General features: G+C 70.7%; 107 protein-coding genes and 2 tRNA genes (1 of these 109 cut by a window edge). 58 read left to right on the top strand and 51 right to left on the bottom strand.

Translation table 11 applies throughout. The features are described from left to right. Positions 1 to 95: 95 nt before the first annotated feature. The 4 genes from QRN26_RS16940 to QRN26_RS16925 are packed head-to-tail and all read left to right on the top strand — an operon-like array spanning position 96 to position 3,701. Entirely contained in the window at positions 96 to 980 is an 885-nt protein-coding gene (locus QRN26_RS16940) for an SIS domain-containing protein (protein ID WP_056782099.1), read from the top strand. Next, positions 977 to 1,855 carry an ROK family protein gene (locus tag QRN26_RS16935; protein ID WP_285037649.1) on the top strand — a complete coding sequence of 293 codons (879 nt, stop codon included), beginning with the start codon at positions 977 to 979 and terminating at the stop codon, positions 1,853 to 1,855. The genes QRN26_RS16940 and QRN26_RS16935 overlap by 4 nt, the downstream gene beginning before the upstream one ends. Continuing rightward, positions 1,852 to 2,865, top strand: coding sequence for a 1-phosphofructokinase family hexose kinase (locus QRN26_RS16930; RefSeq protein ID WP_285037648.1), 1,014 nt, complete (start codon positions 1,852 to 1,854; stop codon positions 2,863 to 2,865). Before QRN26_RS16935 ends, QRN26_RS16930 begins: the two co-directional genes overlap by 4 nt. After that, positions 2,862 to 3,701: a class II fructose-bisphosphate aldolase gene (locus QRN26_RS16925; RefSeq protein ID WP_285037647.1), complete on the top strand. Its 840-nt coding sequence runs from the start codon at positions 2,862 to 2,864 to the stop codon at positions 3,699 to 3,701. Before QRN26_RS16930 ends, QRN26_RS16925 begins: the two co-directional genes overlap by 4 nt. Positions 3,702 to 3,970: 269 nt before the next feature. On the opposite strand, the gene QRN26_RS16920 is transcribed toward QRN26_RS16925, so the two are convergent. Further along, positions 3,971 to 4,249, bottom strand: a complete 279-nt coding sequence (locus QRN26_RS16920; protein WP_285037646.1) for a hypothetical protein — start codon at positions 4,247 to 4,249, stop codon at positions 3,971 to 3,973. Positions 4,250 to 4,282: 33 nt separating this feature from the next. Between QRN26_RS16920 and QRN26_RS16915 the strand changes: the two genes are divergently transcribed. The 3 genes from QRN26_RS16915 (at position 4,283) to QRN26_RS16905 (ending at position 7,267) form a co-directional block, all read left to right on the top strand. Then, positions 4,283 to 4,453, top strand: coding sequence for a hypothetical protein (locus tag QRN26_RS16915; protein WP_285037645.1), 171 nt, complete (start codon positions 4,283 to 4,285; stop codon positions 4,451 to 4,453). A 143-nt stretch (positions 4,454 to 4,596) separates the two neighbouring features. Continuing rightward, positions 4,597 to 6,177, top strand: a complete 1,581-nt coding sequence (locus QRN26_RS16910) for a cation:proton antiporter (RefSeq protein WP_285037644.1) — start codon at positions 4,597 to 4,599, stop codon at positions 6,175 to 6,177. Between the two features lie 61 nt (positions 6,178 to 6,238). Next, positions 6,239 to 7,267, top strand: a complete 1,029-nt coding sequence (locus tag QRN26_RS16905) for a YdcF family protein (protein ID WP_056782107.1) — start codon at positions 6,239 to 6,241, stop codon at positions 7,265 to 7,267. A gap of 132 nt (positions 7,268 to 7,399) precedes the next feature. Here QRN26_RS16905 and QRN26_RS16900 read toward each other — a convergent pair whose 3' ends face one another. Next, positions 7,400 to 7,765 carry a hypothetical protein gene (locus QRN26_RS16900; RefSeq protein WP_056010973.1) on the bottom strand — a complete coding sequence of 122 codons (366 nt, stop codon included), beginning with the start codon at positions 7,763 to 7,765 and terminating at the stop codon, positions 7,400 to 7,402. A gap of 125 nt (positions 7,766 to 7,890) precedes the next feature. On the opposite strand from QRN26_RS16900, the gene QRN26_RS16895 reads away from it, so the two are divergent. Next, entirely contained in the window at positions 7,891 to 8,781 is an 891-nt protein-coding gene (locus tag QRN26_RS16895) for an alanyl-tRNA editing protein (RefSeq protein ID WP_285037643.1), read from the top strand. Positions 8,782 to 8,807: 26 nt separating this feature from the next. On the opposite strand, the gene QRN26_RS16890 is transcribed toward QRN26_RS16895, so the two are convergent. Beyond that, positions 8,808 to 9,317, bottom strand: a complete 510-nt coding sequence (locus QRN26_RS16890) for a DUF4190 domain-containing protein (protein ID WP_285037642.1) — start codon at positions 9,315 to 9,317, stop codon at positions 8,808 to 8,810. 178 nt (positions 9,318 to 9,495) lie between these two features. On the opposite strand from QRN26_RS16890, the gene QRN26_RS16885 reads away from it, so the two are divergent. Both QRN26_RS16885 and QRN26_RS16880 read left to right on the top strand, forming a co-directional pair. Next, a complete protein-coding gene (locus QRN26_RS16885) occupies positions 9,496 to 11,730 on the top strand; it encodes a HelD family protein (RefSeq protein WP_285037641.1) in 2,235 nt (744 codons plus the stop codon). Between the two features lie 102 nt (positions 11,731 to 11,832). Beyond that, entirely contained in the window at positions 11,833 to 12,543 is a 711-nt protein-coding gene (locus QRN26_RS16880; RefSeq protein ID WP_056782115.1) for an endonuclease/exonuclease/phosphatase family protein, read from the top strand. A 78-nt stretch (positions 12,544 to 12,621) separates the two neighbouring features. Here the strand turns inward: QRN26_RS16880 and QRN26_RS16875 are convergent, their stop codons facing one another. The 3 genes from QRN26_RS16875 to QRN26_RS16865 form a co-directional block, all read right to left on the bottom strand. Further along, entirely contained in the window at positions 12,622 to 13,365 is a 744-nt protein-coding gene (locus tag QRN26_RS16875) for an RNase H family protein (protein WP_285037640.1), read from the bottom strand. Positions 13,366 to 13,454: 89 nt separating this feature from the next. After that, entirely contained in the window at positions 13,455 to 14,423 is a 969-nt protein-coding gene (locus QRN26_RS16870; protein ID WP_285037639.1) for a putative RNA methyltransferase, read from the bottom strand. Positions 14,424 to 14,531: 108 nt separating this feature from the next. After that, on the bottom strand, positions 14,532 to 15,425 hold the full coding sequence (locus tag QRN26_RS16865; RefSeq protein WP_285037638.1) for a hypothetical protein: 894 nt from the start codon (positions 15,423 to 15,425) through the stop codon (positions 14,532 to 14,534). A 102-nt stretch (positions 15,426 to 15,527) separates the two neighbouring features. Between QRN26_RS16865 and QRN26_RS16860 the strand changes: the two genes are divergently transcribed. Beyond that, entirely contained in the window at positions 15,528 to 15,776 is a 249-nt protein-coding gene (locus tag QRN26_RS16860; RefSeq protein ID WP_285037637.1) for a hypothetical protein, read from the top strand. A gap of 206 nt (positions 15,777 to 15,982) precedes the next feature. Here the strand turns inward: QRN26_RS16860 and QRN26_RS16855 are convergent. The 6 genes from QRN26_RS16855 to serS all read right to left on the bottom strand — a co-directional run bounded on the left by QRN26_RS16855 (position 15,983) and on the right by serS (position 21,322). Further along, positions 15,983 to 16,071, bottom strand: a tRNA-Ser gene (locus QRN26_RS16855). Between the two features lie 147 nt (positions 16,072 to 16,218). Beyond that, positions 16,219 to 17,559, bottom strand: coding sequence for an LCP family protein (locus QRN26_RS16850; protein ID WP_285037636.1), 1,341 nt, complete (start codon positions 17,557 to 17,559; stop codon positions 16,219 to 16,221). Between the two features lie 103 nt (positions 17,560 to 17,662). Next, a tRNA-Ser gene (locus QRN26_RS16845) sits at positions 17,663 to 17,747 on the bottom strand. A 96-nt stretch (positions 17,748 to 17,843) separates the two neighbouring features. Next, positions 17,844 to 19,073, bottom strand: coding sequence for an LCP family protein (locus QRN26_RS16840; protein ID WP_200921157.1), 1,230 nt, complete (start codon positions 19,071 to 19,073; stop codon positions 17,844 to 17,846). Between the two features lie 147 nt (positions 19,074 to 19,220). Further along, positions 19,221 to 20,060: an HAD family hydrolase gene (locus QRN26_RS16835; RefSeq protein WP_285037635.1), complete on the bottom strand. Its 840-nt coding sequence runs from the start codon at positions 20,058 to 20,060 to the stop codon at positions 19,221 to 19,223. Further along, entirely contained in the window at positions 20,057 to 21,322 is a 1,266-nt protein-coding gene (gene serS / locus QRN26_RS16830) for a serine--tRNA ligase (RefSeq protein ID WP_285037634.1), read from the bottom strand. Before serS ends, QRN26_RS16835 begins: the two co-directional genes overlap by 4 nt. 57 nt (positions 21,323 to 21,379) lie before the next feature. Between serS and QRN26_RS16825 the strand changes: the two genes are divergently transcribed. From QRN26_RS16825 to QRN26_RS16800, 6 genes are all read left to right on the top strand, one after another. After that, on the top strand, positions 21,380 to 22,348 hold the full coding sequence (locus tag QRN26_RS16825) for a diacylglycerol/lipid kinase family protein (RefSeq protein WP_285037633.1): 969 nt from the start codon (positions 21,380 to 21,382) through the stop codon (positions 22,346 to 22,348). A gap of 103 nt (positions 22,349 to 22,451) precedes the next feature. Further along, on the top strand, positions 22,452 to 24,122 hold the full coding sequence (gene hutU, locus QRN26_RS16820) for a urocanate hydratase (RefSeq protein ID WP_285037632.1): 1,671 nt from the start codon (positions 22,452 to 22,454) through the stop codon (positions 24,120 to 24,122). Beyond that, entirely contained in the window at positions 24,119 to 25,336 is a 1,218-nt protein-coding gene (locus QRN26_RS16815; RefSeq protein ID WP_285037631.1) for an allantoate amidohydrolase, read from the top strand. The genes hutU and QRN26_RS16815 overlap by 4 nt, the downstream gene beginning before the upstream one ends. Beyond that, positions 25,333 to 26,802 carry a formimidoylglutamate deiminase gene (locus tag QRN26_RS16810; protein WP_285037630.1) on the top strand — a complete coding sequence of 490 codons (1,470 nt, stop codon included), beginning with the start codon at positions 25,333 to 25,335 and terminating at the stop codon, positions 26,800 to 26,802. The genes QRN26_RS16815 and QRN26_RS16810 overlap by 4 nt, the downstream gene beginning before the upstream one ends. Next, positions 26,799 to 27,992, top strand: a complete 1,194-nt coding sequence (gene hutI / locus QRN26_RS16805) for an imidazolonepropionase (protein WP_285037629.1) — start codon at positions 26,799 to 26,801, stop codon at positions 27,990 to 27,992. The genes QRN26_RS16810 and hutI overlap by 4 nt, the downstream gene beginning before the upstream one ends. After that, complete coding sequence (locus tag QRN26_RS16800) at positions 27,989 to 28,594, top strand: HutD/Ves family protein (RefSeq protein WP_285037628.1); 606 nt, start codon at positions 27,989 to 27,991, stop codon at positions 28,592 to 28,594. The genes hutI and QRN26_RS16800 overlap by 4 nt, the downstream gene beginning before the upstream one ends. 300 nt (positions 28,595 to 28,894) lie before the next feature. Here QRN26_RS16800 and QRN26_RS16795 read toward each other — a convergent pair whose 3' ends face one another. From QRN26_RS16795 to QRN26_RS16780, 4 genes are all read right to left on the bottom strand, one after another. Then, positions 28,895 to 30,244 (bottom strand): ABC transporter substrate-binding protein, encoded by a 1,350-nt coding sequence (locus QRN26_RS16795; protein ID WP_502927698.1) that lies wholly within the window; start codon positions 30,242 to 30,244, stop codon positions 28,895 to 28,897. 320 nt (positions 30,245 to 30,564) lie between these two features. After that, entirely contained in the window at positions 30,565 to 31,731 is a 1,167-nt protein-coding gene (locus QRN26_RS16790; protein ID WP_285037626.1) for an FAD-dependent oxidoreductase, read from the bottom strand. Next, a complete protein-coding gene (locus QRN26_RS16785; protein ID WP_285037625.1) occupies positions 31,728 to 32,984 on the bottom strand; it encodes an NAD(P)/FAD-dependent oxidoreductase in 1,257 nt (418 codons plus the stop codon). Before QRN26_RS16785 ends, QRN26_RS16790 begins: the two co-directional genes overlap by 4 nt. A gap of 76 nt (positions 32,985 to 33,060) precedes the next feature. Continuing rightward, positions 33,061 to 34,290, bottom strand: a complete 1,230-nt coding sequence (locus QRN26_RS16780) for an MFS transporter (protein WP_285037686.1) — start codon at positions 34,288 to 34,290, stop codon at positions 33,061 to 33,063. A 151-nt stretch (positions 34,291 to 34,441) separates the two neighbouring features. On the opposite strand from QRN26_RS16780, the gene QRN26_RS16775 reads away from it, so the two are divergent. After that, complete coding sequence (locus QRN26_RS16775; RefSeq protein WP_285037624.1) at positions 34,442 to 35,110, top strand: GntR family transcriptional regulator; 669 nt, start codon at positions 34,442 to 34,444, stop codon at positions 35,108 to 35,110. 14 nt (positions 35,111 to 35,124) lie between these two features. Here the strand turns inward: QRN26_RS16775 and pheA are convergent, their stop codons facing one another. Beyond that, on the bottom strand, positions 35,125 to 36,087 hold the full coding sequence (pheA, locus tag QRN26_RS16770; RefSeq protein WP_056782137.1) for a prephenate dehydratase: 963 nt from the start codon (positions 36,085 to 36,087) through the stop codon (positions 35,125 to 35,127). A gap of 291 nt (positions 36,088 to 36,378) precedes the next feature. Between pheA and QRN26_RS16765 the strand changes: the two genes are divergently transcribed. Beyond that, a complete protein-coding gene (locus QRN26_RS16765; protein WP_285037623.1) occupies positions 36,379 to 37,926 on the top strand; it encodes an alpha/beta hydrolase in 1,548 nt (515 codons plus the stop codon). A 79-nt stretch (positions 37,927 to 38,005) separates the two neighbouring features. Then, positions 38,006 to 39,625: a phosphoglucomutase (alpha-D-glucose-1,6-bisphosphate-dependent) gene (pgm, locus tag QRN26_RS16760; protein WP_056010909.1), complete on the top strand. Its 1,620-nt coding sequence runs from the start codon at positions 38,006 to 38,008 to the stop codon at positions 39,623 to 39,625. A gap of 60 nt (positions 39,626 to 39,685) precedes the next feature. Here the strand turns inward: pgm and QRN26_RS16755 are convergent, their stop codons facing one another. After that, the gene (locus tag QRN26_RS16755; RefSeq protein WP_285037622.1) at positions 39,686 to 40,543 is read right to left on the bottom strand and encodes a M15 family metallopeptidase; all 858 of its coding nucleotides are present in this window, start codon (positions 40,541 to 40,543) and stop codon (positions 39,686 to 39,688) included. Between the two features lie 81 nt (positions 40,544 to 40,624). Between QRN26_RS16755 and QRN26_RS16750 the strand changes: the two genes are divergently transcribed. From QRN26_RS16750 to QRN26_RS16735, 4 genes are all read left to right on the top strand, one after another. Beyond that, on the top strand, positions 40,625 to 41,719 hold the full coding sequence (locus tag QRN26_RS16750; RefSeq protein ID WP_285037621.1) for an alpha/beta hydrolase: 1,095 nt from the start codon (positions 40,625 to 40,627) through the stop codon (positions 41,717 to 41,719). A 109-nt stretch (positions 41,720 to 41,828) separates the two neighbouring features. Then, the gene (locus QRN26_RS16745; protein WP_285037620.1) at positions 41,829 to 43,625 is read left to right on the top strand and encodes an MDR family MFS transporter; all 1,797 of its coding nucleotides are present in this window, start codon (positions 41,829 to 41,831) and stop codon (positions 43,623 to 43,625) included. 260 nt (positions 43,626 to 43,885) lie between these two features. Next, entirely contained in the window at positions 43,886 to 45,334 is a 1,449-nt protein-coding gene (locus QRN26_RS16740; RefSeq protein ID WP_285037619.1) for a GH1 family beta-glucosidase, read from the top strand. A 141-nt stretch (positions 45,335 to 45,475) separates the two neighbouring features. Continuing rightward, the gene (locus QRN26_RS16735) at positions 45,476 to 46,486 is read left to right on the top strand and encodes a LacI family DNA-binding transcriptional regulator (RefSeq protein WP_235522682.1); all 1,011 of its coding nucleotides are present in this window, start codon (positions 45,476 to 45,478) and stop codon (positions 46,484 to 46,486) included. 53 nt (positions 46,487 to 46,539) lie between these two features. Here QRN26_RS16735 and QRN26_RS16730 read toward each other — a convergent pair whose 3' ends face one another. Next, positions 46,540 to 47,409, bottom strand: coding sequence for a DNA-methyltransferase (locus tag QRN26_RS16730; RefSeq protein ID WP_285037618.1), 870 nt, complete (start codon positions 47,407 to 47,409; stop codon positions 46,540 to 46,542). A 69-nt stretch (positions 47,410 to 47,478) separates the two neighbouring features. Between QRN26_RS16730 and QRN26_RS16725 the strand changes: the two genes are divergently transcribed. From QRN26_RS16725 to QRN26_RS16715, 3 genes are all read left to right on the top strand, one after another. After that, positions 47,479 to 47,772, top strand: coding sequence for a GNAT family N-acetyltransferase (locus QRN26_RS16725; protein ID WP_285037617.1), 294 nt, complete (start codon positions 47,479 to 47,481; stop codon positions 47,770 to 47,772). A 64-nt stretch (positions 47,773 to 47,836) separates the two neighbouring features. Continuing rightward, positions 47,837 to 48,766, top strand: a complete 930-nt coding sequence (gene ppk2 / locus QRN26_RS16720; RefSeq protein ID WP_502927678.1) for a polyphosphate kinase 2 — start codon at positions 47,837 to 47,839, stop codon at positions 48,764 to 48,766. Positions 48,767 to 48,823: 57 nt separating this feature from the next. Further along, complete coding sequence (locus QRN26_RS16715; protein WP_056010879.1) at positions 48,824 to 49,324, top strand: hypothetical protein; 501 nt, start codon at positions 48,824 to 48,826, stop codon at positions 49,322 to 49,324. 30 nt (positions 49,325 to 49,354) lie between these two features. Here QRN26_RS16715 and QRN26_RS16710 read toward each other — a convergent pair whose 3' ends face one another. The 4 genes from QRN26_RS16710 to QRN26_RS16695 all read right to left on the bottom strand — a co-directional run bounded on the left by QRN26_RS16710 (position 49,355) and on the right by QRN26_RS16695 (position 53,544). Then, positions 49,355 to 49,900 (bottom strand): HEAT repeat domain-containing protein, encoded by a 546-nt coding sequence (locus QRN26_RS16710; RefSeq protein WP_285037615.1) that lies wholly within the window; start codon positions 49,898 to 49,900, stop codon positions 49,355 to 49,357. A 67-nt stretch (positions 49,901 to 49,967) separates the two neighbouring features. Further along, positions 49,968 to 51,017, bottom strand: a complete 1,050-nt coding sequence (gene lplAB / locus QRN26_RS16705; protein WP_285037614.1) for a lipoate-protein ligase LplAB — start codon at positions 51,015 to 51,017, stop codon at positions 49,968 to 49,970. A gap of 56 nt (positions 51,018 to 51,073) precedes the next feature. Continuing rightward, entirely contained in the window at positions 51,074 to 52,492 is a 1,419-nt protein-coding gene (locus QRN26_RS16700) for an NAD(P)/FAD-dependent oxidoreductase (protein WP_285037613.1), read from the bottom strand. Between the two features lie 161 nt (positions 52,493 to 52,653). Continuing rightward, the gene (locus tag QRN26_RS16695; RefSeq protein ID WP_285037612.1) at positions 52,654 to 53,544 is read right to left on the bottom strand and encodes an alpha/beta hydrolase; all 891 of its coding nucleotides are present in this window, start codon (positions 53,542 to 53,544) and stop codon (positions 52,654 to 52,656) included. Positions 53,545 to 53,891: 347 nt separating this feature from the next. Between QRN26_RS16695 and QRN26_RS16690 the strand changes: the two genes are divergently transcribed. The 3 genes from QRN26_RS16690 (at position 53,892) to QRN26_RS16680 (ending at position 56,880) form a co-directional block, all read left to right on the top strand. Beyond that, a complete protein-coding gene (locus QRN26_RS16690) occupies positions 53,892 to 54,950 on the top strand; it encodes a magnesium and cobalt transport protein CorA (RefSeq protein ID WP_056010871.1) in 1,059 nt (352 codons plus the stop codon). A gap of 65 nt (positions 54,951 to 55,015) precedes the next feature. Next, positions 55,016 to 55,468: a MarR family winged helix-turn-helix transcriptional regulator gene (locus QRN26_RS16685; protein ID WP_327078820.1), complete on the top strand. Its 453-nt coding sequence runs from the start codon at positions 55,016 to 55,018 to the stop codon at positions 55,466 to 55,468. Positions 55,469 to 55,473: 5 nt separating this feature from the next. Continuing rightward, positions 55,474 to 56,880 (top strand): MFS transporter, encoded by a 1,407-nt coding sequence (locus QRN26_RS16680; RefSeq protein ID WP_285037611.1) that lies wholly within the window; start codon positions 55,474 to 55,476, stop codon positions 56,878 to 56,880. A gap of 34 nt (positions 56,881 to 56,914) precedes the next feature. Here the strand turns inward: QRN26_RS16680 and QRN26_RS16675 are convergent, their stop codons facing one another. Then, the gene (locus tag QRN26_RS16675) at positions 56,915 to 57,841 is read right to left on the bottom strand and encodes a methyltransferase family protein (RefSeq protein WP_285037610.1); all 927 of its coding nucleotides are present in this window, start codon (positions 57,839 to 57,841) and stop codon (positions 56,915 to 56,917) included. A 7-nt stretch (positions 57,842 to 57,848) separates the two neighbouring features. Then, a complete protein-coding gene (locus tag QRN26_RS16670) occupies positions 57,849 to 58,229 on the bottom strand; it encodes a DUF3054 domain-containing protein (protein ID WP_056010862.1) in 381 nt (126 codons plus the stop codon). A gap of 128 nt (positions 58,230 to 58,357) precedes the next feature. On the opposite strand from QRN26_RS16670, the gene QRN26_RS16665 reads away from it, so the two are divergent. Next, the gene (locus QRN26_RS16665; RefSeq protein ID WP_285037609.1) at positions 58,358 to 58,651 is read left to right on the top strand and encodes a DUF4287 domain-containing protein; all 294 of its coding nucleotides are present in this window, start codon (positions 58,358 to 58,360) and stop codon (positions 58,649 to 58,651) included. Between the two features lie 10 nt (positions 58,652 to 58,661). Here the strand turns inward: QRN26_RS16665 and QRN26_RS16660 are convergent, their stop codons facing one another. The 5 genes from QRN26_RS16660 to QRN26_RS16640 all read right to left on the bottom strand — a co-directional run bounded on the left by QRN26_RS16660 (position 58,662) and on the right by QRN26_RS16640 (position 64,290). Then, positions 58,662 to 59,474, bottom strand: a complete 813-nt coding sequence (locus tag QRN26_RS16660) for a CPBP family intramembrane glutamic endopeptidase (protein WP_285037608.1) — start codon at positions 59,472 to 59,474, stop codon at positions 58,662 to 58,664. Positions 59,475 to 59,690: 216 nt separating this feature from the next. Beyond that, entirely contained in the window at positions 59,691 to 60,536 is an 846-nt protein-coding gene (locus QRN26_RS16655; RefSeq protein WP_056010854.1) for a transglutaminase family protein, read from the bottom strand. Then, positions 60,533 to 61,462, bottom strand: a complete 930-nt coding sequence (locus tag QRN26_RS16650) for an alpha-E domain-containing protein (protein ID WP_056010853.1) — start codon at positions 61,460 to 61,462, stop codon at positions 60,533 to 60,535. The genes QRN26_RS16655 and QRN26_RS16650 overlap by 4 nt, the downstream gene beginning before the upstream one ends. Continuing rightward, positions 61,456 to 63,168 carry a circularly permuted type 2 ATP-grasp protein gene (locus QRN26_RS16645; RefSeq protein ID WP_056010850.1) on the bottom strand — a complete coding sequence of 571 codons (1,713 nt, stop codon included), beginning with the start codon at positions 63,166 to 63,168 and terminating at the stop codon, positions 61,456 to 61,458. Before QRN26_RS16645 ends, QRN26_RS16650 begins: the two co-directional genes overlap by 7 nt. Positions 63,169 to 63,348: 180 nt before the next feature. Then, the gene (locus QRN26_RS16640; RefSeq protein ID WP_056010847.1) at positions 63,349 to 64,290 is read right to left on the bottom strand and encodes an aldo/keto reductase; all 942 of its coding nucleotides are present in this window, start codon (positions 64,288 to 64,290) and stop codon (positions 63,349 to 63,351) included. Between the two features lie 155 nt (positions 64,291 to 64,445). On the opposite strand from QRN26_RS16640, the gene QRN26_RS16635 reads away from it, so the two are divergent. From QRN26_RS16635 to QRN26_RS16625, 3 genes are read left to right on the top strand one after another with little or no spacing between them, the layout of a single operon-like run. Continuing rightward, positions 64,446 to 64,889 carry a GNAT family N-acetyltransferase gene (locus QRN26_RS16635; RefSeq protein ID WP_285037607.1) on the top strand — a complete coding sequence of 148 codons (444 nt, stop codon included), beginning with the start codon at positions 64,446 to 64,448 and terminating at the stop codon, positions 64,887 to 64,889. A gap of 52 nt (positions 64,890 to 64,941) precedes the next feature. Next, entirely contained in the window at positions 64,942 to 65,373 is a 432-nt protein-coding gene (locus tag QRN26_RS16630; RefSeq protein ID WP_285037606.1) for a hypothetical protein, read from the top strand. Positions 65,374 to 65,402: 29 nt separating this feature from the next. Further along, positions 65,403 to 66,311, top strand: coding sequence for an SMP-30/gluconolactonase/LRE family protein (locus QRN26_RS16625; RefSeq protein ID WP_285037605.1), 909 nt, complete (start codon positions 65,403 to 65,405; stop codon positions 66,309 to 66,311). A 10-nt stretch (positions 66,312 to 66,321) separates the two neighbouring features. Here the strand turns inward: QRN26_RS16625 and QRN26_RS16620 are convergent, their stop codons facing one another. The 3 genes from QRN26_RS16620 to QRN26_RS16610 form a co-directional block, all read right to left on the bottom strand. After that, complete coding sequence (locus tag QRN26_RS16620; protein ID WP_056010838.1) at positions 66,322 to 67,344, bottom strand: LacI family DNA-binding transcriptional regulator; 1,023 nt, start codon at positions 67,342 to 67,344, stop codon at positions 66,322 to 66,324. 77 nt (positions 67,345 to 67,421) lie between these two features. Next, on the bottom strand, positions 67,422 to 67,859 hold the full coding sequence (locus tag QRN26_RS16615; protein ID WP_200921159.1) for a carboxymuconolactone decarboxylase family protein: 438 nt from the start codon (positions 67,857 to 67,859) through the stop codon (positions 67,422 to 67,424). A gap of 17 nt (positions 67,860 to 67,876) precedes the next feature. Continuing rightward, positions 67,877 to 68,626, bottom strand: a complete 750-nt coding sequence (locus QRN26_RS16610) for an SDR family oxidoreductase (RefSeq protein WP_285037604.1) — start codon at positions 68,624 to 68,626, stop codon at positions 67,877 to 67,879. Positions 68,627 to 68,927: 301 nt separating this feature from the next. Between QRN26_RS16610 and QRN26_RS16605 the strand changes: the two genes are divergently transcribed. The 5 genes from QRN26_RS16605 (at position 68,928) to QRN26_RS16585 (ending at position 76,471) form a co-directional block, all read left to right on the top strand. Continuing rightward, the gene (locus tag QRN26_RS16605) at positions 68,928 to 70,244 is read left to right on the top strand and encodes an ABC transporter substrate-binding protein (protein WP_056010832.1); all 1,317 of its coding nucleotides are present in this window, start codon (positions 68,928 to 68,930) and stop codon (positions 70,242 to 70,244) included. Positions 70,245 to 70,371: 127 nt separating this feature from the next. Next, on the top strand, positions 70,372 to 71,253 hold the full coding sequence (locus tag QRN26_RS16600) for a carbohydrate ABC transporter permease (protein ID WP_056010829.1): 882 nt from the start codon (positions 70,372 to 70,374) through the stop codon (positions 71,251 to 71,253). Between the two features lie 4 nt (positions 71,254 to 71,257). Next, positions 71,258 to 72,202: a carbohydrate ABC transporter permease gene (locus tag QRN26_RS16595; protein ID WP_228507330.1), complete on the top strand. Its 945-nt coding sequence runs from the start codon at positions 71,258 to 71,260 to the stop codon at positions 72,200 to 72,202. 34 nt (positions 72,203 to 72,236) lie between these two features. Further along, the gene (locus QRN26_RS16590) at positions 72,237 to 73,241 is read left to right on the top strand and encodes an aldo/keto reductase (RefSeq protein ID WP_285037603.1); all 1,005 of its coding nucleotides are present in this window, start codon (positions 72,237 to 72,239) and stop codon (positions 73,239 to 73,241) included. A 170-nt stretch (positions 73,242 to 73,411) separates the two neighbouring features. Next, a complete protein-coding gene (locus QRN26_RS16585) occupies positions 73,412 to 76,471 on the top strand; it encodes a glycoside hydrolase family 2 TIM barrel-domain containing protein (RefSeq protein ID WP_285037602.1) in 3,060 nt (1,019 codons plus the stop codon). Here QRN26_RS16585 and QRN26_RS16580 read toward each other — a convergent pair. Then, positions 76,449 to 77,705, bottom strand: a complete 1,257-nt coding sequence (locus tag QRN26_RS16580) for an NAD(P)/FAD-dependent oxidoreductase (protein WP_285037601.1) — start codon at positions 77,703 to 77,705, stop codon at positions 76,449 to 76,451. The two genes, QRN26_RS16585 and QRN26_RS16580, sit on opposite strands and share 23 nt — an antisense overlap. A gap of 14 nt (positions 77,706 to 77,719) precedes the next feature. Then, entirely contained in the window at positions 77,720 to 78,025 is a 306-nt protein-coding gene (locus tag QRN26_RS16575) for a DUF3072 domain-containing protein (RefSeq protein WP_285037600.1), read from the bottom strand. A 136-nt stretch (positions 78,026 to 78,161) separates the two neighbouring features. Between QRN26_RS16575 and QRN26_RS16570 the strand changes: the two genes are divergently transcribed. After that, positions 78,162 to 78,878 carry an NADPH-dependent F420 reductase gene (locus QRN26_RS16570; RefSeq protein WP_285037599.1) on the top strand — a complete coding sequence of 239 codons (717 nt, stop codon included), beginning with the start codon at positions 78,162 to 78,164 and terminating at the stop codon, positions 78,876 to 78,878. On the opposite strand, the gene QRN26_RS16565 is transcribed toward QRN26_RS16570, so the two are convergent. After that, the gene (locus tag QRN26_RS16565) at positions 78,875 to 79,660 is read right to left on the bottom strand and encodes an alpha/beta fold hydrolase (RefSeq protein WP_285037598.1); all 786 of its coding nucleotides are present in this window, start codon (positions 79,658 to 79,660) and stop codon (positions 78,875 to 78,877) included. The genes QRN26_RS16570 and QRN26_RS16565 overlap by 4 nt on opposite strands. Positions 79,661 to 79,733: 73 nt before the next feature. Between QRN26_RS16565 and QRN26_RS16560 the strand changes: the two genes are divergently transcribed. Continuing rightward, positions 79,734 to 80,438, top strand: coding sequence for a helix-turn-helix transcriptional regulator (locus QRN26_RS16560; protein WP_285037597.1), 705 nt, complete (start codon positions 79,734 to 79,736; stop codon positions 80,436 to 80,438). Between the two features lie 38 nt (positions 80,439 to 80,476). Further along, complete coding sequence (locus QRN26_RS16555; RefSeq protein WP_285037596.1) at positions 80,477 to 81,838, top strand: HNH endonuclease signature motif containing protein; 1,362 nt, start codon at positions 80,477 to 80,479, stop codon at positions 81,836 to 81,838. A 22-nt stretch (positions 81,839 to 81,860) separates the two neighbouring features. Here the strand turns inward: QRN26_RS16555 and QRN26_RS16550 are convergent, their stop codons facing one another. The 6 genes from QRN26_RS16550 to QRN26_RS16525 all read right to left on the bottom strand — a co-directional run bounded on the left by QRN26_RS16550 (position 81,861) and on the right by QRN26_RS16525 (position 86,419). Then, a complete protein-coding gene (locus QRN26_RS16550; RefSeq protein ID WP_285037595.1) occupies positions 81,861 to 82,376 on the bottom strand; it encodes a hypothetical protein in 516 nt (171 codons plus the stop codon). A gap of 136 nt (positions 82,377 to 82,512) precedes the next feature. Then, the gene (locus QRN26_RS16545; protein WP_285037594.1) at positions 82,513 to 83,376 is read right to left on the bottom strand and encodes an NAD-dependent epimerase/dehydratase family protein; all 864 of its coding nucleotides are present in this window, start codon (positions 83,374 to 83,376) and stop codon (positions 82,513 to 82,515) included. A 10-nt stretch (positions 83,377 to 83,386) separates the two neighbouring features. Then, the gene (locus QRN26_RS16540) at positions 83,387 to 83,782 is read right to left on the bottom strand and encodes an AraC family ligand binding domain-containing protein (RefSeq protein WP_056782176.1); all 396 of its coding nucleotides are present in this window, start codon (positions 83,780 to 83,782) and stop codon (positions 83,387 to 83,389) included. Beyond that, positions 83,782 to 84,240: a cupin domain-containing protein gene (locus tag QRN26_RS16535; protein WP_285037593.1), complete on the bottom strand. Its 459-nt coding sequence runs from the start codon at positions 84,238 to 84,240 to the stop codon at positions 83,782 to 83,784. The genes QRN26_RS16540 and QRN26_RS16535 overlap by 1 nt, the downstream gene beginning before the upstream one ends. Positions 84,241 to 84,287: 47 nt before the next feature. Continuing rightward, a complete protein-coding gene (locus QRN26_RS16530; RefSeq protein ID WP_056782178.1) occupies positions 84,288 to 85,112 on the bottom strand; it encodes a phosphoenolpyruvate hydrolase family protein in 825 nt (274 codons plus the stop codon). 2 nt (positions 85,113 to 85,114) lie between these two features. Continuing rightward, positions 85,115 to 86,419, bottom strand: a complete 1,305-nt coding sequence (locus QRN26_RS16525; RefSeq protein WP_285037592.1) for a Tm-1-like ATP-binding domain-containing protein — start codon at positions 86,417 to 86,419, stop codon at positions 85,115 to 85,117. Between the two features lie 249 nt (positions 86,420 to 86,668). On the opposite strand from QRN26_RS16525, the gene QRN26_RS16520 reads away from it, so the two are divergent. The 4 genes from QRN26_RS16520 (at position 86,669) to QRN26_RS16505 (ending at position 90,953) form a co-directional block, all read left to right on the top strand. Beyond that, on the top strand, positions 86,669 to 89,362 hold the full coding sequence (locus QRN26_RS16520; protein ID WP_285037591.1) for a family 78 glycoside hydrolase catalytic domain: 2,694 nt from the start codon (positions 86,669 to 86,671) through the stop codon (positions 89,360 to 89,362). Positions 89,363 to 89,367: 5 nt separating this feature from the next. After that, on the top strand, positions 89,368 to 90,381 hold the full coding sequence (locus QRN26_RS16515; RefSeq protein ID WP_285037590.1) for an LLM class flavin-dependent oxidoreductase: 1,014 nt from the start codon (positions 89,368 to 89,370) through the stop codon (positions 90,379 to 90,381). A gap of 63 nt (positions 90,382 to 90,444) precedes the next feature. After that, a complete protein-coding gene (locus QRN26_RS16510; protein ID WP_285037589.1) occupies positions 90,445 to 90,696 on the top strand; it encodes a type II toxin-antitoxin system Phd/YefM family antitoxin in 252 nt (83 codons plus the stop codon). Further along, complete coding sequence (locus QRN26_RS16505; protein ID WP_056010787.1) at positions 90,693 to 90,953, top strand: Txe/YoeB family addiction module toxin; 261 nt, start codon at positions 90,693 to 90,695, stop codon at positions 90,951 to 90,953. The genes QRN26_RS16510 and QRN26_RS16505 overlap by 4 nt, the downstream gene beginning before the upstream one ends. Positions 90,954 to 90,984: 31 nt before the next feature. Here the strand turns inward: QRN26_RS16505 and QRN26_RS16500 are convergent, their stop codons facing one another. Then, on the bottom strand, positions 90,985 to 91,353 hold the full coding sequence (locus QRN26_RS16500; RefSeq protein WP_285037588.1) for a DUF952 domain-containing protein: 369 nt from the start codon (positions 91,351 to 91,353) through the stop codon (positions 90,985 to 90,987). A 44-nt stretch (positions 91,354 to 91,397) separates the two neighbouring features. On the opposite strand from QRN26_RS16500, the gene QRN26_RS16495 reads away from it, so the two are divergent. Both QRN26_RS16495 and QRN26_RS16490 read left to right on the top strand, forming a co-directional pair. Further along, entirely contained in the window at positions 91,398 to 92,015 is a 618-nt protein-coding gene (locus QRN26_RS16495) for a TetR/AcrR family transcriptional regulator (protein ID WP_285037587.1), read from the top strand. Positions 92,016 to 92,037: 22 nt separating this feature from the next. After that, entirely contained in the window at positions 92,038 to 92,574 is a 537-nt protein-coding gene (locus QRN26_RS16490) for a hypothetical protein (protein ID WP_285037586.1), read from the top strand. A 30-nt stretch (positions 92,575 to 92,604) separates the two neighbouring features. On the opposite strand, the gene QRN26_RS16485 is transcribed toward QRN26_RS16490, so the two are convergent. The 5 genes from QRN26_RS16485 to QRN26_RS16465 all read right to left on the bottom strand — a co-directional run bounded on the left by QRN26_RS16485 (position 92,605) and on the right by QRN26_RS16465 (position 98,766). Next, on the bottom strand, positions 92,605 to 94,020 hold the full coding sequence (locus QRN26_RS16485) for a carboxylesterase family protein (RefSeq protein WP_285037585.1): 1,416 nt from the start codon (positions 94,018 to 94,020) through the stop codon (positions 92,605 to 92,607). Between the two features lie 134 nt (positions 94,021 to 94,154). Then, the gene (locus QRN26_RS16480; protein ID WP_285037584.1) at positions 94,155 to 95,144 is read right to left on the bottom strand and encodes a C40 family peptidase; all 990 of its coding nucleotides are present in this window, start codon (positions 95,142 to 95,144) and stop codon (positions 94,155 to 94,157) included. A 244-nt stretch (positions 95,145 to 95,388) separates the two neighbouring features. Further along, complete coding sequence (locus QRN26_RS16475; protein WP_285037583.1) at positions 95,389 to 96,420, bottom strand: LacI family DNA-binding transcriptional regulator; 1,032 nt, start codon at positions 96,418 to 96,420, stop codon at positions 95,389 to 95,391. A 188-nt stretch (positions 96,421 to 96,608) separates the two neighbouring features. Then, positions 96,609 to 98,054, bottom strand: a complete 1,446-nt coding sequence (locus QRN26_RS16470) for a sensor histidine kinase (protein WP_285037582.1) — start codon at positions 98,052 to 98,054, stop codon at positions 96,609 to 96,611. A gap of 4 nt (positions 98,055 to 98,058) precedes the next feature. Then, positions 98,059 to 98,766 carry a response regulator transcription factor gene (locus tag QRN26_RS16465; protein ID WP_082456204.1) on the bottom strand — a complete coding sequence of 236 codons (708 nt, stop codon included), beginning with the start codon at positions 98,764 to 98,766 and terminating at the stop codon, positions 98,059 to 98,061. 198 nt (positions 98,767 to 98,964) lie between these two features. Here QRN26_RS16465 and QRN26_RS16460 point away from each other — a divergent pair, with 198 nt between their 5' ends. The 4 genes from QRN26_RS16460 (at position 98,965) to rhaS (ending at position 103,787) form a co-directional block, all read left to right on the top strand. Further along, positions 98,965 to 100,500, top strand: a complete 1,536-nt coding sequence (locus QRN26_RS16460) for a sugar ABC transporter ATP-binding protein (protein ID WP_285037581.1) — start codon at positions 98,965 to 98,967, stop codon at positions 100,498 to 100,500. Further along, positions 100,497 to 101,564, top strand: a complete 1,068-nt coding sequence (locus QRN26_RS16455; RefSeq protein ID WP_285037580.1) for an ABC transporter permease — start codon at positions 100,497 to 100,499, stop codon at positions 101,562 to 101,564. The genes QRN26_RS16460 and QRN26_RS16455 overlap by 4 nt, the downstream gene beginning before the upstream one ends. Beyond that, positions 101,557 to 102,657, top strand: a complete 1,101-nt coding sequence (locus QRN26_RS16450) for an ABC transporter permease (protein WP_056782196.1) — start codon at positions 101,557 to 101,559, stop codon at positions 102,655 to 102,657. The genes QRN26_RS16455 and QRN26_RS16450 overlap by 8 nt, the downstream gene beginning before the upstream one ends. Before the next feature lie 68 nt (positions 102,658 to 102,725). After that, positions 102,726 to 103,787 (top strand): rhamnose ABC transporter substrate-binding protein, encoded by a 1,062-nt coding sequence (gene rhaS / locus QRN26_RS16445; protein ID WP_285037579.1) that lies wholly within the window; start codon positions 102,726 to 102,728, stop codon positions 103,785 to 103,787. A 105-nt stretch (positions 103,788 to 103,892) separates the two neighbouring features. Here rhaS and QRN26_RS16440 read toward each other — a convergent pair whose 3' ends face one another. Continuing rightward, on the bottom strand, positions 103,893 to 104,339 hold the full coding sequence (locus QRN26_RS16440; RefSeq protein ID WP_285037578.1) for a PLD nuclease N-terminal domain-containing protein: 447 nt from the start codon (positions 104,337 to 104,339) through the stop codon (positions 103,893 to 103,895). 47 nt (positions 104,340 to 104,386) lie between these two features. Between QRN26_RS16440 and QRN26_RS16435 the strand changes: the two genes are divergently transcribed. From QRN26_RS16435 to QRN26_RS16425, 3 genes are all read left to right on the top strand, one after another. After that, positions 104,387 to 105,316 carry an aldo/keto reductase gene (locus QRN26_RS16435; RefSeq protein WP_056010763.1) on the top strand — a complete coding sequence of 310 codons (930 nt, stop codon included), beginning with the start codon at positions 104,387 to 104,389 and terminating at the stop codon, positions 105,314 to 105,316. 159 nt (positions 105,317 to 105,475) lie between these two features. Further along, positions 105,476 to 106,537: a LacI family DNA-binding transcriptional regulator gene (locus tag QRN26_RS16430; protein ID WP_285037577.1), complete on the top strand. Its 1,062-nt coding sequence runs from the start codon at positions 105,476 to 105,478 to the stop codon at positions 106,535 to 106,537. 89 nt (positions 106,538 to 106,626) lie between these two features. After that, on the top strand, positions 106,627 to 108,066 hold the full coding sequence (locus tag QRN26_RS16425) for an L-fucose/L-arabinose isomerase family protein (protein ID WP_285037576.1): 1,440 nt from the start codon (positions 106,627 to 106,629) through the stop codon (positions 108,064 to 108,066). 84 nt (positions 108,067 to 108,150) lie between these two features. On the opposite strand, the gene QRN26_RS16420 is transcribed toward QRN26_RS16425, so the two are convergent. Beyond that, a complete protein-coding gene (locus tag QRN26_RS16420) occupies positions 108,151 to 108,759 on the bottom strand; it encodes a DNA alkylation repair protein (RefSeq protein ID WP_056010757.1) in 609 nt (202 codons plus the stop codon). A 39-nt stretch (positions 108,760 to 108,798) separates the two neighbouring features. Between QRN26_RS16420 and QRN26_RS16415 the strand changes: the two genes are divergently transcribed. Further along, entirely contained in the window at positions 108,799 to 109,653 is an 855-nt protein-coding gene (locus tag QRN26_RS16415) for an NAD-dependent epimerase/dehydratase family protein (protein WP_285037575.1), read from the top strand. A gap of 28 nt (positions 109,654 to 109,681) precedes the next feature. On the opposite strand, the gene QRN26_RS16410 is transcribed toward QRN26_RS16415, so the two are convergent. Continuing rightward, positions 109,682 to 111,004: an MFS transporter gene (locus QRN26_RS16410; protein ID WP_056010752.1), complete on the bottom strand. Its 1,323-nt coding sequence runs from the start codon at positions 111,002 to 111,004 to the stop codon at positions 109,682 to 109,684. A 174-nt stretch (positions 111,005 to 111,178) separates the two neighbouring features. On the opposite strand from QRN26_RS16410, the gene QRN26_RS16405 reads away from it, so the two are divergent. Continuing rightward, positions 111,179 to 111,556 carry an L-rhamnose mutarotase gene (locus QRN26_RS16405; RefSeq protein WP_285037574.1) on the top strand — a complete coding sequence of 126 codons (378 nt, stop codon included), beginning with the start codon at positions 111,179 to 111,181 and terminating at the stop codon, positions 111,554 to 111,556. Positions 111,557 to 111,725: 169 nt separating this feature from the next. Then, on the top strand, positions 111,726 to 112,043 hold the 5' portion of the coding sequence (gene rhaI / locus QRN26_RS16400) for an L-rhamnose isomerase (RefSeq protein WP_285037573.1). It continues 849 nt past the right edge of the window; the window shows 318 of its 1,167 coding nt (coding positions 1-318); the start codon lies at positions 111,726 to 111,728; its stop codon lies off the right edge, out of view.

Genomic DNA, 112,043 nt, shown 5'->3' with positions numbered 1-112,043 from the left:
TGATTTGCTCTGGTATCGATCAGATTCGATCCGGTATGGTTGCTCCCAACGCATCGCCCCGTCGCGATCGCGTCCCTCCACGCGAAAGGCACTTCATGCCCGACACCTTCGTCGCCGCCGAATTGGCGTCGCAGCCCGCTTCCTGGCGCACCGCAGCCGCCCTCGTCCCGGAGTTCTCCGCCGTGCTGCCGCAGCCGGGCGAGCGCGTCGCGGTCGTCGGGTGCGGCACGAGCTGGTTCATCGCGATGAGCTACGCCGTCCTCCGCGAACAGGCCGGGTTCGGCATCACCGATGCGTTTGCCGGTTCCGAGTTCCCGGGTGTCCGCGACTACGACCGCATCGTCGCGATCTCGCGCTCCGGCACGACGACGGAGATCGTGCAGCTGCTCGAGGCCGTCGGCGAGTCGGTGACCACGGTCCTCATCACGGCCGTCGAGGACTCGCCGGCGACAGTCCCGGCGGCCCACGTGGTCGCGCTCCCCTTCGCCGACGAGCGCTCGGTCGTGCAGACCCGCTTCGCCACCACGACGCTCGCGCTCCTCCGCGGCTCGCTCGGTCACGACGTCGAGGCCCTCGCCGTCGAGGCCGAACAGGCCCTGACCATCCCGATCGACGACCACCTCTCGGCCGACCAGGTGTCGTTCATCGGGCTCGGGCACGCGGTCGGCCTCACCTTCGAAGCCGCGCTCAAGACGCGCGAGGCGGCCCAGTTCTGGGCGGAGTCCTACCCGGCCATGGACTACCGCCACGGCCCCATCGCCATCGCGCAGCCCGGCCGGCTCGTCTGGTCGCTCGGGCCCACGCCTGCCGGTCTGCCCGACGACGTCGCGGCCACCGGCGCGACGTTCGTCCAGCACGACCTCGACCCCATCGCGGGACTCGTCGTCGCCCAGCGGTTCGCGATCGCCCTGGCGGAGGCCCGCGGGCTCGACGCCGACCACCCCCGTTCGCTCACGCGCTCCGTCATCCTGACGCCGTGACCGCCGGAGCGGTCCTCGGGGTCGACGTCGGCGGGACGGGCGTCAAAGCCGCACTGACGGCGGCCGACGGCACGGTCCTCGGGCGCTGGCGCGAGGCGACCCCGGTCGACGACCCGTCCGGCAGCCGGACGAGGGACGTCGTCCTGCGCCTCGTCGAGACCGCGCACGCCGTCTCGCCACCGGTCGCGGTCGGCGTGGTCGTCCCCGGCGTGGTCGACGAGGAACAGGGCGTCTGCATCCACGCCGTCAACCTGGGCTGGCGCGACCTCGCCTTCCCGGAACTGCTCCGCCCCTCGCTCGACGTCCCGCTCGCATTCGGTCAGGACGTCCGCGCCGGCGCCCTCGCCGAGGCGGTGTCCCTGGCCACGGCGGGGATCCACGGCACCATCGCGTTCGTCCCCGTCGGCACCGGCCTGGCCTCGGCGCTCGTCATCGGAGGCGTCCCCTTCGCCGGCGGTGGCTGGGCGGGCGAGATCGGGCAGCGCGTGATCCAGGACGGACCGCACCGCGGACTCCGCGTCGAGGAGCTCGCGTCGGCAGGCGGTATCGCGAGGCGCGCGGGCACCCGTGACGCCAAGACCGTCGCCGATGCGGCCGCTCGCGGTAAGGCTCCGGCCGTCGCGATCTGGAACGACGCGATCGACGCGCTCGCGGAGGCCTTGGCGGGCATCACCGTCGTCGCCGCACCGGCCGCCATCGTCGTCGGCGGCGGACTCGCCCTCGCCGGCCCAGCCCTCTTCGAACCACTCGAACGCGCCCTGCGAGACCGCCTCGCGATCGTGCGTGTGCCGGCGATCCTGCCCGCCCGTCACGGCGACGAGGCAGCAACGGTCGGTGCGGGCATCCTCGCCCGACGTCTGGTCACGGCACGATGACGACGCCGAGCCTCGACGGCGGCCAAGTCGTCATCGTGACACCGAACCCCGCGGTGGACATCACCTACGAGGTCGCCGAGCAGCAGATCGGCGTGACGCAGCGCGTCGGTTCCGTCGTCCGACGCGCCGGCGGGAAAGGCGTCAACGTCGCCCGCGTCCTCGCGATGTTGGGCATCCCCACCGTGCAGGTACTCCCCCTCGGCGGCTCCTCCGGCTCGTGGCTCCGGACCGCCCTCGAGTCGGACGGACTCGCCACCCGCGTGGTCTCCCTCGCCGACGAGACGCGTTCGACGGTCGCGGTGGTCGACGGCCACCACCACCCCACCCTGTTCGCGGAGGCCGGGCCGGCGGTGACGCCCGAGGAATGGGCCGCGGTGACGACCGAACTCACGATCGCGGTCCAGGGCGCGAGCATGCTCGTCCTGTCCGGCTCCCTGCCGCCGAACACCCCCGACACCGTCGTCGCCTCCATCGTGCGGGTCGGTGTCGACGCGGGAGTCCCGGTCGTCGTCGACGTCAGCGGGCCGGCGTTGCTCGCCGCCGCGAGAGCCGGGGCGACGATCCTCAAACCCAACCTCGAAGAGGCCCTCGAGGCGACCGGTACCTCCACGCTCACCGCCGCCCGTGCGGCCCTCCTCGCACTCGGCGCCGGCACCGTGGTCATCTCGCGCGGCGCCGACGGCCTCACCGCCGGAGACGCGGCGGGCGAGTACGAGGTGCCGGCCGTCCCCGGTGTGCGCGGCAACCCGACCGGGGCCGGCGATGCCGCGACCGCCGGACTCGTCGCAGCCCTCCTCGCCGGAGACGCCCTCCCCGAGGCGCTGCGGACCGCCGCCGCCGCTGGAGCAGCGGCCGTGCTGGAGCCCGTCGCCGGGTCGATCGACCTCGACGCGTTCCGCAGCTTCCTCGCCCCACCCATCCGTTCCACCACCGGACCATCCGCGGTGCCGACACCGTCGTCCACCACACCGTCCGAATCCGCCGCAGACCACTCGGGAGTGACCCCATGACCACCGCCATCGACTTCACCACCCTCCTCGGCCACGCATCGACGTCGAACGCGGGGATCGCCGCGTGCAACGTCGTCCTGCTCGAGCACGCCGAGGCCATCGTCGCCGGTGCCGAGGAAGCGGGACTGCCGGTCATCCTGCAGATCAGCGAGAACTGCGTGCGGTACCACGGCTCGCTCGCCCCCATCACGCTCGCCTCGCTGGCCATCGCCCGGGCGGCGACCGTGCCGGTCCTCGTGCACCTCGACCACGTCGAGTCGGCGGAGCTCATCCGCGAAGGGGTCGAGCTCGGGGTCGACAGCGTCATGTTCGATGCCTCGACCCTCCCCTACGAGGACAACGTGCGCGCCACCAAGGAGATGGTCGACTTCTGCCACGAGCGTGGCGTCGCCGTCGAAGCCGAGCTCGGTGAGGTGGGCGGGAAGGACGGTGTCCACGCGCCAGGAGCCCGGACCGTGCCTGCCGAGGCGACCGCGTTCGTGGCCGCGACCGGCGTCGACGCACTCGCCGTGGCCGTCGGGACCTCGCACGCCATGACGAGCCGAGAAGCGGCCGTCGACCACGACCTCATCCGACGACTCCGTGAGTCGGTCGCCGTACCGCTCGTGCTGCACGGATCCTCCGGCCTCCCTGATGACGAGCTCCGTGCGGCCGTCCGGTCGGGGATGACGAAGATCAACCTGTCCACGCACCTGAACGGCCTGTTCACCCGGGCCGTCCGGGGTGTCCTCGTCGAACGCCCCGAGCTGGTCGACCCCCGCACCTACGTCCGCGCCGGTCGACAGGCGGTCGCGGACGAGACCGCTCGGATCCTGCGCCTCCTCGCGACCGACTGAGCTTCACAGCCGACGCACAGCAACGTCGCGCGCTGAGCTGTTAATATATCTGCTGTCGGAGTTTTTCCGGCAGGACCACCGGTAACCGATCGACCCCCCGCGATCACCCTCCGGCCTCCCGAGCTCGATACCCCTTCGAGCGCGCGGGAGATAGGGTCACCCCTTCCCCTAGGTTCGGTGACCCGAAGCTCCGCGACACCGTCGGTCGCCTGTCGATGCCCGGGTCCGGGCTCGGGCATCGACACCGGCAGCCTCCCGGTCATCGGTACTCACAGGTTCTTTTCAGCTTCGCAACGTACTGTTTCTCCCTGAGTGCCGATGTCACAACCGGCTTCCGTGTGCAGAGTCCACACCTCCACGGATCCGCCGATGCTCCCGACATCTACACCATCTGCCGCTTCCCAGAACGGCGAACAACGATCCACCGGACGGCCCCAGCCGACCAGCACGGCCGCATGACGGCCCAGCTGCACTCCGGACGGTCTCGTCGCTTCATCCATGCGACCAGCCGCGATCGTCGTCGCATTCCCCTTCTGGATCCGGCTCATCCATCATCCGCAACATCAGAATCGAGATCCATCATGACCATCACCCAGACTCGGACCCCAGCGTCCTCCAACCGTTCCTCGGGCACCGGCGTCCACGGCCGCGGTCACTCGACCGACAAGCTCACCTTCCGCTTCGGCCTGCGCACGCCCGAGACGGGCTCCACGTCGCGCACCTCGAACAGCGCTTCGAACCGCCGCGGCTGAGTCGCCGCACCGCTCCATCCGACGCCCCCGCACGGCTTGACCGTGCGGGGGCGTCGTCGTGCGCCGACCGGCATCACCGGCACCGGTACGAGTCCGGACGATCGGACGGGTCCTGACGCTCCGGCAGGTGGGACAATCCCCACATGGATCCGGTCGCCCTCATCTCATGGATCGTCGTCTTCGTCGTCGTCACCGTCACGGTGTCGGGTCTGTCCGGCCGAGCCGGCGTCTCCGCCCCGGTCGCCCTGGTGCTCGTCGGCGGTGTCGCGTCGTTCATCCCCGCCGTCCCGACCGTCGAGATCGAACCGGACCTCATCCTCTACGGCCTGCTGCCCCCGCTCCTGTTCGCCTCCGCGATCCGTATCTCCCTCATCGACATCCGCGCCCGTAACGACGGCATCATCCTGCTCTCCGTCGGCGCCGTCGCGTTCACCGTCGTCTCGGTCGGATTCGCGAGCTGGTTACTCATCCCCTCGATCACCCTGGCCGCCGCCTTCGCCTTCGCGGCGGTCATCGCCCCGACCGACGCCGTCGCCGTGAGCGCGATCGCCGGGCGCCTCGGACTCCCCCGGCGGGTGCTCACCATCCTCGAGGGCGAGAGCCTGCTGAACGACGCCACCGCGCTCGTCGCACTCAACGCCTCGATTCTCGCCATCACGAGCGTCGTCAACCCGGTGATGATCGCCGGTGAGTTCGTCATCGAGGTCGTCGCCGGTGTCGGCGTCGGTCTCGCGGTCGGCTGGGTCCTCTCGGAGGTCCGCCGACGCCTGCGCGCACCAGTGCTCGACACCTGCCTGTCGCTGATCACCCCGTTCCTCGCGTTCCTCCTGGCGCAGGCGATCCACGGTTCCGGCGTGCTGGCCGTCGTCTCGGCCGGCCTGCTCCTCGGCTACCGGGCGCCCATCGTGCAATCGGCCGAGGCACGCATCGCGGAGTCGCTCAACTGGCGCACCATCCAGTTCCTGCTCGAGAACGCCGTCTTCCTGTTCATCGGCCTCAACCTGGCAGGCATCCTCGAGGGAGCGATCCAGACCGGACCGGGGCTCTGGCCGACCGTGTTCATCAGTGTCGGGGTGCTCGCGGCGCTCATCGTCTCGCGCTTCGTCTGGGAGATGACGGTCACGGCGATCTACCGCCTCGGGCCCAGACGACTCCGTGAACGCAGTTGGTCGTGGGGCAACGGGATCGCCGTCTCCGCAGCCGGTGTCCGCGGTGTGGTCACCCTCGCCGCCGTGTTCCTGCTCCCGGAGGACACCCCCTCCCGCGAGTTCCTGCAGTTCCTGGCGTTCGTCGTGGTCGTCGGCACCCTCCTCTCGGGGCTCGCGCTGCCGGCGATCATCCGCGCACTCCACCTCCCGCCGCCGAACCACAGCCAGGAGCGCGTCGAGCAGCTGATGCTGATGGCGGAGGTCCAGACGGCAGGGCTGTCCCGCCTCGACGAGCTGACGACGGACGCCGACGAGGAACAGGTGCTCACCCGCCTGCGGACCAACGCGAGCTTCGTGGCCAATGCGCTCGAGCAGTACACCGGGGACGGTTCGGAGCTTCGCACCATCGCGTTCGCCCGCCTGCGCCGACAGATGATCGCCGCGGAACGGGAGGCGCTCCTCGCCGCGCGCGCGGAGGGCCGTTACCAGGAGCCGGCCGTCGCCGCGGTCCTGGCAGCCATCGACGCCGAGGAGGCGACCCTCAAGGCGATGACGCCGAAACCACCGCGATCGTAGCGGTCGACGCGATCCGACGCGGAGGATCGGGCCGGGACGGACCGTCGGGCAGGATGAGGACATGATCATGTTGCTCCCGGCCGTCGTCTTCGCCGTGCTGTACCTCGCGAGTCGACGCCGCGACGCACGCCGCCTGCGCAACGGTGTCTTCCTCGTCGCAGCCATCGCCTGCGGGCTTGTCGCCCTCCTCACGGAGGCCTCCCGCACGACGCCGTTCACGGTGCTGCTGGCGGCGTTCGGCGCGGTCCTGCTCGTCGGCGTGCTCGCCGTGCTCCTCATCGGGAACGGCATCACCATGATCCGGCTCGAGGGACGGAGCCTGGGCAACCTCCTCTCGCTCTTCGCGGGGGTCGCGATCCTCGTCCTTCCGGTGCTCGCCGTCCTCCTCGTGCTCGGACTCGACCTGAGCTCGCTCCCGTCCTGGGCCGCGATCCTCCTCGTCGCCGTAGGGGTCCTCCTCGGGTTCGCGTGCTTCTACGCGGCGGCGACCTTCGCGGCGTTCGGCGTCTACTCCCTGGTCTACAGCCGCTTCCGGCACACCGTCACGCCCGACGTGGTCGTCATCCTCGGCTCGGGTCTGATCGACGGACAGGTCCCTCCCCTGCTGCGCAGCCGTCTGGACCTCGCGCTCCGCATCCATCGCGCCGCACGTCCGGGTACACGCCGGCCGCTCCTGATCCCCTCCGGTGGCCAGGGGGAGGACGAGCCGAGACCCGAGGGCGTCGCCATGGCGGAGTACCTCATCGCGAACGGCGCCGAACCGGCGGACGTGCTCCCCGAGACCGAATCGACGAGCACGCGCGAGAACCTGCTCCGCTCGCGCGAGCTGCAGGAGTCGAGCGGCCGGGACGGTGACACGCTCGTCGTCACGAACAACTACCACGTCCTCCGCGCCGCCCTCCTCGCGCGGTCCATCGGCAGCGACGCGCAGGTGATCGGTTCACCGACGGCCGCCTACTACGTGCCGAGCGCGTTCCTCCGCGAGTACGTCGCCATCATGGTGGAGCACCGCGCTCTCAACGGTCTCGCGATCGCCGGGGCGGCCGCCCTCGTCGCGCTCGCCGTCGTCTGGTCGCTGCTCCCGATCTGAGCGGGGCCTCCGCGGGGATCGTCCTCGCACGCAGCACCGGCCGCCCGCGCGAGGAGCTCCCGACACGACACGACGGGCCGCCGTCGTGCAGGTGCACGAGGACGGCCCGTCGGGCGTCGTTCCGGTGATCGCTCAGTCGGGAGCGGTGTCGTAGACCTCACGCGCGTCATCGGTGACCTCGGAGGCGGGCCCCGAGTCGGGCTGGTGATCGGTCGAACCGTCGGCGTCGGCGTCGCCCAGCGGCTCGTCGAGCTCGGTCGACGGCGCCGGGGTCTCGACGGCCTCTTCGGTCGCCTGCTCCTCGGCGGGAGCGGCGTCCTCGGAGCCCGTGCCGTCGACGGTCTGGCTCGAGCCGTCCGATCCGGACCCGGCGGTCGTCTGGTCGGAGCTCACGAGCTCCGCCGTGTCGATGTCGGCGCCTTCCCAGGCCTCCTGGTCGGCTCCGGCCTCACCGGTCGCGAGGTCGTCGCCTGAACGCTGGTCCTGCTGATCCGTCATGATGCACTCCTCTCCGCGGAGCGCGTCGCGCCCCGTGTCCCGTGACTCTACGGGGGACCTTCGACGGTTTCCCGGGGTTGACAGTGGACTCCGGGCATCGGAGGCGCTCGCGCTAGCGTGGGGGCATGACCCTCCCCACCGCGGACACGCGCGTCACCTACCCCGCAGGAGCCCTCGTCTCGACGGGCACGGTGCTGCACGTCGAGACCGTCGGCGACCGCGTCGCCGTCGTGCTCGACGAGACGGCCTGCCACCCCGTCGACGCCGCGTGGCCCGACCAGCCCGCCGATCAGGCGACCATCGGGTTCGGCGACGACGGCACGGAGGTCACGGTGCTCGACTGTGTCGTGGGCGCGACGGACGGCACCGAGCTGTACCTCGGCGACGCCGTCCCGGTGAAGAAGGGCACCGAGGGCTGGGCCTTCCTCGCCGTCCACCTCATCGCGGGCGACGCGATGACCGCGGCCGGAGCGATCGAGGGGGCGACGGCGCGCATCGAGGTCGACGCCGCCACCCGTCACGCGTTGTCGGCCGGACACACCGGGTGCCACCTCGCCTCCCTCGCCCTGAACGCCGCACTCGCAGACGACTGGCGGAAGGAGGTCGTCCTCGACACCCTGGGCGCACCGGACTTCGACGCGCTCGCCTGCGAGTCCTCCCGGATCGCGCCGCACGCGTCGACCGACCGCTACCGCATCGGCAAGTCACTCCGGCGGAAGGGCTTCGACCCGGCCGCCCTCGACGACCTCGAGGCGCTCGGCGCACGCATCCGCGAGACCCTCGACGGCTGGCTGGACAGCGGTGCGACGGTCCGGATCGACCGTGACGGCGACGGGCTCACGGATCGCCGCCGGTGGCACTGCGAGCTGCCGGGCGGGCCGGCGGTCCTCGCGTGCGGCGGGACGCACGCCGCCTCGCTCACCGAGTTCTCGAGCATCGCGGTCTGGCTCGAACGCGAAGAGGTCGACGGCGCCGTGGTGCTCTCGATGGTCAGCACGGTCGTCCCGGCCGGCTGACCGGGTCGCCGACCGGACCGGTCCCGCTAGGCGCTGATGCCGGTCGAGGCCGCGCCGCCGACGCCGGCGAGCAGACCGCCGATGACGAACACCCAGAGCACGACGAGCGCCGCCCATCCGAGGAGGAACAGTCCGTTGAGGACGACGCCCGTGATCGCCATGGCCCGACCGGTCGGCTCCCGCTTGAGCGCCATGAGTCCGAGCACGAAGCCGACGATCGGGAGCACGAAGGTGAACCCGAAGAACAGGGAGACCAGGCCGATCACCATGCTGGAGATGCTCAGTCCACGCGGCGGTGACTGGGGGTAGGGGTAGGGGGCCGGATACATCGGCTGCGCGTACGGCTGCTGCGCGTACGGCTGCTGCGCGTAGGGCTGCACGGGGTACTGCTGTACCGGGTACTGCTGCGCGTACGGCTGCACCGGATACGGCTGGACGTACGGCTGCACGGCCCCGGATTGCGGCGGAGTGGGCTGCTGCGGGTACGCCTCCTGCGGTGCAGGGGGTTGCGGCTTCCATCCGTCCGGTGCGCTCATGCCCGCCAGCCTATCGATCAGCCGCGATCCGGTGCCGATCCCGGGGCCGCGCGCACCCACCAGCTCTCTGAGAGCTTCGCCTCCAGGGGCGGTGAGGCGCTGGAAAGCGACTACCGTATTCGTGCGGTCCTCGCAGGGAACCCGGAACACGGACCGCGCCACACCCAGAAGGAGCACCGTGCAGAACGACGCGATCGCCGAGGAACAGGACCACCTCGACCGGCTGCACGACGTGATCCGGACGCAGTCGGACCTCGAGGAACGACGCTCCGAGCTCGCCCTCCGAGCCTTCGACGGCGACGACGACTCCAGCTTCTCGGAACGTGACGCCCTGGTCGCCCATCACCGTCAGCGGATGGTCGAACTGCGGTCGTCCAGCTACGGTCTGCTGTTCGGCCTGCTCGAACGCGAGACCGAGGAACGTCACCACATCGGACGCATCGGCCTGCGCGACCCGGAGAGCGGTGACCAGCTGCTGCTCGACTGGCGCGCCCCGGCCTCGCGCCCGTTCTACACCGCGACGCCGCTGCGCCCCGAGGGGCTGCGCCTCCGCCGACGCATCGGGACGGCCGGTCGCCGCGTCACCGAGGTGCACGACGAGGTCCTCGACACCACGCTGCTCAGCGATGACGAGCCGAGCGGCATCGGTGAGTCCGGCGCGTTGCTCGCCGCTCTCGGTCGCGCACGGACCAAGCACATGGCCGACATCGTCGACACCATCCAGGCCGAGCAGGACGCGATCATCCGCGCACCCCTGCCCGGCACCCTCCTCGTGCAGGGCGGGCCGGGCACGGGCAAGACCGCCGTCGCCCTCCACCGCGCCGCCTATCTCCTCTACGAGCACCGCGAGCGCCTCATGCGGAGCGTCGTGCTCATCGTCGGGCCGAACTCGACCTTCCTCGACTACATCAGCCGGGTGCTGCCCTCGCTCGGTGAGACGGCCGTCGTGCTCGTCACGCCGGCGACACTCGTCCCCGGTCTCGACGCGCACGCCGAGGACTCGCTCGACGTCGCGGAGCTCAAGGGTCAGCTGCGCATGGCCGACGTGGTCGCCCGCGCCGTCCGCGAACGACGGGTGCCGCTCGACGAACCGGTGACGATCCGCATCGCCGGCGACGGCCCGCTGCGGGTGACCCCGGGGGTCCTGCGCCGGATCAAGGCCGGCATCGAACGCTCCGGCACGCCCCACAACGAGGCCAAGCTGCGATTCGACCGGGCCGTCCTGACGCACCTCATCGGGCTGGAGGCGAAGCGCGACGGCTTCGAGCCCCGCACGGGCGAGGACGCCGACGAACGCCGGCAGGAGCTGAGCGAGGAGCCCGAGGTCGAGGAGCTGCTCGACACGATGTGGCCGATCCTCGACCCGGCCGAGATCATCGACAGCCTCTTCACCGATGCCGAGCTGCTGGCGCGCGTGACGCCTGACCACACGGACGAGGAGCGTCGACTCCTGCTCCGTGCGCCCGCCGACCCAGACACCACCGGCGACACCGCCTGGGCCGACCGCCTCACCCCCGGCGACATCGCCCTCGTCGACGAAGCGGCCGAACTCATCGGGGAAGACCAGCGGCCCGAGCTGGAACGCCAGCGTCGAGCCGCCTACGAGCGCCGCCACGACGTGGAGTACGCACGCAGCGTGCTCGAGATGATCGGCGACATCAGCATCGACGACGAGGCCCAGGACGACGACTACCTGCGTTCCGCGCAGGACCTCGCCGACCGACAGACCATCGAAGACGACCGGAGCCCGGCGGAGCGCGCGGCCTCCGACCGCACCTGGGTCTACGGCCACGTCATCGTCGACGAGGCGCAGGAACTGACCCCGATGCTCCTGCGCGCGATCCTGCGCCGCGGACCGAACCGGTCCATGACGCTCGTCGGCGACATCAACCAGCAGAGCACCTCGGCCACGCGTTCCAGCTGGCAGGAGCTGCTCGGCCCGCAGCTCCCCCGGTGGACGCAGGAGCTCCTCACCGTCAACTACCGGACGCCCGAGCAGATCATGGAGCTCGCCGACCCGGTCCGCCTCGAACTCGACCCGGAGTCCCCCGCCCCCGTGTCGATCCGTCGCGGCGAGGAGGAGCCCGTGCAGCTCTCCGTCGGCCCCGAGGAGCTCGCAGCGACGGCCGTGCGGGCGGCGATCGATGCGATCACCGCGCACGTCGGGATCGCCGGCGTCATCGCCCCGCGCCCGCTCCTGGCGGACATCGACACGCTGCTCGCCGACGCGGGAGCCGACCGCGCGCGGGTGTGGAGCGGGACAGCGCGCGAGAGCAAGGGGCTCGAGTTCGATAGCGTCATCCTCGTCCAGCCGGAGCAGCTGGGCGGCTCGGGCAGGTCGGCGTTGTCTCTCCGCTACGTCGCGCTCACCCGCGCCACCCAGCGACTCACGGTCGTCGACACCCCTTCCTGACCGCCCTCGTCCGGCGACGCACCGTCGTCCGGGCCCGTCCAGAGCATCCGACGGCGGTGAGGACCGTAGTCTTGAGCTCTGCCAACAGAATGTGAGGCTGGGATGAAGGTCATCAGCTACAACCTCCGCAAGAACAAGGCCAGCGGCGAGCTCGTCGCGCTCACCGAAGAGTTCGGGCCGGACGTCCTCGCGTTGCAGGAGGCGGACACCCTGCAGCTCCCTGCCGAGCTCGGCAGCCTGCACCTCGCGGACAGCACCCACCGCAACCGCCTGGGTCTCGCGATCTACTACCGCCGCGACCGGTTCACCGCCGAGTCGACGCAGACCTTCGCACTGAAGAAGTCACTCCACGACATGGTGCTGGCACCCGCGCACGAGCGGCTCATCGGCACGCGCCTCACCGACGTCGAGGCCGGACGCGAACTCATCGTCGCCTCCTTCCACGCCGCGCCCCTCACCGCACTCAACTCGCTGCGTCGCCACCAGATCAAGGCGGCGCACGAGCAGCTGCACGCCATGGGTGACGTCCCGACGCTCATGGTCGGCGACTACAACTACCCCCTCTTCCAGAAGGGGCTCGGAACGAAGATGCAGGAGAGCGGCTACGACCTCAGCCTGAGCGACCGCAGCACCTACACGCGCTACAAGATGTTCCGCGGGCACTTCGACTTCGCGACGTCCGTCGGCCTGAAGATCGACCGCGTGCAGACGCTGCGTCGCGGGATCTCCGACCACCTCCCGATCCTGGTCGACGCGAGCTACGGCTTCGCCGTGCCCGAGGACGACAGCGCACCGGAGTCCGCCGCCCGCTGAGCTGATTCGTTCGCCCATTCTTGGGCGAACGGGTGTCCCCTCGCCCAAGAATGGGCGAACGAACGGCGCACCGGGTGATCAGATGAGGCCGCGGAGGAACTCCTGGACGCTCGTGCCGGCCTCGCGGGCGCGGCGGACGAGACGCTCGTGCTCGTCGGACGTGAGGTCGAGGGTGAGCTGGTGCCACGTCGGCTCGACGTCGAGTGAGAACAGTGCTCCGTCGTCCTCCGCGTCGAACACGGGGGCGGTGCGTTCCTCCTTCACCTCGAGGTCGGCGAACAGCTCCGGCTCGGTCGTCTCGGAGGCGGCGTCAGTGACGGCGCCGGCCTCGGGGGTCGACGGGGTCTCCGCAGCTCCGGCACCGGTCCAGCCTGGTCCCTCGGGGACGGGCGTCTTGCGCTGGTAGGCCTCGGCTGCGGTGCGGGCGCGGATGTCCGCGGCTTCGTTGAGCCGGTGACCGACGTGTCCCTTGACCCACTCGAACTTGTACCGGCGGCCGGCGATGGCGGCGTCGATCTCCTGCATGAGCTCGAGGTTCATGACCGGCTTGCCGTCGCCCTTCTTCCAGCCCTTCTTCTTCCAGCCCGGCATCCACTTCGTGATCGAGTCGATGACGTACTTGCTGTCGCAGAGGATGTGGAGGTCGTCGTCGACGTGCTCCGTCGCCCGGAACAGCTCGAGGACGGCGCGCAGCTCACCCATGTTGTTCGTGCCGTGCGGCCATCCGCCGGCCGCCCAGCAGTCGTCGTCGACATACCAGGCCCAGCCTGCGGGTCCGGGGTTGCCGAGGGCGGAGCCGTCTGCGGCAGCGGTGATCGTCATGAGCGCCTTTCGATGAGTGCCCTCCATCGTATCGACGCACCACCGACGGCCCGCCCGACGGCCTCTGCCATCGGTCGCCGCGGCCGCGGTCAGGCTGGGGCGAAGACGCTCACGGTGACGGCGACGGTGACGCGGGTGAATCCGGGCAGATCGGCGATGGCCTGCTCGAAGACGTCGTCGTCGAGGTGGTGAGCGCTCGGGCCCATCTGGACCTCGTCGCGCACCTCTTCCGGCATCAACTCGACGACGTAGTCGAGGGTCTCGCGCGAGCGCAGCTCGAAGCCCTCCAGCTGGGCGTCGAGACGGGCGTCCTTGCGCTCGGCGATCCCGATCATGCCGAGCCGGTCGCGCAGTTCGGCCAGATGACCCGGTTGCGGGGTCACGACGGTGAGCAGTCCGTCGGGCCGCAGCACGCGGCGCATCTCGGCGCCGTTGCGCGGACCGAAGATGCTGAGCAGGTGGTCGACCGACGCCGTCTGCAGGGGGAACGGAGCCCACGCATCAGCCGTCGCGGCGGCGGCCCGGCCGTGAGCGCGCGCGGCCCGGCGAGCGGCGAGGGGCGAGAGGTCGAAGCCGAACCCGCGCCAGGCGGGCCGGGCATCGAGGATGCGACCGAGGTAGTAGCCGGTCCCTCCGGCGATGTCCACGACGAGCGGGGCGCTGTCGTCGTCGACGGAGCCGTCCGGGAGGAAGCGGGCGAGCGGCAGCGTCCTGGCGACGTGATCGGCGATCGGCTCGTAGTGCTCCGCCTCCAGGAAGGCCGCGCGGGCGGCGACCATCTCCTGCGTGTCGCCGGTCTTGGGCGTCCGACCACCGACGACGAGCGACGCGTACCCCTGGCGCGCGATGTCGAAACTGTGCCCGGCCGGGCACCGCAGCACCCGGTCGCCGAGCACGAGCGCGGCGGAGCAGATCGTGCACGCGAGATCCGGTGCGACGAGGGTCAGGCGATCGTGCTGCTGCACGTCCCCGAGCACCGGCATCCGCTCGGAACGCTCCGCTTCCAACTGCTGTGTCCCTTGCTGCCAGACTGCTTCCGGTTGTCGCACTTCACCCACACGGTGAGTCTAGGCGCGTGCCGGGTGTCCGTGGTCGCCGGGATGTCGCGGTGCGCGAGCCGCTTCCCGGCGGACCACTGGGCATCGGCCGACCGGAGCCCGGCGGGGTCACTCGTCGAGTGCGGCGCGGAGCCGGTCCGTCTCCTCGCGGGCGGCATCCAGGGAACGCTGCGCGCGATCGGCCTCACGCTGTCGGCGAGCCAGCTCGCGAGCGGCGTCGGTGAGCTCGGCATCCAGCTCGTCCAGCCGGCGGGCGAGGTCTTCGCGATCGCGGAGCAGGTCGGCGCGGCGGACCGCGGAGTCGTCGAGGAGCGAGTTCGCCTCCTCGCTCGCGCCCTCCGCGATCTCCGCCTCGTGTTCGGCCGCGCCGAGCCGTTCGAGGAGCCGTCGGCGGCGATCATCGGCGTCCGGAGCGTCACCCTGCGTCTGGCGACCGCGCTCCTCCGAGACCTCGGCGTCGTCGTCGCGTCGCGCGCCGGGGCCGCCGACGACGCCACCCCACCCCGAACCGCTCGAGGTGGGAGCGTCGGTCAGCCGTCCGGTCGAGAGCTGCGCGACCAACTCAGCATCGGCGCTCGCGGCCTGCAGGCTCTGCCGCACGGTCTCGACGACCGCCGGCGAGAGCGTCGCGCCCTCCTCGGCGGCCGCCGCGACGGTGGTGTCGACGAGCCGCGCGACGAGGGCGCGCCGATCGGCACCGAGCGAACGGAGTGCTGCTGCGTCGCCTGCGCCCTGGGCAGTGGCGAGCTCCGCGCCGAGGTGCTCGAGCTCGTCCAGGGCTGTCGGCTGGTGGGCGGCCAGCACGTTGAGCGCCCAGGCGGCGACCGACGGTTTCCGGAGCGTGAGGATCGCGGCGGCGAGATCGGTGTCACCGTGCTCGCGCGCTGTGGTGGCGAGCCGCTTCCGTTCGGCGACGAAGGTCGGCAGCGGACGGCTCAGGAGGGCGACCGCGGCGGCGGCGAGGTCGGTCGGCGGCGGCGTGTCGTCGCGATCCTCAGGCATGGCGCGGCTCCCTCGCATCATTTCACGTCAGGCTAGCGTCCTCTCGCGCCAGAACCGAGCCGTGCTGTCGCCTTTTCGGGGGGCCGTACCGACAATGTGGACATGGAAGCCAGACCTCACCCAGCCGCGGCGGAACCACAGGCGACCGCCGCCTGCACCGACCTCAAGAGCCTCCTCAGGACCGTGGAGTTCCCCCTCTCCCGTCGTGAGCTGCAGGCCGTCGCCGTCCGCTCCGGCCTCGACCGAGGGACGATCGCCGCACTCGGCACGCTCACCGAGGAGCGGTACGCCGGATCGTTCGCGATCCTCCGTGAACTCCGTCACCACGGCGAGCTCCGCCACACCGCCTGACCCACCCCCACCCGACACCTGGTGGGTGGCCCAGCGCGGTGCGCTGACGTGAGCGCGGGTCACACGCGCGAGCGCGGGTCTCCGGAGGGTTGCGCTCACGCACTAGGGGCGCGGTGACGTCAGCGCACCGCGCTGGCACCTCCGACAAGCGTCGTGTAACGCAGAAACCCCCGCCGAGGCGAGGGTTTCGAGCTGAAGATCCAGTGCGGAGACGGCGGGATTTGAACCCGCGGTCCCCTTACGGGGACTCCACCTTAGCAGGGTGGTGCACTAGGCCGAACTATGCGACGTCTCCATGTGCGCTCGCGAACGGACGCACGACGACCAGCATAACCGGAGATGGGCGTGGAGACGAATCCCCCGGCTCGATCGGCTGCGCGACACCCTTCGACAAGCTCAGGGACCGGAGAGGTTACGCGGCCGGGACCAGGGTCTGCGCGGACTACTGGTCCTCGAGGGTCCGGCCGCGGGAGCAGGTCCGCTGGTCGGCGGTCTGGCCCTGCACCGACGAGGGCAGGACGACGGCACCAGCCGAGGTGTCGGTCGCATCGGCGGGCGGAGCCGTCGCCGCCGGGTCGGCGCCGGCATCGGCACCCTCCGCCGGGTCTGCGGGAGCAGGGTCGGCCGGGTTCGCGACCGCACCGGCACCCGTGGCACCCGTGAGCTGGATGGGCTGATCGTTGGCGAGCGCAGCGAACAGGGCGGTCGCGGCGTCGTCGATCGGCTCGACACCACCCTCGACGGCCTCGTTCGGGTACTGCACGAACGCGATGTTCGACAGGTCGACCTCGCGCAGCGTCATGGCGATGGCGATCATCGTGTCGAGACTCGTCAGGCTGTCGGACAGCTGCATGTTCTGCGCCGCCGCCTTCGCCAGCGAATAGAGGATGGCGGGGTTCGTCAGCGTCTCGGCGCTCTTCACCTGCTGCATCATCGCCGACAGGAACACCTGCTGGTTGCTGATCCGGCTGAGGTCGCTGCCGTCGCCGACGCCGTGACGGGTCCGGAGGAACTGGAGCGCCTCGTAGCCTTCGAGCGTGTGCTCGCCGGCCGACAGGAAGGTGTTGGTGTACTCGTCCTCGATGGGGTCGGCGACGCACACCGTCACCCCGCCGAGCGCGGTCGACATCGCCATCACCCCGCTGAACTGCACCTCCGCGGCGAACGGGATCTCGAGGCCGGTGAGCTGCGACACCGTCAACGCGGTGCAGGCGAGGCCGCCGTAGCTGAGCGAGGTGTTGATCTTCTGCCGACTCATCGAGTCGAACGATCCGCCGGCCGGGTCGGGGCAGGAGGGGATGGAGACGAACATGTCGCGAGGGAAGCTGACGACCGTCGCGTTGCTGTGGTCCTCGGAGATGTGCACGAGCATGGTGACGTCGTTGAGGTTGCCCGTCGCCTCGACCTCAGGATCGATGAACCGTTCATCCTGGCCCTCGCGGGAGTCGCTGCCGACGATGAGGAGGTTCACGCCGCCCGGGTAGGCGCCGATCGCGGGGAGGTCGGTGACCGTCTCACCCTGCGCATCGACGAGCGCGACACCGGGCTTCACCGTCGCGGCGACGTCCCACAGTGCGATACCGGCGACGATGCCGCCGCTCACGAGGGCGACGGCGAGGGTCGAGGCGAGGATCTTCAGGCCCGTCGCCACCGGGCTCGAACGCTTCAGACGGCCGTGTCTGGCGATGGTCGCGAGCTTCTTCGGGCGTGGCCCTCGGTCTGCCGAGCGTCGAGCCGCGGGGTCGCCGGCGGGCTCGTCGATGTCGGGCGAATGCGGGGGCATTCGACGATTCAACCACGGGAGCATGTGCAGCGCACAGCCGGACATCTCGGGCGCGAACCGCGAGCGCGCCTGTCCGGGTGTGGACGACGGTGCGAAATCAGTGCGGAGGGCGTGGGATTCGAACCCACGAGACATTTCTGCCCACCAGTTTTCAAGACTGGCTCCATCGGCCGCTCGGACAGCCCTCCTGATGGTCGATCGCCCGCCATGACGCTGCGGCCGACCAGGATCGAGTGTATCGGATGGGGCCAGCGGCGAAGCGGCCCCATCCGATCACCCGGTGACTACTGGTCTTCCTCGGGACGACCGGCCGTGCAGGTGTTCTGTGCCGCGTTCTGGCCCGTGATCGTGTCGGGCAGCGCCACCGGACCGGCAGCCGCCGGGTCGACCGGCGCAGCGGGATCGGCAGCCGCATCGGTCGCCGCAGGATCGGGCGTGACGGGGGCGTTCGGGTCGGTCACGACGTACTTGCCGGTCGCCGACAGCGCGACCGCCTGGTCGCTCTGGAGTGCCGTCCACAGCACGTCGGCATCGGAGGTCGCCTCGACGCCGCCCTCGACCGTGGCGGTCGGCGTCTGGACGAACGCCACCCGGTCGAGCGGGATGTCCTTCAGCGCTGCTGCGATCGACACCATCGTGTCGATGTTGTTCAGGCTGTTCGACAGGGTCACGTTCTTCAGCGCGGCCCGCGCGATCGAGTAGAGCTTGATCGGGTCGGACAGCGTCTCGCTGCTCTTCAGCGTGCGGACGAGCGAGGACAGGAAGACCTGCTGGTTCGAGATGCGCGACAGGTCGCTGCCGTCGCCGACGCCGTGGCGCGAGCGGAGGAAGGCGAGCGCGGACGCGCCGGAGAGGTCGTGGGTGCCGACGTCGAGGTTGATGCCGCTCCAGGCGTCGTTCAGCGGCTCGGTGACGCACACCGGGACACCGCCGACGGCGTTCGACATCGAGATGACGCCGTCGAAGCCGATCTGAGCGGCGAAGGGGATGGAGAGGCCGGTGATGCCCTCGACGGTGGACACGGCGCAGGCCAGCCCGCCGTCGGCACCGCCGTACATGAGGGCCGTGTTCATCTTGTCGCGGCCGTTGCCGCCGTTCGCGCAGTCACCGATCGGCACGTACATGTCGCGCGGGAAGCTGACGACCGTCGCGCTCGAGTGGTCGGCGGAGATGTGCATGAGGATCGTGACGTCGTTGAGGTTCTCGTCGCGTTCGCCGTACGCCTCGTTGCCGTCACCCGAGTCGCTGCCGACGAGGAGGAGGTTGACGCCACCCTCGATCGCGCCGATGTTGGGCGGCGGAGCGCCGGGCGTCTCGTTGTCGAGGTGTGCGACCGGCTTCACGCTGTTGGCGAGGTCGAGCGCGGCCACACCGGCGACCGCGATGCCGCTCACACCCACGACGGCGGCCGTCGCGGCGATCACCTTCGCGACGGTGGCGAACGGGTTCGACTTGCGGAGCCTGCCGTGACGGACGGCGGCGCGCGCTTTGGACGCGTCGGCGTGGCGGGTCATGGATCTCGCTCTCATCTCAGGAACAGGGCTGGCTCCAACCCGGGCGGACCGGGCTGCAGCGACGCGGGAGGAGACCGGTGGAACCGGCACGCCCCGACGCCCCGTGCGCACCGGAAACGACGTGCAGGCACAGAGCTTTGGACGATGTTAACCCGAAATGCTCCTCAGGAGCTGAGAGAGACCGTCGTCGGTCACGGTGCCGGTGACCTCGGATGCGACGGCGAGCACTTCCTCGGGTGCCTGACCCATGGCGACACCACGGCCGCCGTCGGCCGCCCAGCCGAGCATGTCGACGTCGTTGCGGCCGTCGCCGACCGCGACCATCTGCGAACGCTCGAAGCCCAGCCACTGCCGGACCCGCTCGAGCGCGGTCGCCTTGTTGACGCCCTTCGGGGCGATGTCGAGCCAGGCCGTCCACCCGATCGCATAGCTCACCTGGCTGAGGCCGATGCGGTCGACAATGCGGAGGAACTCCTCCTCGTCGTGACTCGGCGACACCACGACGACGCGGGTGACCGGACTCGTGACGAGCTCCTCGAACGGCACCTCGACGGCGTTCTCGAGGTTCCAGTCCTCCATGCCGACCGTGTACTTGCGGAAGCCGTCGGGGTACTCGACCATGTAGCTGCCCTCGGACAGGTGCGGCTGGATGAGGCCGAGCACCTCCGTGGGGTCGAAGGTCTCCATGAAGAAGCGCTCGTAGGCGTCGGGCTTCGACTCGTCGCGCTTCATGATGAGCGCGCCGTTCGCGCAGACGACGTACTGCGGCGTCAACTCGAGGTCTTCGAGGACGGGACGGGTGCTCTCCCAACTCCGACCGGTGGCGAGGGTGACGACGTGGCCGAGGGCGACCACGCGGCGGACCTCGTCGGCGACGGACAGGCTGAGCGAGCCGTCCTCGTGCAGGACGGTGCCGTCGATGTCGAGCGCGACGAGGAGCCGGGGCGAGGTCGAGGCCGGCTGCTCGGGCGTCGTCTCGGACGTCATCGGATCGGCCGCGCCACGTCGAGCCCACCCAGGTAGGGCCGGAGCACCTCCGGGATGATGACGCTGCCGTCCTCCTGCTGGTGCGTCTCGAGGATCGCGACGATCCACCGGGTCGTCGCGAGCGTGCCGTTGAGCGTCGCGACCGGCGTGGTCTTGCCCGACTCCGTGCGGTACCGGGTGTCGAGGCGGCGAGCCTGGTACGTGGTGCAGTTGGAGGTGCTGGTGAGCTCACGGAACGCATCCTGCGTCGGCACCCAGGCCTCGACGTCGAACTTGCGGGCGGCGCTCGAACCGAGGTCGCCGGCCGCCGTGTCGATGACCCGGTAGCTGAGGCCGAGCGACTGCAGCATGGCCTCCTGGTAGGACAGCAGGCGCTCGTGCTCCGCCGCCGCGTCCTCCGGCTTGGTGTAGACGAACATCTCCAGCTTGTTGAACTGGTGCACGCGGATGATGCCGCGGGTGTCGCGGCCGTACGAGCCGGCCTCCTTGCGGTAGCAGGTGGACCAGCCGGCGTAGCGGAGCGCACCCTGCTCGAGGTCGAGGATCTCGTCGGAGTGGTAGCCGGCGAGCGCCACCTCGCTCGTGCCGGTGAGGAAGAGGTCTTCGCCGGCGATCTGGTATACCTCGTCGGCGTGCTCGCCGAGGAATCCGGTGCCCTTCATGATCTCGGGGCGCACGAGCGTCGGGGTGATGAGGGGGACGAAGCCGGCCTCGAGCGCGCGGTCGAGCGCGAGGTTCATGAGGGCGATCTCGAGACGCGCGCCGATGCCGCGGAGGAAGTAGAAGCGCGAGCCGCTGACCTTGGTGCCGCGCTGCATGTCGATGGCGCCGAGGAGCTCGCCGAGCTCGAGGTGGTCGCGCGGGGTGAAGTCGAAGGTGGGGCGTTCGCCGACCTCGCGGAGCGTGATGAAGTCGGCCTCACCACCGGCGGGCACGCCGTCGAGGACGGGGTTCTGGATCTGTCCGGCGATGTCGGCGAAGTAGGCCTCGGCCTCGGTCGCGACCTGCTGGGCCTCCTTCACGCGGGCGGAGAGCTGCTGCGCCTGGGCGACGAGTGCAGCCTTCTCCTCCTTCGGGGCCTTGGCGACCTGCTTGCCGAAGGCGTTCTGCTCGGCGCGGAGCTCCTCGAACCCGGTGATGGCGGAGCGGCGTGCGGTGTCGGCGTCGATCGCCTGGTCGACGAGGTCGACGGAGGACCCTCGCTTCAGCTGCGACGCTCGGAGGACTTCTGGCTGTTCGCGGAGGAGTACGGGATCGATCACCCGGCAAGTCTAGCGATCGAGGTCGGCGCCAGAGCCCCGGGACAGTACCGTTGGGCCATGCCGACTCCCCCGCACGCAGCGCTCGTGTACAACCCGGTGAAGGTCGACGCCACCCGGTTGCGGAGCGCCCTCGAGGCCCGCTCGCAGGAGGCGGGGTGGGCGGCACCGCACCTCTACGAGACGAGTGTCGAGGATCCCGGTGTCGGGCAGGCGCGACGCGCGGTCCTCGACGGCGCACAGGTCGTGCTCGCGGCCGGTGGCGACGGGACGGTGCGCGCCGTCGCCGAGGGACTGCGCGGGAGCGGGGTGCCGCTGACCCTCATCCCCTCCGGCACCGGCAACCTGCTGGCGCGGAACCTCAAGCTGCCACTCGGTGACCAGACGGCCGCGATCGGGACCGCCTTCACGGGCGAGACGCGGGCCATCGACATCGGCGTGGCCATGATCACGCGCCCCGACGGCTCCGAGGAGGAGCACGCGTTCGTCGTGATGGCCGGCATGGGGATCGACGCGATGATGATCTCCACCGCCAACCCGGACCTGAAGAAGTCGCTCGGTTGGCTCGCCTACGTCGAGTCCGGACTCCGCTCCATCATCACCGCGGCGCCGTTCCGCATCCACTACCAGCTGCGCGGGCACCGGCAGCATGCGGCGACCGTGAGCTCCGTGCTCGTCGGCAACTGCGGCACGCTCCAGGGCGGGGTGCAGCTCATGCCGGACGCCGAACTCGACGACGGCTTCCTCGACGTCGCGGTGCTGCAGCCGAAGGGCGCGTTCGGCTGGTTGCTCGTGTGGCGGAAGGTGACGTGGGAGAACCGGGTGCTGCGACGGACGGCGGTCGGGCGTCGGATGATCCGGTTCACCGAGGGTCGCGGCGCCAACACGGTGACGAACCTGCGGGCGGAGGCGCTGACGCTCCGGGTGGAGGAGGCACAGGACCTCGAACTCGACGGTGACGCGTTCGGGATGGCGACCGTGGTCGCCTTCGACGCGCACCGCGGCGGGCTGCTCGTCACCCTGCCGTAGCGGCCACCCTGGCCTACCCGGCGCCGGCCCGATGTCTGGTCCCCCAGACACCTCGTCGTCGACGGACCTCGCCGGGCGACCCCCGGCGGAGTGGACTGAGCGCATGACCGACTCGGCACACGCTCCCCGGACCATCCGCGCCGCTCGCGGCACCACCCTCACCGCCAAGAGCTGGCAGACCGAGGGCCCGCTCCGGATGCTCATGAACAACCTCGACCCCGAGGTCGCCGAGCACCCGGAGGACCTCGTCGTCTACGGCGGCACCGGCAAGGCGGCCCGCAACTGGGAGGCGTACGACGCGATCGTCCGCACCCTCGAAGGGCTGGAGTCCGATGAGACCCTGCTCGTGCAGTCCGGCAAACCCGTCGGCGTCTTCCGCACGCACGAGTGGGCACCGCGCGTGCTCATCGCGAACTCCAACCTCGTTGGCGACTGGGCGACGTGGCCCGAGTTCCGCAAGCTCGAGGCCGAGGGCCTCACGATGTACGGGCAGATGACCGCCGGCTCGTGGATCTACATCGGCACACAGGGCATCCTCCAGGGCACCTACGAGACCTTCGCCGCAATCGCCGACAAGCGGTTCGGCGGGACCCTCGCCGGCACCCTCACCCTCACGGGCGGCGCCGGCGGCATGGGCGGCGCACAGCCGCTCGCCGTCACCCTGAACGAGGGCGTCGTCCTCATCGTCGACGTCGACCCGTCCCGGTTGCAGCGTCGCGTCGAACACCGCTACCTCGACGAGATGACCGACGACCTCGACGATGCCGTCGCCCGGGTGCTCGCCGCCAAGGCCGAGCGCCGTGCGCTGTCCGTCGGCCTCGTCGGCAACGCGGCGACCGTGTTCCCCGAGCTCCTGCGTCGCGGCGTCGCGATCGACATCGTCACCGACCAGACGAGCGCGCACGACCCGCTCGCCTACCTCCCGGAGGACACGGCGCTCGCCGATTGGCAGACCGAGTCCACCACCGACGCCGCCGACTTCACGACCCGGTCGCGCCTCGCCATGGCGAAGCAGGTCGAGGCGATGGTCGGCTTCCAGGACGCCGGTGCCGAGGTCTTCGACTACGGCAACTCGATCCGCGCGGAGGCGAAGCTCGGCGGCTACGCGCGCGCCTTCGACTTCCCCGGCTTCGTCCCGGCGTACATCCGGCCCCTCTTCGCCGAGGGCAAGGGGCCCTTCCGCTGGGCCGCGCTCTCCGGCGACCCGGCCGACATCGCCGCGACCGACCGCGCCATCCTCGAGCTGTTCCCGGAGGACGAGAAGCTGCGCCGCTGGATCACCTCCGCCGGCGAGAAGATCGCCTTCGAGGGTCTGCCGGCACGCATCTGCTGGCTCGGCTACCAGGAGCGCCACCTGGCCGGCCTGAAGTTCAACGAGATGGTCGCCTCGGGTGAACTGAGCGCGCCCGTCGTCATCGGCCGCGACCACCTCGACTCCGGTTCCGTCGCCTCGCCCTACCGGGAGACGGAGGCGATGGCCGACGGTTCGGACGCCATCGCCGACTGGCCGCTGCTCAACGCCCTGCTCAACACGGCGTCCGGCGCGACCTGGGTGTCGATCCACCACGGCGGCGGCGTCGGCATCGGCCGCTCCATCCACGCCGGTCAGGTGATCGTCGCCGACGGGACGCCGCTCGCCGCCGAGAAGATCGCGCGCGTGCTGGTGAACGACCCGGGCACCGGCGTCATGCGGCACGTCGACGCCGGCTACGAGCGGGCGGCAGAGGTCGCCCGCGAACGCGGCCTGCGGGTGCCGATGTGGGAGGGCGAGTGACCGACGGCCTGCTCGCCCACGGCCGCCTGGCGGGACTCGACGAGATCGCCGGTGTCGGGGTCGACCCGGCACGCGGTGGGTACTCCCGGCACGTCTGGACACCGGCCGAGTTCGAGCTGCGCGAGTGGTTCACGGCCCGCGCCGCCCGGCTCGGTCTGGACGTCGAGACGGACCGGAACGGCAACCTCTGGGCGTGGTGGGGCACGCCGGGGCCTGACGCGGTCGTCACCGGCAGCCACCTCGACTCCGTCCCGGGCGGCGGCGCCTTCGACGGGCCGCTCGGCGTCGTCTCCGCCCTGGACGCCGTGGCACGCCTGCAGGCCACCGGCTTCCAGCCGTCCCGTCCCGTCGCCGTCGTGGTGTTCGCCGAGGAGGAGGGGTCGCGGTTCGGGGTCGCCTGCCTCGGATCCCGGCTCCTGTCCGGGGCGATCACCGCGGACGCCGCCCGGGCGCTGACGGACGCCGACGGGATCACGGTGGCCGAGGCCGCAGCCGCAGCCGGGCTCGCCCCCGAGCACCTCGGCCGCGACGACGAGGCCCTCGCCCGCATCGGACTCTTCATCGAGCTGCACGTGGAACAGGGGCGCGGCCTCATCGACCTGGACTCGCCCACGGCCGTCGCGTCGTCGATCCTCGCCCACGGCCGGTGGCGGCTCCGCGTGAGCGGCCAGGGCAACCACGCCGGCGCCACGGGCATGCGCGAGCGCCGTGATCCGGTGGTCGCCGCAGCCCGCGCGATCCTCGCGGTCGAGCAGGCCGCCCTCGCGACGGACGACGCCCGCGCCACCGTGGGCCGCATGCGCATCGTGCCCGGCGGTACCAACGTCATCGCCTCGGAGGTCGACGCCTGGGTGGACGCCCGCGCGGCCACCGACACCGAGACGCGCGCCCTCGTCGCGGACATCGGCGCCCGCGTACAGGAGGCCGTCGCCGACTCCGGATGTGCGGCGGAGCTGATCGAGGAGTCGTGGTCGGGCGTCGTCGAGTTCGACCCAGAGCTCGCCGCGCGGCTCGCCGGCACGCTCGGCGGGGTCCCGCTGCTGCCGACGGGCGCAGGCCACGACGCCGGGGTCCTGAGCGGCGCGGTGCCGACGGCGATGGTCTTCGTCCGGAACCCGACGGGCGTCTCGCACTCGCCGGAGGAGTTCGCCGAGACGGCCGACTGCGTCGCCGGGGTCGAAGCGCTCGAGACCCTGCTGCGGAGCGTACTGTGAGCGTCGCGAGCACCGCCGCCGCCGCCTCGGACGACCGACCGTCCACCTGGGCGGCGACCGCGATCATCGACGGCCGACCGATCGACCGCGTCCGGTTCACCGCCGACGACGCAGGACGCATCGCCACCGTCGAGCGGGGCGTCGACCCGCAGGCGGACGACCGACGCCTCGGAACCGTGGTCCCCGGCATGGGCAACGCCCACTCCCACGCGTTCCACCGACTGCTCCGCGGGCGCACCCACGCCGACGGCGGCGACTTCTGGCAGTGGCGTGAGGCGATGTACGCGGCAGCCGCGAGTCTCGACCCGGAGCACTACGGCCGGGTCGCCCGCGCCGTGTTCGGCGAGATGCTCGCGTGCGGCTGGACGGCGGTCGGCGAGTTCCACTACGTGCACCACCAGGCCGACGGCACCCCGTACCCGAGCGCCCACGCGATGGAACTCGCGGTCGCCGAGGCCGCCGCCGAGATCGGCATCCGGCTCACCCTCCTCGACACGGCCTACCTCGCGAGCGGTCTCGGACCCGCCGGTGGTCCGGCCGCGCCGCTCCTCGTGGAACAGCGCGCGTTCGGCGACGGCGACGCGGCCGGCTGGCTCGACCGCTGGCACGGACTCCGCACGGCGCTCTCTGCCTCGCACGACGCGGCCGGACTGGTGACCCTCGGTGCCGCACTGCACTCGGTGCGCGCCGTGCCCGTCGAGGCCATGCGCACCATCCTCGCCGGACTACCGGAGGACGTCGCCCTGCACGTCCACCTCTCGGAGCAACCGCAGGAGAACCTCGACACCCTCGCGAAGACGGGTAGGACACCAACGGGTGTGCTGGCCGCACTCGGAGCGCTCGACCCGCGCCTCAGCCTCGTCCACGCGACGCATCTGACCGACGCCGACATCACGGCGATCGGGCGGTCGGGCGCGACCGTCGTGATGTGTCCGACGACCGAGGCCGACCTCGGCGACGGCATCGGACCGGCACGCCGCCTCGCGGACGCCGGCGCGCGGATCGCCGTGGGATCCGACCAGAACGCCGTCGTCGATCCCCTGCTCGAACTGCGCGGCCTCGAGGCCGGTGAACGGCTCGCCTCCGGCCGACGCGGTCGGTTCTCGCCCGCGGAACTCCTCGAGGCCGGGACCGCCGGCGGCTACCGCTCGCTCGGACTCGGGCGGCACACGCTCGCCGTCGGCGACCCGCTCGACCTCGTCGAGGTGTCGACGTCGAGTCTGCGGACCACCGGCGCCGACCCGGCCCAGCTCGCCCTCGTCGCGACCGCGTCCGACGTCGAGCGGGTGATCGTCGGCGGGCGACTCGTGGCCGAACGCGGCCGGTTGCTCGCGACCCCGCAGGAGACCACGCCGGAACAGCTCCTCACCGCGGCGCTCGACGAGCTGGCAGCATCGACAGGGACGCCCCGAGCCGCCACCTCGTCCCCGACACCTGATCACCCCGCGCAGGAGATGCAGCCATGACGACCGAACTCATCACCGGCATCGCCGAACTCACGACCAACGCGGGTTCCGGGCCGCGCGACACCGACGGCAACCGGGTCACCGACGCGGCGCTCGTCGTCGAGGACGGTCGGATCGCCTGGCTGGGCTCGGCGTCCGATGCCCCCGCCGCCGACGCGCGGACCGACGTGGGCGGACGCGCCGTGCTGCCCGGGTGGGTCGACACCCACACGCACCTCGTGTTCGCGGGCGACCGCTCTGCGGAGTTCGAGGCGCGGATGGCCGGCGGCCGCTACGCGGCGGGCGGGATCGCCACGACCGTCGCCGCCACCCGCGCCGCTTCGGAGGAGCAGCTCGTCGCGGGCGCGAGGCGGTTGCGGGCGGAGGCACTCGCCCAGGGGACGACCTTCCTGGAGGCGAAGACGGGGTACGCGCTGGATGTCGAGGGCGAGGCGCGGTCCGCTCGAGCGGCGGCCGAGGTCGCCGACGTCGTCACCTTCCTCGGCGCCCACCTCGTGCCGGCCGGCGTCGACCGCCGCGACTACCTCGACCTCGTCACGGGCCCGATGCTCGACGCCGTCGCGCCGTTCGCGTCGTACATCGACGCGTTCTGCGAGGTCGGCGCGTTCGACGTCGAGGAGTCGCGGGAGGTGCTCCTCGCCGGTCGTGCCGCGGGGCTCGGGGTCCGCGTGCACGGCAACCAGCTCGGCGAGAGCGGCGGGGTGCGGCTCGCGGTCGAGTTGGGGGCCGCGAGCGTCGACCATGGCAACCACCTGTCCGACGCCGACGTCGACCTCCTGGCCGGCTCGTCGACGGTGGCGACCCTGCTGCCCGCCTGCGACCTGTCGACCCGTGAACCGTTCCCTCCGGCACGCGCCCTCGTCGACGCCGGCGCCGCGATCGCCCTCGCCACCAACTGCAACCCGGGTACCTCGTACACGACGTCGATGGCGTACTGCGTGGCGACCGCCGTGCTGCAGATGCGGCTCACGATCGCGGAGGCGGTCTGGGCGGCGACGCGCGGGGCCGCGGTGGCGGTCGGGCGCGAGCACGGTGTCGACGCCGTCGGATCGCTTCGCGTGGGCGGTCTCGCCGATCTGCAGGTGCTCGACGCCCCCTCGGTCTCGCATCTCGCCTACCGCCCCGGGGTGCCGCTGACGGTCGGCGTGTGGCAGCGCGGTGAGCGCGTCACGTCGGGTACCCGACCGTGAGCGATCTCGCCGAGGCACCGGGTGTCGTGCTGCTGCCGGCCGCGGGGCATCGGAGCTATCGCTGGCGGAACGGGCTCGGTACCGCGACGGAGATCGCCGCCGAGCCCGTCCGGCGCCAGACCGAGGGCGACCTCGACGTGCCGGACGGCCCGGGCTGGACGCTGAGCATCGCGACGGTCGAGTCGGACGTCGCCTTCTCCGCATTCCCGGGCGTCGACCGACAGCTGATGGCGCTGTCGACCGGCGGCCTCGGACTCGTGATCGACGGCGAGCCGGTCGAGTTGGACCGGTGGCAGGTCGCCGCCTTCGACGGGGCTGCGGCCGTGGCGTCGAGGGGAGTGGTCGGTCCGACCCTCGATCTCAACCTCATGGTGTCGCGGGACCGGTTCCGTGGATCGCTCGAGGTCGCCGTCGTCGACGGTTCGAGGCTGGTGACGACGACGCTGGGAACCACCACGTTCGTCGTGTTCCTCGATGGGTTGCTGTCGGCGGAGGGTCACGGCTCACTCGACGTGCACGACACCCTGCGACTCGATGCGGGCACCCTGCTTCTGACCGGCGACGCCACGATCGCGCTCGCGAGAATCTTCCCCAGTTCGTGAGGGATGCCAGCGCGGTGCGCTGACGCGAGCGCACCCCACAGCCGCGAGCGCGGGTCTCCGGAGGGGCGCGCTCACCTCACAGACCCGCGCTCACGCCGATGCGACAGGTCTCGCGTCAGCGCACCGCGCTGGCATGAGACCTCGCCACGGGGTGCCAGCGCGGTGCGTCCGCGTGAGCGACGCACACCCGGCGTGAGCGCTCGCCAGGCGTGTGAGCGCGGGTCTCCGGAGGGGCGCGCTCACCTCACAGACCCGCGCTCGCGTCAGCGCACCGCGCTGACGCACACCCCGGCTCGCGGACTACTTCGTGCGGTCGAGGACGGCGAAGCGGAAGACGTAGGTCGCGTCGAGCGTCTCCTCGAGCCCCGTCACGTTCTTCTGCGCGATGACCGTCTCCGTGCCCTGCAGCAGCGGGATGATCGGTGCCGCCTTCGCGGTGAGCGCCTGGATCTGCTCGATCGCGGCGATGCGCGCCGCCGGGTCCGTCGCCGTCGCCTCGGTGTCGATGAGGGCGTCGACGGCCGGGTCGGAGTACCCGTTGGCGACGGAAGCACCGGTCGTCGAGTAGGCCGAGCGGATGAAGTTGTCGGGGTCCGGGTAGTCGGGGAAGAACCCGAGCTGGTAGGCGGGGTAGCCGGACTCCGGGTTGAGTTCCTTCACGTAGCTCGTCCACTCGGTCGACTGCAGGTCGACGGAGAACAGACCCGACTCCTCCAGCTGCGACTTGATGAGCGCGTACTCCTGATCGGAGTCGGGGCCGTAGTGGTCGCTCGTGTACTGGATCGGCAGGGCGACCGGGGTACTGACCCCGGCGGCGGCGAGGATGGCGGCGGCCTTCGACCGGTCCGGGGTGTCGCCGTACGCGGTCTGGAACGCGGGCGTCGCGCCCGTCTGGCCGTCGAGCACCACCGAGTAGGCGGGCGCGTAGGTGCCCTTGTAGACCTGGTCGGCGATCTCCTTCCGGTCGACGAGCGAGGCGACCGCCTGCCGGATCGCGAGCTTCTGCGCGTCGTTCGCACCCGGCTGGGTGTTCAGGTTGAAGGTGAGGAAGCGCACCGAACCGCCAGGACCGTCGACGACCTGCAGCTCGGAATCACCGCGGAGGTCGGCGACGTCCGTCGCGGTCAACGAGCGGTAGGCGATGTCGATGTCGCCCTTCTCCAGGTCGAGCCGCAGGTTCGACGCCGTCGTGTACGGCTTGAGCACCACGTGCTGCGTCTTCGCCCGGGTCCCGGAGTAGCGCGAGTTCGCTTCGAGGGAGAGCAGCCCGCCCGACTGGTAGCTGTCGACCTCGTAGGGCCCGGAGCCGATCACGTCGTCATCGCTCAGCAGCTTGTCCGCGGGGAAGACCTCCTCGTCGACGATCGGTCCGGCCATGCTCGTGAGGACGTACGGCCAGGTCTGGTCGTTCGGGACCTTGAGCGTGAAGACCACCTGGTCGTCGTCACCCTCCTCGACGCTCTCCAGGTTCGCGAGCAGCGGCGACGGGCCGTTGTCGGCGGCGATCTCCCGGACGCGGGTGAAGGAGAAGACGACGTCGGAGGCCGTGAGCGCGTGCCCGTTGGAGAACGTCAGGCCTTCCTTGACGGTGCAGACGTAGGTGGTCGCGTCGGTGAAGTCGCAGGACTCCGCGGCGTCGGGCGCGGGCACCACGTCGCCCTCGTCGTAGCTCAGGAGGTGCTGGTAGATCTGGTTCTGCGGGGTGAAGGATCCGCGGTCCCAGGCGCCGGCGGGGTCGAGGGAGACGATCTGGTCGGTCGTCCCGATGACGAGCGCGGTCGTGGTCGTCGTGCCGCCCTGGGCCGTACAACCGGCGAGGGCTGCGACGACGCCGAGGCTCACGGCGACGGCCGCGAAACGGGTGGATCGGTTCATGGGGAGGGTCCTTCGGGTGACTGCGGGTGCGGGTGCGGGTGGGTGGCGCCGGGTGCTGTGGCGCTGGGCGGGAGGTCCGCCCGAGGGAGGCGGCGTTACGCGGGTGGGGTGTGGGCTGCGAGGGCGAACCGCGGGTGCGGGGCGTCGCCGTCGACGAGATCGGCGACGAGCCGACCGAGCACGGGTCCGAACTTGAACCCGTGACCGGAGAATCCCGTCGTGACGATGATCCTGTCGATCCGGTCGATCACGAAATCCTCGCTCGGGCTCAGGTCGTAGAGGCAACTGATGGTATGCGGCGCCGACGCGTCGACCCCGGGTACCCACTCGGCGACGTACGCGGTGAGGCGCGCGAGCTCCTCCGGTTCGGCCAGGCCGTCGCGCTCGTCGGGGTGCACGTGCACCGCACCACCGTGCAGGCCGACCTTCACGCCCTCGCCGGGGGTGAGGAGACCGTAGACGCTCGAGCCGTCGTCCGGGTAGTGGACGAAGCTCGGCCAGGCGTCCGCGGCCACCGCGGTCGGGAAGTGGGCGGGCTGCACCTGCGTGACGACGATCTCGGGGAGCGGACGGCCGACGCTCGCTGCGAGCTCGCCGACGAGGTCCGGGGTCCACGATCCGGCGGCGACGACGACGTGGTCGGCTGCGACGTCACCCAGCTCGGTGCGGACCACGGCACCGGCAGCGGTCGTCCCGGTCGCCGGAATCGGGTCGACCGCCGTCACCCGGACGCCGAACCGGAGCGTCGCCCCGGCCACCACGGCGAGGTCGAGGAAGGCCTCGATCGCCTCCGCTGACGACAGTCGCCCGCCGGTCGCGTGATGGAGGACCTCCTGCTCGAACCGGAGACCGGGCCACCGCTCCGCGGCCTGTTCCGGGGAGAGCCGTTCCGAGGCGATCCCGCCTCGCGTCATCGCGGCCTCGATCCCGCGGAGCATCTCCGGGCGGCCGTGGTCCAGTGCGCCGGTGAGTTCGAGCAGGGTCCGGCCGCTCCGTTCCTCGAGCTCGCGCCAGCCGGCGAGCGCCTCCGAGGTGAGGGCCACGTAGTCGTCGACGTCGTAGCCCTGGCGGAAGATGCGGGTCGCGCCGTGGGAGGAGCCGTGCTCGTGGCCGCGCTCGAAGCGTTCGACGAGCAGCACGCTCCGGCCGCGCTCGGCGAGCGTCCGCGCGGCGGCGGCTCCGACGACGCCGGCTCCGACGACGACGACCTCGACCCGCTCGGGCAGGGGTGCCGGTCCAGCCGTCGGCGAGGGGGCGCTCATCGGGCCTGCTCCACTCGGGCTCGGGCGTCGACTTCCCGGCGGGCGGGCATGGCGGCGGCCACCGCAGCCTCGTCGGCGAACGGTCGGGCCGGGAAGCGATCGGGCGCGTATCGCGACGGGTCGACGAAGGGGCTCTCGCCGGTGACGATGAGTTCGGCGAGCATGCGGCCGAGGCCGGGACCGTGGGTGACGCCCGACTCGTTGTCGCCGGCGACGACGTACAGCCCGGCGAGTTCCGGGATCGGCCCGGCGATGAACCGGCGGTCGGCCGTGTACGACACGACGCCCTGGACGGCCTCCGCGGCGTCGAGGACGGGGGCGGCGGCGGGGATGAGTTCCGTGACGATCGGGGTCAGGTGGTCGCGCATCGCCTCGACGAGGTCGGGGCGGTCGGGGCGGCGCTCGGCCGGGCTGTCGCGGACCGCGAGCGCCTCGTAGCCGACGCCGTTGCCGTAGGTGAGGCCACCGAGGTGCTCTCTGATCCACAGGCCGCCGCGTTCCGGGATCATCAGCGTCGGCAGCTCGCCGAGCCCGAAGGGTGCCGTGGTGAGTCGGCTCGCGATCACGCGGGCGAACGGCAGCTCGCGCCCGGTCGTGCTGAGGAGCTCGTTCGTCCAGGAGCCTGCGGCCAGGACGACCTCGTCGCCGAGCACCCGATCGCCCGCTGCGGTCAGCACGCCGACCGCCCGGCCGTCCTCGGTGAGGAGCTCGACGATCGGCGTGTGCTCGACGATCTCGACGCCCTCCGCTCGGGCGAGGTCCGCGAGCGCGAGCCCGGCGTCCGGCGCGCTGATCTGGATGCCGTCCGGGTGGATGAACGCGCCGACGATCGCCTCCGGGTCGAGCCCTGGCACGAGTTCGGCGGTCTCCACGGCGGTGAGGAGGCGGGCGTCCTCCGGACGGAGCGGGTGCTCGGCGAACGGCAGCAGGTGGTCGAGCACGGCCTGTTCGGTGAGGGCGAGCCAGACGTTGCCGGTGTCGCGGAGGGCGATGTCGTACCCGGCGGCGTCGAGGCCGCGGTAGAAGTCGATGCCGGCCTGCTCGAGCGCCAGTTCCGACGCGTTCCAGTACCAGGCGTACCCGGCCGCCCAGAGTCCGACGAAGCCGGCTCCCGCGGCGGTGGTGGCGTCGGCAGCCGCGCCCGATTCGAGGACCGTCACGCGTCGTCCGGCACGGGCGAGGTGGACGGCGGTCGACAGGCCGAACAGGCCGGCACCGACGATGACGGTGGTCGCAGGACGGGAGTCGGTCATCATTCGAGGCTACTCACTCCTCACCCGCGGACCGACCACGCCGTCGTTTTCCGACACCCGCGGACCGGACGCCGGGCTACAGGTGGTCGTGCTCGGCCGCCTCGCCCGGGATGATCGGGATCGCGACCGCCGGCAGCACCGCGACGACCAGGAAGGCGACGGGATACCCGACGAGGCCGATGAGCGCGCCCACCGCCGGACCGACGACGGACGCGGCGATGAACTGTCCGGTGTTCTGCGCCCCGAGCGCACGGCCCGCCCAGGCGGGACCGGCCATCTCCGCGACGGAGGTGAAGGCGAGCCCGTTGTCGGCGACCGTCACCGTGCTAGCCACCACGAGCGCCACGGCGACCACGACCGGCCACTGCAGGAACCCGGCCCCGGCGAGGAGCAGCATGACGACGACCGCGGACACGGCGACCCAGCGGAGCGGACGCACCCGGCTGCCGACCCGGTCGCTGAGCACGCCGACACCGATCCGTCCGACGGCCCCGACGAACTGCGAGACGCCGACGAGGACGCCCGCGGCGAGCGCGTCCCACCCCTGGTCGGACACCAACCACACGAGGGCGAAGGTCGTGAGGGTGAACTGCGGCACGACGAGCAGGATCGACACGGCGTGGATGCGCCAGAGGAAGGCGTCGCCGCGATACGGGTTGCGTGGGCGGGCGGCGGTCGGGTTCGGCGTCGTCACCGTCGGCACCGGCGTCGGAACGACGGTTCGTGGCGGGTTGCGGAGCCCGATGACGCAGGCCACCGCGAGGACACCGGTCGCGACGAGCGAGATCGTGAGCGCCGCGGAGATGCCGGACGTCGCCGCGACCGAGGGCACCGTCACCGCGGCGGCCGTGACGCCGAGCGGCTGCGACATCTGGCGGATCCCCATCGCGAGCCCGCGACGGTCCTTCGGGAACCAGCCGACGACGATCCGACCACTCGCCGAGTTCGTGCTCGCGGATGCGGCGCCACCGAGGAGCAGCAGGATCCCGAGCGGCCCGTAGCCGAGCGAGGGGATGAGTCCGTCCGCCGCGATCGCTCCGGCGGCCGCCAGGGCGGTGAGGGCGAGGCCGCCCGCGATGACGATCCGTTCGCCGATGCGGTCGGCCAGCCAGCCCCAGGCGATGAGCGTCAGCACCATGCCGAGGGTGGGCGCTGCGGCGAGGACGCCGGCCTCGGCGAGCGACATGCCGCGTTCGGCGTGCAGGAGCGGGATGAGGAACGCCGGGGTACTGACGAAGATCGTCCCGGCGGTCTGGGCGGCAACACCGAGGCCGAGGACCGTCCAAGCGCGGCCGGCGTTCGGCATCGGCGGGCGGCCTCCGCGGGTGACCGCGGGGGCCGTCGTGGGCGGGGTCGTCCCGGTCATCGAACCGCTTCCTGCTGCCGGTCGATCCGACTGCTAGCATGACGGTACACCACCTTGGTATACCAAGACCACCGACGAGAACCGAGCCCGGATGAGCACCCCGACGCAGACGACGCAGCTCTACGACCGCCTCCGAGCCGCCATCCTCACCCTCGACCTCGCGCCCGGTCAGTCCCTCACCGAGCGAGGACTGGAACAGCGGTTCGCCGCCTCACGGACGCCGGTGCGGGCGGCACTCACCCGGCTCGAGTCCGAGGGGCTCGCGAAGCGCGACGGCCGCGGCTGGATCGTCGCCCCGATCGACCTCGAGGAGATCGGCCTCATCGCCGAGTACCGCGAGGCCCTCGAGACCGCGACGGTACGACTCGCGACCGAACGCGCCACCGAGGCACAGCTCGCCGCCGTCCGCGCGCTGCTCGACGAACCGCGTCCCGACGACGAGCGCACCGTGCTGCGAGTCGGCGGCGACTTCCACGAGGAGCTCGCGGCGCTCTCCGGGAACCGACTCCTCGCCGAGGGCGTGCACGGGGCGATGGTCCGACTCGCCCGCACCCGCTGGCTCGAGGTCCGCACCCCGGAGGCCCGCGACCAGGCCTCCCGGGAGCACCACGCCATCCTCGACGCGGTCGTGGTCGGCGACGCGACGCGGGCGGCCGAGCTCGTCGCAGACCACATCCGCGGCACCAACGGACGACTCATCGCCTCGCTCACCGCCGAGCAGCGTCGCCTGCGCGGTCACGGCGTCGACATCGTCGCCTGAGCGACCGCCGCCGTTCAGTCCTCGAGCGGCTCCGCCGAGAGCAGCCCGCGCAGCCAGTCGCGCGCCTCGATGAACACCTCGTCGTTGTACCGCGAGTGGTAGTCGACGGCGGTGCGGTCGGCGCTCGGGTAGGAGCCCAGGAAGATCACGTTCGGGCTGAACCGACGGAGCCCGAGCAGCGCGTCGGCCATCCGTTCGTCCTCGATGTGTCCGAGGGCGTCGATCACGAAGCGGTAGCGCCCGAGGGCGTCGCCGATGGGTCGCGACTCGATGAGGCTCAGGTTCACGCCGCGGGTGGAGAACTGCTCCAGCATGTCGAGGAGTGAGCCGGCCTGGTCGTTCGGGAGCTCCACGATGAGGCTCGTCTTGTCGGCACCGGTACGAGCCGGGATCTCGCGGGAGCGGCTGACGACGACGAAGCGGGTCACGGCGTTCGGGTTGTCGCCGATGTTCTCCGCGAGGACGTCGAGCTCGTAGTGGTCGACGATGCCGGGCGGGGCGACGGCGGCGTCCGCGGTGGAGGTACCGTCGAGCAAGGACGCGGCAGCAGCCACGTTGCTCGACGCCGGGATGTGCCCGTGCGAGGGCAGCTTCGCATCGAGCCACAGGTGGCACTGCCCGTAGGCGACGGGGTGCGCGTTCACGATCGCGACGTCCTCGAGGCGGGTTCCGGGTCGGGCGACGAGGAAGAAGTTGACGGGGACGAGCACCTCGCCGACGATGCGCAGACCGGGCATCGTGGCCAGTGCATCCTGCGCCACGGACACCCCGCCGTCGACGGAGTTCTCGATGGCGATGACGGCGGCCGTACTGCGGCCGTCGAGCACGTCGCCGAGGGCTTCGCCGACATTGCTGACCGGCTTCCAGATCTGGCCTCTCGCCTCCTCGACCTGACCGAGCGCGACCTCGGTGAAGGTCCCGCTCGGACCGAGAAAACTGTAGCTCCGACGGGCGTCTTCGGGGGGTGCGGCAGACATGCCTCCGAGCGTACCGCGTGGCTCGCGACACGCCTCCGACGTCGTGTTGACTCCCATCCAGGTCACATCCGGCTGATATTCAGGAAAAACGGGCTGTTTCAGCCCAGATACCCCCCGTTTTGAGCTATTCAAAACACGCCAATACCCGTCACAATGGATACAAGGGTGTATTGGGCGCTGCCGCTCGTCTCGGGATGCGAGTTCACGGCCGTTCGTCTCCCCGATCTCGATGCGTGATCCGACGTCGCGCGAGGCTCCATCCGATGGCCTGAGACGACGAACAGGAGTGACGTGACGAGTGTCTTCACCGACGCCGCCTCGCGGACCACTCCTCGACTGAACCTCGCGGCGGGCGCCGAGGCCGCGTTCGACATCGCACCCTCCTGGACCCTGCCCGCCTGGCGGCTCCCGACGTGGGTCGGTCGACCGCTCTCCGCCGCCCGCGCCACGCTCGTCAAGTCGGTCGTCATGACCGTCGCCATCGCCGCGATCCTCGCCGGCGTCGTCACCGTGACGCAGACCTCGACCGCCGGGGCGAGCGCGATCGCCGCCACCGATTTCGCGCCGGCGGCGTCGACGGTCCCCACCATGAGTGCCGCGGCCTTCACCGCCACCTACGTCGGCGACCTCGCCGCTGCGGCATCCGCGCTCACGACGATGTCGTCGATCCAGGTCGCCCAGCTCTGGACCGCCTTCCCACCCGGATACCGCGCGCTGCTCATGACCGGCTACCCGGCGATCATCGGCAACCTCGAGGGCGTCACCTACACGGACCGCGCGACGGCCAACGTGTCCCGCCTCGCCGGACTCCTCGCCGACACCGAGGCGAGCTACCGCGCGATGATGGCGGGCTCCGACCAGGTCGACGGCGAAGCGGCCTCGACGGCCCTCGCGACGACCGTGTCGCGACTCGACGCGATCAAGCTGCTCGTCGACCGGTACGCCCCGGAGGCGGTCGCCGCCAGACTCCAGCCCGAGTACCTCATCACGTTGCAGTCGGCCGGGTCCGGCCCTCCTCGCGTCGCGGTCGCGGTCGGCGACGTCGACATCGCCACCTACGTCACCGTGTTCGTCCCGGGGATGAACAGCAGCGCGCTCGAGCTCGACGACTACCTGCGCGGGGCCAAGCGCATCCAGGCGGCTGCGGCGGACAGCGCCGTGATCCTCTGGATCGGCGGCCACAGCCCGACCGCCCTCGAGGTGCCCTCCAACGACCGCGCCATCGAGGGGGCGCCGCTGCTCGCCGGGGTGCTGGCCGGCTACGACGCGTACCGGACGACGCACGGTGTCGCCTCGCAGCTGAGCGTCGTGGCGCACTCCTACGGCACGGCGACGGCCTCGCTCGCCCTGGCCTCCGGCGATTACCACGTCGACGACTTCGTCATGCTCGGCTCCGCGGGCATCCCGTCCGAGATCGCGATCACCGACCTCCATGTCCCCACCAGTCGCGTGTACGCCTCGCAGGCGAGTGCCGACACGCTCGCGGGTCTCGGGCAGGTCCTGTCCGGGCGGGCCAACCCGACCGGCGGTGCCTGGGGGGCCACCGTGTTCGGCTCGGACGGCCTGACGCTCGGCGACGGCGACCACCTCGGCGCCGTCGACGGTCACAACGCGGTCGGCTCGAGCAACGCCGACGACCGGGGCAAGTACCTCGGGCCGGCCACCGAGAGCCTCTACGCGATCCAGCGCATCGTGACCGGGAAGGCGTACGCGCTGCCCGACCTCACGACTCCCGGCGGCACGCGGCACACCGGTGCGACCGGCGCCGCGGGAACGACCGACCCGGCGACCACCGCATCCGCCTCGGCGAGCGCCGCGGCGGTCCTCGCCACCCGCTGACCGTCCCCGATCGTCGGCTGCCCGACATCCGGAGGTCAAGCGCCTTCCTGACCCGATCGGTTGCTGCCAGACTGGGGCGATGAACGATCGCGCTGGGACCCCCGCCACCGAAGCCGACCTGATCGACGTGCCGTCGCTCATCGACGCGTACTACACGCTCAAGCCGGACGTCTCGATCCCGGAGCAGCGGGTCGTGTTCGGCACGTCCGGACACCGCGGCTCCTCGCTGAACACGGCGTTCAACCAGGACCACATCGCCGCCACCACGCAGGCGATCGTCGAGTACCGCGCCGGCCAGGGCATCACCGGTCCGCTCTTCATCGGTTCCGACACGCACGCGCTCAGCGGCCCGGCCCAGACGACGGCGCTCGAGGTCCTCGTCGCCAACGGGGTGCGGGTGCTCGTCGACGAGTTCGACGACTTCGTCCCGACGCCGGCGCTCAGCCACGCCATCCTCAAGTACAACGCGGAGGGCAACGGCGACCAGGCCGACGGCATCGTCGTCACGCCGAGCCACAACCCGCCGGCCGACGGCGGCTTCAAGTACAACCCGCCGCACGGTGGTCCGGCCGACTCCGACGCCACCTCGTGGATCGCGAACCGCGCCAACGAGCTCATCGCCGGTGGCCTGCACGACGTGAAGATGGCCGAGCCCTCGGCCGTCGAGACGTACGACTTCCGCGGCAATTACGTCGACGACCTGAAGCACATCATCAACCTCGACGCCATCAAGCGCAGCGGTATCCGCATCGGCGCCGACCCCTTGGGCGGCGCGAGCGTGCACTACTGGCAGGCGATCGCCGACCGGTACGAGATCGACCTCACGGTCGTCAACCCGCACGTGGACCCGGCGTGGGCGTTCATGACGCTCGACTGGGACGGCAAGATCCGGATGGACCCGTCGTCGCCGTCGGCCATGGCGGCGCTCGTCGCCCGTCGTGACGAGTTCGACCTCCTCACCGGCAACGACGCGGACGCCGACCGCCACGGCATCGTCACCCCCGACGCCGGGCTCATGAACCCCAACCACTACCTCGCCGTCGCGATCGACTACCTGTACGCGAACCGGCCCGGTTGGCGTGAGGACGCCGCCGTCGGCAAGACCCTCGTGTCGTCGTCGGTGGTCGACCGCGTGGCCGAGTCCCTCGGGCGTCGCCTGTGGGAGGTCCCGGTCGGGTTCAAGTGGTTCGTCCCCGGCCTCGTCGACGGCTCCGTCGGCTTCGGTGGCGAGGAGAGTGCGGGCGCGAGCTTCCTGCGCTTCGACGGCTCCGTGTGGACGACCGACAAGGACGGCATCCTCCTGTGCCTGCTCGCCGCGGAGATCCTCGCGGTGACCGGCAAGACCCCGTCGGTGCTGTACCGCGAACTCACGGAGCGCTTCGGCGACCCGGTGTACGAGCGCGTGGACGCCGCGGCGTCGAAGGAGCAGAAGGCGCGCCTCGGCAAGCTCGACGGTGACGCGATCACGGCGACGGAACTCGCCGGCGACCCGATCGTCGCGAAGCTCAGCCACGCTCCGGGCAACGACGCCGCCATCGGCGGGGTCAAGGTCGTGACCGAGCACGCGTGGTTCGCGGCCCGACCCTCCGGCACGGAGGACGTCTACAAGATCTACGCCGAGTCCTTCAAGGGTGCCGAGCACCTCAAGCTCGTGCAGGCCGAGGCGAAGCGGATCGTCGACGACGCCCTCGGCGCCTAGGCGCTGGCCGGTCCGCCCCGGTACCTGAGCCGCACCCCGGTCCCTGAGCGTGTCGAAGGGCTAGTTCAGGTACCCGGGGGCGGCCGGGAGTCCGAAGAACTCCTCGAGTGTCGTGACACCCGTGTTGTGCATCTCGGTCGCGAGCGACACCCCGATGTAGCGGTAGTGCCACGGCTCGAAGGAGAAGCCGGTGACCTCGACCTTGTCGGCCGGGTAGCGCAGCAGGAAGCCGAAGCGGTAGGCGTTCGCCGCCAACCACTGTCCTTCGGTCGTGTCGCCGAAGCAGGTGTTGAGCGAGCAGTTCCCGCTCGCAGCGCCGATGTCCATCGTCCAGCCGGTCTGGTGTTCGCTGTAGCCGGGTCGCGCGGTCGTCGCGTCGTCCGGCTCGCTGTCGTACACGGACACCTGGCTCGAGTAGCTGCGGTACGCGCTGTTCGACGCGAGTGACAGGCCGGCCTCGGCCGAGGCTGCGTCGAACATCTGGACGATCGCCGCGGCGGCCTCGGCGCGCAGCAGCGGGTCCCAGGTGTGTGCGACGGGAACCGCGACGAGGTCCGGCGGGGTGTAGTCGACGGGGTTGAGCGGCCGGGTCTTGTTGACGACCACCCAGGGGCTCAGCGGGTCGTCGATCGAGAAGGCGGCCTTGTCGAACGCGGGCGGCGCCGGTGGGGCGACCGGGGTGGTCTCGGTCGGGGTGGGCGTCGCGGTGGGGGTCGGGGTCGGGGTGGCCGTCGGCGTGGCGCTCGGCGTCTTCGTTGCGGCGACCGGGGTGGGCGTCGCTCCCCCGGCGATGTTGACGACGAGCACCACCAGCAGGATCGCGAGCGCCGCCGCGAGCACCCCGAAGGCGATCATGCGGTTGCGACGCACGCGCGGCGAGACCGGGCGTCGGTGGGAGGGCTGGTGGGCTGCGGTCACCCATCGAGCCTAACCGTGACACGCCGAGTCCGCCTCTGCCACACTGTCGACAGGCACGCACACCGGACGAGGGGCCCGACGATGACCGCAGCGACGCCAGCACACCACGCGCCCACGCACCGCAGGCGTCCGCGCTTCCGTCGGCTGCTGACCGCGGTCGCCGTCGTGGTCGGCCTGGGCCTCGTGGTCGCGATCGTCGCGGCGATCACCCCGTGGCCGTCCGCCCTGCTCATCCGCTCGGTCTTCGAGCGCGGAGGCGCCGCGACGGTCGCCGAGATGGAGCCGTACGTCCCGGACACGAAGCTCTCCGAGTACCGCGACGTCGCCTATGCCGCGCCGAGTGGCGGGCGCCCCCAGGTCGACACGACCCTCGACGTCTTCACTCCCGCCGACGGCACGGAGCCGCTGACCACCATCGTGTGGATCCACGGCGGGGCCTGGATCTCCGGCGAGAAGGGCAACGTCGAACCGTACCTGCGGATCCTCGCCGCCGAGGGCTACACGACGATCGCCGTGAACTACACGATCGCCCCGGAAGCGGTCTACCCGACGGCCGTCGACCAGTTGAACGATGCGCTCGCGTACATCTCCGAGCACGCGTCGGAGTGGAACGGGAACCCGGACCGCATCGTCCTGGCCGGCGACTCGGCCGGATCACAGCTCGCGAGCCAATTGGCCGTGCTCACGACGAACCCCGACTACGCCGCCCTCGCCGGTATGACCCCCGGCATCCGCGCGGATCAGCTCGTCGGCGCGATCCTCAACTGCGGCGTCTATGACATGACGGCGATGGCGGAGCTCGACGGCATCGGCGCCTGGGGACTGCAGACCGCGCTCTGGGCCTATTCGGGCACGAAGGACTGGTCGGAGACGTCGACCGGTGCGCTCATGTCCACCATCGACTTCGTCACCGCGGACTTCCCGCCCACCTTCATCACCGGCGGCAACGGCGACGCCCTCACCTGGTTGCAGTCCGTGCCGATGAGTCAGGCCCTCGAAGCCGCCGAGGTCCCCGTCACGAAGCTGTTCTGGGCCGCCGACCACGAGCCCGCGCTGCCGCACGAGTACCAGTTCCACCTCGACCTGGACGACGCGCACGTGGCGCTCACCGCCACCCTCGACTACCTCTCGGCGCTCGATGCGGAGCCCGACGCCGCAGCGACCACGACACCCTGACCGGGTCGGTTGCTGCGGAACTTGCGCCGGGTGTAAGTTTGCACACTACGCAAAATCCCCAACGTCGGTGCGCCTGTGAACCGGCGCGCCCAGAGTCGAACGAGACCGCATGTCATCCAGCTCCCCCGCCTCGACCGAGCGGTCGGGATCCACGCCCGTCCTCAGTCACCGGCAGATCCTCTTCATCATCTTCGGCCTCATGGCCGGCATGTTCCTCTCCGCCCTCGACCAGACCATCGTCGGCACCTCGATGCGCACCATCGCGGACGACCTCGACGGCATGGCCCTGCAGGCCTGGGTCACGACGGCCTACCTGATCACGTCGACGGTCTCCACGCCGATCTACGGCAAGCTGTCCGACATCTTCGGCCGTCGCCCGCTGTTCATCATCGCGATCTCGATCTTCCTGATCGGCTCGCTGCTTGCCGGCATGTCCGGCTCGATGTACGAGCTCGCGATCTTCCGCGCCATCCAGGGGCTCGGTGCCGGTGGGCTCATGGCCCTGCCGCTGACGATCATGGGCGACATGCTCGCTCCTCGTGAGCGCGCGAAGTACCAGGGGTACTTCCTCGCCGTCTTCGGCGTCTCGAGTGTCATCGGCCCGCTGATCGGCGGCCTGTTCGCCGGTGCACCCGAGTTGCTGTTCATCACCGGTTGGCGCTGGGTGTTCCTCATCAACCTGCCGATCGGCGTCATCGCGCTCGCGATCGTGCTGCGCTTCCTGCACATCCCGCACACGCGTCACAGCGTCCGCATCGACTGGTGGGGTGCCGCCACGGTCGTGCTGGCCGTCGTCCCGCTCCTCCTCGTCGCCGAGCAGGGCCGCATCTGGGGCTGGGCTTCGGCCGGCTCCATCGCCTGCTACGCGATCGGCGTCGCCGGCATCGTCGGGTTCATCCTCGTCGAGCGGGCGATGGGCGACGATGCGCTCATCCCGCTGAAGCTCTTCAAAAACTCGACCTTCCGGGTCGCCACGATCCTCGGTGTCCTCGTCGGCTTCGGTATGTTCGGCGCGATGATGACGGTGCCGCTGTTCCTCCAGCTGGTGGAGGGCGCGACGCCGACCGAGTCCGGTCTGCTCATGCTGCCGATGATCCTCGGCCTCATGATCTCCTCCATCGCGAGCGGCCAGATCATCGCGCGAACGGGCAAGTACAAGGCGTTCCCGATCGTCGGCACCTTCCTGCTGCTGAGCGGCTTCTTCTACTTCAGCTTCGCGACGGCCGACAAGCCGGTCTGGTGGATGATGGGCGGCATGCTGCTCGTGGGCCTCGGCCTCGGTCAGCTCATGCAGACGCTGACGATCGCGAGCCAGAACGCCGTCGAGGCGCGCGACATCGGGGTGGCGACGAGCTCGTCGACGTTCTTCCGTCAGATCGGTGGAACGTTGGGTACGGCGGTCATCTTCTCGGTGCTCTACACGCGCATCCCGACGACGATCGCGGCGGCCTTCGCCGACCCGACGCTCAGCGAGCGCGTCCGGGCCGCGGCGCAGGATCCGGCCGTGCTGTCCGATCCCGCGAACGAGGGCATCCTGAAGGTGCTGCAGCGGGCGCAGGAGAACAGCGGCTCGGCGGGTACCGCGCTCGACGGCGACACCTCGTTCCTCCTCGGGGCGAACCACGACCTGGCCGCGCCGTTCCTCACCGGCTTCGCCGATGCGACCGTCACGGTCTTCTGGGTGAGCTTCGCGGTGGTCGCCGTCGCGTTCGTCCTGAGCTGGTTCCTGAAGGCGCCGCCGCTGCGGGCGAAGTCGGCCCTGCAGGAGCGGACCGACGCGCAGGCCGCCGTGGACGCGGAGGACGAGCTGTCGCTCTCCGCGCAGCGGGCCGCCGAGCTGGCCGGGTCGCAGTTGTCGCCGGACACCGCGAGCAACCGCGTCGTCGACCCGAGCACCAGGCGCTGACCGTCGTTCCTCGGTTCGCCAGCGCACCGCGCTGACGTGACCGCGGGGTGACCGGCGCCGGCGCACCGCGCTGACGTGAGCGCCGTCGATTCGGCCCGACCGCGACCCCAGCACGTGAGCGCGCCCCTCCGGAGGGGCGCGCTCACGTGTGTGCACCGCGCTCACGTCAGCGCACCGCGCCGGCCCCTTACCCCACCCATGCATGAGAGCGCTCTCAGCAGGCGATAGCATGGCCTAGCACCCAGCCACGAGGAGCTCCGATGACGCACGCCCCCCAGCCCACCAGCCGCCCGGCCCTGATCCTGCCGCCGTTCCTCTGGGGTTCGGCCACCGCCGCCGCCCAGGTCGAGGGCGCCGCCCACGAGGACGGCAAGGAGGACTCCATCTGGGACGCCTTCGCTCGCGTGCCGGGGGCGATCGCGAACGGCGACGACCTGGAGGTCGCCGTCGACCACTACCACCGCAGCGCTGCCGACGTCGCGATCATGAGCGAGCTGGGCCTCGACGCCTACCGGTTCTCGACGAGCTGGGCGCGCATCAAGCCGGGCGACCGCGAGGTCAACCCCGCCGGCCTCGACTTCTACAGCCGTCTCGTCGACGAGTTGCTCGAGGCGGGGATCCTCCCCTGGCTGACGCTCTACCACTGGGACCTCCCGCAGGCCCTCGAGGAGCAGGGCGGATGGACCAATCGGGACACGGCCCTCCGCTTCGTCGACTACGCCGAAGCCACCTACGCGGTTCTCGGCGACCGGGTCCAGCACTGGACGACGTTCAACGAGCCGTTCTGCTCGGCCCTCCTCGGCTACGCGGTCGGCGTGCACGCCCCCGGCCGTCGCGACGAGGCAGCCGCCCTCGCCGCCATCCACCACCAGCACCTCGCGCACGGGCTGGCCACCACCCGCCTCCGCGAGCTGGGCGCCGAGCAGATCGGCATCACCCTCAACCTCACGAACGCGATCCCGGCCGACCCGACGGACCCGGCCGACGTCGACGCCGCGCGCCGCGTCGACGGCATCATGAACCGTATCTTCCTCGAACCGATCGTCCTCGGCGCCTACCCGGCCGACGTCACCGAGGACCTCGCCGGCCTCGGCCTCGAGGAACTCGTCCATGACGGCGACCTCGAGGCCATCTCCGCACCCATCGACTTCCTCGGCGTGAACCACTACCACGACGACCTCGTCTCGGGGCACCCCGACGACTCCGGTGCCGACGGCGGCCACTCGGGCGCGACCGAACGCGAGGTCGGCTCCCCCTGGCTCGCCTCCACCGGGATCTCCTTCCCGAGCCGCGGCCTGCCGCGCACCGCGATGGACTGGGAGGTGCACCCCGCCGGGCTCCGCACCCTCCTCGTCCGGCTCGGCCGCGAGTACCCGACGCTGCCGCCGCTGTACGTGACCGAGAACGGCGCGGCGTACGACGACGTCGTCGCCGAGGACGGCCGCATCCACGACGTCGACCGCGACGCCTTCATCCAGGACCACATCGACCAGGTGGAGCTGGCGGTCGCCGACGGCGCGGACGTGCGCGGATACTTCGTCTGGTCGCTGCTCGACAACTTCGAGTGGGCGTACGGCTACGACAAGCGTTTCGGCATCGTGCGGGTCGACTACGACACCCAGGTGCGGACGATCAAGGACAGCGGACTAGCCTACGCGCGTCGCATCGCCGCCTCACGCGCGGCACCCGCCGTCGCCGAACCGTCCTGACGCAGGAGCGACCCGGCGTGTCGCGCCCGCGAGGCCGCGACACGCCGGTCACCTCCTGAGAACGGTCACCGGCCGCTGCCGTCCAGACGGGCGGCGATACACTGCACTCGGCCACGCACACCCGCTCGGAAGGGGACGATGATGCTGTCCGGTCAAGGAGCCCCCACGCTCGAGATGGTCGCCGCCCGCGCGGGTGTCTCGCGCGCCACGGTCTCCCGGGTGGTCAACGGTTCCCCGAAGGTCACGCCGGAGGTCGTCGCCGTCGTGAACGAGGCCATCGCGGCGCTCGACTACGTCCCGAACCGCGCCGCCCGATCGCTGGCCTCGCGCCGGACGCAGGTCATCGCGCTCGTCGTCCCGGAGTCGACCGCCCGCGTGTTCTCGGACCCGTTCTTCGCCTCCGTCGTGCAGGGGGTCGCCCTCGAGCTCGCCGAGACCGACTACACGCTGAACCTCCTCATCGCCTCCGAGGCGAACTCCGAGAAGACCCGTCGCTACCTGCTCGGCGGCAACGTCGACGGGGCGCTCGTCGTCTCCCATCACAGCGGCGACCACTCGTACACACGACTCGGCCGGGAGCTGCCGATCGTGTTCGGCGGTCGCCCCATGGGGGCCGACGTCGTCGACAGCACCTACGTCGACGTCGACAACGTGGCGGGTGCGCGGAGTGCGGCGCGCTGCCTGATCGACGCAGGTCGCACGCACATCGCGACGATCGCCGGTCGGCAGGACATGCCGGGCGGGGTGGACCGTCTCGCCGGATGGCGCGCTGAACTGACCGAGGCCGGCCTGTCCGCCGACCTCATCGAGGTGGGCGACTTCTCCCCCGCCGACGGCGCCGCCGCGATGCGTCGCCTGCTCGCGCGCGGGGTGCCGATCGACGGGCTCTTCGCGGCGAACGACCAGATGGCCGCCGGCGCCTACTCCGTGATCCGCGAGGCCGGACTGACGATCCCCGGTGACATCGCGGTGGTCGGGTACGACGACGACCGCTACGGCGAGACGGCCGCGCCGCCGCTCACGACCATCGCGCAGTCGCCCGTCGATCTGGGTACCGAGATGGCCCGGGTGCTGGTGCGACGCCTCGCGGGTGAGCCGGTCGAGCGCGTCACCGTCATGCCGACCCGGCTCGTGTCGCGCGCCTCGGTGTAGCCCTTCGACAGGCTCAGGGACCGGAGTGGGGCTCAGGGACCGGGTCGGGTTCCCTACCGGGCCAGCCTGGCCCGGATGATCTCGAGCGCCTGCGGGTTCTCGTCGACGAGCACGTACCGACGTCCGAGCGCCTTCGCCACCGCGCCCGTCGTGCCACTGCCGGCGAAGAAGTCGAGCACCCAGTCGCCCTCACGGGAGGAGGCCTGCACGATCCGGCGGAGGATCCCCTCCGGCTTCTGCGTCGGGTAGCCGGTCTTCTCGCGACCGGTCGGCGACACGATCGTGTGCCACCAGACGTCCGTCGGCAGCTTGCCGCGTGCGGCCTTCTCCGCGGTGACCAGGCCGGGCGCCATGTAGGGCTCGCGGTCGACGGTCGCGTTGTCGAAGTGGTACCCCTTCGGGTCCTTCACGTAGACGAGGATCGTGTCGTGCTTCGTCGGCCAGCGGCTCTGCGCCTTCGCGCCGTAGTCGTAGGCCCAGATGATCTCGTTGAGGAAGCACTCGCGGCCGAAGAGGGCGTCGAGCAGCACCTTGGCGTAGTGGGCCTCGCGGTAGTCGAGGTGGAGGTAGAGCGTGCCGTCGGCGGCGAGGACCCGCCAGGCCTCGACGAGCCGTGGTTCGAGGAAGCCCCAGTAGTCGTCGAAGGCGTCGTCGAACCGTCGGAGGTCGCCGCGGATGCGCTCGTAGGCCTGCCCCTTGAACCCCGCGAACCGGTTCACGCCCGTCTCGGCCGTGCGGACCGAGGTCGAGGAGTGGCGGCGCTGCACCCGGCCCGTGTTGAAGGGCGGGTCGAGGTAGATGAGCGTGAACGCCTCGTCGGGCAGCTGCGCCACGACGTCGAGGTTGTCGCCTTCGAGCACGAGGTCCGGGCCGTCGTGCGTCCACAGCGGCGACCCGTCGGGAGCTGCTGCGGCGAGGGACATGTGCCCATTCTGGCAGTCCGGCCCCGCCCCGGCGGGAAGGAACGACCCGGCCCGCGCGTTGCACCCCGTATGACCACCGAGTTCGCCAACGAGACCGACGCCCAGCGATACACCATGCACGTCGACGGCCAGCTGGTGAGCGTCGTCGACTACCGGATCTCCGGCGACTCGATCTCGTTCCCCCGCACCTTCACGACGCCGCCGTTCCGCGGCAAGGGGTACGCGGGCGAGCTCGTCGCCTACGCGGTCGACGACGTCGAGCAGCACAGCGAGCGGCGGATCGTGCCCATGTGCTGGTACGTCGGCGAGTGGTTCGACGCTCACCCGGAGCGCCAGGACCTCCTCACCCGCTCGGCGAGCTGACCGGACCCCGACGCGTCATCCTCCGTCCACCTGGCGGTTACGCACGGGGACTAGCGTCCCGACCATGCAGCAACTCGTCTCGCACTACGCTCCGCCGCCCCCGCTCGACCGGATGGACGGCTACCAGGTGGTCGACGTCGACGACGACGACCCGATCCTGCTCGACGCCGCCGGCTCCCACATCGACACGTGGCGCGAGGGCTACCCGTACGCGGAGCGCATGTCGCGCGAGCAGTACGAAAGCGACAAGCGCCTGCTCCAGATCGAGCTGTTGAAGCTGCAGAACTGGATCAAGGCGAACGACCGGCGCCTCGTCGTCGTGTTCGAGGGGCGTGACGCCGCGGGTAAGGGTGGGACGATCAAGCGGTTCACCGAGCACCTCAACCCGCGCGGTGCCCGCGTCGTGGCGCTCGAGAAGCCGACGGCCCGTGAGTCCACCCAGTGGTACTTCCAGCGCTACGTGCAGCACCTTCCGGCGGCCGGCGAGATCGTGCTGTTCGACCGCTCCTGGTACAACCGCGCCGGCGTCGAACGGGTCATGGGGTTCTGCACGCCCGCGCAGTACGACGAGTTCATGCGCCAGGCCCCGCTGTTCGAGCAGATGCTCGTCGGCGACGGCGTCGACCTCGTGAAGTTCTGGTTCTCCGTCTCCGCGGACGAGCAGCGCACCCGCTTCGCGATCCGCCAGGTGGACCCGGTCCGGCAGTGGAAGCTGTCGCCGATGGACCTCGCCTCGCTCGACAAGTGGGGTGACTACACCCGGGCGAAGGAGGCGATGCTCGAAGCGACCGACACCCCCGACGCCCCGTGGACCATCGTGAAGAGCAACGACAAGAAGCGCGCCCGCGTGGAGGCGATGCGGCACGTGCTGCACCGCTTCGACTACGCGAACAAGGACCACGAGGTGGTGGGGACCCCGGACACGAACATCGTCGGGCCCGCGGCCTCGGTCTACGAGCGCGGCGAGCGCGGCGAGCGGAGCGACGCGGTCTGATCCCGGCCGTCGCCGGAAGCCGGACGCGGTGCCGCCCGGCCCGCTATCCTCTGGATCATGCAGCCGAACTCGTCACCGTTGCGTCGCCTCACGTCGTCGAGCGCGATCTACGGCACCATCGTGTACGCCGGCCTCGTCGGCGCGTCGAGCGTGTACGAGGAGGACGACGTCGAGCAGGTGCTCTTCACGAGCGCGATCACCCTCGTCGTGTTCTGGTTGGCGCACGTCTACTCGGCGGCGCTCGCCCACCACGGTGATGACCGGCACGAGGGCACCGTCACGCTCGGTGCGTCGATCCGGCACGGCTTCGAGGAGTCGTTCGGCATGCTGCTCTCCGCCGTGCTGCCCACCATCCCGCTCATCGTGGGCGTCGCGGGCGGCCTCGCCCATGAGCAGGCGGTCAACCTCGCGCTGCAGGTGTCGACGCTGATGCTGTTCGTGCTCGGGTGCGCGGCCTTCGTGGTGCGCGGCTCGCGCTGGTGGTGGTGCCTCCTCGGCGGTGTGGCGACGGCCCTGTTCGGCGTCGTCATCATCGTGCTGGAGGCGGCGACCCACTAGCGCCGTCTGTCGGCGCGGCGCGGCGGTGGCTCAGCTACGCGCGCTGAGCGCCTTCGCCGACTGCTGGGCGGCGCGACGGACCTCGCGGTCGGGATCGCGGAGGAGACCTTCGAGGAGCGGCTTGGCCTCGTCGCCCCCGACGGCGGCGAGCGCCCTGGCACCACCCGCGCGGACGCGGGCGTGGTCGTCGTTGAGCAGCGGGGCGATCGTGGCGACGTCACCGACGCGACGCTCGGCGCACACCCGTGCGGCCATCTCGCGGACGCGCCAGGCCTGGTTGCCGAGTGCGGCGACGACGGCCGAGGTCGCGGAGTCGTCCCAGACGTGGAGCAGGGCGCGGGTGCCCCAGAGTTCCGGCCAGTACAACGCAGGCGCGCCACCGAGGATGCCCTCGGCGTGGTGACCACCGACGACGCGGAGGAAGTCCTCGCCCTCGTACCGGCCGGCGAGGAGCGAGACGCAGCGCTCGACGACGCGGGGCTCGCTCTCGGCGGCGACCGCGTCGGTGAGTCGTTGCTCGAGGGAGGCCTGCGTGGCGGGGACCGGGGTGTCGGGTGTCTCGTTCTGCGCTGTCATCGTTCCCCCACCCTAGTCCGCGGGCTCCGGCGTGCGCTGGTCGCGTGGCGACCGACGCAGGGCCGGGTCAGGGGACGCGGGTGAGCCAGGCGTCGGTGTCGAACTTCGATTCGACGAGCGACTCGGCCGCCTTGAGCTCGGCCTCCGTGACGTGGCCGGGGGTCGCGCCGGTGATCTCCACGAAGGTGTCCTTCATGCGGTCGATGATCTCGGCGCGCGAAAGTCCCGTCTGGCTGCGGAGCGGGTCGACGCGCTTGGCCGCCGAGGTCGTCCCCTTGTCGCTGAGCTTCTCGCGCCCGATGCGCAGCACCTGCGTCATGAGCTCGCCGTCCATGTCGTAGCTCATCGTGACGTGGTGCAGCACCGCGCCGTTCCCGAGGCGCTTCTGTGCCGCCCCGCCGATCTTGCCGGATGGGCTCGTGATGTCGTTGAGCGGCTGGTACGTCGCCTCGATGCCGAGCGAGCGGAGGGCGACGAGCACCCAGTCGTCGAGGTAGGCGTAGGAGTCGGCGAAGGTCATGCCGTTCACGAGCTCCGCGGGCACGTAGAGCGAGTAGGTGATGATCCCGCCGCGCTGCATCATCATGGCGCCGCCACCGGAGACCCGGCGGACGACCTCGAAGCCGTTCGCCTTCGCGTTGTCGAGGTCGACCTCGTTCTTGAGCGACTGGAAGCTGCCGATGACGACCGCCGACTGGTCCCACTCCCAGATGCGCAGCGTCGGGCCGCGGCGACCCTCGCCGACCTCGTTGGTGAGCACCTCGTCGAGCGCCAGGTGCAGCTGCGGGGAGACCGAACCGTCGTGGATGAGCTGCCAGTCGTAGTCGCCCCAGCCGGTGGCCTTCGCGAGCGAGCGGCGGATGGCGGTCGCGACGGCCTCCGGGGTGAAGCCGAGGAGCACGGCGTTCTCCGGCAGCGCCCCGCGGATGGCGGCGGCGAGCCCGGCAGCGTCGGTCGTGGCCGGCAGGCCGGTGACCGCGCGGTCGATCAGCGCGAGCGCGTCGTCCGGTTCGAGGAAGAAGTCGCCCGCCAAGCGGAAGTCGGCGATCCGACCGTCGACCACGTCGAGATCGACGACGACGAGCTTGCCACCCGGGACCTTGTACTCACCATGCATGCCCCCAGCCTATTCCTGGACGGCGTCCGGATTCCCCGGAAGCGGTGCCGATCGGCTCAGGAGTCGAACCCGATGCCGAAGCGGTCCATGACCTGCAGGAGCAGGCCGTCGCGGCCCTCGTTCGCGTCAGAACGGGCGACGGCGCGGCGGACCGTCTGGATGGCGGGGTTCGCGATGGGCTCGGGTGGGATGGGGATCGGCTTGGACCGCACCATCCGCAGCCGGGTCAGCTCCGTCGACTCGCCACTCAGCAGGTCGAGCATGACCTTCGCCCCGAAGCGCGTCGCCCCGACGCCGAGCCCGGTGAACCCCGCGCTGTAGGCGACACGACCGCCGAGTGCCGAGCCCTGGAAGGCCGAGAGGCGGGAGCACATGTCGATCATGCCGCCCCAGGCGTGGGTGAACCGCACGTCGAGCTGCGGGTAGGTCGTGAAGAAGTGGTCGGCGAGCGTCTCGAAGGTCTCGCGGCGCTGGTCGTGCTCGGGACGGATCCTGCCGCCGCGGTGGTAGACGGCGTCGAAGCCGCCGTAGAGGATGCGGTCGTCGGCCGAGCGGCGGGAGTAGTGGAACTCGCGGCTCGAGTCGGCGATGCCGAACCGGTCCGTCCAGCCGATGCTCGCCAGTTGCTCGGCGGTGAGCGGTTCGGTCATGAGCACGTAGTCGTACACGGGGATGGTGAGCAACTCGGTGCGCTTGAGGAGCGAGGGGAAGCCGTTGGTGGCGAGCGCGACCCGGCGGGCCTGCACGCTCCCCTGCCGCGTGGTCACCGCGACGCCCTCGCCCGAGCGCCGCAGACCGGTCGCCGGCGTGTGCTCGAACACCCGGACGCCGAGCTCGATGCAGGCGCGCTTCAAGCCCCAGGCGAGCTTCGCCGGGTGGACGAGCGCGGTGCTCCTCCACTCGCGCTGACCCGCCAGATACACCGGGGAGTGCACGAGCTCCTGGACCGCCTCCCGGTCGAGGAAGACGCCGTCGCCCGAGACCTCGCGGAGGGCGTCCACCTGGTGCGGCTCGGTCGCGACCGTGAGCACGCCCGTGTGCTCGAACTCGGCGTCGATCCCGAGGCGGTCGAGCGTGGCGACGAACTCGTCGAAGTTCTCGTCCGCGAGCCGTTCGAGTTGTGGCAGCTCCTCGGCGAAGTGGCGTTCCCCGTTGTCGTCGCCGTGGGTGAGGCTCGCTTCGAAGAAGCCGCCGTTGCGGCCGCTCGCCGCCCACCCGACCTCCTTGCCCTCGATGAGGACCACGTCGCGCGAGGGGTCTGCCTCCTTCGCGATGAGCGCCGTCCAGAGCCCGGAGTAGCCGCCACCGACGACGAGCAGATCGGTGTCGACGTGGCCGACGAGGCGGGGCTCCGGCGTGGGCCGTTCCGAGGTGTCGAGCCAGTACGAGACGGTGCTCGCCCCGGCGAGGGACCGCGCGATGCGCTCGGCCGGGTTGCGCCGACGATGGCTGTAGGTGGGGCCGTCCGAGGTCACCGGGTCTCCTCCGCGTCGAGAGTGGATGCCGCGACTGTACCCCGTGGTCGCCGTGCTTGTCCCGGTCCCGCGCCCTTCGACAAGCTCAGGGACCGGACGGGGTGAGCTCAGGGACCAGACGGGGTGAGCTCAGGGACCGGGCGCGGCGCCGGGACGCCGACTCAGGTGCGCTTGTCGAGCCACTGCACGACGTCGCGCTCGACGTCCTCGCGGTTCAGCTCGTTGAAGATCTCGTGTCGGGCGTCGGGGTAGATGATGAGCGTCACGTCCGTGAGCTTCGAGCGCTTGACGTAGGCGTCGCGCAGGAGGGTGAGCCCGCGGACGCCGCCGAGCGCGTCGTCAGAGCCGCCGATGATGAGCACGGGCAGCTTGCGCGGCATGTGGCGGGGCGGGCGGCCGAGGAAGGCGAACGCCTGGATCGGGTTCCACACGGGCGTGACGCCGATGTCGAAGTTTCGCTCGTCGGCGGCGAAGGCGGCCCAGGCGGCGGGATCCCGGTTCAACCACTCGAGGCCCGTGGTGCCGGTCTTCCGCCACCGCTTGTTGAGGTCGCCGGCGTTGATGACGCCCGGCATGGCCAGCGAGGTCCCCGAGAGGATGAGGTACTCGTAGAGGTCGTGGTGCGCGGCGACCTTCTGCGCCATGAGCGAGCCCCAGCTGTGGCCGAGGAGCGCCAACGCCGACTCCGGGAACCGGGTGCGCAGGTGGCGACCGACGGCGGCGAGCGAGGCGATCGCACCCCAGGTGGTGCGGGGCCCGAGCTTGCCGAGGCCCAGGTGTTCGAGGCCGGTCCGGCCATGGCCCCGGTGGTCGTCGGCGACGACCGTGTAGCCGGCGTCGTTGAGTGCCGCGGCGAGGCGGCCGTAGCGGAGGGCGTGCTCGCCGGCGCCGTGCGCGATGTGCACGACGGCCTTCGGGTTCGCCACCTCCCACACGTAGAGGTAGATCGTCACGCCGTCGTCGTCCACGATCGTCTCGGTCGTGTACGGCCTCGGCTCGAACGGCCGGTTCGCGTCGTCGGCGTCGACAGGTGGCGGGATCTGCTCGCTCATCCCGCCAGCGTAGGCCTTCTGCACGCTCCACGCCTCGCCTCCTCCACACCGCGCGGCAGGTCCCGGTCAGCCCACAGATGCGGGTTTGCGGTTCGTCAGCGGCAGGCGTACGGTGATCGAGGCCCGAACGGCGGGCCGCAGGGATCGACGGAAGCGAGGTGAGCGGCCATGGCTGGTGACAGTACCCGCGCCATCGCGTCGACGAACCGCTCCGCCTCCCCCACCCGGTAGGCGCTGCCCCGCCGCCGCCGAGGCGCCCACTCACACCTCCCCGGGTGCGATCCCCCAGGATCGTCCGCACCCGCGCGGCCGCCGCACGCTCCCGTCCATCGATGGACGGAGACCTCATGGCACTCATCGACAACGGCATCTACGTGACCGGGCGGCGCTCGGCGAGCCCGCGCTCCCTCGACGCGACGTACGAACTCCTGAACGAGCAGCGCGGCATGGCCTGGATCGGGCTGTACCGCCCGCAGCCGTCGGAGATCCGTTCCGTCGCGCAGGAGTTCGACCTGCATCCCCTCGCCGTGGAGGACGCCCTGAAGGGCCACCAGCGGGCCAAGCTGGAACGCTACGGTGACACCCTCTTCGTCGTCCTGCGTCCCGCCCACTACCTGGACGCCGAGGAGCGGGTCGAGTTCGGCGAAGTGCACCTGTTCGTCGGCCCCGGCTTCGTGGTCACGGTCCGGCACGCTGAGAAGCCCGACCTCGGTCAGGTCCGTCGGCGCCTCGAGGCGCGACCCGACATCCTCGCGCTCGGCCCCGACGCCGTCCTGCACGCGGTGGTCGACCAGGTCGTCGACGGCTACGGACCCGTCGTCGCCGGCTTGGAGAACGACATCGACGAGATCGAGGACGAGCTCTTCGGCGACGCCGCGGACGTCTCGCGTCGCATCTATGAACTGCTGCGACAGGTGATGGCGTTCCAGCGCGCGACCGCCCCGCTCCGCGCCGTGCTCCACGGACTCCTGCAGGGAGCCGACAAGTACGGGCTCGACGAGGAACTCCGCAACGGGTTCCGGGACGTGCTCGACCACGTCCTGCGGATCGCCGAGCGGGTTGACTCCTTCCGTCACCTGCTCCGGAACGCGCTGACCGTGCACGCGACCCTCATGACGCAGCAGCAGAACGAGGAGATGCGCCGACTCTCCGAGGCGAGCCTCGCGCAGAACGAGGAGTCGCGCCGCATGAGCGAGACGGCGTTGGCGCAGAACGAGGAGATCAAGCGCATCTCCTCGTGGGCGGCGATCCTCTTCGCACCGACGCTCATCGGCACCGTCTACGGCATGAACTTCGACGCGATGCCCGAGCTGCACTGGCAGTTCGGCTACCCCGCCGCGATCGGCGCGATGCTCGCCCTCTCCGGCACGCTGTACGCGATCTTCCGGTTCCGTCGCTGGTTGTGACCAGCACCGCTGCACCTGCCTCGGAGCCTTTACTTAGCCTCACTAATGAGCTAGGCTAAGCATTCGTGGCAGGCACAGCGGCACCGAAGACGACAGCACGGACGATCGCGGAGCAGGCCTCCGAACTCCGCATGGGCACCTTCCGATTGGCGAGGCGCCTGCGCGGCGAGAAGAGCGTCGACGACCTCAGCGATCCGCAGTTCTCCGTGCTCGGAGGGCTCTACAAAGAGGGCTCCGCGACACTCAGTGCGCTCGCCGAACGCGACCGCGTGTCCGCGCCATCGATGAACCGCACCGTCAACTGCCTCGAAGAGGCCGGGTACGTCACCCGCGAAACCGACACGGCCGACCGCCGCAAGGTCACCATCGCCCTCACCGAAGCGGGCCACACCACCGTCACCGAGACCGTCCGGAAACGCGACGCGTGGATCACCCAGCAGCTGCGCGCGCTCACCCCGGACGAACGCGACACCCTCGCCCGCGCAGCCGAGATCATGAGGAGACTCGCCACCCAGTGAGTGCAATGTTCCGTTCCCTGTCCAGCGTCAACTACCGCATCTGGTTCATCGGCGCCCTCGTGTCGAACGTCGGCGCGTGGATGCAGGCCACCACCCAGAACTGGGTCGTCCTGACCGACCTGACCGACAACGACGCCGTGGCCGTCGGCGCCACCATGGCCCTGCAGTTCGGGCCCCAGCTGGTGCTCGTGCCGATCACCGGCCTCATCGCGGACCGCTTCGACAAGCGCAAGATCCTCATCCTCACCCAGTCGAGCCTCATGCTCCTGGCGTTCGCCCTCGGCGCGCTGCTCATCTTCGGGCACGCCGAACTGTGGCACATGTACCTCTTCGCGCTCGCGCTCGGCATCATCAACGCGGTCGACGGCCCGGCCCGCCAGACCTTCGTCTCGGAGCTCGTCGACGAGCACAACATGTCGAACGCGGTCGCCCTCAACTCGGCGTCGTTCAACGCGGCCCGCATGGTCGGCCCGGCGATCGCCGGTCTCCTCATCGTCGCGATCGGGTCCGGGTGGGTCTTCGTCGTCAACGCCTTCACCTTCCTCGGCGTCATCGGGGCGCTGCTCGCCCTCCGCACCGGCAAGCTCCGCCGACCACCGCGGGCACCGCGCGCCCGCGGGCAGTTCGTCGAGGGCTTCCGCTACGTCCGCGGACGCCCCGACCTCATGGTCGTGTTCGTGATCGTCTTCATCATGGGCGCGTTCGGCATGAACTTCCCGATCTTCGCGTCGACGATGGCGGTCGAGTTCGGGAAGGGTGCCGGTGAGTACGGGATCCTCTCCTCCGTCCTCGCGATCGGTTCACTGACCGGAGCGCTGCTCGCCGCGCGGCGGGCCCAGGCGCAGATGCGCATGATCGTCGGTGCGGCCGGCCTCTTCGGCGTCGCCGCCCTGACGGCCGCGTTCATGCCGAGCTACTGGACGTTCGCCGCCGTGCTCATCCTCGTCGGCTTCTCGACCGTGACCCTGCTCACCACCGCGAACGGACTCGTCCAGACCACCACGGAGGCCGCCGTGCGCGGCCGGGTGATGGCGCTGTACATGGCGATCCTCATGGGTGGCACGCCCATCGGTGCGCCGATCGTCGGGTGGGTCGCGAACACTCTCGGGCCGCGGTGGGCACTCGGGCTCGGGGCCTTGGCGGGCTTCATCGCCTGCGCCACCGGTCTGCTCTACGGGGTCGTGCGGCACCACCTGCGCCTGCGCGTCGCCCCGGACTCCCGCTGGCGGCTGCAGTTCACCCACGACGGCGTCGTCGCACCGGTCACCCCCGAGGAGTTCTCGGAGCAGATCGCGCTCACCTCGCCGATCCCGCTGCCGAAGGCGAAGCCGCGCGTGACGGCGATGGCCGAACCCCGTGCGGAGCCGTCACCGGTCGAGGAGCGCAGCTCACTCACCGGCTCCCGCCGCTAGCCGGGCCGCCCCGCAGCGGCCCGTTCGTCGTGGATCACCGACGGGCGGGCACCGGGCGGAGGCTCGGCACCCAGCAGCGGAGCGCCGACCGGTACCGACGGTACGGTTCGCCGAAGCGGGCCTCGAGGTCGGCCTCCTCGACGGGCCGGACGAGGACGTTCCACACGACCGCGCCGAAGACCGCGTAGACGACCACGATCCAGGACGACAGCAGCAGGCCGACGCCGATCCCCTGGACGATGCTGCCGACCGCCATCGGGTTGCGGACGAAGCGGTAGGGTCCGGCGACGACCAGGCGGTTCGGCATCGCCGCCGGCAGCGGCGTCCCGCCTCCCGTGGTCGCCATCGCAGCCGCGGACCACAGCCCGACGATGCTGCCGAGCACGAGGACGACGACCCCGGCGATGACGGCGAACGGCTCGGCACCGGGGAGCGTGATCGCGACCTGCCACCGCAGCTCGAAGAACCGCAGCACCGCCGGGATGACCGCGAGGAAGACGCCCCAGAACGCGACGATCTCGATGGCCGTCCGCCCGAGCTGCGCCCCGGTCGACGCCGTCGGATCCGCCGGGCGGAAGGCGAACGGTCCGATCGCGATCCACGCCCTCGGGATCCCACCGGTGAGGACGAGCGCGAGTGCCGTGACCGATCCGACGGCGGCGCCGACCATCAGCAGGGCTCCGATGCCCGCCTGGCCGGTCACCGCCGCGAACACGCCGAGTGCGACGGTGACGAGCAGCGTCCATCCCGTCGCCAGGATCGCCGCCCAGCGGATCCCGATCGCGGCGAGCGCCGAGGCGACGACGAACAACGGCACGTCGAGCAGCGCCATGATCACCGGGTCGAGGGAACCGAGGGTCGCGTCGCGGACGAACGGGACGAGGAACACCGACACCCACCAGGCGGCGCCGGCGACGGCCTGGACGCCGAAGTACCAGCGCCCCCAGGCGACGGCGCTCATGCGCGCATCAGTGGCGCCGGCGAGCGATGAGCCAGGCGACCAGGCGCCAGCCGAGGAGCAGGACGGCGAGGACGATGACGGTCACGATGACGAAGCTGAGCTGCACGCCCTGGCCGGACACCGCTCGCAGCACCATGCCGACGACGACGGTCGACACCCAGACGATGACGCCCGCCCAGCGCACGGCGCGGGTCTCGCGCTGGCCGAGGACGAGGGCGAGCACGTGCCCGACGAGCAGCCCGACGGCGAACGGCCACAGGGTCACGAGGATGCCGAGGATCCCTTCGCCATGGCTGGCCCGGCCGATGAGGACGAACACGATGACGGCGAGGAGGTCGATGCCGACGGTCGCGGCGAATCCTGCTGGGGTCCTGCGGGGGCGTTCCATCCCCTCACCCTATTGGCGCGCCGGGCGCCCATCCTGGAGGGTCGCCGTCTGGCGCGGAACCGGGTCTGTCGCGGCGCCACCGGTGCTGGGTACGATGTCGCTGACATCCCACCGACGAAGGAGCAGTCATGTCGTTCCAGGCCTACCTCGACGCGGCGGAAGCCAAGACCGGCAAGACGCCCCGCGAGCTCGTGGACGAGGCGCACGCCCGTGGGTTCGACGGGTCCACGAAGGCCGGCGAGATCCTCGAGTGGTTGCAGACCGACTACGAGCTCGGCCGCGGCCATGGCATGGCGCTCGTGCACGTCATCAAGAACGGTCCCACGATCAGCGAGAAGCATGTGGGCACCGACGGCGTGCACCGCGACGAGTCGACGGAGCTCTGGCTCGACGGCAAGGCATCGAAGCCCGCCGTCCCCTGACCCGCTCCGGTCAGTACCAGAAGATCGGGATCCAGTCGCGGTGGTGCGCGTGCACGATCGCGAGGAACACGATCGCGTCGAAGAGCAGGTGCACGGCGAGGATGTAGCCGAGTGAGCGCGTCTTCGAGAACAGGTACCCCTGGAGGAGCGCGAACGGGAACGTCAGAAGCGGACCCCACGAGCGGTAGCCGAGTTCCCAGAGGAACGAGACGAAGATGACGGCCTGCAGCAGGTTGGCCTGCCAGACCGGGAAGTGCCGTCGCAGCAGCGCGAAGCAGGTGCAGATGAAGAAGAGCTCGTCCCAGGTGCCGACTGCGTTCACCCCGACGAAGAACCGCCCGAGTTCACCGGCGTCGCTGATCACCGGCCAGTTCTCGTAGGCACCGGATCGGATGAAGTAGAACGGCAGGATCGCCCACCCGAGGAGCGGGACCGCGAACAGGTACGCGATCTCGCCCTTCGTCTTCTTCTCGCGGCTGCGCCAGGGGAAGACGATCGCCTTCCGCCGGTAGACGAAGCGGTCGATGAGGAACGGCACGCCGACCGCCAGCAGGAGGACGGTGCCGATGCGGAAGAAGCTCGGCCAGGAGACGTCCGCCTCCACCGAGGTGGTCGAGACGATGCCGATCCCGATCGCGATGAGGAACAGGTCCTGCGCGAGCGCACGGTCGATGAGGATCGCCGTGACCAGCGCGGCGACGAGCAACGGGTACCCGGCGAGGGGCTGCATCAGGCCGAAGAGGCAGAACGCGGACGCCGCCAGCAGCACCGCGGGGATCAGCTTCATCGGGCGGCGGGCCGGGACGATCATCTCGGTCTGCATGCCGTCGATCCTACGGGTGTCGCCCACGCGGACAGATGTCAGCGCGGTGCGCTGAAGCGAGCGCCGGCCTCCGGGCGTCAGCGCGGTGCGCTGGCGTGAGAGCGCTGGAAGGGGCACGACCGCGGGCCGCACGCGTGGGCGCGCCCCTCCGGAGCACCGCGCTCACGCGCATGACCCGCGCTCACGTCAGCGCACCGCGCTGGCACCAACCCCGGGTCAGGCCTCGCGGGTGATCTCGACCTTCACGAAGAGCTTCGACCGGTACGGACCCGCGTAGACGCCGCGGAGCGGGGACACGTCTCCGTAGTCCCGACCACGCCCGATGAGCACGTGACGCTCGCCGACGTCGACCATGTTGGTCGGGTCGAAGCCGCGCCAGTCGCCACAGAACCACTCCACCCAAGCGTGCGACTCCCCGGTGACCGTCTCACCGATCGCCGCGTGCGGCTTCGGGTGCAGGTATCCGGACACGTAGCGCGCCGGGATCCCGACGGACCGCAGCGCCCCGAGGACGATGTGCGTGATGTCCTGACAGACGCCCTTGCGGTTGGCCCACGCCTCGGCCGCCGTCGAGTACACACTCGTGACGCCCTGCACGTAGTCCATCTGCTCGCCGATCTCACGACTGATCGCCATGGCTGCCTCGCAGGGGCTCTCGTGACGGTCGGCGATGGTCCGGGCGAGCTCGACGAGGTCGTCCGGCGGCGTGGTCCGGCGGGTCTGCTCCAGGTGCTCCACCCGGGTGACGGCCGCCTGCGTCGCGATGTCGAGCTGCTCCCAGCCGGTCGGGTGCGGTTCGTGCTTCCGAGGGCGGACCTCGACGAGGCTCGTGGCCGTGAGCGACAGCTCGTCGTGCGGGGTGAGCACCTCGAAGGCCGACACCTTCATACCCCAGTAGTCCGTGTACGTCGACTGCGACGCACCGGGCTGGATGTCGATGTGCGAGTACAGCACGTACTGGTCCTCCGTGGTGACGGGGAGCATGCGCGCCTCGTTGTAGGAGGCGTTCACCTTGCCGGCGTACGAGAATCCGGTGCTGTGCTTGATGTGCAGACGGGTCATGAGTTCTCTCCGATCCACGCGGGCACCGCATGCGTGGGGAAGTAGCGTTCGCGGATCGCCTCGGACACCTGGCTCGTGACGTTCTGCACGGCGTCCATCCGGCCGGGGAGGTCGCCGAGGGTGTCCTGGATGGGGCGGTACTCGAGGTCGCTGCGGATCTGACCGAGCAACCGCTGGGCGGAGTCGACCGTGCCGACGCGACCGCGCCGCGGTTCGAGGTCGCGCATGCACTCCTCGGCCCGGCTGATCGAGAACATGACGGAGCGCGGGAACAGCTGGTCGAGCAGCAGGAACTCGGCGGCGTTCTTCGCGCTCGGCATGCCGCGGTAGGTGCGCAGGTACGCCTCGTACGCGCCGCAGGAGCGGAGGATCGTCGTCCACGACGGACCACTGGCCTCGGTGAGCGACCGCGTCGCCAGCAGGCGGGCGGTCATGTCGGCGCGTTCGAGACTGCGGCCGAGGGTGAAGAACCGCCAGGCGTCGTCGCGGCTCGTGGCGGAGTCGACGATGCCGACGGCGAGCGCCGAGCGTTCGCGGACCCAGCCGAAGAACTCGTGCACCTTGTCGCTCGCGACCCGTCGGGGCATCCGCGCGCGGGTGGTGTTGAGGCACTCCCACAGCTCGGTCGACACGATCTCGCGGGCACGACGGGCGTTCTCCCGCGCGGCGCCCAGGGAGTAGGCGATCGACGCCGGGTGGGTGCGGTCGACGGCGAGCTGCGCGAGGACGTCCTGGCGCGTGAGCTCCTGGTCGGCCGGTGCGTCGCTCCCCATCACGGACAGCAGCGAACGGCAGGCGGTGTCCTCGTCGATCCACGGGTCCTCCAGCAGCAACTGCAGGTGGACGTCGAGGATGCGGGCGGTGCCGTCGCTCCGCTCGATGTAGCGACCGATCCAGAACAGGCTCTCGGCGATCCGGCTCAGCATGCTGCGTCCTCCTGCCCGTCGACACGCTCAGACGGTGCGTCTGCACGCGCCTGCTGCTGCTGCTCCTGCTGGTCCTGGTTGCCCGTCGGCCGGTCCTGGGGCGAGTGCTCCGGGGTCGTGCCGTGGTCGTAGATGATCGGGATCGACGTCGTCTCCGTCGTGGCCTGCTCGGCGACGAGCCCCTGGATGTCGTGCGACGAGGCCTCGGGAGCGGCATTCGGGTCGTAGGCACGGCCGACGACCCAGGTGTCCTTCGAGCCACCACCCTGGCTGGAGTTCACGACCAGCTGGCCCTCCGGCAACGCGACGCGGGTCAGGCCGCCCGGCAGGACCCAGACGTCGTTGCCGTCGTTGACGGCGAAGGGCCGCAGGTCGGCGTGGCGCGGGCGCATCCCGTCCTCGACGAGGGTCGGGATGGTGGACAGCATGACGACTGGCTGCGCGATCCAGCCGCGCGGGTCCTCCTGCAGCTTCGTCTTCAGGGTCGCGAGCTCCTCCTTCGAGGCGTCCGGCCCCACGACGAGCCCCTTGCCGCCCGAGCCGTCGACGGGCTTGATCACGAGCTCGTCGAGCCGGTCGAGCACCTCCTCCAGGGCGAGCGGGTCCTCGAGACGCCAGGTGTCGACGTTCGGGAGGATCGCGTCCTCGGCGAGGTAGTACTTGATGAGGTCGGGCAGGTACGTGTAGACGAGCTTGTCGTCGGCGACCCCGTTGCCGACCGCGTTCGCGATCGTCACGTTGCCGAGGCGGGCCGCGAGCATCAGGCCGGGCGAGCCGAGCATCGAGTCGGCGCGGAACGACAGCGGGTCGAGGAACTCGTCGTCGACGCGACGGTAGATGACGTCGACGCGGGTGGGGCCGGCCGTGGTGCGCATGAACACCTTGCCGCCGGAGCAGAAGAGGTCGCGGCCTTCGACCAGCTCGACGCCCATGAGGCGCGCGAGCAGGGTGTGCTCGAAGTAGGCGGAGTTGTACACGCCGGGGGTGAGCACGACGACGTTCGGGTCCTCGACACCGGGTGGGGCCGAGGCACGGAGGGCCTGCAGGAGCTTGTTCGGGTAGTCGCCGACGGGGCGCACCCGCATCGAGACGAAGAGCTCCGGGAGGGTCTGCGCCATGACCCGGCGGTTCGAGATGACGTAGCTGACGCCGGACGGGACGCGCACGTTGTCCTCGAGGACGCGCATCTGGCCGTGTTCGTCGCGGATGAGGTCGATGCCGGAGACCTGGATGCGGACGCCGTTCGCCGCCTGGATCCCGTAGGCCTGCCGGTGGAAGTGGGAGGACGAGGAGATGAGTTTGGCGGGGATGACGCCGTCGCGCACCGCGAGCTGCGGGCCGTAGACGTCAGCGAGGAACGCCTCGAGCGCCTTGACCCGCTGCTTGATGCCGGCCTCGACCTGCGTCCACTCCTGCTGCTCGATCACCCGCGGGACCGCGTCGAGCGGGAACGGACGCTCCTCACCGGCGAAGTCGAAGGTGACGCCCTGCGCGAGATAGGAGCTGGCGAGGGCGTCGGTGCGCCCGCGGAGCTCCTCCTGGGTCATGCGTGCGAGGGAGGTGTAGATCTCCTGATACGCCCGTCTGGCCGTCGCGCCACCGGCGTGTTCCGCCGCCTCGCCGAACATCTCGTCGAAGGCGGGGACACCGCTCACCGTCTTGCGCGGAGCCAGTGTGCCGCCGTAGCCATTGAACAGATCGCCCATGGCCCGACTCTACTCGGCCCCATGTTGCCGGGGTGTTTCCGGCAGCTCCGACGAGCCTGGCGGGGTTCGGTCACCTGCCGCCGGTCGCCGAACCCACCGGTCACCGAGCCTGTCGAGGTGCGCCCTTCGACAGGCTCAGGGACCGGTGGAGACACACGGACCGGGGACCGACGGAGCGCGCTAGGCGACCGAGGCGGCGGTGAGCGCCGCGAGCTCGTCGGCGGAGAGCTCGAGGGTCGCGGAGGCGAGGAGGTCGGGCAGCTGCTCGACGGTGCGGGCGCTCGCGATCGGCGCGGCGACGGTCGGCTGCGAACGGAGCCACGCGAGCGAGACCGTCGCGACCGAGACACCGTGGGCGGATGCCACTTCGTCGAGCACGGGCAGGAGCGCGGCGTGGTCGGCGAGGTACGCCTGGGCACCCTCCGCGCGGACGCTGTCGACGCTCGCACCCTCGCGGTACTTCCCGGTGAGGAAGCCCTTCGCGAGCGAGAAGTAGGGCAGCACGGCGAGCTGCTCGCGCTCGGCGATGGTGCGCAGCTCCCCCTCGAACTCACGCTCGACGAGGTTGTAGTGCGGCTGGAGGGCGATCGGGCGGTGCAGCCCCTTGGCCTCGACGATCTCGAACCACTCGGCGATGCGGGCGGCGGAGTAGTTGGAGATACCGAGGTAACGGACCTTGCCCGCGTCGACGAGCGACGACAGCGCGGTCACCGTCTCCTCCAGCGGGACGGACTCGTCGTCGAAGTGCGCGTAGTAGAGGTCGATGTGGTCGGTGCGGAGGCGCTCGAGCGACGCGTCGGCGGCCTTCAGGATGTTGTCGGCGGCGAGTCCCTGGAAGTCGGGGTGCTGGCTGACCTTCGTCGCGATGACGAGCTCGTCGCGGTTGCCGCGCAGCTCCTGCCACTCACCGATGAGGCGCTCGGAGTCGCCGCCGGTGTTGCCCGGGACCCACGCGGAGTAGCCGTCGGCGGTGTCGATGAAGTTGCCGCCGCCCGCGACGAAGGCGTCGAGGATGTCGAACGAGGTCTGCCGGTCGGCGGTCCAGCCGAACACGTTGCCGCCGAGGTTCAGCGGGAAGACGGACAGGTCGGACGTTCCGAGGGTGGTGCGGGCGTGAGTCATCTGATGATCCTCCAGAGCTTCGGTTCAGGCGTATGCCTCTCTCACGGTAAGGCGGAGGGCCGCGCGGCTATTCCACGTGTCGCCGGATGACGATCGGTCCACCGACCCCGGATCGGCACTCGGAACCCCGCTTCCGGCCGCCATACTGTGGAGCGATGGGCTACCTCGTCGACGACTCGAAGGACCGCATCGACCGCGACGCCGTGTGGGGCGCACTCCGCGAGGTCTACTGGGCCAAGTGGCGCAGCCGGGCCGAGGTCGAGGCGCAGATCGACGACGCCTGGCGGGTCATCGGCGTGTACGAGGAGGAGACCGGCGCGCAGGTCGGCTTCGCCCGTGCGGTCTCCGACGGGCTCGGCTTCGCCTACCTCGCGGACGTCGTCGTGCTCGAAGCACACCGCGGTCGCGGTCTCGGCAAACGCATCGTGCAGGCGATGATCGACGACGGGCCCGGCGCGCACTTCCGATGGACGCTCTTCACGAGCGACGCGCACGGGCTCTACGAGCAGTTCGGCTTCGCGGAACCCGGCCGGACCGCACTCGTCCGTCCCGCCGCCGAGCTCCCGGTGCACCCGACGCAGCGGCCGCCGGAATCCTGAGCGACGGCGCACTCTCGCCCGGCCCCCAGCGATGACGGGCTACCGTTGACGCATGTGGATCTCCGATGACGGCCGGTACAACATCGTCGATGTGCCGGCGGACGCCTATCCGGGGCGCGCGTACCTCCTCGAACTCGTCGCCGGGCTCGAAGCCGACGAGCTCCACACCCTCGTCACCCGCATGCAGGCGTTCGACGACGCGATGATCGACCGGCTCGAGGGCCTGGTCGACGGCGACGCTCCCGAGGTGGCTCCGGATCCGGAGCGCGAGGCCCCGTACGTGGACGAGATGATCCCGCGGCGCGTGCTCGACTCCATCGACTGGGACGCGATCCTCACCCCGCCGTTCCGGATCGAGGCGATCGACGTCGCCGGCGACCGCTGGCGCATGGACGCGTGGGCGTTCCTCGAGTCGATCGTCGAACCGCCCGTCAGCCGTCCGAGCGCCCGCAACCTCGGCTCCTCCCCCATCGATCCGGCGTAAACCAGCACCTGCCGAATAGGCTGGATGTCATGACCGACGACGATGTCACGATGACCGATCCTTCGCCGCTGCTCGCGGAGGGCGCCGAGCTCGAACACCTCTACACGGGCGCGATCTGGAGCGAGGGACCGGCGTGGATCGCCGAAACCGGCCGCCTGCGCTGGAGCGACATCCCGAACGACCGCATCCTCGAGTTCGACGCGACGAGCGGCGAGACGGCCGTGTTCCGCGACGCCGCCGAGTACACGAACGGACGCACGATCGACCGCGAGGGTCGGGTCGTGCAGTGCAGCCACGGGCGCCGCGCGGTCGAGATCGAGGGGCCGGACGGGCCGATCACCCTCGTCGCCCGGTGGGCGGGCGGACGGTTCAACTCCCCGAACGACGTCGTCGTGCACTCGGACGGTTCAATCTGGTTCACCGACCCGCCCTACGGGATCGATCCGAGCGGTCGGGAGGGTCACCCCGGCGAGCAGGAGTACGACGGTTGCTTCGTCTTCCGGTTCGAGCCGGACACCGGAGCGGTCGAGCCCGTCATCACGGCGATGGTGCACCCGAACGGGCTCGCGTTCTCCCCCGACGAGTCGATCCTCTACGTCTCCGACACCGGTGACGGAGCGCAGCGCATCGCCGCCTACGACGTCGCCGCCGACGGGGTCTCGGTGGAGCACGGCGACACCCCCGGCCGGACCTTCGCCGCGACCGCCGTCCCGGCCTCCGACGGCTTCCGCATCGACGTCGACGGCAACGTCTGGTCGTCGGCCGGCGACGGCGTCGAGGTCTTCGACCCCACCGGCGCGACCATCCTGCGCATCGCGGTCCCGGAGCGCACGGCCAACGTCTGCTTCGGCGGCGAGGACGGCTCGACGCTCTACATCACCGCGTCGAGCTCCCTGTACCGCATCCGCACCGGCACCCGGCAGGCGCCGCGGCCCTGACGCGCGCCGCTCAGACCGAGGATGCCCGGACGACGAGCTCGGGCTGGAAGACGAGGTGGCGAGAGGACGGCGGTGGGGTCGGCGCACCCTCCGCGACGGCGAACTCGCCGAGGAGCAACTCCACCGCGGCGACACCGAACCCCTCGTGCGGTGCGCGCACGGAGGTGAGCGGGATGATCGACGACTCGGCGAACTCGATGTCGTCGTAGCCGACGATCGCGAGGTCGTCCGGGACGCGGAGCCCGTGCTCGACGACGAGCGTCTGCATGATGCCGAGGGCGAGCAGGTCGTTCACCGCGAACACGGCGTCGGGTCGCGCTTCGGGCGGCCGGGCGGCGATGGCCCGGCCGAGCTCGCGGCCCTCGGCGATCGTCCGCTCGGTGCCCGCGATCACCTCGAGGGTCGCCCCGGGCACGGCGGCCACGGCGGCGCTCGCCCCCTCGAACCGGTCGGCGACCTGACGGATGCCGAGTGGACCACCGACGAAGGCGAGTCGCCGACGGCCGGTCGCCAGCAGGTGCTCGGCCGCGAGGAACCCACCGCGCACGTCGTCGACGGACACCGAGGGCTGATCGGGCGAGGAGGCCAACTGCCCGACGAGGACCGAGGGGATCCCCCGCTGCCGGATGCTCGTCAGCCGCTCCTCCACCGACTCGTGCGAGGCGACGAGCATGCCCTGCACCCGCTGCGCCTCGAACATGCCGAGGTAGGCGTCCTCGCGCTCACGACTGCGGTTGGAGTTGGCGATGAAGACGGAGAGACCGTCCTCGGCGGCGCGCTGTTCGACGCCCTCGGCTATCGTCGCGAAGAACGGGTTGCTGACGTCGGGCGCGATGTAGGCGATGGTGCCGCTGCGGCCGAGGCGCAGCTGCCAGGCGGCGTTGTTGCGGACGAACCCGAGCTGGTCGATGGCGCGCTGGATGCGCTCCTGCTTCTCGGGCGAGACGCGGTCGGGGTGGTTGATGTAGTGGGAGACCGTGCCCATGGAGACGTCGGCGAGCGTCGCGACCTCGCGGATGCCGACTCGTCCCATGCTTCACCCCTGCCCTCGTGTCACGTGCCCCGGGAGCGTTCCCGCGGCCCGGCTCAGTCTAGATCGCCCCGTCTCGGTCAGTCCTGATCGCGGTGCGGCTCCGGCCCGAGGGGTTCGGGGATCTCCACGCCGACCTCGATGAGGGCGTCGGTGACGACCCGGATGGCGTTGAGCGCGCGCGGGAACCCCGCGTACTGCACGGTGTGGATGACCGTCTCGAGGATCTCCGTGGCCGAGCACCCCACGTTGATCGCACCTCGCGTGTGCCCGCGGAGCTGCGGTTCCAGGCCGCCGAGGGCGACGAGTGCCGCCAGGGTGATGAGCTCCCGCTGCGCCAGCGTGAGGCCGGGGCGCGAGTAGATGTCCCCGAAGTTGAACTCGATCCCGAAGCGGGCGAGGTCCTGCGCGAGACCCGTCTGCATCGCGACGAGCCCCTCCGACTTCCCCTCGCCGTACACCTCGTCGAACTTGGCCTTGCCGCGCTCGAGCCGCGTCATGTCGTCTCCCGTCGTCATCGTCGTCGCCCCGTCGCCTAGATCGAGTGTCCGCCGTCGAGCGGCAGGATGAGGCCGGTGATGTTCACGGCGGCGGGTGAGGCGAGGAAGACGACGGTCTCCGCGAGGTGCTCCGGCTCGCCGAGCAACCGCGTCGGGATCTGGGCGAGCAGGGCCTCGCGGCGTTCCGGGGTGTCGTTGTCGCGGCCTGGAGTGGCCTGCGCGCCGGGCGCGAGGGCGTTCACGGTGACGCCCTGCTCGGCGACCTCGATCGCGAGGGCCTTCGTGAGCCCGACGACACCGGCCTTGGCCGCGGCGTAGGCGGTCGCTCCTCGCACGAGGCGGCCACCGCTGACGGCGGCGATCGACGCGATGCTGATGATGCGACCGGAGCGCTGCTCGAGCATGGAGGGGAGGACGGCACGCGTCACGTTGAAGACCGAGTTGAGGTTGCGGTCGATCTGCGTCGTCCAGGTCTCGGAGGTCATCTCGTGGAAGAAGCTGACGGCACCGCCGCCGGCACCGTTCAGGAGGATGTCGACGCCTCCCCATTCGGCGACGATGCCCCCGACGGCGGCCTGTACGGCGTCGAAGTCGGTCAGGTCGGCGGTCGCCGAGGCGGCGCGCACCCCGTGCGCCCGGACGAGTTCCGCGGTCTCCTCGAGGCCGGCGGCGTTGAGGTCGAGGCCGGCGACGTCGGCGCCCTCGGCGGCGAGCTTCTGGGCGATCACCCGGCCGAGCGCTCCTGCTGCTCCGGTGATGATCGCTCGCTTGCCCTGCAACCTCATGTGCGGTTCCGTTCCGTTCGTCCGGCGCGTTCAGACGCCGTGCATCGTCGTTGACTGGACCGTCCGCGCGGCATCGAGACCACGAGGCGACCGCCCCCATTGTCGCCCCAGACTTGAAACGTGTCAATGTGCATTCCCACGCCGACTCGCCGACCCGGAACCGCCGCCGTGATTGGGACCGATCCGATGCTTGACATGCGAGCCGAGCGCGGTTAGCCTCGGCCATTGAAACGCTTCAACTTTGCTCGCGACGGTCACCGCTCGCGTCTCACCATCACTGCCACATCTTCAAGGAGGAAATGTGTCCACAGCGCACCGGGCCCCGAAACGTCGGTCGGCCACCGCCATCGCCGCTCTCGGCGTCACCGCTCTCGCCCTGACCGCCTGCGCAGGGAACGGAGGCGCGACGAGCGCCACCTCGTTCGACTACCTCGCGGCCGTCGAGAACTCGATCGTCCGCGACGAACTCACCGCCCTCGGCGAGGGCGCCTGCTCCGCGAACGAGAAAGCACTCCCGCTCAAGGTCGAGACCCTGCCCCAGGCCGACGTGCTCCAGCGCGTCACCCTGCTGGCCAGCCAGAACGCCCTGCCCACCACCTTCACCGCCCCCACCGCACCGCTGCGGCCAGGCGGCACCCTCGGCGACGACGACACCGTCCTCGACCTCGAGGACACCCTCACCGAGCTGGGCGTCATGGACGACATCCTCCCCTCGGCCGTCGCCACCGTGAAGAACATCTACGGCGACCGCTTCGTCTCGATGCCCTACCAGTACAACGTCGAGGGCTTCTTCTACAACAAGACGATGTTCACCGACCTCGGCATCGAGATCCCGCAGACCTGGGACGAGCTCCTCGACGCGGCGGACACCGTGCAGGCGTCCGGCAAGTCGGCCTTCACCGTCTCCGGCGCCCAGGGCTGGACGATCACGCGCTACATCAGCACCTACCTCTTCCGGTCGCTCGGCACCGAGGCGATGAACGACATCGCCTCCGGAGACGCCAAGCTCACCGACCCCGAGTACGTCGAGGCGATCACCGCCGTCGCGAACCTCGGCAAGTACTTCGGCGCAGGCATCACGACGATGGACATGCAGACCGCCACGAGCGAGTTCTTCACCGGCAACGCGGCCATGATGTACAACGGCACCTGGATGCTCGCCGACGTCTACAACACCGAGCTCAACCAGATCGGCGAGGACGCCGTCGGCTTCATGCCGTTCCCGACCGTCGAGGGCGGCAAGGGCTCGATCGACCAGTACCCGGCCAACACCGGTGCCGCGACCTCCTTCTCCACCAAGGGGTACGACGAGGAGAAGGTCGGCGGCTGGCTCAGCTGCATCGCCGAGAACTACGGCTCCAGCGTGCTGAAGAACCAGGGCGTCATCTCCGGCTTCAAGCTCAACGAAGAGGTCACGGACGTCCCGGCGCTCACCGCCGAGGTGCAGGGCATCATGGCCGACACCGACGAGACGGTCACCTGGTTCGAGACCTTCCTCCCCGAGAAGGCCGGCGTCGACGCGCAGACGAACGCCGCCCCGCTGCTCACCGGCGGCATCTCCCCCGAGGACTTCGCGGCGCTCGTCCAGGCCGGCGTGGACGCGGGCCTCAAGAAGTAACCGGCGATCCGGTCGCCCGGCACCCGCCAGGCGACCGGATCCGTCCGTCCGTGGACACCCAGCCTGCAGCGGGTCACGCGCCCCGCCGCCCAGCCTCACGGTCCCCCGACCGACTCAGGAGCACAGCATGAAAGACGTCCTCGGTGACAGGAAGGCCATCGCCATCCTGCTGGGCCCGGCCCTGCTCATCTTCACCCTGGTGAAGCTCGTCCCGGTGATGTGGTCGTTCGGCCTCACCTTCTTCCAGGGCGACCTACGCGGCTTCGAGTTCGTCGGCCTCGACAACTTCGCCCAGCTGTTCGCCGACCCGACCGCCCCCGAGGCGATCTTCTTCAGCATCAAGTACTCGCTCATCGCGACGGTCGCGCAGATCGCCCTCGGCTACGGGCTCTCCCTCTTCTACGTCTTCGTCCTCAAGAAGGCGTCGACGCTCGTCCGCACGCTCGTGTTCTTCCCCGTCGTGCTGCCGACCGTCGCCGTCGGGCTGCTGTTCAAGCGGCTGTTCGAGGTGGCCCCGCAGACCGGGCCCGTGAACGCGATCCTGAACGGATTCGGCATCGACTCGGTCGACTGGTTCAGCTCGCCGGACAGCGCCTTCGTCGTGATCATCATCATGGACCTCTGGCGGTCCATGGGCTTCTACGCCGTCCTGCTCTACGCCGGGCTCCTCGACATCCCCGAGGAGGTGATCGAGTCGGCCCGCATCGACGGCGCCCGCGGCCTGAAGCTCGTCCGCTACATCATCGTGCCGCTGTCGCTCCCCGTCCTGCTGTCGGCGGTGATCTTCAGCTTCAACGCGACACTCAAGGTGTTCGACTCGGTGCTCGCCTTGACGGGCGGCGGGCCGGGGACGGCCACGACCCCGCTGACGCTGTACATGTACAACACGACGTTCACGTACCAGAACTACGGCTACGGCTCGACACTCGCGTTCGTGCTCACGATCATGTGCTTCCTCGTGACGCTCCTGATCTTCAAGACCTCCCGCAGAGACCTGACGAAGGACTGACGCCATGACGACCGCCATCACCCCGGCGCCCGGCGCCACCACCCCGGCCTCGAGCGGCAGCGGCGACGGATCCGGCACCGCCGTCCGCCGGCCGAAGATGCGTCGCGCTCCACGCTCGCGCGCCTACTACCTGCGCAAGCTGCCCTCGGTCATCCTCATCGGGCTCCTGCTCGTCATCGAGATCTACCCGATCGTGTGGCTGTTCCTCTCCTCGTTCAAGAACCAGCGCGAGTTCCTGCAGGAGTCCACGTTCTCCCTCCCGGAGTCGTGGAGCTTCGACAACTACGTCACCGCCTGGACGACCGGCAACATCTCGCAGAACCTGCTCAACAGCGTCATCGTGACCCTGCCGTCGCTCGTCTTCATCCTCATCTTCGGCGTCGCCGCGGCGTTCGCCCTCGAGGTGATGGTGTGGAAGCGCCGGAACCTGACCCTGCTGCTCTTCATCTCGGGCATCATGATCCCCGGCCAGATGATCCTCGTGCCGCTCTTCGTCGCCTACTTCAACCTCGGCCTGACGAACACCTACTGGCCGATGATCATCACGTACACGGCGCTCGGCATGCCGCTGACGGTGTTCATGATGACCGCCTACTTCCGTGCCGTGCCGCGTGAGGTGTTCGAGGCGTCGACGATCGACGGTGCCGGCATCATCCGGTCGTTCTGGTCGATCGGGTTGCCGATGGTGCGGAACGCGCTCTTCACGATCGGCCTCGTGCAGTTCCTGTCGATCTGGAACGACCTGCTCATCTCCCTGACCTTCACGACGAACGCAGACCTCCGCACCATCCAGGCGGGCCTGTTGAACTTCAGCGGCGAGTTCGGCCAGGTGGACTACGGGCCGCTCTTCGCGGGCATCTGCATCAACGTGTTCTCGCTGCTCGTGGTGTTCGTCTTCCTCAACCAACGGATCATGAAGGGGCTGGCGTCCGGTGCACTCAAGGGGTGACGCCGGACGACACGGCGGGCGCAGGATGGACGACATGATCAACGACGACATGACCCACTCGGACCACACCGACACCACGACCTCCGGCGCTCCGGCACCGGCCGACCTCCGCCCCCTCGGCGCGACCGGCCTGCTCGCGAGCCCGGTCACGGTCGGCACCTCGGGGCTCGGCACCCCGGCGAGCGCCGACGGATCGCCCGGGCCCGGGTCGACGGCGTTCGCCACCGCGGCGCTCCGCGGACCGAACCTGCTGGTCGACACCTCGAACAACTACTCGGACGGACGCAGCGAGACCGCCCTGGGCGACGCCATCCGTGCAAGCGGCCTCCCTGCGGGGCGCGGCGTCGTGACGAAGGTGGATCAGGATCCGTCGACGGCGGTGTTCGACCGCGACCGGGTGCTCCGTTCCTTCGAGGAGAGCCTCGAGCGTCTCGGGGTGGACCGCATCCCGATCCTCCACCTGCACGACCCGTACTCGGTGTCATTCGCGGAGGCGTCTGCTCCCGGCGGGGCGATCGAGGGCATGCTGGCGCTCAAGGAGCAGGGTGTGGTCGACGCGATCGGCATCGCGGCCGGTCCGCTGAGCGTCATGCTGCCGTATGTGCTGAGCGGCGCGTTCGACGTGGTGCTGACGCACAACCGCTTCACCCTCGTCGATCGTTCGGCGACGGCGTTGCTGGAAGAGGCGCGGTCCCGCGGGATGGGCGTCTTCAACGCGGCTCCCTTCGGCGGCGGGCTGCTCGCCGGGCGCCGCGGTACGGACGGCAAGCCGTCGACGTACGCGTACCAGGCGGGGTCGCCGGAGCTGCTGGCCTGGGTGGCGCGCGCGGACGAGGTGGCCGCACGGCACGGGATCCCGCTCGCCGCGGCGGCGCTCGCGTTCTCGACGCGTTCGGAGCTCGTCGACTCGACCGTCGTCGGGATGAACCGGCTCGAGCGCCTCGAGCAGGTCGAGGCCCTGCGGACGACGACCATCCCCGACGACTTCTGGTCGGACCTCGACGCCCTCGGCACCCCGCCGAGCACCCTCACCGACTGAGGTCACCCTCTTCCACTCCACCCGTCCCACTCCACCCATCCCCCTCTCCTCCTTCCCTTGCTCAGGAGTCCCTCGGCGTGGCGGCCTCTGGCCGGGCCGGCGCGCCGAGTACCTCCTGAGACAGGGACAACAGGCGATGAAGGTTGCACGACGATGAAGGTTGCATGACGATGAACGACTCAGCACGACTCGCGGCGTCGTGGGTCGAGGATCCGATGCCCGGCACCGGTCGGCGACGCCCCAGAGCCGACGAACGGAGCGACGCGCGCCGACTGTCGCTCAACGGCGAGTGGGCGTTCACGCTCGCACCGACGGCGGACGGCACGGGCGACACGTTCGGCGATCCACACCTCGACGACTCCGGGTGGGACCGGATCCGCGTCCCGGCCCACTGGGTCCTCGAGGGCCACGGGCAGCCGCTGTACACGAACACGGCGTTCCCGATCCCGATCGATCCGCCCCGGGTCCCGGAGGAGAACCCGACGGGCGACTACCGGCGCCACTTCACCCTGCCGGAGGGTTGGCGTCACGCCGACACGGTCCTCCGCTTCCAGGGCGTCGACTCCTGCGGCACGGTCTGGCTGAACGGCGTGCTCCTCGGGCACAGCAAGGGCAGTCGGCTCCCCGTCGAGTACGAGGTCGGCGAGCACCTCGTGGCCGGCGACAACGTCCTCGCCGTCCGGGTGCACCGGTGGTCGAGCGGCACCTACCTCGAAGACCAGGACATGTGGTGGCTGCCCGGGATCTTCCGTGACGTCGACCTCCTCGAACGCCCGCCGGGGTCGATCGACGACGTCAAGGTCACAGCGCGATACGACCACCGGGACGGCGTCGGCGTGCTCCGCGTCGACACCGACGTCCCCGGCCTCGTCGACGTCCCCGAGTTGGGCATCCGCGACCTCTCGACCGGCACGGCGACCGCCCTGCCTGTCGAACCGTGGAGCGCCGAGGAACCGCGCCTCTACACGGCCCTCCTCCGACCGCGGCCGACCGACGCCGCGCCCGAGGTCCCCGAGACCATCGAGCTGCGGATCGGCTTCCGTACGGTCGCCATCGAGGACGGCCGGCTGCTCGTGAACGGCGTGCCGATCCTGTTCCGCGGGGTGAACCGCCACGAGCACGACCAGGACCGCGGTCGCTCGCTCGACACGGAGACGATGCGGCAGGACATCCTCCTCATGAAGCAGCACAACCTCAACGCCGTGCGCACCAGCCACTACCCGCCGCACCCCGACTTCCTGCGTCTCTGCGACGAGTTGGGGCTGTGGGTGGTCGAGGAGTGCGACCTCGAGACCCACGGCTTCATCTACACCGATTGGGCAGGCAACCCGCCGACCGAGCCGGTCTGGCGCGACGCGATGCTCGACCGCGTCCAGCGGATGGTCGAGCGCGACAAGAACCACCCGTCGATCGTCGTGTGGTCGATGGCGAACGAGAGCTGGGTCGGCGAGAACTTCGACGTCCTGGAGCAGTGGATCCGCGAGCGCGACCCGTCCCGCCCCATCATGTACGAGCGCGACCCGTCGTACCGGAACTCCGATTTCTCCAGCCTCATGTACCCGGACCAGGAGCTGCTGGAGGCCATCGGTCGGCGCGAGGAGCCGACCCCCGCCGGCGTCGTCCCCGGGTCACCGGACGACGTGCGCCGACGCCGCCTCCCGTTCCTCCTCTGCGAGTACGCCCACGCGATGGGCAACGGACCCGGGTCGCTCGTCGACTACCAGCGCATCCTCGAGTCGTCCGACCGGTTCTGCGGCGGCTTCGTGTGGGAGTGGATGGACCACGGTTTCCGCAGCACCGACGCCGCCGGCCGCGAGTTCGTGATGCACGGCGGCGACGTGGCGTTCCGTCCGAACGGCGGGCGCTACTGCCTCGACGGGCTCGTGTTCGCCGACCGCACCCCGTCGCCCGGACTCGCCGAGCTCCACGCCGCGATCAGCCCGGTCGAGCTGCTCCCGGACGCGGCCGCTGGGACAGTCCGGGTACGGAACAAGCACGACATGCGTTCGCTCGACCACCTGGCCCTGCGCTGGCTCGTGGAGGACGACGGTGTCGCGGTCGCGTCAGGCGAACTCCCGACACCGGCCGTCGGTGCCCGGAGCGAGGCGACCGTCGCACTTCCGACGGACGCGCTCGTGCCCACCACAGGCATCGATCCGGTCTCCGGTGCGCCGGTCGAACGTTGGCTCACCGTGCGGGCGGTCCTCACCGCCGACGAGCCGTGGGCGGCCGCAGGGCACGAGGTCGCGTTCGGGCAGGTGCTGATCCCCGGCGACCCGGCACCAGAACCACAGCGGGGCGCGGTTCCGCCGACCGGCGTTCGCCGCGTGCTCGCATCCGTCGCCCGCTCCGCGGGCTCCCGCATCACCCTCGGGTCGGCGTCCTTCGATGCGCGCACGGGTCGGCTGCGCTCCCTGGGCGCGCTCGACCTCGACGGGCCGGTCCTCGACATCATGCGGGCGCCCACCGAGAACGACCGCGGTCAGGGAACACGGAACACGGCGGCGGCGAGCTGGAAGCTCACGGGACTCGACCGCTTCCTGCACCGGACCGACGCGGTCGAACGCGTCGAGGACGGGCTGGGCGGCATCGGACTCCGCGTGCGGGGCAGGAGCGCCCCCGCCGCGCACGGCCTCGGCCTGCGCTGGATCTTCGACTGGACCACGCTCGGCGACGCCCTGGAGCTGTCGGTCACCGTCGTGCCGGAGGGCGTCTGGGAGCACACGCCGATCGGCGACCACCTGCTGACCCTCCCGCGGCTGGGCCTCCGACTCGGCCTCCCGTCCGCCTACCGCCGAGCGACGTGGTTCGGCCGTGGGCCGGGCGAGTCGTACGTCGACAGTCTCGCCGCGGTGCGCATCGGCCGGTTCTCCAGCACGATCGACGCGCTGCAGACCGACTACCCGGTGCCCGAGGAGAACGGCAACCATGTCGGTACGAGCTGGCTGGAGCTGGCAGGCGACGAGCTGCCGACCCTGCGCGCCGAGCGCCTGCAGGACGCCGGCTTCGACTTCACCGCGCGACGCTGGACGAGCGAAGCGCTCGAGGAGGCCCGCCACCCGCAGGACCTCCGCGACTCCGGCCGCGTCTGGCTCAACCTCGACTACGCGCAGCAGGGGCTCGGCAGCTCCTCCTGCGGTCCGGCCCTCCCCGAGCGCTATCGCGTCCCGGTCACCGAGACGACGTTCGGCGTGCGCCTGCGGACCGTCATGCCCGACCCTGCAGGATGAGGTTCCAGTACACCCACGGCAGCAGGTAGCGGTCGGCGAGGAACGTGAAGCGTCGTTCCTTCGCGAGCCCCTTCCAGAACGGGATGGTCGGCATCGGCCGGTAGCGGTCGTCGAACTCGGCGAACACGACCGTCCCGCGAGACACCGTGAACGGACACACCGAGTACCCGTTGTAGACGTGGCTCGGCGCCTTCCCCGCACGGACGGCGGTCAGGTTCTTCACCAGGGTGAACGCCTGTTGACGGAGCGCACCGCCGGACTTGGAGCTCATGACCGCGGCGGCGTCGCCGAGGGTCCAGACGTCGGGGAACCGAGGGTGCCGCAGGGTGAGGGAGTCGACCTCGACGAACCCGCCCGGGTTGCCGGGGTCGGCGAGCGCCGTGGCGGCCAACCAGTCGGGTGCGGACTGCGGCGGCACGGCGTGGAGGACGTCGTACGCGATCTCCTCGTGCCGTCCACCCGTCGAACCGTCCTGACCGCGGGCGGGGCCGTCCTGCGGGGCGGTCTCCGCGATGGTCACGACACGTCGCTCCGGGTCCACGGCGACGAGCTCGCGCGAGAACCGCACTTCGATGCCGTACTCGGCGACCTTGCGGTCGAGTTCGGCGTCGATCATCGGCATCCCGAACATGGTGGGCGTGGGGACGACGAGGATCACCCGGATGTCGTCGAGGACGCCCGTCTGGCGCCAGTAGTCGCACGCCAGGTACATCGGCTTCTGGGCAGCACCGGAGCACGTCGCCGGGCCGGACGGTTGCGTGAAGACGACGGTGCCGGAGCGGACCTCGCGGAGCACACGCGAGGCCTTCTGCGCGTACTCGAACTCGTAGTTGGAGATCCCCACGGGCGACGCCATCGCCTCGCTGAGGCCGGGCACGGCGCCCCAGTCCTTCTGGATGCCGGGGGCGACGACGAGCTGGTCGTACTCGACCCGGGTGCCGGATTCGAGCAGGACCGTCTTCGCGACGGGGTCGATCGACTGCACCCGGTCCTGGATCCAGGTCACGCCCTTGGGCGTGACGGACCGCTGCGGGCGCGTGGCGACCGATGCGGCCGCCGTCCCGCCCGCGACGTGCGAGAACATCGGCTGGTACAGGTGGTGCTCGCGCGGTTCGATGACCGCGACGTCGTCCACGCCGTAGCGGCGGAGCCTGCCCGCGACGGAGAGACCGGCGTTGCCGCCGCCGATGACGACCACCTCATGATGGAGCGGTGCCCTGCTGTGGTCGGTCATGGCGGCGGCGGCGCTCAGGATGCGGACTGGCCGCGGCCGGTCGCGTTCTGGAGCCGGTCGATGTGCTCGGAGGCCTGCGCCTTCGTGAGGTCGGCGGGGAGCTCCTCGCCGGCCTCGCGGGCGAGCGTGTCGAGGTAGCTGCGCTGCGGTCCGGTCATCGGCTCGTCGCCGGTGACCCAGTCCTCGGGGTCCTTGCTCGCGCTGGTGGAGCTGTCGTCGCCGCGGGCTCCGAGGGTGTCCTCGGTCGCGCCGATCGTCTCGGGGGCGCCGGTGCCCGTGGTGTCGGGGGGCGCCTGGTCGGTGGATTCTGCGTCAGTCATGCGGCAACGGTACGTCGCCGGACGGCTCAGGCAGGAGGGGTTGCGCGTCCCGCCCGAGCGGTGTCGGAATAGCGACGGACGACCCCCGGTTGACCCAGGCGACCGCGTGCAGTCGCACCGTTCATGAAGGAGCCTCATGTCCGACACCACTTCCGGGCCCGACCGGACCACCGACGAGCGGACCTCGCCCGAGGCGCCGACCATCGGCATCCTCGGCGCCGGCAAGGTCGGCACGGTCCTGGCACGCCTCGCGGTCGCCGCCGGATACCGCGTGCTCATCAGTGGATCGCGCGAGGCGGCCCGGATCGCCCTCACGATCGACGTGCTCGCTCCCGGTGCCGTCGCCACGACCTCGGCGGACGCCGCTGCACGGGCCGACCTCGTGATCCTCGCCCTCCCGCTCGGCAAGTACCGGACGCTGCCGGTCGAGGAGCTGCGCGGCAAGCTCGTGCTCGACGCCATGAACTACTGGTGGGAGGTCGACGGGCACCGGACCGACCTGAGTGCACCGGCGACCTCCACGAGCGAACTGATCGCCGAGTTCCTACCGGAGTCACGCGTCGTGAAGGCGTTCAACCACATGGGCTACCACGACCTCGACGGCGAGCCCCGCCCGGCCGGCACGCCGGGACGCAAGGGCATCGCGATCGCCGGCGACGCACAGGAGGACCGGGTGGCCGTCGCCGCGGTCGTGGACGCACTCGGCTTCGACCCGGTCGAGATCGGGCCGCTCCACGCGGGCGTCGTCCTCGAGCCCGGACACGAACTCTTCGGCGCGAACATCGGTGCCGACGAGATCCGCGAGGTCGCCGAGGTGCGGGCGCTCGCGACCGCCGGCCAGGGCGTCGGCTAGGCGGTCCCGTCCGACGCGGTCGCCGACGACCCAGGACGAGCCGGACGCGGGCTGAGCACTGCCGACCGGATCACCTCCGCGAGCTCGCCGGCACGGCTCCACATCGGCCAGTGCCCCGTGGGGAGGTCGACGACGTCCACGGACTCGAGCTCGGCCACCGCTGCGAACATCGGGTGCCCGCCTCTGGCCATGTCCAGCACCTGCGCGCTGGAGATCGAACAGCACACCAGGGTGGTCGGTACGGCGTTCCGGGCTGGGTTCGTCAGTTCGATGCGCTGACGCAGGACGGGCCCAGGCTCAGGGACCGCCCTGGCCCGGAACCGGTCGAGGACCTCGGTGCTCAAGCCGTCGAGGCTCGCCTGCTGCGAGAGGACGTCGAAGGCGGGCAGCGGGAGCTCCGTCACCTCCGGCGGAAGGTCCGGGGCGAAGGCCGTTCCGGAGGCCATCGGCCCGGAGTCGACCCACACCACCCGCGCGACGAGATCGGGGCGCCGGTCGAGCACGAGGCTGACGGGTCCGTTCGCCCCGCTGTGCGCGACGATGACCGCCGGATGCTCCGCGGACACGTCGGGCCGATCGAGGGCGTCCAGGATTGCGGTGGCCTGGTCGTCGAGGGTCCTCGTCGCGCGGTCGGGATCGGCGTCGTCGAGGCCGGGCAGGGTGATCGCGAAGACGCGCGAGTGGTCGAGGTCGAGCTGCTCGACGACCTCGTCCCAGGCCCAGGCGCCCAGCCAGTGGCCGGCGATGAGGATGATGGCGGGGGTGGTATTCGGTGTGGTCATGCTTCCACTCTCGATCCCGACCTGCGCAGCAGTGTGTCACGATTTCTGACATGAATACGAATCTCGTCGACCGATGAAACGGGTGGAGCGATTGCACGCGCTGACGGAGACCCTCCGTCGGAGTGGATCCCGCGGGTGTTCCGCCGAACGGCTCGCACGCGACTTCGAGGTCTCCGTGCGCACCGTCAAGCGGGACCTCCAGGCGCTCGAGCGCAGTGGTGCGCCCATCTGGTCCCGCCCGGGTCCCGGCGGCGGGTACGGGATGGCCGTCGGCACCACGCTCCCGCCGGTCAGTCTCTCCCCGGTGCAGGCGGTGGCGCTCATGGCGGCCGCAGCGGCCGCACCCGACGCCCCCTACGCCGATCTGGCGTCAGCCGGTGTCGCGAAGATCCTCGACGTCCTCGACCCCAGGACCCGCGCCCGAGCCGACGCCCTGGCCGACCGCATCTGGGTCGACGCCCCGCCGACCGCCTCGCGCGCCGTCCGGTCGGCTCTCGAGGAGGCGATGGCGGACCAGCGGGTCGTGCGCATCCGGTACACCTCGGGAACGGGGAGCACGACCACCCGCGACGTGGAGCCCGTGCTGTTCGCCTCGACGAACGGGCAGTGGTACCTCGTGGGGTGGTGTCGGATGCGGGACGCGATGCGGTGGTTCACCGTGTCGCGCGTCGAGCGGGCCAGCGTGACCTCGGCGAGCTGCAGCGGCCATACCGTCGCAGAGGTCGGCGAACCACCGGCGCACGCGAACCCGGTCCACGGCCGCGGAAATCCGTACTGACCATCTTGAATGTCAGTGGTCCGTGATGGACTGGAGGCATGACCACCACTGAGCGCCGCGAGCACCCGAGCGACGTCTTCGCAGCGCGCCTCGCCTCGTTCTCGGACCGCTTCGCGGAGCTCGCCCGGCGACGAGCCGCGCTCGACGCCGAGGAAGTCCGACTCCTCGCGGAGGCGGCGGCGTACGCCGACGGGACCACCTCCGCAGTGATGTCATCGCGCATGTCCGAGTCGGAGGGACGCGACCTCGCACGGCGTTCGATCTGCGCATCGCTCGCCATGGCGACGCGGATGTCCGAGCCGACGCTGCAGCACCGCATCGGTGAGGCGGAGACCCTCGTCCACCAGGCGCCGTCGGTACTCGAGGCGCTGGAACGCGGCACGATCAGCGTCGGTCACGCCAGGGTCGTGACCGACCAGTTGCGCGACATCCCAGCCGTCGGGCACACGATGTTCGTTGAGCAGGTGCTCCCGGTCGCCGAGCGGACCACGCCGGCGCTCCTCAAGCGACGCGCCCGGGTGCTGCGCGAACGGTTGCACCCCGAGTCGATCACCGTACGAGCGCGCCGCTCCCAAGCCGACCGCCGAGTGACGATCGAGCCCGCCGCAGACGGCATGGCCTGGCTGAACCTCCTGACGACCGCGCCCATCGCGTACGCGATCATGTCCCGGCTCGACGGTGTTGCCGTGCCGGCTCGCGCCGCAGGCGATGACCGTACGCTCGCGCAGCTGCGCGCCGACGCGCTGTCCTCGCTGGCCGTGGCGGGCACCGTCAGCGCCGACGACAAGCCGATCCCCGCCGACCCGGAGTCCGGCGGGGAGGTGGTGTGGCTCGGAGGTTCGAGCGCCCCGAGGGACTGGTCTGCCAGATCGACTCAGCAGGTCGTGCTCATCGAACGCCCCGTCGACGTCGAGGCGCACATCCGGCCCACCGTCCAGCTCGATGTCCCCGTCCTCTCGCTCCTCGGCGTCACCGACGAGCCGAGTACCCTCGACGGCTACGGGCCGATCGACCCCGACACCGCCGCCCGGCTCGCGGTCGCAGCCCCGTCCATGACGAGAGTGCTCACCCAACCGGAGACCGGCGCCATCCTCTCCGTCGGCCGCGAGCAGTACCGGGTGCCGGCCGATCTCCAGCGCGCGGTGCGTCTGCGCGACGTCACGTGTCGGGCACCGGGATGCGGCCGACAGGCGCGCAATTGCGACCTCGACCACACCACGGCGTGGGAGCACGGTGGCACCACGAGTATCGACAACCTCGCCGCCCTCTGCCGACATCATCATCGACTCAAACACCTACCCAGGTGGGAGGTCGAGCATCACCCAGGCGGCACACTCCATTGGACGACACCTGACGGACGCCAACACGAAACCAGACCGGCGTTCGCCGAGACCGGATGACGCGGTGATCGCCGTGCGGCGTTCAGACGATCGTCCTGAGGTAGACGACGACGGTACCGTCCGCCATGTCGCCACGCGCAGCCTGTCCCTTCCCGAAGCGGATCGGGCCCACGCCGGCCGCTCCTTCGCGCTCGAGCTTGGTGTTCAAGCCCTCAGAGGCCGTCACTGCGGTCGCGGCCGTCGGAACCTCGGCGGAGGAGGCGAACTCGAGCCTGGCGGTATAGGTGATGGACAGGATGCCCGATCTCCGCAACTCACTGACCCGCACGTCGTCGCCCAGGTCGACACCGAACACCGTCTCGACCGACGATCGCAGCTCCACCTGGCATTCGGACTCGACGGACGCGTAACCGCACGTCTTGACCTGCCCGTCGAGAGTCGGGTAGGTGCCCTGGAATGATCCGATACCGAACCCGATCACCGCGATCACCGCGGCGACACCGGCCACGAGCATCGCGAGCGTGGTTGCGAGCCGGCGAGCAGCCTGCCTGAACGGAGTCCTCGGATACTCCCGCTCGTGGAAGAACCCATCAGCCACGGGCACGACCTCATCCGGCCCGGCTTCCCCCGGCAGCGGTTCGCTCGATGACCCGGTCATACCTCCCCCAAAGCCGCGGTCCACCCCCGGACCGCCGCCCGCTCACCCTACCTCGCACCGGATTCGAGGCCGCCGATCAGCCCCGCGCCGCCTCCTCGCGCTCGAACTCGTCCCGCCAGAGATGCTCGGGCTCGTAGCCGAGGCGCGCACGGGCCTTGTCGATGGACATGAGCGTCTCGAACTCGCCGAGCCCCTCGCGCAGCGGCACGCCGGGAAAGTGCGTCGCCGCGAGCTCCGCCGACGGAACCGTCGTCCCGGTGTCGGAGGCGCACACGTCGTACACCTCGAAGCCGGGCTCCGCTCGGGCCAGCGCGAGCGCGACCGCCTGCGCACCGTCACGAGCGTCGACGTAGCTGAACAGCAGATCACGCCGATACCCGGGCTCCGACGCGCGGGCGAACGTCCCGTACTCCCCCGGCGCGACCACGTTCGTGAACCGCAGCGCCGTGATCGACGTGCCCTCGGCCCACCGCACGAGCTGCGCCGCCATCGCCTCCTCGGCGACCTTCCCCAGCGCGTAGGTGTTGTTGGCGCGACTGACGGTCTCGTCGATCGGCAGGAACTCCGGCGCCTCCTCGAACGGGAAGCCCATGGCCGTGATGCTCGACGCGGTCACGATCGTCCGGATCCCCGCGCGCAACGCCCCATGCAGCACGTTGAACGACACCGTCAGGTTGTTGTGGAACGTCGCCGCGTCCGGCACGAGCCCGTTCACCGGGATGGCCGCCAGGTGCACCACCGCGTCGAGGCGGAAGAACCGGGCCGTCACGCCGAGCAGGCTGTCGATCGTCTGCCCGTAGTCGGTCAGGTCCACGCGGGTGAACCCGGGCCCGGCAGCACCGGCGAGGTCGAGCCCGTGCACCGTGTGGCCGTCCCGGCGCAGGCGTTCGACGGTGGCGGACCCGAGCTTGCCCGAACTCCCGGTGACGGCGATGCGCATACCGACGATCCTAGGCTCGGGCCGGGAAGTCGGCCGGCAGCGGGAGCGCGGTCACCACGTGCCCGGCGGCGTCCGACTCGTCCGCGTGCAGATGACCGACCCGACCACCCGTCGGCAGTCCCGTCTCGGTGAAGAACCCGCGGATCGTCTCGTACACCTCGACGATGTCATGGGTGTCGCCCGCCTGCGTCAGCACGATGTCGCCCGACTGCACATAGCGTTCCGCGCCGTCGACGAACACCTTGCCCTTGCCCTCGGCGATGAACCAGATCTCGTGGTCGTCGTGGTGGTGCCGGTCGAACCGGCCGCCGTCGACCGACACCGCGAAGCGTCCGATCGTGCCGATCTCGCTCCAGTCCGGCTTCGAGCCGGGATGCACCCAGGAACCCGGTTCGATCACCGGCATCAGCGGTCCTGCTTCCAGCTCGGAGCCTCGCCGGCGTCGAGGATGCGCGCGTCGGGCAGCCCGTCGAGACCCGTCTCGGCGCCACCAGGCGTGTACACGACCGACAGCCGCAGCGGACGCCACGTCGTGTTGTAGGTGGAGTGCACCGTGTCCTTCGGGATGTAGACGGCGTCGCCCTCGCGGATCGGGAACGCCGGGCCGTCTCCGACCGTCTGCACCCCCTCGCCGGAGATGACCGTGATGACCTCCTCCTCGCCCGGGTGCTGGTGCGGCGCGTGCCCCTGCCCGGGGTAGACGATGACCTCGCCGACCGTGAGGCCGACACCCTCGTCGAGGTGCGGGGTGACGAGCCACTTGATGGTGCCCCAGTCGAAGACCCGCGTGGGGACCTCGTCCGGTCGGCGACCGGCGGTGGCCGGGGTGATGGGTCGTGCAGCGGTGTTCGGGGTGTCGGTCATGGCGTGCTCCTCGTCGAGTGGGTGGTGCGGCGGGCGCCGCGGGTCGGTCAGCGGGTCGGGATGGCTTTGAAGTCCTCGATCTGGCGCTTGATCGCGCGCTCGGTCGGCAGCCGCTCCGCCGAGGACGCACCGAAGAAGCCCGCGACGCCCGTCGTGTTGGCGAGGATGAAGGCCGCGTCCTCAGGTTCCGCGATCGGGCCGCCGTGGCAGAGCACGATGACGTCCGGGTTGATCGCGACGGCGGCATCCCGCATCTCCTGCACCCGGTGCGCGGACTCCTCGAGGGAGAGCGCCGTGGTCGCACCGATCGTGCCGGCGGTCGTCAGGCCCATGTGCGGGACGAGGACGTCGGCACCAGCCTCGGTCATCGCGACCGTCGACTCGACGTCGAAGACGTAGGGGGCGGTGAGGAGGTCGCGTTCTGCCGCGAGTCGGATCATGTCGACCTCGAGGTCGTAGCCCATGCCCGTCTCCTCGAGGTTCTGGCGGAACACGCCGTCGAACAGGCCGACGGTCGGGAAGTTCTGGACGCCCGTGAACCCCATGGTCTTGAGCTCGTCGAGGAAGCGTTCCATGATGCGGAACGGGTCGGTGCCGTTCACGCCCGCGAGTACGGGGGTGTCTCGCACGATCGGCAGCACCTCGCGACTCATCTCGACGACGACCTGGTTGGCGTCCCCGTAGGCGAGCAGCCCCGAGAGGGAGCCTCGACCGGCCATCCGGTACCGTCCCGAGTTGTAGATGATGATGAGGTCGACGCCGCCGGCCTCCGCGGACTTCGCCGAGATGCCGGTGCCCGCTCCGGCACCGATGACGGCCTGCCCTCGCGCGACGGTGGCGCGGAGCCGTTCGAGTGCGATGGTCCTGTCCATGGTCAGTCCTCCTCCGTGGTGGTGCTGTCCTCGATGAGCGCGTGCAGGGTGTCGGCGGCGAGTCGCGCGAACGCCGGGTCGTTGAGGTGCTCCGGGCGGTCGACGACGGTGACCGCACTGCCGTCCAGGCCGGTGAGCACCGCTTCGACGAGCGCGGCGTCCGCCTCCGGGTCGTGGAAGGGCAGGCCGTCGGCGTCGAGGGCCGAGACGCCACCGCGCGGGATCAGCAGCACCGTCGGGGCCGTCGCCGCGGCGAGTTTCCGGCCGATGCGGGCACCCAGCTCCCGGTTCTCGTCGACCGTGGTGCGCATGAGGGTGACGGTCGCGTTGTGGACGAAGAAGTCGCGATCGGCGAAGCGTTCCGGGACGGTGTCGCGCGGCCCGAAGTTGACCATGTCGAGTGCACCGAGACTGACGAGCTGTGGCACGCCCGCCGCGCCGGCCGCGGTGAGGCGGTCAGGACCGGCGGTCAGGACGCCGCCGACGAGGTCGTCGGCGAGCTCGGTGGTCGTGAGGTCGAGCACCCCCGCGAGCATCCCGCTGCGGGCGAGCGACTCGAGCGCTTGCCCGCCCGATCCGGTGGCGTGGAAGACGAGCACCTCGTAGCCGAGCTCGTCGAGACGCTCGCGGGCCGCGTCGACCGCCGGGGTCGTCACCCCGAACATCGACGCCCCGATGAGCGGCCGGTCCGTGCGCTCGGCCGAGGAGGCCAGACCGCGAGTCTTCGCGGCCGCGGCCATGCCGGCGACGGCGGCGGCCGCATTGCCGAGGACTGCGCGGGAGATCTGGTTGATCCCGGCGATGTCGACCACGCTGTACATGAGTGTCACGTCGTTCGCTCCGACGTATGGGGAGACGTCGCCGGACGCCATCGTCGAGACGAGGAGCTTCGGCGTCCCGATCGGCAGATCGCGGAAGACCCGGGCGGCGATGGCCGATCCGCCGCTCCCGCCGAGCGCGAGGACGGCGTCGATGCGCCCCGAGGCGTGCAGGCGTCCGACCACGGCCGCGGCACCCTCGCCCATCGCACTCACGGCCGCGCCGCGATCCTCTGCTGCGAGCAGGGTCTCGAGATCCGTCCCGCCTGCAGCCGCCACCTCGCGGTTCGAGTATTCGACGGCTGCCGGGTAGCCGTGGGGCTCGCGCGTCCCGGCGTCGACGACCACGACGTCGGCACCGAGTTCCCCGAGCCGTTCGGCGATCCACGCGTACTCGACCCCCTTGGTGTCGAGGGTGCCGACGAGCGCGACGGCCGGTCGTCCCGTTCCGCCCGTCTCGGTTCCGCTGGCTGCCTCGGGTGTGGTCATCGTCGCTCTCCATCGTCGTCGTCGTGAGCGCGGGACGGCCTCGTTCCGGGGCCCGTCCCACCTGGCGGGTCCGCTCCGACCCTGCCAGCGCCTCCATCCTGCTCCAGGTTTTGAAACGTGTCAAGAAGTACCGCGAACCGCTCGCTTTTGCGCTTGCCCCCGTTGTACGATCGGTTTTTGAAACGTGTCAGAGTTGATCGCCTCGCGAGCTGCGACGCGCCCTGCCTGACGAAAGGACCAGCAGCCACGATGGTGACCACGAGCGCTCCCCGATTCGAGCATCTCCGCGAGGCCCGCGGTATCGGCGTGGCGAGGCCCCGGCTCAGCTGGACCAACCTGGGCCCGGCCGGCTGGGAACAGCGGGCCGCCGAGATCGAGATCACCCGCGGCGATCGGGTGACGACCACCGGACGCATCGCTACCGGCGAATCGGTCCTCGTCGCCTGGCCGGGTGAACCGCTCCGCTCACGCGAGGTCGCCTCGGTGCGTGTCCGGGTGTGGGGCGGTGGGAGCGCTGAGACCCAGACCGACGAGGTGGCGGACTGGGGACCGGCGGCGACGGTCGAGGCCGGCCTCCTCTCGCCGAACGACTGGGTCGCAAAGCCCATCGCCGCGGACTGGGACGAGGATCCCGACAGCGACACCCGCCGGCCGCCCCTGCTGCGGCGCGACTTCACCGTCGGTGCGGGCCTCGAATCCGCCCGCCTGTACGTCACGGCGCACGGCGTCTACGAGGCGGAGATCAACGGCCGTCGGGTCGGCGACGAGGCGCTCGCCCCGGGTTGGACGAGTTACGCCAGCCGACTGCGCACCGCGACGCACGATGTCACCGCGCTCCTCCACCCCGGCGACAACGCGATCGGCTCCTGGATGGGCGACGGTTGGTACCGGGGGCGCCTCGGCTGGCGCGGCGGCTTCCGCAACCTGTTCGGCTCGGACCTGTCGCTCATCGCGCAACTGGAGCTGCGGTACCACGACGGCCGTGTCGAGACGGTCGCGACCGACGAGCGGTGGCGCGCGTCCCTCGGACCCATCATCAGCTCGGGCAACTACGACGGCGAACACTACGACGCCCGCGAGGAACGGCCGGGATGGTCGTCGCCGGGCTTCGACGCGAGCGCGTGGACGGGCGTCCGCATCGGCACCCGCGACCCGTCCACCTTCGTCGCCCCCGAGGGTCCGCCGGTGCGCGCCGTCGAGGAGGTCGCACCCATAGCGGTCCTCACGAGCCCGAGCGGGAGACGCATCCTCGACCTCGGACAGAACCTCGTCGGTCGACTCAGGATCCGACTCTCGGGAACGGCCGGCGAGACGGTCGTGATCCGCACGGCCGAGGTCATGCAGGCGGGCGAGATCTACACCCGTCCGCTGCGGGAGGCGAAGGCGACCGACAGCTACACGCTCGCCGGCCGACCGACCCCGCCGGATGGTGGAGCTGCCGAGACGTGGGAACCCCGGTTCACGATCCACGGGTTCCGGTACGCGGAGATCAGCGGGTGGCCGGGCGACCTCGACGCAGCCGTCGCGAACGGCGACGTCGTCGCGCGCGTCTACCATTCGGACCTCGAACGCACGGGCTGGTTCGAGAGCTCCGACGAACGCGTGAACCGGCTCCACGAGAACGTGCTCTGGAGCATGCGCGGCAACTTCGTCGACCTCCCCACCGATTGCCCGCAGCGCGACGAACGCGTCGGGTGGACGGGCGACCTCCAGGTGTTCGCGCGCACCGCCTCCTTCCTCTACGACGTGTCGGGCATGCTCGGCTCCTGGCTGCGCGACGTCGCGGTCGAGCAACACGAGGACGGCACCGTGCCCTGGTACGTGCCGTTCATCCCCGACGACGGGCAGTGGACACCGAACCGGCCCGGCGCGGTGTGGGGCGACGTCGCGGTCCTCACGCCCTGGGTGCTCTACGAGCGCTTCGGCGACCTCGGCGTCCTCGCTGCCCAGTACGACAGCGCGAAACGGTGGGTCGACCTCGTGCACCGCCTCTCGGGCCCTGGCCACCTGTGGAACGAGGGCTTCCAGCTGGGCGACTGGCTCGATCCGGCCGCCCCGCCGGACCGGCCCGCCGAGTCGCTCACCGACCGGTACCTCGTCGCCACCGCCTACTCGGCCTGGTCGACGGCGCACCTCGCGAAGACCGCCGCCGTGCTCGGACGCTCCGCCGACGCGGAGCACTACGCCGACCTCGCCGAGGCGACCCGCCGCGCGTTCCTGGCGGAGTACGTCGGCGAGGACGGGGTCATGACGAGTGACGCCCAGACCGCGTACTCGCTCGCGATCGCCTTCGAACTCCTGCCGGATGCGGAGGCGGTCGACCGCGCCGGCGACCGACTGAGCGCCCTCGTCGCCGGTGCGGGCAACCGGATCGCGACGGGCTTCGTCGGCACCCCGATCGTGAGCGACGCGCTGACGTCGTCGGGCCATCTCGATCGCGCGTACGACCTGCTCCTGGAGGACGGGTGCCCGTCGTGGCTGTACGCGGTCGCGCAGGGGGCGACGACGATCTGGGAACGCTGGGACAGCATGCTGCCGGACGGCACCGTGAACCCCGGGCAGATGACCTCGTTCAACCACTACGCGCTCGGCGCCGTCGCCGACTGGCTGCACCGGGTCGTCGCCGGCATCGCGCCGGCCGCGCCCGGGTACCGCTCGATCCTGTTCCGGCCCCGGCCGGGCGGCGGGCTCACCCACGCGTCGGCGGTGCATCTGACGCCCTACGGGCGCGCGTCGATCGCCTGGACCATCGCCGACGGCACGTTGCAGGTCGAGGTCGAGGTGCCGACGGGGACCTCGGCGGTCGTCGACCTCCCGGGTGCCGAGCCGGTGTCGGTGACGAGCGGGACGCATCGCTTCGCGGTCGGGGTCGATGCGCAGCCGTCCACCACCGGCACGACAGATCCATTCACCGGAATAGAACCGGCGCGCGCGACGCTGTAGCCAGCGTGAAGAAGATCGGGTTCCTGTCCTTCGGACACTGGCAAGACGTTCCGGGCTCCAGCGTGCGCACGGGGCGCGACGCACTCCTGCAGAGCATCGACCTCGCGGTCGCCGCGGAGGAGGTCGGCGTCGACGGCGCCTACGTGCGCGTGCACCACTTCACCCGACAGCTCGCCTCGCCGTTCCCGCTGCTCGCGGCGATGGCGGCGAAGACCTCGCGCATCGAGCTCGGCACCGGTGTCATCGACATGCGGTACGAGAACCCGCTCTACATGGCGGAGGAGGCTGCGGCCACCGACCTCATCAGCGACGGGCGACTGCAGCTCGGTGTGAGCCGGGGATCACCCGAGACGGCGCTCCGCGGTTCGGAGTCGTTCGGGTACGCACCCGGCGAGGACGAGACGGACGCCGACGTCGCCCGCGCGCACACCGAGGTGTTCCGTGCGGCGATCGCCGGAGCCGGGGTCGCCCGGGCGAACCCGCAGATGACCGGGACGAACGGCCTGCTGGCCATCCAGCCGCAGTCGCCGGGCCTCGGCGAGCGCATCTGGTGGGGTGCCGGTTCGCGGTCGACGGCCGTCTGGACGGCGGAGCAGGGCATGAACCTGATGTCGTCGACGCTCCTCACCGAGGACACGGGTGTGCCGTTCGACGAGCTGCAGGCCGAGCAGATCGCGATGTTCCGTGCGGCGTGGGCCGAGGCCGGTCACGAGTGGCAGCCCAGGGTCTCGGTGAGCCGCAGCATCCTCCCGCTCATCGACGACGAGACGCGACGTTACTTCGGCCTGCGCGCGCAGGCCGACTCGAAGGACCAGGTCGGTCACCTCGACGGCGGGCTCGCGCGCTTCGGTCGCAGCTTCATCGGCGAACCCGACGTCATCGCCGCCGAGCTCGCGGCCGATGCGGCCGTCCAGGCGGCGGACACCGTCCTCGTCACCGTGCCGAATCAGCTGGGGGTCGAATTCAACGCCCGCATCCTCGAGTCGATCGTGAAGGACATCAAGCCGGCACTCAGGTAGTCCGAGGAGGCCGACGGCTAGCTGGAGTGGTACGCTTTTCTGTACCACTCCAGGAGGCTCCCCATGTCAGCGATCAGCGCGACCGATGCACGCAAGAACTTGTTCGGTCTCATCCAACAGGTGAACGACGACCACGTGCCGGTCGAGGTCGTCTCGAAGCGGGGGAACGCGGTCCTCGTCTCGAAGGACGATTACGACGCCATGGTCGAGACCGCGTACCTGCTCCGCAACGCCAAGGGTGCCGAACGCCTCCTCGCCTCCCTCGAACGTGCTCGGAACGGGGAGTTCGAGACCCACAAGCTGCTCGACGCGTGACCCGGCAGTTGGCCTTCGACCGCAGCGGCTGGGAGGACTACACCTCCTGGCAGAGCCAAGACCGCAAGACGCTCAAGCGGATCAATCTGCTCATCCAGGACGTCCTCAGGGATCCGTTCGTGGGCATCGGGAAGCCCGAGCCATTGAAGCACATCCTCTCAGGAGCCTGGTCCCGACGGATCGACGACGCGAACCGACTCGTGTACCTGGTGACCGACACCCACATCGTCATCCTGCAGGCGCGCGACCATTACTGAGTGGGTACACACCGAGCCAGGTGATGACCGCCTAGTCCACCGTCAGTCCGGCGAGCGCCGCCGGCACCTGCCAGGCACCGGTCGCATCGCGTTCGAGCGGGAGTTCCGCGATCACCGCCGGGCCCGCGGTGGGCAGCGGAGCGAGGACGCGAGGCGCGGGCTCCCAGGTGACCTCGGCGCCTGATGCCTGCAGTTCCTCGGCGTCCAGCACGATGAGCAGCAGTGGCAGCTGGAGCGAGCCGTAGACGCGGTCGAGCACCTCGGGCAGACCGTCGGCGGTCGTCGCGTGAACGAACCCGGCATCCACGAAGGGCACCGCCCTCGTCGACACCTCGTACTCGCCGAACGGCCTGCTGGCCTCCCAGTCGTCGACGATCGCCACGTGCAGGATCTTCGTCATCTCCACCCTTTCGCTTGAATGAGACGCTACCGTATCATTAGAGCATGGACACGAGACGAGGTCGCCCGACGGCTGCCGAACGGGACCGCCGCCGCGATGCGATCCTCGACGCGGCCATCGGACGATTCACCGCGCACGGGTACGGCGGGACGACGATCGAGGCGATCGCCGCCGACGCCGGCGTGACGAAGCGCACGATCTACAACTGGTTCGGCGATCTCGCCGGCGTGCTGTCGGCGGCCGTCGAGCGACAGCACGCCTACCTCATCGCGGTCGACGCCCCAGGGTCCGACGCCGAGTCCCTCGAAGACGCGGCGACCCGGCTCGTCCTGGCGCTGCACTCGGACGTCTCGGTCGCCCTGCATCGGCTCGTGATCGCGGAGTCACCACGCTTCCCCGAGGTCGCCGCCGAATTCTACGCCGCGGGACCGGCTCGCTCGATCGCCTTCCTGTCCGGCCACGTCGGCGAGCAGGCGGAGCAGCTCTACACCCTGCTCCTCGGCGAACCGCATCGACGCAGGCTGCTCGGATTGTCCGCTGCGCCGACGCCGGCCGAAGCCCGGGCGCATGCCCGCGCGTGCCTGGCACTGGTCGTTGACGAGGAGCTCGTCCACGAACCATCGGCCACGCAACCCGGGACGACCCCGATTCCGACCGTATAAGTCGTCTGACACACTTACGACTATGAAGCGTTCCACTCTCCCCGCCCTCGCCGTCGTCCTCCTCGCCCTCGCGGGCTGTTCGGCAGGAACCCCGACGCAGACGTCCGCCCCCTCCGCGACCACCGCGGCACCGACAGCCACGCCCTCGGCGACCTCCGAGCCCATGAGCGACGCGACCTGCGAAACCGTCCTGACGGACGAGGAGTACGCGAGCCTCGCGGAGGACGGGCTGGTCCTGGACCCCGACATCTTCGTCCTCGACGACACGATGCAGTCGATCATCGACGCCGGCGGCCTCGGTTGCTACTGGGCCCGCTCCGGCGGCGACATCCGCGTCTGGTACGCGCAGGGAGCCAAGACCAGCGCCGAGTGGGACACCCAGAAGCAGTCGCTCATCGGCGCCGGATGGACCGAGACCGACACATCGGTCGCAGGTGCCCTCCAGGCCCCCGACGTGAACGACCCCGACTACCTGCCCGTCGTGACCTACCGGGATGGCGTCGTCTACTACGCCAGCGTCGCGAACCTGCTCCCCTCCGTGAAGGCCCTCCAGGAGTAGTCGTCGCGGCCGGGCCTCAGTGGTCCGGCCTCAGCGGTCGAGCGTCACCATGTCGCTTACGCCAGCCGTCGCATCGGCCGCGAGCGAGCCGTCACGCGCGAAGTCCGCCCACATCTGACGCAGGAATCGACCACGACGGTCGACCTCCGACCAGCTCGACGTGCCGATGAGCGCCGTCCGGCTCCAGGCCCGCTCGGTGCCGAGCAGGAGCGGCAGATCCGTGACGTGCGAAGCGCCGTAGGGGCTGCCCGGCGGTGCCCAGCTGAGCTCGTACCGGGTCGCGCGACCGCCGGACGCCCGATGCCGTTCGATGAACGCCTTCGCGTCGCGGGTGTAGGTCAGGTGCGTCGTCGCGCCGACGAGCGCCCGTCGGATCGGCACCCCGACGAGCGGCATCGCGGTGAGCCGCGCGAATACCGGGATGAGCGGCACGTAGAGGCGGGTCTCCTCGGTCGTCGAACCGATGAGCACGTCGATGTGCGAGGCGGCCTCCCGCCACGCTGCGTCGCGATCGCCCTCCGCCGGGAGCGGCGCGTGCCCGTACTGGGTGCCGAACGCCATGCCACCACGCAGCCCGAAGCGCCGCGCGGCACGCTCCACCCGCTCCTCCAGGGCCATCAGTTCACCGACGGGGGTGTCGCGGTCCGGCGCCCCGGCCGCCCGCATCATGGCGCTCGCCATCTTCGCCCTGCCGCTGCTGATGCCGAGCGGCGCACTCTGCAGGATCACCCGGCGGAACAGCCCAGCGGTGCCGTCACTGATCATCAGGTGGGCGATGGCGTCGGCACCCGCGGACTGCCCGAACAGGGTGACCAGGCCGGGATCGCCGCCGAACGCCGCGATGTGCTCGTGGATCCAGCGGAGGGCGAGCACGAGGTCGAGCAGGCCGAGGTTGGCCGGCAGCGCCTCGCCGTCGCCGAGGAACCCGAGGATGCCAAGCCGATAGGTGACCGACACGACGACGACCCGCTGCTCGACGACCAGGTTGATCGGATCGTAGACGTCGAGGTCACCGGCACCCGTGACGTAAGCACCGCCATGGATCCACACCATGACCGGCAGCGCTTCGCCGGGCTGCACGTCGGCGGGCATCGTGATCGAGAGCGCCTGACAGTCCTCGGAGTCGACCATCCCTTCGCCTGCCCCCTCGAGGACGGCCTCGAGCACCCGTGATGGCCGCTGCGGCGAGGCGGGCGCACGACGGAGGGCGCGGTAGGGGGTCGCGGTGCCGTCGGCCTCGGTCGGCAGCCCCGTCGGAACCGGCACCTCGAAGCGACCCGCGCGGGCGTAGGGGATGCCGAGCGCCCGCACGACCGGGCCGTCGACCTTCGCGAGGATGGTACCGAGGGCGGTCTCGAAGCCACGTTCGTCCGGCGGCGACATCGGAGGCGCGGACGCCTCCGCACCTGGTGCGTCGGAGGTCGGGCTCGCGTGCAACTCGGTCATCTGTCCACGCTATCCCCGAGCGGCCTGTGCACAACTCCTGCCCGACGGGCTCACACCGAAGACACGGCAGCCCGAACCGGGCCGAGCTGCCGGCCGAGGGCGGGTCGAGCAGGAGTTGTGGACGACGGGCCTGCCTACGGGATGCGGATGTAGACCGGGTCGCCCCAGATGGTCAGGCGGTGCTGGACGTACCGGCCCCAGTCGGGCGAGTCGTACATGCCACCGTTGCCGTCGTAGATCGCGATGTGCCCCTCGGGCCAGTAGAGCAGGTCGCCGGCCACCGCCTCGGACGCCGAGATCTGCACGCCGGACGCCGCCTGCGCGCCGGCCCCGCGCGGCAGGGAGACACCGAAGGCCGCGAACACGTACTGGACGTAGCCGTCGCAGGCGAAGCTGTCCGACGGGTCGTTGCCGTTGCCGTAGGGCACGACACCGACGAACTGCGCCGCGTAGTTGAGGATCGCCTCGCCGGAGCGGGCGACGTTCGGTGCCGGGAAGGTGCGGCCGGACGACGCGGAGGCGGACGAGGACGCGGAGGCCGAGGCGCTCTCGGCGGCGGCGGCGGCGGCCTGCGCGGCGGCGGCAGCGGCAGCCGCTGCGGAAGCGTCGAGCTCCTCCTGGCTGGTCGCGCCGTACCCGTCGCGCGTGAACGGTGCGGCCGTGGCGGTCGAGGGCACCGAGTAGGACACGGACTGCATGGTCGCGGCGGACGGGATCGCGCCACCGGTCGCGGCGTCGACGTCGACTCCGGCCGCGGCGGCCGGCATCGAGACCGAGACGAACAGGCCGGTGGCGAGGGTCATGACGCCGAGCGTGGCGAACGGCTTCGCGCGCCTCGCGAACGAGCCCTTGCCGCGCTTCGCGGACGGACGCTTCACGGGCACGAGGTCGACGTGGCGTCGCTCGTCCTCGGCGGACGCCGTCCAGCGGTCGTCCTCGAGCCGGGCGGCCCGACGCGCGGCGCGAGGGCTCAGGGCGACGTGACGGCCGCCACCGCCGCGGGACGGCCGGGGCGTCGTCGACGCCGAAGTGGTCGGCGCGGCGCCGGAGGTCTGCGCGAGGGTGGTGGCCGGGGTGTCCACGTGCAGTCGTTCGACGGCGCGCGCGGGCGTGGTGCTGGTCATGTGTGGGGTACCGTCCTGGGTCTCGTGCGCGTCGGGGGCGCGCTCGGTTCATGCTCGGTGGGTGTCGCTGGGCCGGGGAAGCCCCTCCCTCGATGACCGCGGTCGACCGGTTGCCCGGTCCGAGGGAGACGAAACGGCCACCCTACGTGGGCTTCCCTGAGAGGAACCTCCGCTTGGAACGCCCTGTGGACGAACGATGAGCGCCGGAACGCGAGGCGTCACCGCGCTCGCGGAACGCCACGGGTCAGTCGGACCGGACGCCGGCCGTCGACTGCCGGACGACGAGTTCCGGCTGGAACACGATCTGCTCCGGCACGCCTCCCACCCCGGCGGCTGCCTCGCTGAGCAGGAGTTCGACGGCCGTGTGCCCCATGAGGGCGCTCGGCTGGCGGATCGACGAGAGCGGGACGACGGCCGCCGAGGCGAAGTCGATGTCGTCGTATCCGATGAGTGCGATGTCCTCGGGCACCCGCACCGAGCCGAGCATGCTGAACGCCTGGAGGACCCCCATGGCGAGGAGGTCGTTCGCCGCGAACACCGCGTCCGGCCACTCGTCACGAGGACGCCCCGTGATCACCTCGCCGGCCGCGCGCCCCTGCAACACCGTGAGCGACGTGGTCTCCAGCGTCTCGAGCTGCACGTCGACACCAGCCGCCACGGCCGCCTCGACCGCCTGGGTCGCCCCCGCGAGTCGGTCGCGGACCTGCCGCAGCGACGCGGGGCCACCGACGACGGCGATGCGACGACGACCGAGCGAGAGGAGGTGCTCGACCGCGAGCCGGCCGCCGGCCACGTCGTCGACGGCGACCGAGGAGAAGCTCGCGTCGTCGGTCTGCCGGTCGACGAGCACCGTGGGCGTCCCGCGATCCCGGAGACGCGCGAGGCGGTCGAGGTCGTCGCCGAGCGGGGTGATGAGGACGCCGGCGACCCGCTGCTCCTCGAAGAGGTCGAGATAGGCGCGCTCACGGTCGAGGCTCTCGTCGCTGTTGCCGAGCAGGACCGAGAGGCCTTCGGCGTCGGCGCGATCCTCGGCACCGCGGGCGACGTCGGTGAAGAACGGGTTGCCGACGTCGAGCACGACGAGGCCGATGCTGCGGCTCCGGCCGGCGCGGAGCTGTCTGGCGGCGTCGTTCCGCACGAAACCGAGTTCGTCGATGGCCGCGTGCACGCGTTCGACGGTGACGGGCGACACCTTCTCGGGACGGTTCAGGACGTTGGAGACGGTTCCGACCGAGACGCCGGCCCTCGCCGCGACGTCCTTCACGCTCGCACTCACGGTTCCCCTTCGCCGGTCTGTCCCGCCAGGTGACGCCGGTCGGGCTGGCTCATTGTTGCACGCAGCGACTGCGCACGCCTGCCCGGCCCACTGCCGACGTTCACCCCAGTCCCTTGCTCAGGAGTTCTCCGGCGCGGCGCGCCCACCTGAGCCCGACACACCGACCGACTCCTGAGAACGGGCAGCGCTCACACCGGATCGGCCGGCAGGACCGGGGCGACGGGCAGGGTGACGACGACCTCCAGGCCGTGACCGGGACGGTTCAGGAGCCGGATCGCTCCCCCGGCGTTGCGCGCGATGGCGGCGACGATCGCCAGCCCGAGCCCCGATCCGTGCCCGGAGGACCGCGTCGCGTCCGAACGACTGAACCGCTCGAGCGCCCGTGGCTCGAAGGCCGGATCGAGCCCGCCCGCGGTGTCCGACACCCGCAGGGTGAGCAGGTCGGCGGCATCGTCGAGCATGACCGACAGCCGACGTGGAGCCGTGCCGCGATCGGCGAACGCCTGCAAGGCGTTCCCCAGCAGGTTGTCGACGAGCCGGCCGAAGTCGTCGGCGCGGACGGCGTACGTGGCCGCCGCATCCGGTGCCCTGTCGGCGAGCGCGCTCACGACCTCGACCTCCACCCCGGCCAGGGCGTCGTCCGAGGCGACCCGGAACCTGGCCCGCTCGACCGCTTCGAGCGTCTCGGCGTCGAGGGCATCCGCGGTCGACCGCCCGACCGGCGCATCTGCCTCGATCCGCGAGAGTTCGAGCAGGGAGGTGACGAGCGCCGACAGCCTGGTGGCACTCCGCTCGGCGCCCTCGATGTCGGCGAGCAGCTGCTCCCGCGAGGAGTCCTCGAGCCTCGCGAGTTCCAACTGCGTCCGCAGGATCGCGAGCGGCGTCCGGAGTTCGTGGCTCGCGTCGGAGACGAGTTGTCGCTCGCGGTCGGCGGACGCCCGCAGCCGCTCGATGAGATCGTTGAGGGTGATCGCGAGCTGCGCGATCTCGTCGTCCGCCCGCCCCACCGGCAGCAACTCCGCCGTCGAGCGACCGCTCAGGCTCTGCGCGCTCACCCGCAGCCGCGTGACGGGACGGAGCGACACGGTCGTCAGGATCCAGCCCCCGGCCGCGACACCGAGGACGAGCAGCGCGAACGAGCCGACGAGCAGGAGCCGCATCTGCACCAGGACGGTGGTCTCCTCGGCCTCGTCCCGCCCGGCGATGACGTACCAGGTGTCGCCGCCGACGGTCACGGGCTGCGACAGCAGGACGTAGGTGGCCCGGCCGGCGTCGACGATGGTGACCTCGCGGGTCGCCGCGAGGGCGGAGAGCTGCCCCGCCAAGGTCGTCGGGAGACTGAAGACGGGGATCGAGCCGTCGGGGGCGATCACCGCGATCCGCGTGCCGAGGCCGGGACCCTGCAGGGGGTCGTCGGGCCTCGCCTGCAGGGCGAACACGTACTGCGCGCCGTCGCTGCGGAGCGCCTGGACGGTGCCGTCGCGGACGATGCGTTCCAATTGGGCGTTGATCGCGAGGCCCGCGAAGAGCGACACGACGACCGCGATGAGGAGGCTACCGCCGGCGATCCGGGTGCGGATGCCGTGGTGCCGTCCGCGTCGGCCGCGTCCCCGTCCGCCGAGCCCATCCGTCATCGATTCACCGTTCCGCGGCGACGACGGAGAACCCCACGCCCCGGCTCGTCACGATGCGGACGCCCGCCTCAGCCAGCTCGAGCTTGCGTCGGAGCCGACTGATGTACTGGTCGACGACGTTCGGGTCGATGTTGTCGAAGGTCTCCCAGACCTCGCGCAGCATGGCCGCTCGGGACACGACGACGCCCGGCTCGCTCGCCAGGACGCGCAGGACATCGAACTCGGTCCCGCTGAGCGGCACGTCGCGGTCCCCGACGCGGGCCCGATGGCGGTGCAGGTCGAGCGTCAGCCCGCCGACGTCCAGGCGCGGCTGCGAGGTGAGGGCGTCGCGTCGCCGGACGGCGCGGATGCGGGCGGCGAGTTCGGCGAAGGCGAACGGCTTGATCATGTAGTCGTCGGCTCCCGCGTCGAGGCCGCGGACCCGGTCGTCGACGGCGTCGCGGGCCGTGAGCAGGATGACGGCGAGCGTCGGGTCGAGGTCCTTGAGCTCGCGGCAGACGGTGAAGCCGGAGCGCCCGGGCAGCATGACGTCGACGACGGCGACCTGGTACCCCGTCTCCCCACCCGCCGCCGGGTTCGCGGCCGCCTGCTTGGCGAGGGCGAGGGCGCTCGGGCCGTCGAACGCGGTCGTCACCTCGTGTCCGTCGGAACCGAGGCCGCGGGAGAGGAGGGCCGCCATCTCGCGTTCGTCGTCGACCACGAGGATCCGCACGGTCGTCCTCCTTCGCCATCGAGCATCCACAGCCTAGGCGAGCTGACCCCGACGGTGTTTCTGAAGGTCCTGTCAGGAACGGCCCGTGCGTCTTGCCGCTCGCGAGAACCCGGCCGTACAGTGCAGTGCTCCCGACCATGAATCGATTCATGAAGCCGGTCGGGAACGAACCCCTCACCGTGGAGGAACGGACCCTCAATGACGATCGACCCGCCAGCGCAGCCCGCGCGCTCAGCGCAGCCCGCACTCTCCCTCATCGGAGCCGCGAAGACCTTCGGCCCCGTCGTCGCACTCGCCGACGGCACCATCCGGATCGAGGCCGGGGAGATCCACGCCCTCGTCGGCGAGAACGGCGCAGGCAAGTCCACGCTCGTGAAGATCCTCGCCGGCCTCTACACGCCGGACGCCGGAGACTTCACCCTCGCCGGCAAGCCCGTCGCCTTCCGCGGCGTCGCCGACAGCAAGGCCGCCGGGATCTCCGTGATCTACCAGGAGCCGACCCTCTTCCCCGACCTCACCGTCGCGGAGAACATCTTCATCGGCCGCCAGCCGAAGAACGGCCTCGGCCTCATCAGCACCGGCGCCATGCGGAAGGCCGCCAAGGCCCTCTTCGACCGCCTCGGCGTCCAGATCGACCCCGACCGGGTGGCCGAGGGCCTGTCGATCGCCGACCAGCAGATCATCGAGATCGCCAAGGCCATCTCCCTCGACGCCAAGGTCCTCATCATGGACGAGCCCACCGCGGCCCTCTCGGGTGTCGAGGTCGACCGCCTCTTCCAGGTCGCCCGCTCCCTGCGCGACGCAGGTGCCGGGATCCTGTTCATCTCCCACCGCTTCGAGGAGGTCTTCGCGCTGTGCGACCGCATCACGGTCATGCGCGACGGCCGCTACATCGCCACCCACGTCACCGCCGAGACGACCGTCGACGCGATCGTCCGCCAGATGGTCGGACGCGACATCGCCACCCTCTTCCCCAAGCAGGACGCGGAGATCGGCGACGCGGTCCTCGCCGTCGAGCACCTGTCGCGGGCCGGGGTCTTCTCCGACATCTCCTTCACCGTCCGGTCGGGCGAGATCGTCGCCCTGGCCGGGCTCGTCGGCGCGGGACGCACCGAGGTCGCCCGCGCAGTGTTCGGCATCGACCCCTACGACTCCGGCCGCGTCACGCTCGGCGGGTCACCGGTGAAGGCCGGCGACCCGCAGGCCGCGATCACCGCGGGCATGGGCTTCGTCCCCGAGGACCGCCGCAAGCAGGGCCTCGTGATGGACCTCTCCGTCGCCCGCAATGCGACCCTCACCCTCCGCCACCGGCTGGCCCGGTTCGGCCTCATCTCCGGCCGCCGGGAACGCCAGGCCGCCGAGGAGTGGTCGACCCGCCTCCAGGTGAAGACGGGCTCGCAGGAGTACGCGGTGTCCACGCTCTCCGGCGGCAACCAGCAGAAGGTCGTGCTCGCGAAATGGCTCGCCACCGAGCCGAGCTTCCTCATCGTCGACGAACCCACTCGCGGCATCGACGTCGGCACGAAGAGCGAGGTCCACCGCCTCATCTCCGAACTCGCGGGCCGCGGCATCGCGATCCTCATGATCTCCTCCGAACTGCCCGAGGTCCTCGGCATGGCCGACCGCGTGCTCGTCATGCACGAGGGCCGGATCACCGCCGAGCTCACCCGCGAAGAAGCGACCCCGGAGACCGTGATGCACGCGGCGACCGGATCCCTGGAAGGCGCACGATGACGAACACCACCACCAAGCCGGGCGGCGGCGCACGACCCGGCGGCACCCCTGTCACCGTCGCGACCGAGCGCACGACGAACCCGATCGCGTCGATCGTGCGACTCAGGGAGCTGCCGGTGACGGTCGCCCTCGTCGTCCTCGTGCTCGTGACGTACCTCGCGAACCCGCTGTTCCTGTCGGCGCAGGGGGTGAAGGACCTCCTCCTCAACGCGACGATCATGATCATCCTCGCCGTCGGCCAGGCGCTCGTGATCATCACCCGCAACGTCGACCTCTCCGTCGGATCGATCCTCGGCCTCGTCGCCTTCGCGACCGGCACCATGTTCGCGACGATGCCGCAGCTGCCGATCGTCGCCGTGTTCCTCATCGCGATGCTGCTCGGCGGGGTCCTCGGCGCGATCAACGGCGCACTCGTCACGATCGCGAAGGTGCCGGCGCTCGTCATCACGCTCGGCACGCTGTACATCTACCGCGGCCTCAACAACGCCTGGGCCGGCGGCACGCAGTACTTCGCCGACGACCGGCCGGACGCCTTCGGCAACCTCTCCGTCGACACGGTCCTCGGGTTCCCGGTCATCACCCTCATCGCGATCCTCGTCGTCGTGGTCGTCGCCGTGTTCATGGCCGGTGCCCGCTCCGGTCGTGACCTGTACGCGATCGGGTCCGACCCCGACGCCGCGAAGCTCTTCGGCATCCCCGTCGGACGCCGGGTGTTCCTCGCCTTCCTCGCCAACGGAGTGCTCGCCGGGCTCGCCGGCGTGCTCTACGCCTCCCGCTTCAACTCGGTCGGTGCGACCACGGGGTCCGGCATGGAGCTCGACGTCGTGGCCGCTGCGGTGGTCGGCGGTGTCGCCATCTTCGGCGGCAGCGGCTCGGTCGCCGGAGCAGCGATCGGCGCGATCCTCCTCACCACGATCACGAGTGCCCTCACCGCCCTGCGCGTCGACAAGTTCTGGCAGCAGGCGATCGTCGGTGTCCTCATCCTGGCCGCGATCATCATCGATCGTGTCGCCAGCCTCCGTACGGCCAAGAAACTGCGAATGAGCGAGGCACGCGATGTCTGATCTGAAGACCCCGGCACCGGCCAAGGCGCCGTTCACGAAGGGTTCCGGCCCGCTCGGCACCGACACCACCGGCGTGCTCGTCGCGGAGCCGAAGGGACGCACGGGACTCTCCCGCATCCTGCTCGGTCGCGACGCGATCATGATCTACGCCCTGCTCGTCGTCGTGATCGGGGCCTGCCTGCTCATCCCGCGCTTCGCCTCGCCCGTCACCGTCGGCTTCCTGCTCCTCGACGTCATCCCGATCCTCCTCATCGCCATGCCGATGACGCTCGTGATCATCACCGGCGAGATCGACCTGTCCGTCGCGAGCACCGCGGGCCTCACGAGCGCCGTCATCGGTGTGCTGTGGGCCGGCGGCGGGATGGACATCGGCGTGGTCCTCCTCATCGGCCTCCTCGTCGGCGTCGTCGCGGGAGCGTTCAACGGCTTCCTCATCGCGGTGGTCGGGCTCCCCTCGCTGGCCGTGACCATCGGTACCCTCGCCCTGTTCCGCGGACTCGCTCTCGTCGTCATCGGTGACAACGCGGTCGCGAACTTCCCGGCGGAGCTCACCGCGTTCTTCACCTCGAAGATCGGCTCCACCGGTATCCCGGTCGTCATGGTCGGTGTGCTCCTCGTCGTGATCGTCTTCGGCGTGGTCCTGCACCTCACCCCGTTCGGCCGCGGCCTCTACGCCCTCGGGTTCAGCTCGGAGGCGGCGAGCTTCGTCGGCATCAAGGTGGCCCGCTCGAAGTTCTGGCTGTACGTCGCGACCGGCGGCGTCTCCGCGCTCGCCGGGATCTTCTGGACGCTGCGCTACTCCAGCGCCCGCAGCGACAACGCCTCCGGCCTCGAACTCGCCGTCATCGCGGCGGTCCTCCTCGGCGGCGTCTCCATCTTCGGCGGCAAGGGCTCGATCCCCGGCGTCGTCGCCGGCGTCCTCCTCATCGGCACGATCAACTACGCACTCCGACTCGGTCGTGTCTCCGACGTCGTGCTCATCATCGTCACCGGCACCCTGCTGATCGCCTCGGTGGTCGGCCCCAGTATCTTCGAATCCGTCAAGCAGTGGAACCACCACCGACGAATCCGACGCAGCCTGCCCCAGCACTGATCCCCGATCAGCGCGCTCCCGGGCGATCCCACGCCACAGCACCAGGCGTATCCAGAAAGGAACAGACAATGCAGTCGATTCGAAACCACGCGACAGGCCGTTCGGCCCGTCGAGCAGCGGCCCTCATCGCCGCAGCGGCATCACTCGCCCTCATCGCGACGGGGTGCGCCACCGGCGACTCCGCCGGCTCCGGTGGTGGCGCGGGCGGTGCCGAGAGCATCACCTTCATCCCGAAGCAGCTCAACAACCCCTACACGGACGTCGTGCTCGGCGGCGGCGAGGACGGCGCGAAGGCGGCCGGCTTCTCGGCCACCGAGGTCGTCGGTCCGCTCGAGGCGAGCGCGTCCAGCCAGGTGTCCTTCATCAACGCGGAGACCCAGGCCGGCACGAACGTCATCGTCATCGCGGCGAACGACCCCGACGCCGTCTGCCCCGCCCTCAAGGAGGCTCGCGAGGGCGGCGCGAAGATCGTCGCGTTCGACTCCGACACCAGCAAGGACTGCCGCGACGTCTTCATCTCGCAGGTCGTCGCCAAGGACGTCGCACTGATCCAGACGAAGCTCATCGCGGAACAGATCGGCGGCTCCGGCGAGATCGCGATCCTCTCGGCCACGGCCAACGCGACGAACCAGAACGAGTGGATCGCCTTCATGGAGGAGGAGCTCAAGTCAAACCCCGAGTACAAGGACATCAAGCTCGTCGCCAAGGTCTACGGCGACGACGACGACACGAAGTCCTTCCAGGAGGCCCAGGGGCTGCTGCAGGCGCACCCGAACCTCAAGGGCATCATCTCGCCCACGACGGTCGGCATCGCCGCGACCGCCCGCTACCTCTCCACCTCGGAGTACAAGGGCAAGGTCGCGCTGACCGGGCTCGGCCTGCCGAACGAGATGCGTCCGTTCGTGAAGGACGGCACCGTCTCCGCGTTCGCGCTGTGGGACCCGGCTCAGCTCGGCTACGTCGCCGCGTACGCCGGCAAGGCACTCGCTGAGGGCACCATCACGGGCAAGGAGGGCGACACCTTCGAAGCCGGTGACCTCGGTGAGCGCGAGGTCGGCGCCGACGGCACCGTCATCGTCGGCCCGCCGACCACCTTCACCGCGGACAACATCGACGACTACGACTTCTAGGCCGTTCGCAATTCAGGACCGCCCCGGCGCGTCGCTCTCGGAACCCCGGTTCCGGAGGCGGCGCGCCGTTCGCGTCCTGAGTTGTGGACGACGCGCGGAGTCCGGTCAGGAGCGGTCGGCGCTCGAAGCCGGGCCATCGTCGGCGGGGGGATCGGATCGCTGCATCTCGAGTTCGAGCTTGCGGATGCGCTCCGCGTCCTCGGCGGCCTGGATCTCGCGTTCGAGGGCGGCGAGCTGTTCCTCCGTGCTGCTGACGGCACGGTCGGGCTGCGACGGCGAGGGCGTCGTGGCCGGCGACGATCCACGGGCCGGGCCCCACGAGCCGGACGTCCGCGGCTGCTTCCGGCCCCGACGTTCGGGCAGCTTGATGCGACTGTTCGACCAGTCCTTGCCGAGGAGGAACCACAGGCCGACGCCGATGAGGGGGATGAAGACGATGAGCAGGACCCAGACGATCTTGGGCAGGTTGCGGACGACGGGTTCCGGCTGGCCGACCACGTCGATGAGCGCGACGATCGTGAGGACGATGAGCAACAACGACAACACGAACATGCGTCAATCCTAGGCAGGCTGTCGGTGCGTTCGGCCAGGATGGGACGATGAAGACCATCCCCCTGCCCCAGACCGACCTGACCGCGTCCAGCATCGTCCTCGGCCTCATGCGCATCGAACCCCTCGACGACGAGGCCATCCGCACCCTCTTCCACACCGCACGCGACGCCGGCGTGACCGTCTTCGACCACGCCGACATCTACGGCTCGGAGCGTCACGGCTGCGAGCGCCGGTTCGGCGACGCCGTCACCCTCACCGCCGCCGAGCGCGAGCAGGTGGTCATCCAGTCGAAGGTCGGCATCCGCCCGGGCTACTTCGACTTCTCCGAGGAGCACATCCTCCGCACGGTCGACGAGTCGCTGGCCGCGCTCAAGACGGACTACCTCGACCTCCTGCTCCTCCACCGGCCCGACACCCTCGTCGAGCCCGAGGAGGTCGCGTCCGCGTTCGACACCCTGCAGGCGTCGGGCAAGGTCCGGAACTTCGGCGTCTCGAACCACACGCCAGCGCAGGTCGAGCTCCTCAAGGCCTCGGTCGAGCAGCCGCTCATCGCGAACCAGGTGCAGCTGAGCATCACGCACGCGCCGATCATCGCCTCGGGCATCGCCACGAACATGGCCGGCCTCGACCAGTCGATCGACCGCGACAACGGCATCCTCGACTACAGCCGCCTCACCGGCATGACCCTGCAGGCGTGGTCGCCGTTCCAGGCCGGCTTCTTCACGGGCGTCTTCCTCGGCGACCGCGAGCACTATGCGGAGCTCAACGACGTGCTCGACGAGCTGGCCGCGACGCACGGCGTCACGCCGACGGGGATCGCCACCGCGTGGATCACCCGTCACCCCGCGAACATCCAGGTGGTGCTCGGCACCACGAAGCCCTCGCGCGTGGAGGAGGCGGCTGCGGGTTCCGACGTGACGCTGTCGCGCCAGGAGTGGTACCGCCTGTTCACCGCGGCCGGTCACACCCTGCCGTAGGCCCTCGCGGTTCGCGGGTCGCCTTCGGCGGGCTGCACCGTCCGCAACTCAGGACCGGCCCCGCGTGTCACGTCCGCCGGGCCGGCTGTCGCGTCGACACGCCGCGGCCGTCCTGAGTTGTGGACGGGTACGCTCGTGGAGGGAACCGGGAGGACGGACATGGCGAAGCACGACATCGGGTTCGCCGCCGTCGCCAGGCTCGCCGGGGTGTCGAACGCGACCGTCTCGAACACGCTCAACCGCCCCGAGATCGTCGCCCCGGCCACGCGTGAACGGGTGCTCGCGGCGATCGCCGAACTCGACTTCGTGCCCAACCGCGCTGCGGCGACGCTCCGGCAGGGCACGAACCGGCTCATCGGCCTCGTGATCCCCGACATCGTGAACCCCTTCTACTCGGCGATCACCCGCGGCGTGACCGAGGCGGCCGCCGAGCACGGGTACACGGTTGCCCTCTGCGTCAGCCACGACGACCCGGACCTCGAGCTGCAGCACTTCGAGATGCTCGCCGAGCACCGGGCCGCCGGCGCCCTGGTCGCTCCGTTGACGGCCGACGCCTCGCGCCTCGCCCAGCTCCGCCGGGTCGGCAGCCGCCTCGTGCTCATGGACCGCACCGCCCCCGAGGGAACCGGGTGCTCCGTGGCGATCGACGACGTCCGCGGCGGCGAGCTGGCGGTGGCCCACCTGTTGGCGACGACCGGTGGGCGAGGACCGATCGTGCTCGTGAACGGCGACCGCGCGATCCCCCAGTGCGAGGACCGTCGCGCTGGCGCACGGAACGCCTTCGTCACGGCGGGGATCGATCCCGACGAGCTGGTGGAGGTCACCGCCCGGGAGATGACCGTCGACGCCGGACGTGAGGCCGGCCGAGGCATCGCGACCCGCACACCGGACGCCGCCGGGGTCTTCTGCACGAACGACCAGCTCGCCCTCGGGGTCATCCGCGGGCTGAACGACGGCGGTCTCGACGTGCCGGGAGACGTGTCGGTGGTCGGCTACGGCGACCTGCCGCTCGCGGCCGACGGCCGGGTGCCGCTCACGACGGTCGAGCAGCCGAAGGACGAGCTCGGACGCGTCGCCGTGGAGATCCTGCTCGCCGAACTGCTCGCCGAACTCGGCACCGATCGCTCCTCGCACACGCATGTGGCGCGCACCCTCGAACCGCGCATCGTCGTGCGCGAATCCGCGCCGGCGACCTCGCGCGACTCGATCCCCGCATCCTGATCCTCGACGCGGCGAGACGGATGACGCTACAGTCGGATCACGAATTTAATCGATTAAACGGCACCGCCGCCGGACGAACAGGATCACCGATGACCCACACCCCCGCCGCACACCCGCTCCTCGCCCCGAAGGCACGTCGCAAGCCCCGCGTCGGCCTCGTCGCCGGCGGACTCGGAACGTACTGGCCACAGTTCCCCGACCTCCTCCCCCAGCTCCAGGCGTCGGCCCGGGTCGTCTCCGAGCGCTTCCGAGGCATGGACGCCGACGTGGTCGACGTCGGATTCATCTCCGACGCCCAGGAGGGCGAGGTCGCCGCCGAGCGCCTCCGCCAGGGCGACTGCGACCTCATCGTCCTCTTCCTCACCACCTACCTGACCTCGTCGATGGTCCTCCCCATCGCCCAGCGCACCGGCACCCCGGTACTCGTCATCGACCTGCAGCCGACCGAGCGGATGGACCACGCGAGCTTCGACACCGGCGCCTGGCTCGCCTACTGCGGGCAGTGCCCGGTACCCGAGGTCGGCAACGTCTTCCGCCGCGCCGGCATCCCCTTCCGTTCGGTCTCGGGGTGGTTGCACCAGGAGTCGGCCTGGGAGCGCATCGGTCGGTGGATCCAGGCGGCCCATGTCCGCGCCGCTCTCCGGCACGCGCGACACGGCCTCATGGGTCACGTCTATCCGGGCATGCTCGACGTCTCGACGGACCTCACCCTGCTCCCCACCACCTTCGGATCACACGTGGAGGTGCTCGAGTTCGACGACCTCCGCGTCCTCGTCGACGAGGTCACCGACGCCCAGGTAGCCGACCGCATGGCGCTCGCCCGCGAGGTCTTCACGCTCGACGACACGGTCGTGGAGGACGACTTCGTGTGGGGGGCGAAGGTCTCGGTGGGTCTCGACCGCCTCGTCGAGGAGTTCGCGCTCGACAGCCTCGCCTACTACCACCGCGGTCGCGACGGCGAACAGCACGAACGACTCGGCGCCGGCATGATCCTCGGCGCCTCGCTGCTCACCGCTCGCGGCGTCCCGACGACCGGCGAGTACGAGCTGCGGACGACGGTCGCGCAACTCGCGACCCAGGTCGTCGGCGCCGGCGGGTCGTTCTGCGAGATCCAGGCATTGGACTTCGAGGACGGAGTCGTCGAGATGGGCCACGACGGACCGGCGCACCTCGCCGTCAGCTCGCGAGACCCGTTGCTGCGCGGCCTCGGGGTGTACCACGGCAAGCGCGGCTGGGGCGTGAGCGTCGAGTTCGACGTGCGCCACGGCCCGGTGACGCTGCTGGGACTCGGCCAGGACCGCGACGGTTCGCTGGCGTTCGTCGCGTCGGAGGGGACGGTCGTGCCAGGACCGCTGCTCGCGATCGGCAACACGACGAGCCGCGTGGACTTCGGTCGGGACCCCGGCGTCTGGGTCGATGAGTGGAGCGCGACCGGCATCGGCCACCACTGGTCGCTGTCGCTCGGGCATCGGGCGGCCGACTACCGGGCGGCGGCGAGTCTCCTCGGGATCGACTTCCGCCAGGTGTGACGTACCCGGTCCTTGGGCCGCACCCGGTCCCTGAGCCGACCCCCCGGTCCCTGAGCTTGTCGAAGGGCGCACGGACCGACCGCCTCAGAGCACGGCGCGCAGCCGCTCCGCCGCGGGCTCCACGACCGCGATCGGCGCCGGTCGCTGAAGCCCGTCGAGTGCAACCGACAGGCGACGGGCCGCGCGATCGACGTCGCCACCGCCCGCACCCAGTTCACGGATCGGCGCGAGCAGGGCAGCCCGTCGCAACCACGGCTCATCCTGCATCCACCGGTCGAGCACGGTCTCGGCCTTCGCCCGCGCCGTGCCGTCGAGGTGGTCGAGCAGCGGGCCGATGACGTCGGTCGCGAGCGGATCGGCCAGCTCGGCGTGACGACCGCTGCGCACGAAGCCCTCGATGCGCGTGAGATCCGTGTGTCTGAGGACGGCGACGCTCGCCTGCAGGAGGACGACCGCCGCGAGCCGACGCTCGAAGACGGGCACCGACCAGAGCTCGGTCGCGAGGGCCGTCAGCTCGTCGTGCTCCATCCCGCGGAACTTCCGGAGAGCGTCCCGCACGGTACCCCGGACCGCTCCGACGGACGATCCGTAGGACTCGAGCCCGCCGCCGAGCCGCTCGACGACGTCCGCGGCACGGTACCCGTCGCCCTCGTACTGGAGCGCGGCGTCGATGAACTCCCCGGCAGCACCCATCCCACCATTCTCCCTCCTGGTGCCGGGTACGGTTGGGCGATGACCATCGCGATCGTAGGACTCGGACAGCTCGGCTCGGACGTCGCCGCGAGGCTCCTGGCCCGCGGCGAGCACGTGGTCGGCGTGAAGCGCACGGCGCCGACGACCGCGACCCCGGCCACCGAGACCACCCCGGGGCGCTTCACCCTCCAGCTCTGCGACCTCACCACCACGGCCCCCGAGCTCCCGGCGGACACGGCCGCGATCGTGGTCGCCCTCGCTCCGCACCAGCGATCCGTCGGGGCCTACGACGCCCTCTACCGTGACGGGATCGCGCACCTGCTGGCCGCCGTCGCGGCGCTCCCCGGCACCCCACCCCGGATCCTCTTCGTCTCGTCGACCGCCGTGTGGGGCGAGGACGGCGGTGAGCGCATCGACGACACCACGCCCGCCGTCCCGACGACCGGGACCGCACAGGCACTGCTCGCAGCGGAGGAGGCCGTCCGTGCCGCCGTGCCGGAGGCGAGTCTGATCCGGTTCGGTGGTCTCTACGGGCCGACGTCGACGATGTTCGTCGACCAGGTCCGCGACGGTCGCGTGACCAGGCCGTCCGGATGGACCAACCGCATCCATCGCGACGACGCCGCAGCCGTGATCGTGCACCTGCTCGACCTGCCGGCGACGGCCCTGCCTCCGGTGGTGGCGGGCATCGACGAGGAGCCGGTCCTGCTGTCGACGGCGGCCGATTTCATCGCCGAGCGGCTCGGTGTCGCCCCACCGGTCCTCGACGACGCCGGTCGCACGCCCGAGGAGGCGCATCGTGGCAAGCGCATCGTCGCCGCCGCACTCCGCGACACCGGGTTCTCCTACCGCTACCCCACGTACCGCGAGGGCTACGCGGCGCAGCTCCCCTGATCGACGCCGGTCACGCCGGTCACACCGGTCACACCGGCTTCGACACCTCCGCCATGGCGCGACGACCGGACGGCACGAGCACGGCGACCGCGAGGACGACGAAGGTGAGCACGCCCGCGACCACGAGGAGCAGCTCCACCGAGACCACGTCGGCGAGCGGTCCGAAGACGATCATCCCGAGCGGCATCGACACCGCCATGACGATGCCCACGAAGCCGAACACGCGTCCCTGACGCTCCGGCTCGACGCGTTCCTGCAGCAGCGTCATGGAGGTCGTCGAGAAGAACGGCACCGCGAGGCCGAGCAGGAGCATGAAGCCGAAGAACACCCAGAGGTTCGTCGAGAGTCCCAGCCCGATCGAGAGCACCCCGAACACGACCGACGAGCCGACGAGGAGGAGCACCCGGTTCTTCGTGCCGCCCCAGATCGCGATGATCGCGCCGCCGGCGACCATGCCGACACTGAACGCCAGTTCGTTCACGGTGAGCATCCACACCTCGTCGCCGAACGAGCGCGCGATCATGAGCGGCGTCAGATACGACGGGGCGACGATCAGCAGGAACACGATCGCGAAGAGGATCAGCAACCACCGCACGAAGCCGTGTCGCCACACGTAGCGGACGCCCTCGGTGAGGTCGGCGAAGTAGCCTGGCCGTTCGCCGCTCCGGACGAGCGTCCGCACCGGGACGAGGAGCAGCAGACCGATCCCGATCGCCGCCGTGACCACGTCGACGAAGAAGATCGCGACGAGCGACGCGCTCGCGTACAGGGCGCCGGCGGCCGCGGGGGCGACGAGCATCATCGCCGACTGGATGGACCCGTTGAGACCGTTCACGCGCATGAGCTTGTCGGTCGGTGTGATCTGCGGGATGAGGGCGGACACGGCCGGCATCTGGACACCGGCGCCGACCGAACGGATCGCGAGCGTGAGGAAGATGAGCCAGAGGTCGGCGGCGCCGGTGATGAGGAAGATCGCCAGCGCGAGCGTCGTGATGGCGATGGACCCGTCGGCGACGATGATCAGCAGCTTGCGGTTCATCCGGTCGGCCCAGACGCCGCCGAAGATGGATACGACGGCCTGCGGCAGGAACCCGGCGACCGCGGCGAACGCCAGCACCACCCCGGACTTCGTCTCGAGGGTGAGGTGCCACATGATCGCGTACTGCACGAGCATCGAGCCGAACAACGAGACCGTCTGGCCGGAGAGGAAGACGGCGACGTCACGACGCCAGTGCGGGTGGTCGGCCGCGTCGAAGGCACCGACCGCGCCCTCATCGGTCGACGCGGTCGGATCCGAGGCCACGGGACCCGCGGTCGGCGGCCGGTCCGCCTGCCCATCGTCCGGAGTCATGTGGACACCGTATACATCGAGGAGGCGTGTGTCCAGGCCCAGTCCGCGCCGGCGCGCCACGGCGATGCGCCGAGTTCCGCGCCGATTGACCACCTCGAGGGACGCCGATAGCCTGGGGCGATCGCCCCTGAATCGATTCATGGCGATTCCGCGTGAACCGAAAGGCCAGCCTCGATGACGAGCTCCGAGCCCCTGCACCGCGTGTGCTTCCAACTGCAGGTCAAGCCGGAGCGGCTCGCCGAGTACCGTGAGCGCCACGCGGCCGTCTGGCCCGAGATGCTGCGAGCCCTGGCCGACACCGGCTGGCGGAACTACTCGCTGTTCGTCCGGGACGACGGGATGCTCATCGGGTACTTCGAGACACCCTCGCTCGAGGCGGCCCAGGCAGGCATGGCCGAGACCGAGGTGAACGCCCGCTGGCAGGCGGAGATGGGCGAGTTCTTCGTCGACCTCGACCTCCCGCCCGACCAGGGCTTCCTGCAGCTGACCGAGGTCTTCCACCTCGAGGACCAGCTCGCCGCCCTCCCCTCCACACCCGACCCCCTTCCCTAACTCAGGACTCGGGCGGCACGTCGCCCCACGGCGGCCGCGACACGCCCCGTGCATCCTGAGAAGGGGTCGAACACCGCGGCAGGGTGGCGTCGTTGAAACGATTCACGTATGCTGCAACCGACGCCATCGCGGCGCCACCGACCACCGGAACACCCACAGAGAAGTGATCATGACCCGTTTCGACACCATCACCCCCCTGCTCGAGCAGCAGGCCATCGAGCTCCCCTCCTGGGCGTTCGGCAACTCCGGCACGCGCTTCAAGGTGTTCACGACGCCCGGCACCCCGCGCACGCCCGAGGAGAAGATCGCCGACGCCGCCAAGGTGCACGAGTTCACCGCCCTCGCACCGAAGGTCGCGCTGCACATCCCGTGGGACCTCGTCGACGACTTCGGCGCCCTGCGCACGTACGCCGAGGATCACGGCGTCGCGCTCGGCACGATCAACTCGAACACGTTCCAGGACGAGGACTACAAGTTCGGCAGCCTC

The sequence above is a fragment of the Plantibacter sp. ME-Dv--P-095 genome (genome assembly GCF_030209365.1).
Lineage (GTDB): Bacteria > Actinomycetota > Actinomycetes > Actinomycetales > Microbacteriaceae > Plantibacter.
The sequence above is the reverse complement of the archived record's forward strand: the minus strand, read 5'-3'. Positions and strand labels throughout refer to the sequence as shown.

Coding starts and splice junctions, on each gene's coding strand:
- QRN26_RS16940 (WP_056782099.1), top strand. CDS start 96: ATGCCCGACACCTTCGTCGCCGCCGAATTGGCGTCGCAGCCCGCTTCC.
- QRN26_RS16930 (WP_285037648.1), top strand. CDS start 1,852: ATGACGACGCCGAGCCTCGACGGCGGCCAAGTCGTCATCGTGACACCG.
- QRN26_RS16925 (WP_285037647.1), top strand. CDS start 2,862: ATGACCACCGCCATCGACTTCACCACCCTCCTCGGCCACGCATCGACG.
- QRN26_RS16920 (WP_285037646.1), bottom strand. CDS start 4,249: ATGAGCCGGATCCAGAAGGGGAATGCGACGACGATCGCGGCTGGTCGC.
- QRN26_RS16915 (WP_285037645.1), top strand. CDS start 4,283: ATGACCATCACCCAGACTCGGACCCCAGCGTCCTCCAACCGTTCCTCG.
- QRN26_RS16910 (WP_285037644.1), top strand. CDS start 4,597: ATGGATCCGGTCGCCCTCATCTCATGGATCGTCGTCTTCGTCGTCGTC.
- QRN26_RS16905 (WP_056782107.1), top strand. CDS start 6,239: ATGATCATGTTGCTCCCGGCCGTCGTCTTCGCCGTGCTGTACCTCGCG.
- QRN26_RS16900 (WP_056010973.1), bottom strand. CDS start 7,765: ATGACGGATCAGCAGGACCAGCGTTCAGGCGACGACCTCGCGACCGGT.
- QRN26_RS16895 (WP_285037643.1), top strand. CDS start 7,891: ATGACCCTCCCCACCGCGGACACGCGCGTCACCTACCCCGCAGGAGCC.
- QRN26_RS16890 (WP_285037642.1), bottom strand. CDS start 9,317: ATGAGCGCACCGGACGGATGGAAGCCGCAACCCCCTGCACCGCAGGAG.
- QRN26_RS16880 (WP_056782115.1), top strand. CDS start 11,833: ATGAAGGTCATCAGCTACAACCTCCGCAAGAACAAGGCCAGCGGCGAG.
- QRN26_RS16875 (WP_285037640.1), bottom strand. CDS start 13,365: ATGACGATCACCGCTGCCGCAGACGGCTCCGCCCTCGGCAACCCCGGA.
- QRN26_RS16865 (WP_285037638.1), bottom strand. CDS start 15,425: ATGCCTGAGGATCGCGACGACACGCCGCCGCCGACCGACCTCGCCGCC.
- QRN26_RS16860 (WP_285037637.1), top strand. CDS start 15,528: ATGGAAGCCAGACCTCACCCAGCCGCGGCGGAACCACAGGCGACCGCC.
- QRN26_RS16850 (WP_285037636.1), bottom strand. CDS start 17,559: ATGCCCCCGCATTCGCCCGACATCGACGAGCCCGCCGGCGACCCCGCG.
- QRN26_RS16840 (WP_200921157.1), bottom strand. CDS start 19,073: ATGACCCGCCACGCCGACGCGTCCAAAGCGCGCGCCGCCGTCCGTCAC.
- QRN26_RS16835 (WP_285037635.1), bottom strand. CDS start 20,060: ATGACGTCCGAGACGACGCCCGAGCAGCCGGCCTCGACCTCGCCCCGG.
- QRN26_RS16825 (WP_285037633.1), top strand. CDS start 21,380: ATGCCGACTCCCCCGCACGCAGCGCTCGTGTACAACCCGGTGAAGGTC.
- hutU (WP_285037632.1), top strand. CDS start 22,452: ATGACCGACTCGGCACACGCTCCCCGGACCATCCGCGCCGCTCGCGGC.
- hutI (WP_285037629.1), top strand. CDS start 26,799: ATGACGACCGAACTCATCACCGGCATCGCCGAACTCACGACCAACGCG.
- QRN26_RS16790 (WP_285037626.1), bottom strand. CDS start 31,731: ATGAGCGCCCCCTCGCCGACGGCTGGACCGGCACCCCTGCCCGAGCGG.
- QRN26_RS16785 (WP_285037625.1), bottom strand. CDS start 32,984: ATGACCGACTCCCGTCCTGCGACCACCGTCATCGTCGGTGCCGGCCTG.
- QRN26_RS16780 (WP_285037686.1), bottom strand. CDS start 34,290: ATGCCGAACGCCGGCCGCGCTTGGACGGTCCTCGGCCTCGGTGTTGCC.
- QRN26_RS16775 (WP_285037624.1), top strand. CDS start 34,442: ATGAGCACCCCGACGCAGACGACGCAGCTCTACGACCGCCTCCGAGCC.
- pheA (WP_056782137.1), bottom strand. CDS start 36,087: ATGTCTGCCGCACCCCCCGAAGACGCCCGTCGGAGCTACAGTTTTCTC.
- pgm (WP_056010909.1), top strand. CDS start 38,006: ATGAACGATCGCGCTGGGACCCCCGCCACCGAAGCCGACCTGATCGAC.
- QRN26_RS16750 (WP_285037621.1), top strand. CDS start 40,625: ATGACCGCAGCGACGCCAGCACACCACGCGCCCACGCACCGCAGGCGT.
- QRN26_RS16745 (WP_285037620.1), top strand. CDS start 41,829: ATGTCATCCAGCTCCCCCGCCTCGACCGAGCGGTCGGGATCCACGCCC.
- QRN26_RS16740 (WP_285037619.1), top strand. CDS start 43,886: ATGACGCACGCCCCCCAGCCCACCAGCCGCCCGGCCCTGATCCTGCCG.
- QRN26_RS16735 (WP_235522682.1), top strand. CDS start 45,476: ATGCTGTCCGGTCAAGGAGCCCCCACGCTCGAGATGGTCGCCGCCCGC.
- QRN26_RS16730 (WP_285037618.1), bottom strand. CDS start 47,409: ATGTCCCTCGCCGCAGCAGCTCCCGACGGGTCGCCGCTGTGGACGCAC.
- QRN26_RS16725 (WP_285037617.1), top strand. CDS start 47,479: ATGACCACCGAGTTCGCCAACGAGACCGACGCCCAGCGATACACCATG.
- ppk2 (WP_502927678.1), top strand. CDS start 47,837: ATGCAGCAACTCGTCTCGCACTACGCTCCGCCGCCCCCGCTCGACCGG.
- QRN26_RS16715 (WP_056010879.1), top strand. CDS start 48,824: ATGCAGCCGAACTCGTCACCGTTGCGTCGCCTCACGTCGTCGAGCGCG.
- QRN26_RS16710 (WP_285037615.1), bottom strand. CDS start 49,900: ATGACAGCGCAGAACGAGACACCCGACACCCCGGTCCCCGCCACGCAG.
- lplAB (WP_285037614.1), bottom strand. CDS start 51,017: ATGCATGGTGAGTACAAGGTCCCGGGTGGCAAGCTCGTCGTCGTCGAT.
- QRN26_RS16695 (WP_285037612.1), bottom strand. CDS start 53,544: ATGAGCGAGCAGATCCCGCCACCTGTCGACGCCGACGACGCGAACCGG.
- QRN26_RS16690 (WP_056010871.1), top strand. CDS start 53,892: ATGGCACTCATCGACAACGGCATCTACGTGACCGGGCGGCGCTCGGCG.
- QRN26_RS16680 (WP_285037611.1), top strand. CDS start 55,474: ATGTTCCGTTCCCTGTCCAGCGTCAACTACCGCATCTGGTTCATCGGC.
- QRN26_RS16675 (WP_285037610.1), bottom strand. CDS start 57,841: ATGAGCGCCGTCGCCTGGGGGCGCTGGTACTTCGGCGTCCAGGCCGTC.
- QRN26_RS16670 (WP_056010862.1), bottom strand. CDS start 58,229: ATGGAACGCCCCCGCAGGACCCCAGCAGGATTCGCCGCGACCGTCGGC.
- QRN26_RS16665 (WP_285037609.1), top strand. CDS start 58,358: ATGTCGTTCCAGGCCTACCTCGACGCGGCGGAAGCCAAGACCGGCAAG.
- QRN26_RS16660 (WP_285037608.1), bottom strand. CDS start 59,474: ATGCAGACCGAGATGATCGTCCCGGCCCGCCGCCCGATGAAGCTGATC.
- QRN26_RS16655 (WP_056010854.1), bottom strand. CDS start 60,536: ATGACCCGTCTGCACATCAAGCACAGCACCGGATTCTCGTACGCCGGC.
- QRN26_RS16650 (WP_056010853.1), bottom strand. CDS start 61,462: ATGCTGAGCCGGATCGCCGAGAGCCTGTTCTGGATCGGTCGCTACATC.
- QRN26_RS16645 (WP_056010850.1), bottom strand. CDS start 63,168: ATGGGCGATCTGTTCAATGGCTACGGCGGCACACTGGCTCCGCGCAAG.
- QRN26_RS16640 (WP_056010847.1), bottom strand. CDS start 64,290: ATGACTCACGCCCGCACCACCCTCGGAACGTCCGACCTGTCCGTCTTC.
- QRN26_RS16635 (WP_285037607.1), top strand. CDS start 64,446: ATGGGCTACCTCGTCGACGACTCGAAGGACCGCATCGACCGCGACGCC.
- QRN26_RS16630 (WP_285037606.1), top strand. CDS start 64,942: ATGTGGATCTCCGATGACGGCCGGTACAACATCGTCGATGTGCCGGCG.
- QRN26_RS16625 (WP_285037605.1), top strand. CDS start 65,403: ATGACCGACGACGATGTCACGATGACCGATCCTTCGCCGCTGCTCGCG.
- QRN26_RS16620 (WP_056010838.1), bottom strand. CDS start 67,344: ATGGGACGAGTCGGCATCCGCGAGGTCGCGACGCTCGCCGACGTCTCC.
- QRN26_RS16615 (WP_200921159.1), bottom strand. CDS start 67,859: ATGACGACGGGAGACGACATGACGCGGCTCGAGCGCGGCAAGGCCAAG.
- QRN26_RS16610 (WP_285037604.1), bottom strand. CDS start 68,626: ATGAGGTTGCAGGGCAAGCGAGCGATCATCACCGGAGCAGCAGGAGCG.
- QRN26_RS16600 (WP_056010829.1), top strand. CDS start 70,372: ATGAAAGACGTCCTCGGTGACAGGAAGGCCATCGCCATCCTGCTGGGC.
- QRN26_RS16595 (WP_228507330.1), top strand. CDS start 71,258: ATGACGACCGCCATCACCCCGGCGCCCGGCGCCACCACCCCGGCCTCG.
- QRN26_RS16590 (WP_285037603.1), top strand. CDS start 72,237: ATGATCAACGACGACATGACCCACTCGGACCACACCGACACCACGACC.
- QRN26_RS16585 (WP_285037602.1), top strand. CDS start 73,412: ATGAACGACTCAGCACGACTCGCGGCGTCGTGGGTCGAGGATCCGATG.
- QRN26_RS16580 (WP_285037601.1), bottom strand. CDS start 77,705: ATGACCGACCACAGCAGGGCACCGCTCCATCATGAGGTGGTCGTCATC.
- QRN26_RS16575 (WP_285037600.1), bottom strand. CDS start 78,025: ATGACTGACGCAGAATCCACCGACCAGGCGCCCCCCGACACCACGGGC.
- QRN26_RS16570 (WP_285037599.1), top strand. CDS start 78,162: ATGTCCGACACCACTTCCGGGCCCGACCGGACCACCGACGAGCGGACC.
- QRN26_RS16565 (WP_285037598.1), bottom strand. CDS start 79,660: ATGACCACACCGAATACCACCCCCGCCATCATCCTCATCGCCGGCCAC.
- QRN26_RS16560 (WP_285037597.1), top strand. CDS start 79,734: ATGAAACGGGTGGAGCGATTGCACGCGCTGACGGAGACCCTCCGTCGG.
- QRN26_RS16555 (WP_285037596.1), top strand. CDS start 80,477: ATGACCACCACTGAGCGCCGCGAGCACCCGAGCGACGTCTTCGCAGCG.
- QRN26_RS16545 (WP_285037594.1), bottom strand. CDS start 83,376: ATGCGCATCGCCGTCACCGGGAGTTCGGGCAAGCTCGGGTCCGCCACC.
- QRN26_RS16540 (WP_056782176.1), bottom strand. CDS start 83,782: ATGCCGGTGATCGAACCGGGTTCCTGGGTGCATCCCGGCTCGAAGCCG.
- QRN26_RS16535 (WP_285037593.1), bottom strand. CDS start 84,240: ATGACCGACACCCCGAACACCGCTGCACGACCCATCACCCCGGCCACC.
- QRN26_RS16530 (WP_056782178.1), bottom strand. CDS start 85,112: ATGGACAGGACCATCGCACTCGAACGGCTCCGCGCCACCGTCGCGCGA.
- QRN26_RS16525 (WP_285037592.1), bottom strand. CDS start 86,419: ATGACCACACCCGAGGCAGCCAGCGGAACCGAGACGGGCGGAACGGGA.
- QRN26_RS16520 (WP_285037591.1), top strand. CDS start 86,669: ATGGTGACCACGAGCGCTCCCCGATTCGAGCATCTCCGCGAGGCCCGC.
- QRN26_RS16510 (WP_285037589.1), top strand. CDS start 90,445: ATGTCAGCGATCAGCGCGACCGATGCACGCAAGAACTTGTTCGGTCTC.
- QRN26_RS16500 (WP_285037588.1), bottom strand. CDS start 91,353: ATGACGAAGATCCTGCACGTGGCGATCGTCGACGACTGGGAGGCCAGC.
- QRN26_RS16495 (WP_285037587.1), top strand. CDS start 91,398: ATGGACACGAGACGAGGTCGCCCGACGGCTGCCGAACGGGACCGCCGC.
- QRN26_RS16490 (WP_285037586.1), top strand. CDS start 92,038: ATGAAGCGTTCCACTCTCCCCGCCCTCGCCGTCGTCCTCCTCGCCCTC.
- QRN26_RS16485 (WP_285037585.1), bottom strand. CDS start 94,020: ATGACCGAGTTGCACGCGAGCCCGACCTCCGACGCACCAGGTGCGGAG.
- QRN26_RS16480 (WP_285037584.1), bottom strand. CDS start 95,144: ATGACCAGCACCACGCCCGCGCGCGCCGTCGAACGACTGCACGTGGAC.
- QRN26_RS16470 (WP_285037582.1), bottom strand. CDS start 98,054: ATGACGGATGGGCTCGGCGGACGGGGACGCGGCCGACGCGGACGGCAC.
- QRN26_RS16460 (WP_285037581.1), top strand. CDS start 98,965: ATGACGATCGACCCGCCAGCGCAGCCCGCGCGCTCAGCGCAGCCCGCA.
- QRN26_RS16455 (WP_285037580.1), top strand. CDS start 100,497: ATGACGAACACCACCACCAAGCCGGGCGGCGGCGCACGACCCGGCGGC.
- QRN26_RS16450 (WP_056782196.1), top strand. CDS start 101,557: ATGTCTGATCTGAAGACCCCGGCACCGGCCAAGGCGCCGTTCACGAAG.
- rhaS (WP_285037579.1), top strand. CDS start 102,726: ATGCAGTCGATTCGAAACCACGCGACAGGCCGTTCGGCCCGTCGAGCA.
- QRN26_RS16440 (WP_285037578.1), bottom strand. CDS start 104,339: ATGTTCGTGTTGTCGTTGTTGCTCATCGTCCTCACGATCGTCGCGCTC.
- QRN26_RS16435 (WP_056010763.1), top strand. CDS start 104,387: ATGAAGACCATCCCCCTGCCCCAGACCGACCTGACCGCGTCCAGCATC.
- QRN26_RS16430 (WP_285037577.1), top strand. CDS start 105,476: ATGGCGAAGCACGACATCGGGTTCGCCGCCGTCGCCAGGCTCGCCGGG.
- QRN26_RS16425 (WP_285037576.1), top strand. CDS start 106,627: ATGACCCACACCCCCGCCGCACACCCGCTCCTCGCCCCGAAGGCACGT.
- QRN26_RS16420 (WP_056010757.1), bottom strand. CDS start 108,759: ATGGGTGCTGCCGGGGAGTTCATCGACGCCGCGCTCCAGTACGAGGGC.
- QRN26_RS16415 (WP_285037575.1), top strand. CDS start 108,799: ATGACCATCGCGATCGTAGGACTCGGACAGCTCGGCTCGGACGTCGCC.
- QRN26_RS16410 (WP_056010752.1), bottom strand. CDS start 111,004: ATGACTCCGGACGATGGGCAGGCGGACCGGCCGCCGACCGCGGGTCCC.
- QRN26_RS16405 (WP_285037574.1), top strand. CDS start 111,179: ATGACGAGCTCCGAGCCCCTGCACCGCGTGTGCTTCCAACTGCAGGTC.